The 115034-nt window shown below is 71.8% G+C and carries 104 protein-coding genes and 1 riboswitch (2 of these 105 cut by a window edge); of the genes, 66 read left to right on the plus strand and 38 right to left on the minus strand.

What is annotated here, in order from left to right; all coding sequences use genetic code 11:
* Together ACZ9QC_RS31095 and ACZ9QC_RS31100 are read left to right on the plus strand one after the other, a co-directional pair.
* Positions 1–422, plus strand: the 3' end of a protein-coding gene (locus ACZ9QC_RS31095) for an ROK family glucokinase (protein ID WP_184895128.1). Its footprint begins 532 nt before the window's first position; the window shows 422 of its 954 coding nt (coding positions 533–954); its start codon lies beyond the left edge, outside the window; it ends in the stop codon at positions 420–422.
* Between the two features lie 143 nt (positions 423–565).
* Positions 566–1321 (plus strand): endonuclease/exonuclease/phosphatase family protein, encoded by a 756-nt coding sequence (locus tag ACZ9QC_RS31100; RefSeq protein ID WP_472916141.1) that lies wholly within the window; start codon positions 566–568, stop codon positions 1319–1321.
* Here ACZ9QC_RS31100 and ACZ9QC_RS31105 read toward each other — a convergent pair.
* The 4 genes from ACZ9QC_RS31105 to ACZ9QC_RS31120 form a co-directional block, all read right to left on the minus strand.
* The gene (locus tag ACZ9QC_RS31105; protein ID WP_472916142.1) at positions 1299–2414 is read right to left on the minus strand and encodes a CU044_5270 family protein; all 1116 of its coding nucleotides are present in this window, start codon (positions 2412–2414) and stop codon (positions 1299–1301) included. The genes ACZ9QC_RS31100 and ACZ9QC_RS31105 overlap by 23 nt on opposite strands.
* A complete protein-coding gene (locus ACZ9QC_RS31110) occupies positions 2407–3030 on the minus strand; it encodes an RNA polymerase sigma factor (RefSeq protein ID WP_472916143.1) in 624 nt (207 codons plus the stop codon). The genes ACZ9QC_RS31105 and ACZ9QC_RS31110 overlap by 8 nt, the downstream gene beginning before the upstream one ends.
* 196 nt (positions 3031–3226) lie before the next feature.
* A complete protein-coding gene (locus ACZ9QC_RS31115; protein ID WP_472916144.1) occupies positions 3227–3943 on the minus strand; it encodes a hypothetical protein in 717 nt (238 codons plus the stop codon).
* On the minus strand, positions 3936–4829 hold the full coding sequence (locus tag ACZ9QC_RS31120) for an alpha/beta hydrolase (RefSeq protein WP_472916145.1): 894 nt from the start codon (positions 4827–4829) through the stop codon (positions 3936–3938). Before ACZ9QC_RS31120 ends, ACZ9QC_RS31115 begins: the two co-directional genes overlap by 8 nt.
* Before the next feature lie 184 nt (positions 4830–5013).
* Here ACZ9QC_RS31120 and ACZ9QC_RS31125 point away from each other — a divergent pair, with 184 nt between their 5' ends.
* From ACZ9QC_RS31125 to ACZ9QC_RS31140, 4 genes are all read left to right on the plus strand, one after another.
* The gene (locus ACZ9QC_RS31125) at positions 5014–5859 is read left to right on the plus strand and encodes a lysophospholipid acyltransferase family protein (protein WP_472916146.1); all 846 of its coding nucleotides are present in this window, start codon (positions 5014–5016) and stop codon (positions 5857–5859) included.
* A 101-nt stretch (positions 5860–5960) separates the two neighbouring features.
* Positions 5961–7184 carry a MacS family sensor histidine kinase gene (gene macS / locus ACZ9QC_RS31130; protein ID WP_472921862.1) on the plus strand — a complete coding sequence of 408 codons (1224 nt, stop codon included), beginning with the start codon at positions 5961–5963 and terminating at the stop codon, positions 7182–7184.
* A 158-nt stretch (positions 7185–7342) separates the two neighbouring features.
* The gene (locus ACZ9QC_RS31135) at positions 7343–7990 is read left to right on the plus strand and encodes a response regulator (RefSeq protein WP_184898620.1); all 648 of its coding nucleotides are present in this window, start codon (positions 7343–7345) and stop codon (positions 7988–7990) included.
* Positions 7991–8154: 164 nt separating this feature from the next.
* Positions 8155–9183, plus strand: coding sequence for a 6-phosphofructokinase (locus tag ACZ9QC_RS31140; RefSeq protein ID WP_184895143.1), 1029 nt, complete (start codon positions 8155–8157; stop codon positions 9181–9183).
* A 236-nt stretch (positions 9184–9419) separates the two neighbouring features.
* On the opposite strand, the gene ACZ9QC_RS31145 is transcribed toward ACZ9QC_RS31140, so the two are convergent.
* Positions 9420–11297 carry an anthranilate synthase family protein gene (locus tag ACZ9QC_RS31145; protein WP_472921863.1) on the minus strand — a complete coding sequence of 626 codons (1878 nt, stop codon included), beginning with the start codon at positions 11295–11297 and terminating at the stop codon, positions 9420–9422.
* Positions 11298–11426: 129 nt separating this feature from the next.
* Entirely contained in the window at positions 11427–11564 is a 138-nt protein-coding gene (locus tag ACZ9QC_RS31150; RefSeq protein ID WP_215454699.1) for a trp operon leader peptide, read from the minus strand.
* On the opposite strand from ACZ9QC_RS31150, the gene ACZ9QC_RS31155 reads away from it, so the two are divergent.
* The 3 genes from ACZ9QC_RS31155 to ACZ9QC_RS31165 all read left to right on the plus strand — a co-directional run bounded on the left by ACZ9QC_RS31155 (position 11554) and on the right by ACZ9QC_RS31165 (position 14946).
* Positions 11554–13095 (plus strand): hypothetical protein, encoded by a 1542-nt coding sequence (locus ACZ9QC_RS31155; RefSeq protein ID WP_472916147.1) that lies wholly within the window; start codon positions 11554–11556, stop codon positions 13093–13095. The genes ACZ9QC_RS31150 and ACZ9QC_RS31155 overlap by 11 nt on opposite strands.
* A gap of 94 nt (positions 13096–13189) precedes the next feature.
* Positions 13190–14539 (plus strand): class II 3-deoxy-7-phosphoheptulonate synthase, encoded by a 1350-nt coding sequence (locus tag ACZ9QC_RS31160; RefSeq protein WP_184895149.1) that lies wholly within the window; start codon positions 13190–13192, stop codon positions 14537–14539.
* Positions 14540–14712: 173 nt separating this feature from the next.
* Entirely contained in the window at positions 14713–14946 is a 234-nt protein-coding gene (locus ACZ9QC_RS31165) for a (2Fe-2S)-binding protein (RefSeq protein WP_045555342.1), read from the plus strand.
* Between the two features lie 25 nt (positions 14947–14971).
* On the opposite strand, the gene bfr is transcribed toward ACZ9QC_RS31165, so the two are convergent.
* A complete protein-coding gene (gene bfr, locus ACZ9QC_RS31170; protein WP_469073048.1) occupies positions 14972–15451 on the minus strand; it encodes a bacterioferritin in 480 nt (159 codons plus the stop codon).
* Positions 15452–15625: 174 nt separating this feature from the next.
* On the opposite strand from bfr, the gene ACZ9QC_RS31175 reads away from it, so the two are divergent.
* Positions 15626–16273: a sulfite oxidase-like oxidoreductase gene (locus ACZ9QC_RS31175; RefSeq protein ID WP_184895153.1), complete on the plus strand. Its 648-nt coding sequence runs from the start codon at positions 15626–15628 to the stop codon at positions 16271–16273.
* A gap of 66 nt (positions 16274–16339) precedes the next feature.
* Here ACZ9QC_RS31175 and ACZ9QC_RS31180 read toward each other — a convergent pair whose 3' ends face one another.
* The 5 genes from ACZ9QC_RS31180 to thiO form a co-directional block, all read right to left on the minus strand.
* Entirely contained in the window at positions 16340–17293 is a 954-nt protein-coding gene (locus tag ACZ9QC_RS31180) for a deoxyribonuclease IV (RefSeq protein ID WP_472916148.1), read from the minus strand.
* A 67-nt stretch (positions 17294–17360) separates the two neighbouring features.
* On the minus strand, positions 17361–19280 hold the full coding sequence (pknB, locus tag ACZ9QC_RS31185; RefSeq protein WP_472916149.1) for a Stk1 family PASTA domain-containing Ser/Thr kinase: 1920 nt from the start codon (positions 19278–19280) through the stop codon (positions 17361–17363).
* 163 nt (positions 19281–19443) lie between these two features.
* A complete protein-coding gene (locus ACZ9QC_RS31190; RefSeq protein WP_472916150.1) occupies positions 19444–20238 on the minus strand; it encodes a thiazole synthase in 795 nt (264 codons plus the stop codon).
* Positions 20239–20242: 4 nt separating this feature from the next.
* Complete coding sequence (gene thiS / locus ACZ9QC_RS31195) at positions 20243–20443, minus strand: sulfur carrier protein ThiS (RefSeq protein WP_184898624.1); 201 nt, start codon at positions 20441–20443, stop codon at positions 20243–20245.
* 14 nt (positions 20444–20457) lie between these two features.
* Positions 20458–21633, minus strand: a complete 1176-nt coding sequence (gene thiO, locus ACZ9QC_RS31200; RefSeq protein WP_472916151.1) for a glycine oxidase ThiO — start codon at positions 21631–21633, stop codon at positions 20458–20460.
* A riboswitch (TPP riboswitch) is annotated at positions 21631–21742 on the minus strand. (Overlaps the previous gene by 3 nt.)
* A 52-nt stretch (positions 21743–21794) precedes the next feature.
* Between thiO and ACZ9QC_RS31205 the strand changes: the two genes are divergently transcribed.
* From ACZ9QC_RS31205 to ACZ9QC_RS31230, 6 genes are all read left to right on the plus strand, one after another.
* Positions 21795–22151 (plus strand): avidin-fold protein, encoded by a 357-nt coding sequence (locus ACZ9QC_RS31205; RefSeq protein WP_472916152.1) that lies wholly within the window; start codon positions 21795–21797, stop codon positions 22149–22151.
* Between the two features lie 32 nt (positions 22152–22183).
* Positions 22184–23413, plus strand: a complete 1230-nt coding sequence (locus ACZ9QC_RS31210) for an NAD(P)/FAD-dependent oxidoreductase (RefSeq protein ID WP_472916153.1) — start codon at positions 22184–22186, stop codon at positions 23411–23413.
* A 53-nt stretch (positions 23414–23466) separates the two neighbouring features.
* Positions 23467–23832: an Rv2175c family DNA-binding protein gene (locus ACZ9QC_RS31215; protein ID WP_190208348.1), complete on the plus strand. Its 366-nt coding sequence runs from the start codon at positions 23467–23469 to the stop codon at positions 23830–23832.
* A 165-nt stretch (positions 23833–23997) separates the two neighbouring features.
* On the plus strand, positions 23998–24642 hold the full coding sequence (thiE, locus tag ACZ9QC_RS31220) for a thiamine phosphate synthase (protein WP_472916154.1): 645 nt from the start codon (positions 23998–24000) through the stop codon (positions 24640–24642).
* Between the two features lie 124 nt (positions 24643–24766).
* On the plus strand, positions 24767–25690 hold the full coding sequence (gene metF / locus ACZ9QC_RS31225) for a methylenetetrahydrofolate reductase [NAD(P)H] (RefSeq protein WP_472916155.1): 924 nt from the start codon (positions 24767–24769) through the stop codon (positions 25688–25690).
* 56 nt (positions 25691–25746) lie between these two features.
* Positions 25747–26691, plus strand: coding sequence for an SCO2102 family sporulation regulator (locus tag ACZ9QC_RS31230; RefSeq protein ID WP_472916156.1), 945 nt, complete (start codon positions 25747–25749; stop codon positions 26689–26691).
* A gap of 40 nt (positions 26692–26731) precedes the next feature.
* Here ACZ9QC_RS31230 and ACZ9QC_RS31235 read toward each other — a convergent pair whose 3' ends face one another.
* The 4 genes from ACZ9QC_RS31235 to ACZ9QC_RS31250 all read right to left on the minus strand — a co-directional run bounded on the left by ACZ9QC_RS31235 (position 26732) and on the right by ACZ9QC_RS31250 (position 32328).
* The gene (locus tag ACZ9QC_RS31235; RefSeq protein ID WP_472916157.1) at positions 26732–28246 is read right to left on the minus strand and encodes a phytoene desaturase family protein; all 1515 of its coding nucleotides are present in this window, start codon (positions 28244–28246) and stop codon (positions 26732–26734) included.
* Between the two features lie 392 nt (positions 28247–28638).
* Complete coding sequence (locus ACZ9QC_RS31240; protein ID WP_184895177.1) at positions 28639–29271, minus strand: TetR/AcrR family transcriptional regulator; 633 nt, start codon at positions 29269–29271, stop codon at positions 28639–28641.
* A gap of 53 nt (positions 29272–29324) precedes the next feature.
* Positions 29325–31409 (minus strand): YhgE/Pip family protein, encoded by a 2085-nt coding sequence (locus tag ACZ9QC_RS31245; RefSeq protein ID WP_472916158.1) that lies wholly within the window; start codon positions 31407–31409, stop codon positions 29325–29327.
* Positions 31381–32328 (minus strand): ATP-binding cassette domain-containing protein, encoded by a 948-nt coding sequence (locus tag ACZ9QC_RS31250; protein WP_472916159.1) that lies wholly within the window; start codon positions 32326–32328, stop codon positions 31381–31383. Before ACZ9QC_RS31250 ends, ACZ9QC_RS31245 begins: the two co-directional genes overlap by 29 nt.
* A gap of 176 nt (positions 32329–32504) precedes the next feature.
* On the opposite strand from ACZ9QC_RS31250, the gene ACZ9QC_RS31255 reads away from it, so the two are divergent.
* The 3 genes from ACZ9QC_RS31255 to ACZ9QC_RS31265 all read left to right on the plus strand — a co-directional run bounded on the left by ACZ9QC_RS31255 (position 32505) and on the right by ACZ9QC_RS31265 (position 34636).
* Entirely contained in the window at positions 32505–33044 is a 540-nt protein-coding gene (locus tag ACZ9QC_RS31255) for an SAV_6107 family HEPN domain-containing protein (RefSeq protein ID WP_472916160.1), read from the plus strand.
* 131 nt (positions 33045–33175) lie between these two features.
* Positions 33176–33946: a methyltransferase gene (locus ACZ9QC_RS31260; protein ID WP_472916161.1), complete on the plus strand. Its 771-nt coding sequence runs from the start codon at positions 33176–33178 to the stop codon at positions 33944–33946.
* A 288-nt stretch (positions 33947–34234) separates the two neighbouring features.
* Positions 34235–34636, plus strand: a complete 402-nt coding sequence (locus tag ACZ9QC_RS31265) for a DUF3040 domain-containing protein (protein ID WP_472916162.1) — start codon at positions 34235–34237, stop codon at positions 34634–34636.
* A 310-nt stretch (positions 34637–34946) separates the two neighbouring features.
* Here the strand turns inward: ACZ9QC_RS31265 and ACZ9QC_RS31270 are convergent, their stop codons facing one another.
* From ACZ9QC_RS31270 to ACZ9QC_RS31285, 4 genes are all read right to left on the minus strand, one after another.
* On the minus strand, positions 34947–37481 hold the full coding sequence (locus ACZ9QC_RS31270; protein ID WP_472916163.1) for a transglutaminase TgpA family protein: 2535 nt from the start codon (positions 37479–37481) through the stop codon (positions 34947–34949).
* Positions 37478–38836: a DUF58 domain-containing protein gene (locus tag ACZ9QC_RS31275; protein WP_472916164.1), complete on the minus strand. Its 1359-nt coding sequence runs from the start codon at positions 38834–38836 to the stop codon at positions 37478–37480. The genes ACZ9QC_RS31270 and ACZ9QC_RS31275 overlap by 4 nt, the downstream gene beginning before the upstream one ends.
* On the minus strand, positions 38833–39873 hold the full coding sequence (locus tag ACZ9QC_RS31280; RefSeq protein WP_472916165.1) for an AAA family ATPase: 1041 nt from the start codon (positions 39871–39873) through the stop codon (positions 38833–38835). Before ACZ9QC_RS31280 ends, ACZ9QC_RS31275 begins: the two co-directional genes overlap by 4 nt.
* A gap of 285 nt (positions 39874–40158) precedes the next feature.
* A complete protein-coding gene (locus tag ACZ9QC_RS31285) occupies positions 40159–40704 on the minus strand; it encodes a beta-class carbonic anhydrase (protein WP_230212246.1) in 546 nt (181 codons plus the stop codon).
* A 355-nt stretch (positions 40705–41059) separates the two neighbouring features.
* On the opposite strand from ACZ9QC_RS31285, the gene rsmH reads away from it, so the two are divergent.
* From rsmH to ACZ9QC_RS31365, 16 genes are all read left to right on the plus strand, one after another.
* Positions 41060–42016 carry a 16S rRNA (cytosine(1402)-N(4))-methyltransferase RsmH gene (rsmH, locus tag ACZ9QC_RS31290; protein ID WP_472916166.1) on the plus strand — a complete coding sequence of 319 codons (957 nt, stop codon included), beginning with the start codon at positions 41060–41062 and terminating at the stop codon, positions 42014–42016.
* A gap of 154 nt (positions 42017–42170) precedes the next feature.
* Positions 42171–42797 carry a cell division protein FtsL gene (gene ftsL, locus ACZ9QC_RS31295; protein WP_472916167.1) on the plus strand — a complete coding sequence of 209 codons (627 nt, stop codon included), beginning with the start codon at positions 42171–42173 and terminating at the stop codon, positions 42795–42797.
* Positions 42798–42802: 5 nt separating this feature from the next.
* The gene (locus ACZ9QC_RS31300; RefSeq protein WP_472916168.1) at positions 42803–44770 is read left to right on the plus strand and encodes a peptidoglycan D,D-transpeptidase FtsI family protein; all 1968 of its coding nucleotides are present in this window, start codon (positions 42803–42805) and stop codon (positions 44768–44770) included.
* A 60-nt stretch (positions 44771–44830) separates the two neighbouring features.
* Positions 44831–46504, plus strand: a complete 1674-nt coding sequence (locus tag ACZ9QC_RS31305) for a UDP-N-acetylmuramoyl-L-alanyl-D-glutamate--2,6-diaminopimelate ligase (protein ID WP_472916169.1) — start codon at positions 44831–44833, stop codon at positions 46502–46504.
* Positions 46505–46508: 4 nt separating this feature from the next.
* The gene (locus tag ACZ9QC_RS31310) at positions 46509–47924 is read left to right on the plus strand and encodes a UDP-N-acetylmuramoyl-tripeptide--D-alanyl-D-alanine ligase (RefSeq protein ID WP_472916170.1); all 1416 of its coding nucleotides are present in this window, start codon (positions 46509–46511) and stop codon (positions 47922–47924) included.
* On the plus strand, positions 47921–48994 hold the full coding sequence (mraY, locus tag ACZ9QC_RS31315) for a phospho-N-acetylmuramoyl-pentapeptide-transferase (protein ID WP_230212254.1): 1074 nt from the start codon (positions 47921–47923) through the stop codon (positions 48992–48994). The genes ACZ9QC_RS31310 and mraY overlap by 4 nt, the downstream gene beginning before the upstream one ends.
* A complete protein-coding gene (murD, locus tag ACZ9QC_RS31320) occupies positions 48976–50403 on the plus strand; it encodes a UDP-N-acetylmuramoyl-L-alanine--D-glutamate ligase (protein ID WP_472916171.1) in 1428 nt (475 codons plus the stop codon). Before mraY ends, murD begins: the two co-directional genes overlap by 19 nt.
* Positions 50404–50491: 88 nt before the next feature.
* Positions 50492–51841, plus strand: a complete 1350-nt coding sequence (gene ftsW, locus ACZ9QC_RS31325; RefSeq protein WP_472916172.1) for a putative lipid II flippase FtsW — start codon at positions 50492–50494, stop codon at positions 51839–51841.
* A 6-nt stretch (positions 51842–51847) separates the two neighbouring features.
* Positions 51848–52945 carry an undecaprenyldiphospho-muramoylpentapeptide beta-N-acetylglucosaminyltransferase gene (gene murG, locus ACZ9QC_RS31330; protein ID WP_467293395.1) on the plus strand — a complete coding sequence of 366 codons (1098 nt, stop codon included), beginning with the start codon at positions 51848–51850 and terminating at the stop codon, positions 52943–52945.
* A gap of 143 nt (positions 52946–53088) precedes the next feature.
* Positions 53089–53889: a cell division protein FtsQ/DivIB gene (locus ACZ9QC_RS31335; protein ID WP_472916173.1), complete on the plus strand. Its 801-nt coding sequence runs from the start codon at positions 53089–53091 to the stop codon at positions 53887–53889.
* Between the two features lie 279 nt (positions 53890–54168).
* Positions 54169–55362: a cell division protein FtsZ gene (ftsZ, locus tag ACZ9QC_RS31340; protein ID WP_184895212.1), complete on the plus strand. Its 1194-nt coding sequence runs from the start codon at positions 54169–54171 to the stop codon at positions 55360–55362.
* Positions 55359–56129, plus strand: coding sequence for a peptidoglycan editing factor PgeF (gene pgeF / locus ACZ9QC_RS31345; protein ID WP_472916174.1), 771 nt, complete (start codon positions 55359–55361; stop codon positions 56127–56129). The genes ftsZ and pgeF overlap by 4 nt, the downstream gene beginning before the upstream one ends.
* 5 nt (positions 56130–56134) lie before the next feature.
* A complete protein-coding gene (locus tag ACZ9QC_RS31350) occupies positions 56135–56854 on the plus strand; it encodes a YggS family pyridoxal phosphate-dependent enzyme (RefSeq protein ID WP_472916175.1) in 720 nt (239 codons plus the stop codon).
* Positions 56855–56983: 129 nt separating this feature from the next.
* The gene (locus tag ACZ9QC_RS31355; protein WP_086757875.1) at positions 56984–57625 is read left to right on the plus strand and encodes a cell division protein SepF; all 642 of its coding nucleotides are present in this window, start codon (positions 56984–56986) and stop codon (positions 57623–57625) included.
* Positions 57626–57685: 60 nt separating this feature from the next.
* Entirely contained in the window at positions 57686–57982 is a 297-nt protein-coding gene (locus ACZ9QC_RS31360) for a YggT family protein (RefSeq protein WP_033528111.1), read from the plus strand.
* Positions 57983–58028: 46 nt separating this feature from the next.
* A complete protein-coding gene (locus tag ACZ9QC_RS31365) occupies positions 58029–59279 on the plus strand; it encodes a DivIVA domain-containing protein (protein WP_472916176.1) in 1251 nt (416 codons plus the stop codon).
* A 608-nt stretch (positions 59280–59887) separates the two neighbouring features.
* On the opposite strand, the gene ileS is transcribed toward ACZ9QC_RS31365, so the two are convergent.
* Entirely contained in the window at positions 59888–63031 is a 3144-nt protein-coding gene (gene ileS / locus ACZ9QC_RS31370; protein WP_472916177.1) for an isoleucine--tRNA ligase, read from the minus strand.
* A gap of 649 nt (positions 63032–63680) precedes the next feature.
* Here ileS and ACZ9QC_RS31375 point away from each other — a divergent pair.
* From ACZ9QC_RS31375 to ACZ9QC_RS31395, 5 genes are all read left to right on the plus strand, one after another.
* Positions 63681–64625 (plus strand): TraR/DksA family transcriptional regulator, encoded by a 945-nt coding sequence (locus tag ACZ9QC_RS31375; RefSeq protein ID WP_472916178.1) that lies wholly within the window; start codon positions 63681–63683, stop codon positions 64623–64625.
* An 81-nt stretch (positions 64626–64706) separates the two neighbouring features.
* Complete coding sequence (gene lspA, locus ACZ9QC_RS31380; RefSeq protein WP_472916179.1) at positions 64707–65315, plus strand: signal peptidase II; 609 nt, start codon at positions 64707–64709, stop codon at positions 65313–65315.
* A gap of 112 nt (positions 65316–65427) precedes the next feature.
* Positions 65428–66372 (plus strand): RluA family pseudouridine synthase, encoded by a 945-nt coding sequence (locus ACZ9QC_RS31385; protein WP_472916180.1) that lies wholly within the window; start codon positions 65428–65430, stop codon positions 66370–66372.
* Positions 66369–66845, plus strand: coding sequence for a GNAT family N-acetyltransferase (locus ACZ9QC_RS31390; protein WP_472916181.1), 477 nt, complete (start codon positions 66369–66371; stop codon positions 66843–66845). The genes ACZ9QC_RS31385 and ACZ9QC_RS31390 overlap by 4 nt, the downstream gene beginning before the upstream one ends.
* A 106-nt stretch (positions 66846–66951) precedes the next feature.
* Positions 66952–68538, plus strand: coding sequence for a Na+/H+ antiporter (locus ACZ9QC_RS31395; RefSeq protein WP_472916182.1), 1587 nt, complete (start codon positions 66952–66954; stop codon positions 68536–68538).
* A 173-nt stretch (positions 68539–68711) separates the two neighbouring features.
* Here the strand turns inward: ACZ9QC_RS31395 and ACZ9QC_RS31400 are convergent, their stop codons facing one another.
* Entirely contained in the window at positions 68712–69839 is a 1128-nt protein-coding gene (locus tag ACZ9QC_RS31400) for a mechanosensitive ion channel family protein (protein ID WP_472916183.1), read from the minus strand.
* A gap of 119 nt (positions 69840–69958) precedes the next feature.
* Here ACZ9QC_RS31400 and ACZ9QC_RS31405 point away from each other — a divergent pair, with 119 nt between their 5' ends.
* Complete coding sequence (locus tag ACZ9QC_RS31405; RefSeq protein WP_472916184.1) at positions 69959–70528, plus strand: dienelactone hydrolase family protein; 570 nt, start codon at positions 69959–69961, stop codon at positions 70526–70528.
* A 13-nt stretch (positions 70529–70541) separates the two neighbouring features.
* On the opposite strand, the gene ACZ9QC_RS31410 is transcribed toward ACZ9QC_RS31405, so the two are convergent.
* Positions 70542–72218: an alkaline phosphatase D family protein gene (locus ACZ9QC_RS31410; protein WP_472916185.1), complete on the minus strand. Its 1677-nt coding sequence runs from the start codon at positions 72216–72218 to the stop codon at positions 70542–70544.
* 181 nt (positions 72219–72399) lie between these two features.
* Positions 72400–75627: a helix-turn-helix transcriptional regulator gene (locus ACZ9QC_RS31415; protein WP_472916186.1), complete on the minus strand. Its 3228-nt coding sequence runs from the start codon at positions 75625–75627 to the stop codon at positions 72400–72402.
* A gap of 322 nt (positions 75628–75949) precedes the next feature.
* On the opposite strand from ACZ9QC_RS31415, the gene ACZ9QC_RS31420 reads away from it, so the two are divergent.
* A complete protein-coding gene (locus ACZ9QC_RS31420) occupies positions 75950–76600 on the plus strand; it encodes a hypothetical protein (RefSeq protein WP_472916187.1) in 651 nt (216 codons plus the stop codon).
* A gap of 97 nt (positions 76601–76697) precedes the next feature.
* Here ACZ9QC_RS31420 and ACZ9QC_RS31425 read toward each other — a convergent pair whose 3' ends face one another.
* The 3 genes from ACZ9QC_RS31425 to ACZ9QC_RS31435 all read right to left on the minus strand — a co-directional run bounded on the left by ACZ9QC_RS31425 (position 76698) and on the right by ACZ9QC_RS31435 (position 79689).
* The gene (locus tag ACZ9QC_RS31425; RefSeq protein ID WP_472916188.1) at positions 76698–77498 is read right to left on the minus strand and encodes a DsbA family protein; all 801 of its coding nucleotides are present in this window, start codon (positions 77496–77498) and stop codon (positions 76698–76700) included.
* A gap of 78 nt (positions 77499–77576) precedes the next feature.
* Positions 77577–78260, minus strand: coding sequence for a hypothetical protein (locus ACZ9QC_RS31430; RefSeq protein ID WP_472916189.1), 684 nt, complete (start codon positions 78258–78260; stop codon positions 77577–77579).
* Between the two features lie 79 nt (positions 78261–78339).
* Entirely contained in the window at positions 78340–79689 is a 1350-nt protein-coding gene (locus ACZ9QC_RS31435; protein ID WP_472916190.1) for a DUF2252 domain-containing protein, read from the minus strand.
* 214 nt (positions 79690–79903) lie between these two features.
* Between ACZ9QC_RS31435 and dnaE the strand changes: the two genes are divergently transcribed.
* Positions 79904–83443, plus strand: a complete 3540-nt coding sequence (gene dnaE, locus ACZ9QC_RS31440) for a DNA polymerase III subunit alpha (protein WP_472916191.1) — start codon at positions 79904–79906, stop codon at positions 83441–83443.
* A gap of 110 nt (positions 83444–83553) precedes the next feature.
* Here the strand turns inward: dnaE and ACZ9QC_RS31445 are convergent, their stop codons facing one another.
* The gene (locus ACZ9QC_RS31445; protein ID WP_215454635.1) at positions 83554–83718 is read right to left on the minus strand and encodes a hypothetical protein; all 165 of its coding nucleotides are present in this window, start codon (positions 83716–83718) and stop codon (positions 83554–83556) included.
* 243 nt (positions 83719–83961) lie between these two features.
* On the opposite strand from ACZ9QC_RS31445, the gene ACZ9QC_RS31450 reads away from it, so the two are divergent.
* The 4 genes from ACZ9QC_RS31450 to ACZ9QC_RS31465 all read left to right on the plus strand — a co-directional run bounded on the left by ACZ9QC_RS31450 (position 83962) and on the right by ACZ9QC_RS31465 (position 88019).
* Positions 83962–85185 carry an NYN domain-containing protein gene (locus tag ACZ9QC_RS31450; RefSeq protein WP_472916192.1) on the plus strand — a complete coding sequence of 408 codons (1224 nt, stop codon included), beginning with the start codon at positions 83962–83964 and terminating at the stop codon, positions 85183–85185.
* A gap of 168 nt (positions 85186–85353) precedes the next feature.
* Positions 85354–86379 (plus strand): ABC transporter ATP-binding protein, encoded by a 1026-nt coding sequence (locus ACZ9QC_RS31455; protein ID WP_472916193.1) that lies wholly within the window; start codon positions 85354–85356, stop codon positions 86377–86379.
* Between the two features lie 70 nt (positions 86380–86449).
* Entirely contained in the window at positions 86450–87310 is an 861-nt protein-coding gene (locus ACZ9QC_RS31460; RefSeq protein ID WP_472916194.1) for an ABC transporter permease, read from the plus strand.
* A gap of 34 nt (positions 87311–87344) precedes the next feature.
* Entirely contained in the window at positions 87345–88019 is a 675-nt protein-coding gene (locus ACZ9QC_RS31465) for a DUF2567 domain-containing protein (RefSeq protein WP_472916195.1), read from the plus strand.
* A 293-nt stretch (positions 88020–88312) separates the two neighbouring features.
* On the opposite strand, the gene ybaK is transcribed toward ACZ9QC_RS31465, so the two are convergent.
* From ybaK to ACZ9QC_RS31485, 4 genes are all read right to left on the minus strand, one after another.
* Positions 88313–88813 (minus strand): Cys-tRNA(Pro) deacylase, encoded by a 501-nt coding sequence (ybaK, locus tag ACZ9QC_RS31470; RefSeq protein ID WP_472916196.1) that lies wholly within the window; start codon positions 88811–88813, stop codon positions 88313–88315.
* 17 nt (positions 88814–88830) lie between these two features.
* A complete protein-coding gene (locus ACZ9QC_RS31475; protein WP_472916197.1) occupies positions 88831–89571 on the minus strand; it encodes an LON peptidase substrate-binding domain-containing protein in 741 nt (246 codons plus the stop codon).
* A 70-nt stretch (positions 89572–89641) separates the two neighbouring features.
* Positions 89642–90652: a hypothetical protein gene (locus ACZ9QC_RS31480; RefSeq protein ID WP_472916198.1), complete on the minus strand. Its 1011-nt coding sequence runs from the start codon at positions 90650–90652 to the stop codon at positions 89642–89644.
* A 170-nt stretch (positions 90653–90822) separates the two neighbouring features.
* On the minus strand, positions 90823–92406 hold the full coding sequence (locus ACZ9QC_RS31485) for an oxidoreductase (protein ID WP_472916199.1): 1584 nt from the start codon (positions 92404–92406) through the stop codon (positions 90823–90825).
* Positions 92407–92588: 182 nt separating this feature from the next.
* On the opposite strand from ACZ9QC_RS31485, the gene hisD reads away from it, so the two are divergent.
* The 8 genes from hisD to hisF all read left to right on the plus strand — a co-directional run bounded on the left by hisD (position 92589) and on the right by hisF (position 98361).
* On the plus strand, positions 92589–93911 hold the full coding sequence (gene hisD / locus ACZ9QC_RS31490) for a histidinol dehydrogenase (protein WP_472916200.1): 1323 nt from the start codon (positions 92589–92591) through the stop codon (positions 93909–93911).
* The gene (locus ACZ9QC_RS31495) at positions 93908–95017 is read left to right on the plus strand and encodes a histidinol-phosphate transaminase (RefSeq protein WP_472916201.1); all 1110 of its coding nucleotides are present in this window, start codon (positions 93908–93910) and stop codon (positions 95015–95017) included. The genes hisD and ACZ9QC_RS31495 overlap by 4 nt, the downstream gene beginning before the upstream one ends.
* Positions 95014–95607, plus strand: coding sequence for an imidazoleglycerol-phosphate dehydratase HisB (gene hisB, locus ACZ9QC_RS31500; protein WP_257546446.1), 594 nt, complete (start codon positions 95014–95016; stop codon positions 95605–95607). Before ACZ9QC_RS31495 ends, hisB begins: the two co-directional genes overlap by 4 nt.
* Positions 95604–95768, plus strand: coding sequence for a hypothetical protein (locus tag ACZ9QC_RS31505; protein ID WP_033528086.1), 165 nt, complete (start codon positions 95604–95606; stop codon positions 95766–95768). Before hisB ends, ACZ9QC_RS31505 begins: the two co-directional genes overlap by 4 nt.
* Positions 95759–96409, plus strand: coding sequence for an imidazole glycerol phosphate synthase subunit HisH (hisH, locus tag ACZ9QC_RS31510; protein WP_215454624.1), 651 nt, complete (start codon positions 95759–95761; stop codon positions 96407–96409). Before ACZ9QC_RS31505 ends, hisH begins: the two co-directional genes overlap by 10 nt.
* Before the next feature lie 2 nt (positions 96410–96411).
* Positions 96412–97137 (plus strand): bifunctional 1-(5-phosphoribosyl)-5-((5-phosphoribosylamino)methylideneamino)imidazole-4-carboxamide isomerase/phosphoribosylanthranilate isomerase PriA, encoded by a 726-nt coding sequence (priA, locus tag ACZ9QC_RS31515; RefSeq protein WP_467332240.1) that lies wholly within the window; start codon positions 96412–96414, stop codon positions 97135–97137.
* Entirely contained in the window at positions 97134–97526 is a 393-nt protein-coding gene (locus ACZ9QC_RS31520) for a RidA family protein (RefSeq protein ID WP_472916202.1), read from the plus strand. Before priA ends, ACZ9QC_RS31520 begins: the two co-directional genes overlap by 4 nt.
* Before the next feature lie 64 nt (positions 97527–97590).
* Positions 97591–98361, plus strand: a complete 771-nt coding sequence (gene hisF, locus ACZ9QC_RS31525; RefSeq protein ID WP_230214806.1) for an imidazole glycerol phosphate synthase subunit HisF — start codon at positions 97591–97593, stop codon at positions 98359–98361.
* Positions 98362–98421: 60 nt separating this feature from the next.
* Here the strand turns inward: hisF and ACZ9QC_RS31530 are convergent, their stop codons facing one another.
* Entirely contained in the window at positions 98422–99057 is a 636-nt protein-coding gene (locus ACZ9QC_RS31530) for a TIGR03085 family metal-binding protein (RefSeq protein ID WP_472916203.1), read from the minus strand.
* Positions 99058–99226: 169 nt separating this feature from the next.
* Here ACZ9QC_RS31530 and hisI point away from each other — a divergent pair, with 169 nt between their 5' ends.
* The 11 genes from hisI (at position 99227) to lgt (ending at position 108632) form a co-directional block, all read left to right on the plus strand.
* Positions 99227–99682: a phosphoribosyl-AMP cyclohydrolase gene (gene hisI / locus ACZ9QC_RS31535; RefSeq protein ID WP_472916204.1), complete on the plus strand. Its 456-nt coding sequence runs from the start codon at positions 99227–99229 to the stop codon at positions 99680–99682.
* A gap of 11 nt (positions 99683–99693) precedes the next feature.
* Complete coding sequence (locus ACZ9QC_RS31540) at positions 99694–101181, plus strand: anthranilate synthase component I (RefSeq protein WP_472916205.1); 1488 nt, start codon at positions 99694–99696, stop codon at positions 101179–101181.
* 52 nt (positions 101182–101233) lie between these two features.
* Positions 101234–101878, plus strand: coding sequence for a TIGR02234 family membrane protein (locus ACZ9QC_RS31545; protein ID WP_472916206.1), 645 nt, complete (start codon positions 101234–101236; stop codon positions 101876–101878).
* A 164-nt stretch (positions 101879–102042) separates the two neighbouring features.
* The gene (locus tag ACZ9QC_RS31550) at positions 102043–102315 is read left to right on the plus strand and encodes an HGxxPAAW family protein (RefSeq protein ID WP_472916207.1); all 273 of its coding nucleotides are present in this window, start codon (positions 102043–102045) and stop codon (positions 102313–102315) included.
* Between the two features lie 76 nt (positions 102316–102391).
* The gene (locus ACZ9QC_RS31555; protein WP_472916208.1) at positions 102392–102835 is read left to right on the plus strand and encodes a DUF2752 domain-containing protein; all 444 of its coding nucleotides are present in this window, start codon (positions 102392–102394) and stop codon (positions 102833–102835) included.
* A gap of 189 nt (positions 102836–103024) precedes the next feature.
* On the plus strand, positions 103025–103834 hold the full coding sequence (gene trpC / locus ACZ9QC_RS31560; RefSeq protein ID WP_184895289.1) for an indole-3-glycerol phosphate synthase TrpC: 810 nt from the start codon (positions 103025–103027) through the stop codon (positions 103832–103834).
* A 151-nt stretch (positions 103835–103985) separates the two neighbouring features.
* Entirely contained in the window at positions 103986–104162 is a 177-nt protein-coding gene (gene trpM, locus ACZ9QC_RS31565; RefSeq protein WP_399103326.1) for a tryptophan biosynthesis modulator TrpM, read from the plus strand.
* Between the two features lie 286 nt (positions 104163–104448).
* Positions 104449–105738: a tryptophan synthase subunit beta gene (trpB, locus tag ACZ9QC_RS31570; RefSeq protein ID WP_472916209.1), complete on the plus strand. Its 1290-nt coding sequence runs from the start codon at positions 104449–104451 to the stop codon at positions 105736–105738.
* Entirely contained in the window at positions 105735–106553 is an 819-nt protein-coding gene (trpA, locus tag ACZ9QC_RS31575) for a tryptophan synthase subunit alpha (protein WP_184895291.1), read from the plus strand. The genes trpB and trpA overlap by 4 nt, the downstream gene beginning before the upstream one ends.
* Before the next feature lie 163 nt (positions 106554–106716).
* Positions 106717–107493 carry a thioredoxin domain-containing protein gene (locus tag ACZ9QC_RS31580; protein WP_472916210.1) on the plus strand — a complete coding sequence of 259 codons (777 nt, stop codon included), beginning with the start codon at positions 106717–106719 and terminating at the stop codon, positions 107491–107493.
* 137 nt (positions 107494–107630) lie between these two features.
* Positions 107631–108632 (plus strand): prolipoprotein diacylglyceryl transferase, encoded by a 1002-nt coding sequence (lgt, locus tag ACZ9QC_RS31585; protein ID WP_472916211.1) that lies wholly within the window; start codon positions 107631–107633, stop codon positions 108630–108632.
* 291 nt (positions 108633–108923) lie between these two features.
* Here lgt and ACZ9QC_RS31590 read toward each other — a convergent pair whose 3' ends face one another.
* The 5 genes in view from ACZ9QC_RS31590 to ACZ9QC_RS31610 are tightly spaced (each overlapping or abutting the next) and all read right to left on the minus strand, a layout consistent with a single transcriptional unit that may run on beyond the window.
* Positions 108924–109778 (minus strand): HpcH/HpaI aldolase/citrate lyase family protein, encoded by an 855-nt coding sequence (locus ACZ9QC_RS31590; RefSeq protein WP_472916212.1) that lies wholly within the window; start codon positions 109776–109778, stop codon positions 108924–108926.
* Positions 109775–110992, minus strand: coding sequence for a CaiB/BaiF CoA transferase family protein (locus ACZ9QC_RS31595; protein ID WP_472916213.1), 1218 nt, complete (start codon positions 110990–110992; stop codon positions 109775–109777). The genes ACZ9QC_RS31590 and ACZ9QC_RS31595 overlap by 4 nt, the downstream gene beginning before the upstream one ends.
* Complete coding sequence (locus tag ACZ9QC_RS31600; RefSeq protein ID WP_472916214.1) at positions 110989–112491, minus strand: ADP-ribosylglycohydrolase family protein; 1503 nt, start codon at positions 112489–112491, stop codon at positions 110989–110991. Before ACZ9QC_RS31600 ends, ACZ9QC_RS31595 begins: the two co-directional genes overlap by 4 nt.
* Complete coding sequence (locus ACZ9QC_RS31605; RefSeq protein ID WP_472916215.1) at positions 112488–113684, minus strand: ADP-ribosylglycohydrolase family protein; 1197 nt, start codon at positions 113682–113684, stop codon at positions 112488–112490. The genes ACZ9QC_RS31600 and ACZ9QC_RS31605 overlap by 4 nt, the downstream gene beginning before the upstream one ends.
* Positions 113681–115034, minus strand: the 3' portion of a protein-coding gene (locus tag ACZ9QC_RS31610) for an ADP-ribosylglycohydrolase family protein (protein WP_472916216.1). Its footprint extends 194 nt past the window's final position; the window shows 1354 of its 1548 coding nt (coding positions 195–1548); its start codon lies beyond the right edge, outside the window — the gene reads right to left on this strand; it ends in the stop codon at positions 113681–113683. The genes ACZ9QC_RS31605 and ACZ9QC_RS31610 overlap by 4 nt, the downstream gene beginning before the upstream one ends.

Raw genomic sequence — 115034 nt, forward strand, 5'->3', positions numbered from 1 at the left:
ACGCCTCCGGCCGCGCCCTCGTCCGGTACGCCAAGCAGCGCGCCAACGCCACCCCGGAGAACGCGGAACTCCTCCTCGGCCTCGGCGACGGCACCCCCGACGGCATCGAGGGCAAGCACATCTCCATGGCCGCCCGCCAGGGCGACCCCGTCGCGGTCGACTCCTACCGCGAGCTCGCCCGCTGGGCCGGCGCCGGCCTCGCCGACCTCGCCTCCCTCTTCGACCCCTCCGCCTTCATCGTCGGCGGCGGCCTGTCGGACGAGGGCGAACTGGTCCTCGACCCCATCCGCAAGTCCTACAAGCGCTGGCTCGTGGGCGGCAACTGGCGCCCGGTCGCCGACGTCATCGCCGCCCAACTGGGCAACGAGGCGGGCCTGGTGGGCGCGGCGGACCTGGCGAGAGAACCCGACCCGATCATGTAGACAGCGGTCAGCGGACCCCGCGCCCTTCAGGGGCGCGGGGCTGTGTCGATATGCGGCTCCGCCGCGTGGGCGCGAGAAACCACGACGCACCTGTAGTCGCAAACGGACAAATGCCCCGGTCTCCTAGGCGTATCTTGATCCATATGGCGACCACCCCGCTCCCCAACTCCCGCACGGACCCCGACGGTTCGGCACTCATCCGTGTCCTCAGCTACAACATCCGCTCCATGCGTGACGACACGGACGCCCTCGCCCGAGTGATCACCGCCTGCGCCCCCGACCTGGTCCTGATCCAGGAAGCCCCCCGTTTCTTCCGCTGGCGCAAGAAGCTCGCCAGGCTCGCCGCCGCCTCCGGCCTGGTCACCCTCTCCGGCGGGGCCACCGCCTCCGGCCCCGCGCTGCTGTGCGGCCTGCGCGCCACGGTCGAACACACCGAGGACGTCCTTCTGCCCCTCACCCCCGGCCTGCACCGGCGCGGCTTCGCCACGGCGGTGGTCCGCTTCGGCCGCGCCCGCCTCGGCGTCCTGTCCTGCCACCTCTCCCTGCACAAGGACGAGCGGTACGAGCAGGGCGGCATGCTTCTGGACCGGCTGGCCGGTCTGGGCGCGACCCACGCGGTCGCCGGCGGCGACCTCAACGAGCGCCCGGACGGCCGCACCTTCCGCCGCCTCGCCGGCGAACTCCAGGACTGCTGGACCACCACTCCGTGGGGCGGCGAGTACACCTCCACCCCCACCGACCCCCACCAGCGCATCGACGCGATCCTGGCCACGTCCGGCATCGAGGTCCTCGGCTGCGGCGTCCCCCTCGACCTCCCCGGCGTCACCGACGGCGACCTGAGGGCGGCCACGGACCATCTGCCGGTCCTGGCCGCCCTCAGAGTCCCCGCCGAAGGGTAGGAGCGCCGTACCCCGCCTGGCCCGCTGCCGACGGGTACTCCTTGGCCCTGTCGACGATCGCCCAGCTGTCCAGGTAGGAGAGCTGGGTGTACACCTTCATGTTCTTGCCGGCGCCCGAGGAACGCTCGTCCCGGAAGCCGAGGAAGGCGTACGTCGCCGGGTCGAAGATGAAGAAACCGCCGTAGCCGATGGGCACCCCGGGCAGGTCCGGGGCCTTGTAGGAGATGGCCACGCCGACCCGTCCCTTGGCGTCCTTCTGGTTCGGCACCACCTTGACACCCGGCACCATCCCGAGCGCCTCGTACGCCGCCGGTCGCAGTCCTTCGGGCATCACCGGGACCAGCTTGAGCAGTCCGGCGAGCCTGAAGTAGATGGGCATCCACTCCTCGTCGGTGATGTCGTCCAGGGAGGCGTTCATGCCCTGGCGTCCGAAGGACTTCTCCTGGATCGTCAGGATCAGCTGCTCCGGATCGGTCGGCAGCTGCCGTAGTTCGCTCCAGTCCTGCGGGGGCCACACGCTCTCGTCCTCCTTCAGCGGAGGCGCCCACCACCCCTTGCCGATCTCCATGACCCACGAGCGCTGTGAGCCGTCCACCGAGCGCCAGTTCTCGGAGACATGGGTCTGCGTCGTCCCGGTCTTCTGGTCCGTCTCCTTGATGATCTCCTTGGAGTAGACGAACTGGTCGTCCCGAGGGCTGACCGGCTTCTCGTGCTGTCGCGCGTACGCGGCCGCCCCGTTGAGGACCGTCCGCGCGCTCACGTTCCGCATCGGCGGGAGGTCGGTCACCGGCGGCTGCGCGGTCCGGCCCCGGCCGTCGTCGCGGTCCTGCTGCACGGCGACCAGGACGCCTGCCGCGACTGCGGCGGCGACCGCGCCGCTCAGCGCGATCCGCAGGACCGGGCGGCGGCGTACCGGCGAGGCGTGCCCGAGGATCGGCTTCCGTGCCCGGTCACCGTCCGGCGCGGTGATCGTGGCGAGCAGTCGGGCCCGCCCGCGCCGCCGGGTCTCCTCGTCCAGCGGGGGCGCCCCGGCGTCGTAGTCGGCGAGGTCCCGCAGGTCCCACAGGGCCCTCGGGTCGTGGATGTCACGCATGGGCGTCTGCCTCTCGGAAAGCGGTCGGATCGGATCCGCCCAGTGCTTCGCGCAGTCTGCCGCGAGCCCGGTTCAGCCGGGACCTGATCGTGCCGACGGGCACGCCGAGGGCCTGGGCCGCCTCCTCGTAGTCGAGGCCGGCCCAGGCCACCAGCAGCACCACGTCGCGGTGCCGGGCGGACAGCCCGGCCAACGCCGCCGCCAGCTCCCGGCGCACCCCCGTGGCACCGGCCCTGGCGACCGCCCGGTCCGCGACCGGCTCCTCGTCTTCCACCGGCTCCGGCAGCCGGGCCAGTGCCCTGAACCGGCGTGCCTCCGCCCGCCGATGCCGGCCGAGGACGTTGGTGGCGACACCGAACAGCCAGGGGCGGGCGTCGAGCCGCTCCAGGTCGTACGTGTGCCGCCGCTGGAACGCGATGGCGAAGGTCTCCGCCATCAGGTCCTCCGCCGCCTCGGGACCCAGCCGCCGCGCCGCGTAACGGTGCACGGCGTCGGCATGGCGGTCGTAGAGGACGGCGAACAGCTCGGGCTCCTCCCGGGACCGCTCGATCACGCGGGCGTCGCTCTCCTCGCGATCCCCGGCGCGGGGGCCGAGTCCCGGTGGTCCGACGGGCATCGGGGCTCCTCTCGTTCGTCCGAACGCCCTCCGAGGGCTGGGCCCGTTCGGGGCGTGCACCCGTACTTCGCCGTTCACCGGAATCGAGTTCCATTCCGCCGCCGGGCGTCCGCGTCGTGGGGCCCGGCGACGGCGAGGGCCCGCCCGGAACGTTCCCGGGCGGGCCCTCGTGCGCGACGTGACGTCGGCGGTGGGGTCAGACGACCGCGCCCCGGCCCGGATCGTCGTCGTCCTCGTCGTCGCTCCTCATCCGCATCACCAGCGTGGCGAAGCCGCCGAGGAAGCCGCCGATGCCCAGGGTGGTGAGCCACCAGGTCATGTCCCAGCCGAGCAGCACGGCGAGCAGCAGCAGGACCGGTCCGCCGATCACGCCCAGCCAGGCGAACTTGGCGGTCGCGTCGGCCTCCGGCAGCGGGGGCGGCTCGGGCGGCACGAAGTGCCCCTCGCCGTCCTCGTCGTCCTCGGAGTCCTCCTCGCCCGTGTCCTCGCCGACCGGGTCGGGCACGCTGTAGTCGCGCGGGCCCGCCCCGACACCGGGGGCGAACGCGACCGAGCTGCCGAGCGGCCTGGGCGCCGAGGGGCCCGCGGCGCCGTCGGGAGCCTTGTCCGCGGTGTCCTCCGGCTCGGCCTCCAGCAGGGCCAGGTCCTCCACGGACCTGAACGGCTTGGCACCCGGCGGGTCCGGCGGCTCCTCGCCGAACCCGGCGACGATGGCCCGCCAGGCGGCGTCCTCGTCGAACGGCACGTGCTGCTCCTCGCCGGCGTGCTGCTCCTCGCTCGGCGCATCGCCGGACGGGGCGCCCCCGGCGCCTCCGGCCGTGCCGCCCGAGGAGTCCCCCCGTGAGTCACCGGGGGATGCGCCCAGGGGTGCTCCCTGCTCCTCCGGCTCACGCTCGGAGTCGTGCTCAGCCACCAGTGGCCGTCCCTTCCCTCTGCTCCAAGGATCCCGGACCGATCTGCTCCACGGACCCCGAATCAGACTGCTGTACGGATTCCGCGTCGGACTTCTTCACATCCGCCGCCGCGGACTCCGTCGTGCCCGGTCCGTCGGGGTCCTTCACCAGCCGGGTGACGAACGCGTGGCTCTCCTCGAAGATCCGGTCCGCGTCGTGGTCCAACGTCGCGACGTGGTGGCTCTGTTCCAGCAGGATCTCCGTGACGTCCGTCGACGACACCCGGCCGAGGACGCGCTCGGAGTCGACGGGCGGCACCACATGGTCCCGTGGGCTGTGCATCAGCAGCAACGGCTGGGTGACCTGGGGCAGTTCCCCGTCGACGAGGCGCAGGAAATTGTGCAGGGAGTGGGCCGCGTGCAGCGGTACATGGCTGTACCCCAGCTCCTCGACGCCCTCCTTGGCGATGTCGCTGGTGATCCCCTTCGTGGTGGGGACGAAGTGCCGGAGCAGGGGGAGGGCGTGCGCGGCCGGGCCGTGCACCTTGTTCGCCGGGTTGACGACCATCACGCCGGCGACCGCGTCCCCGTGCTTCGCGGCCAGCCGCAGCGCCAGGGCGCCGCCCATGGACAGCCCCGCGACGAAGACCCGCGTACAGCGCTCCCGCAGGGTCCGCAGCTCACGGTCCACCTCCGCGTACCAGTCCTGCCAGCCCGTCGGGCGCAGGTCCTCCCAGCGGGTGCCGTGACCCGGCAGCAGGGGCAGCGCGACGGTCAGCCCCCGCTCGGCGAGATACTCCGCCCAGGGACGCATGGACTGCGGTGACCCGGTGAATCCGTGGCAGAGGAGGACTCCGACCTCTCCGCCCTCGTGGTGGTACGGCTCGGCTCCAGGAAGGACCGGCACGGTTCGGTCTCCTGTTCATGAGAAGGGTGTGAAAGTCCGGATGTGGTTCACCGTACGCGACCGCACTGACACCGACCAGGGGCTTCGACCCACACCGGCAGGACCTGTCGGACTCTTGCCCGGCCGTCCGGGTTAAGGTCTCATCCACGGATCACAGAGAGGCACTCGGTTGTTGTACGGCGCGATGAAGGTCGCTATCGGGGGACCGCTCAAGGTCACCTTCAGGCCCTGGGTGGAGGGCCTGGAGAACATTCCGGCCGAGGGCGCCGCGATCCTCGCGAGCAACCACCTCTCCTTCTCGGACTCGTTCTTCCTCCCCGCTGTCCTGGACCGCAAGGTCACGTTCATCGCGAAGGCCGAGTACTTCACCACCCCCGGCGTCAAGGGCAAGCTGACGGCCGCCTTCTTCAAGGGCGTCGGCCAGCTCCCGGTGGACCGCTCGGGCGCGCGCGGCGCGGGTGAGGCCGCGATCAGGAGCGGCATACAGGTCATCGAGAGCGGCGAACTGTTCGGCATCTACCCCGAGGGCACCCGCTCGCCCGACGGCCGGCTCTACCGGGGCAAGCCCGGCGGCCTGGCCCGCGTGGCCCTCGCCACCGGCGCGCCGGTCATCCCCGTCGCCATGATCGACACGGAGAAGATCCAGCCCCCGGGCAAGGTCCTGCCCAAGGTCATGCGCCCCGGCATCCGCATCGGCAAGCCCCTCGACTTCAGCCGCTACCAGGGCATGGAGCACGACCGCTTCGTCCTGCGGGCGCTGACGGACGAGGTCATGTACGAGATCATGAAGCTCTCCGGCCAGGAGTACGTCGACATGTACGCGACCGCCGCCAAACGGCAGATCGCGGACGCGGCCAAGGCCGAGAAGGAGGCCGACAAGGCCGCCCGGGCCGCCCTCGCCAAGGCGGAGAAGGAACAGGCCGCCAAGGAGCTGCGGGAACAGGCCGAGAAGGCCCGCGCGGCCAGGACCGGCGCGGACGAGGACGGCGCGGACAGGGACGGCGCGGGAGAGGACCGCCCGGCTACGTGACCGACGGGTTCCCGGGTACGGTCGCGTTCCGGACGCGTGGGCCGGGGCGCCCGGTGGCGAGTCAGCAGGGGGTGGGGGACGTGGCGAAGCTCGAGCGGGTCATGGCGATGTCGGTGGAGCAGCCGCTGTGGCGTGCCCTGACCGGCTACCGGGTCCTGACGATGATCTACGCCGTCGGGCTGTTCATCAGCGCGTACGACAGGTTCCAGCGCCCCTGGCTGGCGATCGCCTACTTCGTGGTGCTGGCCGGCTGGACGCTGGTGACCCTGCCCAAGGTCGCGGGCGCCGCCAGCTGCACCAAGCGGTTCCTCGCGGCCGACCTCACCATCGCGATCGTCGGCATCCTGCTCACCCGGCTCGCCGACTCCACCGCGCGGATCGAGGCCGGCGGCCCCACGCTGCCGTCGATATGGACCGCCGGCGCCGTACTGGCCTTCGCCATCAAGGGCGGCTGGCGCTGGGCCGCCTTCGCCTCCACGCTCGTCGCCGTCGCCAACCTGATCCACCGGGGCGCCCCCACCCGGGACACCATCCACAACGTCCTGCTGGTCTGGGTCGCCTCCATCGCCATCGGCTACGTCGTCGAGGTCGCCCGCGCCTCCGAGCGCACCCTCGCCCGCGCCCTGGAGATCGAGGCCGCCACCCGCGAACGGGAGCGCCTGGCCCGGGACATCCACGACAGCGTGCTCCAGGTGCTCGCCATGGTTCAGCGGCGCGGCACCGCCCTCGGCGGCGAGGCGGCCGAACTGGGCCGGATGGCGGGCGAGCAGGAGGTAGCGCTGCGCACTCTCGTCTCCGGCGGTCTGGTCCCCGTCTCCCGGGTCTCGGAGGACGCGGCCCAGGGAGCCCTCGTACGAGCGGTGGACGAACCGGAACCGTCCGACGGCGCCGGGGGTCCCGTGGACCTGCGGGCGCTGCTCGCCCCGTACGCCGGCGCGAAGGTCACCTTCTCCGAGCCCGGCGGCCCGGTGCCGCTCGCCCCGGCGGCGGCGCGGGAGCTGGCGGCGGCGGTCGGCGCGGCCCTGGACAATGTGCGCGCGCACGCGGGCGACGAGGCCCGGGCGTGGATCCTGGTCGAGGACTGGCCGGACGAGATCATCGTGACGGTACGGGACGACGGCCCCGGCATCCCCGAGGGGCGGCTCGCCCAGGCCGAGGGCGAGGGGCGGCTCGGGGTGGCCCTCTCCATCCGCGGGCGGCTGCGCGACATCGGCGGCACGGCCGAGCTGATCTCGGTGCCGGGCCAGGGCACGGAAGTGGAACTGAAGGTACCCAAGGCCGCAGAGGGGCCGAAGGGCGTGCGGGGGAAGGCGGAGAAGCGGTGACGGAAAACCCTGAAAGCGCGGCGAGCGGGGTCGGCGCAGTGAGCGCGGCGGGCGCGGAAAGCGCGGCGAGCCCGGGCGGCGGCGGTTCGGCGGACGGAACGGCGCGGCCCGGCGGAGGCGATGGCGGCGGTGGCGGAGGCGGTGGCCCGATCAGGGTCATGGTGGTCGACGACCACCCCATGTGGCGCGACGCCGTCGCCCGCGACCTGTCCGAGTCGGGCTTCGACGTGGTGGCGACGGCGGGTGACGGCGAGCAGGCGGTCCGGCGCGCGCACGCCGCCGCACCGGACGTCCTCGTCCTGGACCTCAACCTCCCCGCGAAGCCGGGCGTGCAGGTCTGCAAGGAACTCGTGGGGGCCAACCCCGCTCTGCGTGTCCTCGTGCTGTCCGCGAGCGGGGAGCACGCGGACGTCCTGGAGGCGGTGAAGTCCGGCGCGACCGGCTATCTGCTGAAGTCGGCGTCCACGGAGGAGCTGATCGACGCCGTACGCCGCACCGCCGCCGGCGACCCGGTCTTCACCCCCGGTCTCGCGGGTCTGGTGCTCGGCGAGTACCGCCGCCTCGCCTCCGAACCCGCCCCCGCGCCGGGCGCCGACGAGCCGAAGGCCCCGCAACTCACCGACCGTGAGACGGAGGTGCTGCGGCTCGTCGCCAAGGGGCTGAGCTACAAGCAGATCGCCGAGCGCCTCGTCATCTCGCACCGCACGGTCCAGAACCACGTCCAGAACACCCTCGGCAAGCTCCAGCTCCACAACCGGGTGGAGCTGGTCCGCTATGCCATAGAGCGTGGTCTCGACGACGAGTAAACGCCTCGAATCACCCCATAGAGTGATAGCGATTTGATCAATCGCGATCAACTCCCCCTCAATCGGCCGTAATTCGCCGGAATTGACTTCCCGTACATGCCGAAGTGACCTGGATCACTATTAGCGTGACCCTCACCAGGCAACCGCGGCGAAGGGACATTTCCATGCGCGTCGGAGTACTGACCGGAGGCGGCGACTGCCCCGGGCTCAACGCCGTCATCCGGGGCGTCGTCCGCAAGGGCGTACAGGAGTACGGCTACGACTTCGTCGGCTTCCGGGACGGCTGGCGGGGGCCACTGGAGAACGACACCGTCCGCCTCGACATCCCTGCCGTGCGCGGCATCCTGCCCCGCGGCGGCACGATCCTCGGCTCCTCGCGCACCAACCCGCTCAAGGAGGAGAACGGCATCCGCCGGATCAAGGAGAACCTCGTCAAGCAGGAGGTCGAGGCGCTCATCGCGATCGGCGGCGAGGACACGCTCGGGGTGGCCGCGCGGCTGTCGGACGAGTACGGCGTGCCGTGCGTGGGCGTCCCCAAGACGATCGACAACGACCTCTCCGCCACGGACTACACCTTCGGCTTCGACACGGCGGTCGGTATCGCCACGGAGGCGATCGACCGCCTTCACACCACCGCCGAGTCGCACATGCGCGTCCTGGTCGTGGAGGTGATGGGCCGTCACGCCGGCTGGATCGCCATCCACTCCGGTCTCGCCGGCGGCGCCAACGTCATCCTCATCCCCGAACAGCGCTTCGACGTCGACAAGGTGTGCGCCTGGGTGACGTCCCGCTTCAAGGCCTCGTACGCGCCCATCGTGGTCGTCGCGGAGGGGGCCATGCCGAAGGACGGCGAGATGGTCCTCAAGGACGGCTCGCTCGACTCCTTCGGCCACGTCCGCCTCTCCGGTGTCGGCGAGTGGCTGGCCAAGGAGATCGAGAGGCGGACGGGCAAGGAGGCCCGCACGACCGTCCTCGGCCACGTCCAGCGCGGTGGGACGCCCTCGGCGTTCGACCGCTGGCTCGCCACGCGCTTCGGCCTCCACGCGATCGACGCCGTGCGCGACCGTGACTTCGGCAAGATGGTCGCCCTCCGTGGCACCGACATCGTCCGCGTCCCGATCGCCGATGCGACGGCCCGCCTGAAGACGGTCGACCCGAAGCTGTACGAGGAGGTCGGCGTCTTCTTCGGCTGAGGGCGTCGGAGGGCGTCGGAGGGCGCCCAATGGGTCGGGGGTGCGTGTGTCGTCGGCGGGTGCGGGTGGGTGGGGCTTCTCGCGCAGTTCCCCGCGCCCCTAAGGGCCTACGGCCCTTCAGGCCGAAAAGCACGGGGCGGCAGCCCCTGCTTTTCAGGGGCGCGGGGAACTGCGCGACCAGCCCCCACCCGCCCGCGCCCGACAACGCACCCCCAGACCCACCCACCCCCCGACCCTTAAACCGCCCGCAGCGACTGAACCCCCGCCACCAACTCCCGCACCACACTCACCCCGTCCAGCGTCAGCACCGACTCCGGATGGAACTGCACCCCCGCGAACCCGGCCCCCCGCAGCGCGTGCACCTCCCCGCCCCCACCCCGGCTGACCTCGACCCCCCGCGCCGCCAGCTCCCCGGCCATCTCGTCGTCGCACCGCGCCACGAAGCTGTTGTAGAACCCCACGGTCTCGGTCCGCCCGAACAGATCGATCTCCGTCTGCGCCCCCTGGTACGGCACCTCCTTCCGTACGATCCCCAGGCCCAGCTCCGCCGCGATCAGCTCGTGCCCGAGGCACACCCCGAGCACCCCGTACCGGTGCCCCCGCAGCACCTCGGCGGTCAGCGACCGCAGGAACCGCATCTTGGGGTCGTCCCCGTCCGACGGGTCCCCGGGGCCGGGCCCCAGCACCACCACGCCCTCGTGCGCGAGAACACTCTCCCGCAGCCCCGGCTCGTCGTACCGCCGTACCGTCACCTCCAGCCCCGACGACCGCAGCAGATGCGCGAGCATCGCCGTGAAGGTGTCCTCGGCGTCGACGACGAGAGCGTGCCCGGTCAGCTCACCCGTCCGCTCCCGCATCCGCAGCCAGAACGGCGCCAGCGAGGCACGCCGCCCGTCCAGCGCGGCCCGCACCCGGGGGTCCTCGGCCAGTCCCGGCAGCACCCGCTCCCGCTCCGGCCGCCCGGGCCGCACCCCCAGCGCCGCCAGCACCCCCGCCGCCTTCGCATGGGTCTCGGCGACCTCGCCCGCGGGGTCCGACCCCCGGACGAGCGTGGCCCCGACCGGCACCTTCAGCCGCCCGTCCGCCGCGATGTCGGCCGTACGGATCAGGATCGGCGAGTCCAGGGTCTGCGCACCGCCCGCGTCACGCCCCAGCAGCGCCAGAGCCCCGGCGTAGTACCCGCGCCCGACACCGTCCCGCCCGAGGGGCTCGTACCGCTCGATCACCCGGCAGGCGTTCTGCACCGGCGAGCCGGTGACCGTCGCGGCGAACATCGTCTCCCGCAGCACCTCCCGCACGTCCAGCGAGGACCGCCCGCGCAGCTCGTACTCGGTGTGCGCCAGGTGCGCCATCTCCTTCAGCCGGGGTCCGACCACGACCCCGCCCATGTCGCCGACCGTGCACATCATCTTGAGCTCCTCGTCGACGACCATCGACAACTCCTCGATCTCCTTGCCGTTGCCGAGGAAGGCCAGCAGATCCTCCGGGGTGGGGCCCCCGGCCGGATAGCGGTACGTCCCGCTGATCGGGTTCATCACCACCGTCCCGCCGGACATCCGCACATGCACCTCGGGGCTGGCACCCACGAGCGTGCGCTCCCCGGTGTGCACCACGAACGTCCAGTACGCCCCCCGCTCACCCTCCAGCAGCCGCCGGAACAGCGCGAGCGCGTCGGCGCGGCCGAAGCCGGGGACCGTGCCCTCGTAGGTCCGCCGGATCACGAAGTTGGCGCCCTCGCCCCGCCCGATCTCCTCGCGCAGCACCCGGCCGACGATCTCCGCGTACTCCTCGTCGCCCACGTCGAAGCCCCCGCCCTCGACCCGGACGTCATGCGCGGGCAGCTCCGCGAGCGCCCGCTCCAGCGGCAGTTCGTACGACTCCTGCGGCACCAGCACCGACAGCGGCGTCCCGTCGTCGCGGACGTCGAAGCCGCGCTCCCGGATCTGCCGGAAGGGGACGAGCGCCAGCCCCTCGTCGGGGAGGTCGGCGAGACGCTCGTACGTCGTCACCGGGCCGATCAGCAGCTCCACCGTGTCCTGGTCGTGCAGGCCGGGGGTACGGCGTCGCAGCAGGGCGAACGGGCGGTCGTCGGACAGGAGCCGGGTCAGGTCCATGGGTTCCTCTTCCCTGAGGATCACCGTCGTCGCGGTGATCGTGATCGTGATCAGGGAGGAGCGGCCGGGCCCGGGAAACACCGAAGGCCGCCCCTCGGGCGGCCTTCGCGAAGTCTTGCGTACGCGCAGTCAGTGGGCCGCCGGATGAGCGGTCCACCACCAGTTCTGGGTCGAGTGCGCGAACATGCGCCGCACCCTACCGGAGAAACCCGGAAACTCACATGATCGACACCTGGTGGTCGGCTTAGGATCACGCGTGCCCCACATACCGAGAACGCGACTCCTGGCCCTCGTGACGGCGACGGCCGCCTTGCTCGCCGGGCTGACCGGACACCCCGCGACGGCCGCGGACGCGCCGACCACGACCCGACTGACGCTCACCGGCGACCTGTTCAGGATGACCGACACGAGCACCGCGGCGGCCGCCACCACCCTCGCCGACCGGCTGGCCGACGCAGACCTCGGCGACGTCGTCACCACCGAGTACACGACGGATTCCGCGGGGGCGCCCGACCCCGGCATGAACCTGGGCTCGATGCGCGCCTGCGCCGGCGACGAGACCAAGGCGCTGCCGCCGGTGGACCGCAAGGTCGCCTGGTGCTGGTCCGCCGCGCTCGGCGACGACACCACGCCCCGCTGGTGGCCCCAGGGCATGAGCACGACCGGCACCGCCGACGGGGCCGACGGCGCGATCCAGGGCAGGAGCGTCACGGCGGTCGCCTGGCACTACAAGACCTTCAGGACCGACCTCGCGGGCACGGTCGAGGCGGCCGACAAGTGCCGCACCAACAACCTGCTCAGGCTCTCCCTCATCGACCGCGACACGCTCAAGTACCGCCACGTCCTGCTCGTCGAGCCGACCTCGGGCGGCCAGAACTTCAAGTTCGTCACCGGCCACGGCGGCGGCATCGTCTGGTACGCCAACCACCTCTACGTCACCGACACCACCGGCGGCATCCGCGTCTTCGACGTCAACAAGCTGAGCAAGGTCGACACCTACGGTTCCGGGCTCAACACGTACGGCATCGACGGCGTCTCCGGCCGGTCGAGCGCCTGCGGCCATCCGTACGTCCTGCCGCAGACCCACTACTACCGGCAGGCCTCCCCGCCGCCCTCCGGCGGCTGCGACAACGACGCCGTCGACGGCGCCCCCGACCCCGACTCGCTCTGCTACTCCTGGCTCTCCCTCGACAAGACCGGCGGCGGCCCGTACAAGCTGGTCGCCGGCGAGTGGTACGGCGGTGTCGCGGGCGCCCGGATCGTGCGCTACCAGCTCAATCCGACCAGCGCCTCCACCTATCCGGGGCTGCTGAACATGTCCGGCGGCAGAACGGTGATCCACGACGCGTACGCCGCGACCCGCTACACCGGCCTGCAGGGCGGCATGACCTGGACCGACGACACCGGGCTGCTGAACTTCGCCTTCCACAAGGGCTGCGCCCTCCAGCCCGCCGTGTTCTCCCGCACCTGGACCGGCGACACCCGCGCCCCGACGGCCTGCAACGTCACGGTCGGCGGACGGCCCCACGCGAGCGGCAACTGGGCGGTCGGCACGCCGCAGGCGCTGAGCCACTGGCCGAGGCTCGGCTCGGCACGCGTGGACGAGCTGTGGGGACTCACCGAACACATCTGCGCCGGCACCGCCCTGCGGGCGAGCTTCCCGCACGAGTTCGAGGCCGTCGAGGAGGCCGACGAGCGGCGCAACGCCTGCGACGGCTACCAGGGCGTGGCCAACCTCTCCCTGCGCACGGTCTTCGCCGTCGGCTTCGACGACCCCGCGGTCATGGACCTCCACTGAGGCGCCCCGCGGACCCCGCTCAGATCGAGCGGGGTCCGTCTCACTTGATGAGCAAGGGGATGGACGCCCGACATGACCCCGTAATGTGGACGTCGTGACCGTGAACGCTAAGTCCAGCGCGAGCGCTGGCAACACCTGGCGAGACCTGCCCGCGGCGCAGCAGCCCGAGTACCCCGACACCGAGGCTCTGCGCGCAGTCGTTGCGGAGCTCGAGTCGTATCCGCCGCTCGTCTTCGCGGGCGAGTGCGACCAGCTGCGCGCCCGGATGGCGTCCGTCGCCAAGGGAGAGGCGTTCCTCCTCCAGGGCGGCGACTGCGCCGAGGCCTTCGACGCCGTGTCGGCCGACCACATCCGCAACAAGCTGAAGACACTGCTCCAGATGGGTGCCGTCCTCACGTACGCGGCCTCCGTGCCGGTCGTGAAAGTCGGGCGCATCGCCGGGCAGTACTCCAAGCCCCGCTCGAAGGGCACCGAGACCCGCGACGGCGTGACCCTGCCGACCTACCGCGGTGACTCCGTCAACGGCTTCGACTTCAACGAGGCCGCCCGCGTCCCGGACCCCGAGCGCCTGAAGCGGATGTACAACGCCTCCGCCTCCACGCTCAACCTGGTGCGCGCCTTCACCACCGGCGGTTACGCCGACCTGCGGCAGGTGCACGCCTGGAACCAGGACTTCGTGAAGTCGTCCCCGTCCGGCCAGCGCTACGAGCAGCTCGCCCGCGAGATCGACAACGCGCTGAACTTCATGCACGCCTGCGGGGCCGACCCGGAGGAGTTCCGCACCGTCGAGTTCTTCTCCTCGCACGAGGCGCTGCTGCTCGACTACGAGTCGGCGCTGACCCGCGTGGACTCGCGCACCGGCCGGCTCTACGACGTCTCGGCGCACATGGTGTGGATCGGTGAGCGCACCCGGCAGCTGGACCACGCGCACATCGAGTTCGCCTCGAAGATCCGCAACCCGATCGGGATCAAGCTCGGCCCGACGACCACGGCCGAGGAGGCGCTGCAGTACATCGAGCGCCTCGACCCGGACCGCGAGCCCGGCCGTCTCACCTTCATCGTGCGCATGGGCGCGGACAAGGTCCGCGACAAGCTGCCCGAGCTGGTCGAGAAGGTCACCGCGTCCGGCGCCACCGTGGCCTGGGTGACCGACCCGATGCACGGCAACACCTTCGAGGCCGCCTCCGGCCACAAGACCCGCCGCTTCGACGACGTGCTCGACGAGGTCAAGGGCTTCTTCGAGGTCCACAAGGGTCTGGGCACCCACCCGGGCGGCATCCACGTGGAGCTCACCGGCGACGACGTCACCGAGTGCGTGGGCGGCGGCGACGAGATCTTCGTCGACGACCTGCACCAGCGCTACGAGACCGCGTGCGACCCCCGGCTCAACCGCAGCCAGTCGCTTGACCTGGCGTTCCTGGTCGCGGAGCTGTACCGGGACTAGTAGGAGATCAACAGCGGGTGCGCCTGTTACGGGTGCGTGACAGGGCATGACGTGGGGCGCGGATCACATACGATCCGCGCCCCACTCCACTTTTGCGTCATCGGCCCGCCGGGTAAGGTTAGGTTAGCCTCACCGATCATCGGGATGGCGTCACCAATCGATCCCGGCGGGAGGTGAACCGCGTGTTCGTCTGCAGTTGCTTCGGCGTCACCGAGCAGCAGGTCAAGAAGCATGCGGCGGACGGCGCCTGCACCCCTCGCCAGATCGCGTCCGCGTGCAAGGCGGGCACGGACTGCGGCTCCTGCGTCCGGCGGATCCAGGCGATCCTCGGCCGGGGCGCGTGCCCGCGCCGTGAGTCGGCCGACCAGGGCGAGTCGGTCTTCACCGAACTCGAGGAAGCGGCCTGACCCGGTTCCCGGGCTGCCGCCCGGCTCAGCTCTCGGGCTGTTCGATCAGCTGCGCGATGTAGAGCGCCTCACCGAGCTTCTCCAGCAGTTCCAGCTGGGTGTCCAGGTAGTCGATGTGGTGCTCCTCGTCCTCGAGGATCGACTCGAAGATGTTCGCCGAGGTGATGTCGCCCTTGTTGCGCATCACCTCGATACCGCGCTTGAGGCGATCGATCGCCTCGACCTCGATCATCCGGTCGGCCTCGAACATCTCCTTGACCGTCTGGCCCACCCGGACGTGGAACAGCCTCTGGTAGTTCGGCAGCCCGTCCAGGAACAGGATCCGGTCGGTGAGCACCTCCGCGTGCTTCATCTCGTCGAACGACTCGTGCCGCGTGTACTTCGCGAGCTTCGTCCAGCCGAAGTTCTCCTGCATCTTCGCGTGCAGGAAGTACTGGTTGATCGCGGTGAGCTCCGCGGTCAGCTGCTCGTTGAGGAATTCGATGACCTCGGGGTCGCCCTGCATCGCAGAGGCTCCTTCCAAGCGGGGAACTGGGAGGTTGCGCCGCGATGATTGCACCGCTGTCGAAGATCGTCCAGTAAGTGCAAGCTTAGTAAGTAAGTGCAGCCTTAGTTCTAAATGTCCGGCTCGGGTGGGCCCTGGTCATGTGCACCACTCGGGGTCTGTCAGGATGGAGTCATGGGTCAGCCGGTGGAACGCGAATCAGGAGATCGCGCATCTGAGAACGCCGCGTCGTCGCAGCTTCCGCCGGGACAGCGGCTCCAGCGCGGCTGGCCGGTCACCCACTACGGGCCCGTCCCCAAGTTCCGTCCCGAGCGCTGGGACTTCCGGGTCTTCGGTGCCACCGCCGACGGCGAGAAGCACTCCTGGACCCACGACGAGTTCACCGCCCTGCCGTACGCCTCGGTCGTGGCCGATCTGCACTGCGTGACGAAGTTCAGCATGGTCGGCGCCGAATGGGGCGGCATCCCGGCCCGTACGATCCTGGACACCGCGCCGCCCGCCGCCGAGGTCACCCATGTGATGGTGTGGGCGGAGTACGGCTTCAGCTCCAACCTCCGCCTCGCCGACTTCGCCGACGACCGCACGATCTTCGCCACCCACAAGGACGGCGAACTCCTCACCGCCGAGCACGGCTTCCCCCTCCGCCTCGTCGTCCCCCACCTGTACGCCTGGAAGGGCCCCAAGTGGGTCCGCGGCATCGAGTACATGACCGCCGACCGCCGCGGCTTCTGGGAGGAACGCGGCTACCACAACATCGGCGACCCCTGGCAGGAACAGCGCTACTCCTACCAGGAGGAACCGGGCGACGGCCCCGAGCTCTGACGGCCGGCGCGGCGGCCGTCGGCGGAGCGGACCTGATCCGGCGTCGGTGATCAGGTGTCGGTGGCGTCAGCCGTCCCTGAGCCTCTTCAGGCGCTCCACGTCCGCCGCGTGGCCCTCCTTGCCGCCGGGGGTCTCGATGATCAGCGGGACGCCTCGCGTGGCGGGGTGGGTCATCAGGGCGCGGAACGGGTCCTCGCCGATGTGCCCGGAGCCGATGTTCTCGTGCCGGTCCTTGTGGGCGCCGACCACGTCCTTGGAGTCGTTGGCGTGGATCAGCTTCAGCCGTCCCTCGCCCACGGTGTCCACCAGCAGGTCCAGCGTCCGGTGCATGCCGTCGGGCCCGGTCAGGTCGTGGCCCGCGGCGAAGATGTGGCAGGTGTCCAGACAGACCCCCAGCTTCGGGTGGGCGTCCAGGGCCTCGAAGTACGGCCCGAAGTCCCAGGTGCGGGAACACAGCGAGGCGCCCTGGCCGGCCGTCGACTCCAGCAGCAGGTACGGGTCGTCGTCGTGGGTCAGCTCGTCCAGCAGCGGCAGCAGATACTCCCGTACCTGCTTGAGTGCCACGGACCGGTCCCGCCCGCCGGTCGCGCTGCCCGTGTGCACGACCACCCCGAGCGCGCCGATCTCCCGGCCCCGGCGCAGCGAGTGCCGCATCGACTCCACGGACTTCTCCGCCGTCGCCTCGGTGTGCGAACCGAAGTTGATCAGGTACGGCGCGTGGACGTAGGCGGGGATCGACTCCTCGGCGCAGGCCGCGCGGAACTCCTCGTCCTGCCGGGGGTTGCCGGCCGGGGTCGCCCAGCCGCGCGGGTTGGCGACGAAGACCTGGACGGTCTCGGCCTTCAGATCACGGGCGTAGGTCAGCCCGACGGAGTTCAGACCCCCGGCGACGGGCACATGGCCGCCGACGGGGTTGCGGGAAGGGCCGACGGGACCGGGGGTGGTTCCGGACGGCCCGGGGGCGGTGCCGGGGAGACCGGGGGTGGGGGCCGGGAGGCCGGGGGACAGCTGAGTGCTCACCGCACCAGGGTGTCATGCGGTCCGAGGTGCCCGGCCGCCGGTTCGAGGCGACGGCCGGGCCGGTCCGTCAGCGGATCTCGATGGTGATGGTCGAGCCCTTGGGCGCCGTGTCCCCGCCGTCCACGGACTGGCTCCTGACCTCGTCGCCGAAGAGCCCGAGGAGCCCCCGGTCCTCCTCGACCTCGAAACCGGCGTCCTTGAGCCGCTGGGTCGCCTCGTCGACGCTGTCGCCCACGACGTCGGGGACCTCGACCATCACGGGCCCCTTGGAGAGCGTCAGCGTGACGGTGTCGCCCTGGCCGACCTGCTTGCCCGCCCCGGGGGCCTGCTCGGCCACGAGCCCCTTGTCGAACTCGGAGTTGACCCGCCCGGAGGCGAACTTCACCTTCAGGCCCGCCTGCTCCAGCTCGGCGGTGGCGTCCGCGACCGACGAGCCCGACACGTCGGGCACCTCCACCGGGGCGCCCCGGCTGACTACGATCCTGACCGCCGCGCCGGACGAGATCTCGGTGCCCGCCCCCGGCTGGGTGCTGATCACCTGCCCCCTGATGACCTCGTCGCTGAACTCCCGCGTCACCACGCCGGGTTCGAGCCCGGCGTCCTTCAGTTTGGTCTTCGCGACATCCAGCCGGTAACCCTGCAGATCCGGCACCTTCACGGTCTGCGGGCCCTTGGAGATCGTCACCGTCACGGTGTCGTTGTCCCGGATGCGCTCGCCGGGCGCCGGGTCGGTGCCGATCACCCTGCCGCGCTTGACGGTGTCACTGAACGCCCGCTCGACGTCGACGTCCAGCCCGGCGCTCTCCAGCCGCTTCGTGGCGTCCGCCTCGCTCTGCTGCAACACGGCTGGGACCTGCGTGAACTGACCCGAGTTGATGTACCAGACGCCGCCGCCCACGCCCAGGACGAGCACCACGGCGACGACGACCGCCCACAGCCCGCGCCGGGGCGCGGCGGAGGCGCGGGTGCGCCGGGGCGGCGGCACAGGCGCGTCGAACCGGCTGGTGCGGTGCAACCGCTCGTCGGGATCGAGTCCCACCGACCGCGACACGGCCAGCGAACGCGGGATCACGCTCGTCCGGTCCTCGGCGGTGTCGTGGCCGCCGGCTATCGCCTGCGGCGGCACCGCGTCCAGCTGCTCGGCGCTCAGCGCCGCCCGCGCCTCCAGCGTCTGCGCGAGCAGTGCCACGGCGTCGTACGGCCGCAGCTCCGGATTGCGGGCGGTCGCCGAGGCGACCAGCGCGTCCAGGTCGTAGGGCAGCCCCGGCACCGCCGCCGACGGGGGCGGCACGTCGTCGTGGAGCGCGTGGTAGAGCACCTGCGCGGGGGAGTCGCCGGCGTGCGGCTTGCCGCCGGTGAGCATCTCGTAGAGCATCACGCCGCACGCGTACACGTCCACACGGGTGTCGGTCGTGCCGTGCTCCAGCTGCTCGGGGGCGAGGTAGGAGACGGTGCCGAGGACGGCGCCGGTCGTGCTGGTGACGGTGTCCACGGCCCGGACGAGCCCGAAGTCGGCGACCTTGACCCGGCCGTCGTCCCCTATCAGCACGTTCTCCGGCTTCATGTCCCGGTGCACGAACCCGGCGCGGTGCGCGGCGCCCAGCGCGGCGAGCACCGGCTCCAGGATGTCCAGTGCGGCGCGGGGCTGCAGCGCCCCCCGCTCGCGCAGCACGTCACGCAGGGTGCAGCCGGCGACGTACTCCATCGCGAGGTAGACGTACGAGCCGTCGGTGCCCTGGTCGTAGACCCCCACCACGTTCGGGTGGGAGAGCCGGGCCACCGACTTCGCCTCCCGGATGAACCGCTCGACGAACGTCCGGTCCGCGGCCAGCGTCGGATGCATCACCTTGAGCGCGAGCACGCGGTCGAGGCGGGTGTCCACGGTCCGGTAGACCGTGGCCATCCCGCCGACCGCGATCCGCGCCTCGACTCGATACCGGCCGTCGAGCACCTGGCCGACAAGCGGGTCCTGAAGGGTCGTGTCCACGCAGGTGAGTGTACGAGCCGTCGCCGACAGGCCCATGGGTCCCGTGACCCGAGAGACACACTGCAGCAGAGCTGTGACCGAGCCCGGAGGGCTGTGACGAGCGGGTCTCCGACGGAACTCGTTCGACCGTTCGAGTGAGGGCCGGAGCGGCGTGATCTACGCCTCAGAACGCCGGGCGCTCCGGATCCAGCCGCGCCAGTCCCTCGCCGGGGGACGAGGCCTCCGCGAAGTGACGGCGGGGGATACGGCCCGCCCGGTACGCCAGCCGTCCGGCCTCCACCGCGTGCCGCATGCCCTCGGCCATCAGGACCGGCTCCTGCGCCCGGGTCACGGCGGAGGCCAGCATGACGCCCGCGCACCCCAGCTCCATCGCGAGCGCGACATCCGACGCGGTGCCCGCGCCGGCGTCCAGGATCACCGGCACGCGCGCGTGCTCGACGATCAGCTGGAAGTTGTGCGGGTTGCGGATGCCGAGCCCGGAGCCGATGGGCGACCCGAGCGGCATGATCGCGGCACAGCCCACGTCCTGCAGCCTGCGCGCGAGCACGGGGTCGTCGTTCGTGTACGGCAGCACCGTGAAACCGTCGTCGACGAGCGTCTCGGCGGCGTCGAGCAGTTCGATCGGGTCCGGCAGCAGAGTGCGCTCGTCGGCGATGACCTCCAGCTTGACCAGGGACGTACCGAGCGCCTCACGCGCGAGGCGGGCCGTCAGCACGGCCTCGCCCGCCGTGAAGCAGCCGGCCGTGTTGGGCAGCACCTGGATGCCGAGCCGGTCGAGCACCGACAGGACCGAGCCGTGCACGTCGGCGTTGACCCGGCGCATCGCGACCGTGGTCAGCTCCGTGCCGGAGGCCACCAGCGCGCGCTCCAGGACGTCCAGGCCGCTCGCGCCGCCGGTGCCCATGATCAGGCGGGACGCGTAGGTCGTACCGCCGAGGACGAAGGGGTCGTCTGCCATGGGATCAGCCTCCTTGGACGGCGGTGAGGACCTCGACACGGTCCCCCTCGGCGAGGGCGGTGGTCGTCCACCGCGCGCGCGGGACGACGGTTTCGTTGAGGGCGGCGGCGACACCGGAGACGGACGGCGTGAGCGTCCGCACGATCGCGTCGAGGGCCGTGCCGGGGGCGATCTGCCGCCGCTCCCCGTTGACGGACACGGTCACGGTCCCGGTGGTGCTCATACGGGCTGCTCCAGGAGTTCGCGGGCCGCGCCGGCGCGGAACCGCAGGGGGGTGAAGTCGCGTGCCTCCGCCGGCAGTTCACCGGTGGTCAGCACCTCGGCCAGGACGTCCCCGGTGACCGGCGTGAGAAGCACCCCGTTGCGGTAGTGGCCCGTCGCGAGGAGCAGGCCCTCCAGCCCGCTCGGGCCGAGGAGCGGGGCGTTGTCGGGGGAGGCGGGGCGCAGTCCCGCGCGGGTCTCGGTGAGCGGCAGTTCGGTGATCCCGGGGACGAGTTCGTGGGCGTCCCGCAGCAGTTCGTACACCCCGCCCGCGGTGACCGTCGTGTCCCAGCCCTGTTCCTCGCTGGTCGCGCCGACGACGAGTTCGCCGTTCTCGCGCGGCACCAGATAGACCTGGCTGCCGCGCACCACGGCCCGCACGGTACGGCTCAGGAAGGGCGCGTACGGCTTCGGCACGGTCAGCCGCAGCACCTGTCCCTTCACCGGCCGCACCGGTGGCCGCACTTCGGCCGGGACGCCGGCGAGCCGCCCGCTGAGGCTGCCCGCGGCGAGGACGGTGTGCCCGGCGTCCAGCCGGTCGCCCGCGCCGGTGCGGACGCCCGTGGCCCGCTCCCGGGCCACCGACAGCTCCTCGGCCCAAGCCCGGTGGAACATCACCCCGGCGCGTTCGCAGGCCGCCACCAGGGCCGCGGAGAGCCGCCTCGGGTCGACCTGGTGGTCCCCGTCGACCCGCAGTCCGCCGCGCACGCCCGGCGCGAGCATCGGTTCCAGGCGACGGCACTCCCGTCCGCTCAGCCACTCCGAGTCGAGGCCCGAGCGGCGTTGCAGGGCGTGCAGTTCGCGCAGATGGGCGCGGTCGTCGGCGTCGAGCGCGACGGCGAGGGTGCCCGAGCGGCGGTAGCCGAGGTCGAGGCCGGTGACCTCGGTCAGCTCGGCGGCGAAGTCCGGATAGCGGCGCGCGGACTCCAGGTTGAGCCCCAGCAGCGTCTGCTCGCCGTAGTGCAGTTCGGTCACGGCGGCGAGCATCCCGGCCGCCACCCGCGCGGCCCCGCCGCCGGGCTCGGGATCGACCACGGCCGTGGCGCACCCGCGCTGCGCGGACCGCCACGCCGTGACGAGACCGATGATGCCGCCCCCCACGACGAGGACGTCTGACGTGTGCGTACGCGACATGGGCGTCCAGCCCCTCCCTTCGCCGGCATGACCCGGATCAGGTTCGTACGGTCGGAGGCCGCCAGCCTCCCTCTCAGCCCGGTGCGTCCGGGCTCCCGCGAGTGCTCTACGGTGGCCCACCCTAGCCCCCGCCGTTCGTCCCAGTAAGGGAGCCCATGCCCATGGCCCGCTCGCTCGACGGTCTCGTCCTCGCCCCCGTCGCCGACCAAGCCCCAGGTCAGGTGGGCACCCGCACCCGGTTCACGTACCACGAGAAGGACGGCGAGATCTGGGCCGACTACGCGGGCGGCGACGTCGTGCGCGGCCGGCTCGTGGGCACGCGCGCGGGGGACCGGCTGGACTTCCGTTACGTGCAGTTGAAGACCGACGGGACCACTGCCTCCGGGCACTGCGTGTCCCTCGTCGTCGAACTGCCCGACGGGCGGGTCCGGCTGGAGGAGACCTGGGAGTGGGAGTCACGGCCCGGCAGCGGGACGAGCGTGGTGGAGCAGGTCGAGTCGGCGGATCCCACCCCCTGACTGACCGAATATCAGTTGTCTATGGTGATCGGGTGAGCGAGCAGACGCAGCTGAGGGGCGGATCACCGGCGCGGCGCGTCGTCGTGGTGGGCGCGGGCATGGCGGGCGTGCAGACGTCGGTCGCCCTGCGGGAACAGGGTTTCACCGGCGACGTGACCCTCCTGGGCGCCGAGCCGCACCAGCCGTACGACCGGCCGCCGCTCTCCAAGGCCGTCCTGCTCGGCAACGCCGAGGGCTCCGCTTTCGACGTCGACTTCGAGGCGCTCGGCATCGACCTCCGGCTGGGCCGCGAGGTCACCGGCCTGCGCCCCGCCGACCACGAACTCGACACGGCCGCCGGGCCCGTCCCGTACGACGTCCTCGTCGTCGCGACCGGCGCCGAACCGGTCCGGCTGCCGGGCGTCGAGGGGGTGCCCGGGGTGCATCTGCTGCGCACCCTGGACGACGCCGAGCGGCTGCGGCCGGTGCTGGCACGGCAGCACGACATCGTGGTCGTGGGCGCGGGCTGGATCGGCGCGGAGTTCGCCACGGCCGCGCGCGAGGCGGGCTGCGCGGTGACGGTCGTCGAGGCGGCGGACCGCCCGCTCGCGGGCGCGCTCCCGGCGGAGGTGGCCGCCCCGATGACCGCCTGGTACGCCGACAGCGGCGCCACCCTGCGCACCCACGCGCGCGTGGCGCGCGTCGAGCCCGGGACGGTGGTACTGGACGACGGCACCCGGGTCCCGGCGGGCGCGGTCGTCGTCGGCATCGGCGCGCGCCCCGCCACGGCCTGGCTGAAGGACTCCGGCATCGAGCTCGGCGCCCACGGCGAGGTGGTCGCCGACGACCATCTGCGCACCTCCGCACCGGACGTCTACGCCGTCGGCGACTGCGCCTCCTTCCCCTCGGGCAGGTACGGCCGGCGTCTGCTCGTCCACCACTGGGACAACGCCCTCCAGGGCCCCCGCACGGTCGCGGCGAACATCGTCGGCGAGACCCCCGAGCCCTACGACCCCGTCCCGTACTTCTGGTCCGAGCAGTTCGGGCGGTTCGTCCAGTACGCCGGGGACCACGCCCGCGCCGACACCATGGTCCGGCGCGGCGACCCGACCGGAGCCGCCTGGTCGGTGTGCTGGCTCCGGGAGACCCGGCTGGTCGCCCTGCTGGCCGTGGGCCGCCCCCGAGACCTGGCCCAGGGCCGCCGCCTGATCGAGGCGGGCACCCCGATGGACCCGCTGCTGCTGGAGGACCCGGCGAGGCCCCTGAAGGCGGCGACGGCGTAGGCCGGAGGCGGCTCGGCTACCCACTGTCAGTCCCAGATGGCAGTCTTGGAGACGTGACCGAGATTGACGCAAAGATCGATGCTCTCGTCCCCGCGTGGCTGACCCTCCCCGACATCGCAGAGATGCTGGACGTCGAGGTGACCCGCGTGCGGCAGCTGGTGAAGGAAGGCCAGCTCATCGCCGTACGCCGTGGTGAGAACCGCGCACTGCACGTCCCCGCCGCCTTCATCGACGGAGACAAGGTGGTCAAGGGCCTGACCGGCACCCTGACCCTGCTGAGGGACGACGGCTTCACCGACGAAGAGATGCTGGAGTGGCTCTTCACTCCGGACCCCAGCCTGCCCGGCACCCCGGCCCAGGCCCTGAGCGAGAATCGCGGCACGGAGGTGAAGCGCCGCGCCCAGGCGCTCGCCGTCTGACCGGAAACACCTGAGGCACCAGACACACAGACTGACCGGAGACTCCGGGGGACACCTCCCGGAAGTTCGCAGCAGAGCCGCTTGTACGGCGTACGGGAGCCGGGGCCCGCGAGGGTCGCGTCCCGTACGCCGCACCGATCACGCACGCCAACGGGGGACGCACCCATGCCCGACGCCGCCGCACAGCTCGCCGACGCCCGGCTCTACCTCTGCACGGACGCCCGCAAGCTCCAGGGCGACCTCCCGCGGTTCCTGGACGCGGTCCTCGCGGGCGGCGTGGACATCGTGCAGCTCCGCGACAAGGGCATGGAGGCCGCCGAGGAGCTGGAGCACCTCCAGGTCTTCGCGGACGCCTGCCGCCGGCACGGCAAGCTGCTCGCCGTCAACGACCGCGCGGACGTCGCCCACGCCATCGGCGCGGACGTGCTGCACCTCGGCCAGGGCGACCTCCCGGTCCCCGCCGCCCGCGCCGTCCTCGGCACCGACGTGCTCATCGGCCGTTCCACCCACGCCGAGGAGGAGGCCGCCGCCGCGGCCGTCCAGGAGGGCGTGGACTACTTCTGCACGGGCCCCTGCTGGCCCACCCCCACCAAGCCCGGCCGTCACGCCCCCGGCCTGGACCTCGTCCGGTACACCGCCGCCCTCGCCACCGACCGGCCCTGGTTCGCCATCGGCGGCATCGACCTCGGCAATCTCGACGAGGTGGTCGAGGCGGGTGCCCGGCGGGTGGTGGTCGTCCGGGCGATCACCGAGGCCGACGACCCGGGAGCCGCCGCGGCGGAGTTCACCAAGCGGCTGCGCGCGCTCTAGCCGGCCGGCCGGCAGGGCCGCGCCCGCGTCCACGGCTGTCCAAGGCGTGGACAACAGGTCGACAAAAAGGACAAAAGATACCGGTTTGGTTGGGGGACCGCTCCGACCTGACTAACCTGCCCGTATGGCCCTAGGAACCGCTTCGACCCGGACGGACCGCGCACGGACCGTGCGTGACATGCTCGCCACGGGCAAAACCACCTTCTCCTTCGAGTTCTGGGCACCCAAGACGGAGAAGGGCGAGCGGAACCTCTGGAACGCCCTCCGCAGGATCGAGGCGGTCGCGCCCAGCTTCGTCTCCGTGACGTACGGCGCGGGCGGCTCCACCCGGGCCGGCACGGTGAAGGCGACCGAGCAGATCGCCTCCGACACCACCCTCACGCCGGTGGCCCACCTCACCGCGGTCAGCCACTCCGTCGCCGAACTGCGGAACATCATCGGCCAGTACGCGGACGCCGGCATCCGCAACATCCTGGCCGTCCGGGGCGACCCGCCCGGCGACCCGATGGCCGAGTGGGTCGCGCACCCGCAGGGCCTGACCTACGCCGCCGAACTCGTCCACCTCATCAAGGAGTCGGGCGACTTCTGCGTGGGCGTGGCGGCCTTCCCGGAGATGCACCCGCGCTCCCCGGACTGGGACAGTGACGTGGCGCGCTTCGTCGACAAGTGCCGGGCGGGCGCCGACTACGCGATCACCCAGATGTTCTTCCACCCCGACTCGTACCTGCGTCTGAGGGACGCGGTCGCGAGGGCCGGTTGCGAAACCCCCGTGATTCCCGAGGTCATGCCCGTCACCAGCGTGAAGATGCTGGAACGGTTGCCGAAACTCAGCAACGCCGCCATCCCGAACGCCCTGAAAGAGCGGATCGTCACAGCCAAAGACGATCCGGCCGCTGTACGCTCCATTGGCATCGAGTTCGCCACGGAGTTCTGCGCGAGGCTGCTGGACGAGGGAGTCCCCGGACTTCACTTCATCACCCTGAACAACTCCACCGCGACTCTGGAAATCTACGAGAACCTGGGCCTGCACCATCCACCACGGGCCTAGACCGGTCGCACTCGCGTACGACACACTGCGTAGCGGCTACAGGGAGAGGGGCGTACATGGGCTGGGCGGTCCTCTACATCGCGTTCGGCGTCGTCGCGTTGTGGCTGCTGGGCGAGGTGCTGCTGCAGTACAAGGCGCGGCTGCGCTGGCGTCTGCTCGCCTTCGCCGGCTTCCTGGGTGTCGTCCTCGGTGTCCTCATCCCCAGCGTGATCGTCATCGGGCTGGGTGCGATCGCCTTCGCGGTCGGGCAGACGTACGTGACGCTGTCGTTCCGGCGCGGCTTCGAGGCCGGCTGGGCCGTCCGCCCGCGCTCCGGCGAGGGCGACGGTGAGGACGGCGGCCGGCTGCCCAAGGCGGCCAAGAAGAAGCGCCGACGCGGCGAACCGGACCGCCAGGACCCGACCCTGGAGGTCACGGACCTGGAGACCACCGCCGCCGGAACCTACGCCCAGAGCGACGACCTACTCGACGACCGCGACGACGACGTGTTCGTCCGCCCGCAGTCCACGCCCTCCGCGGCCGGGCCGGCCCCCGTCTACTCCCCGGAACCCATGCCGGACGACACCAACACCTACGGCATCTACGGCGACGACAACGCCTACGCGGGCGCCACCGGCCAGCGGCAGGCGACCGCCGACCAGGCCGCGCAGGACGAGGCCTTCGCCTACTACGGCTACGACCAGCAGCAGTACGGTTACGACCCGTCGCAGCAGCAGTACGCCGCCTACTCCGACCCGTACATCGGCACCCAGACGTACGACGCCACGGCCTCCTACGACCAGTCCTACGGGCAGCAGGCGTACGAGCAACAGGGCTACGGCCAGGACCAGTACGGCAACGGCGGCTACGGCGGCGAGACCCCGCCCGGCGGCGTCTGGGTCCCGCAGCAGCGCACCACCGACGACCCGTTCGGCTCGGACCTCCCGTCGGACCAGCAGTACCCGTACCAGGGCAACGGCAACGGCCAGAACGGCTACGACGAGCAGCAGTACCGTTTCTGAAGGATCCGCCCGGCACCTGCTCCGGTCCCGCTGAGCCTCATCACTGGGAGCCGCGGAAGTCCGGTCCCTCGACGATCAGTCCCGCCACCAGCGCGCCCGACATCCCGGCGTGCGGAAGACCGCCGCCGGGGTGGGACCAGCCGCCCACGGTGAACAGGCCCGGCAGCGCGGTGGTGTTGGACGGGTGCAGCCATCGCCCGTCCGCCGCGGCGAGCGCCGGCGCCGGGACCGCGCCCCCCTCCGCACCGGTCGCCCGCGCGATGTCGGCCGGGGTGCGCACCTCGCTCCACAGCAGACGCTTGCGCAGGTCGGGGACGGCACGCTCGGCGGCGGCGACGAGCCGCTCGGCCGACACGTCGAAGTCCTCCGACTCCGCGTCGCCGCTCTCGGGTCCGGCGGGGACCGCGCACGTGACCGTGACCGCCTCGTGGTCGGCGTCCGGGACCAGTGCCGGATCGTCGGGGCGCAGCACCGTCACCGTGGGCCGGGCGACCGTCCCGCGTGACGGGCCGAAGAGCAGGTCCAGCTCGGCGTCACGATCCTCCGCATGCACCACCGTCCGGTGCGCCGCGCCCTCGGGACGGCCCCCGCGCAGCGCCAGCAGCACGGTCAGCCGGCTCGTCGCCCCGCGCTGGGCCTGCACCTCGCCGGCACCCCGTACGACCGACCGCCGCGCCAGGCGGCCCAGCACCTCGGGCGCGACCCCCGCGACCACGACGTCGGCCTCGGCCACCGCGCCGTCCGCCAGCTCCACCCCGGCCGCCCGGCCGTCCTTCTCGACGATCCCGGTGACCTCGATGCCGAAGACGAACTCGACCCGGCGGGCCAGGCACCGCTCGTACAGCGCCCGCGCCAACTCCCGCAGACCGCCCCGGACGTACCAGGTCCCGAAGGCGTGCTCCAGATAGGGCAGGACCGCCGCGCTCGCCGGGACGCTCCTCGGGTCAAGGCCGTACGCGAGGGCGTGGCTCTCCAGCAGCGCCGTGAGCCGGGGGTCGCGCAGCTCCCACGCGCCGACCTCGGCGAGGGTTGCGGCGCGGCGGGTGCGCAGCAGCCGCCGGTGGGGGACGGAGGGGTACGGTTCGCGCTCGGCCAGGACCTTCCAGTCGGACCACAGCGGCTCCTCCAGAAGGGGCCGCCGGGTGCGGTCCCAGGCCTCGCGGGCCCGCACCAGGAAGTCGCCCCAGCGGTCACCGGCGCCCGGGCCGAGCGCGGAGTTCAGGGTGGCGACCACGCCCGCGCGGGAGGCGCCCGGCAGCAGGAGGTCGGTGCCGTCCGCGAAGACGTGCCGGGCCGCGGGGTCGACCTGGACCAGGTCGACGTACTTCTCCAGCGGCTCCTTGCCGGTCTTGAGGAACAGATCGCGGTGCACGGCGGGGAGCGGCAGCAGACCCGGTCCCGTGTCGAACGCGAAGCCGTCGCGTTCGAAGCGGCCCAGGGCGCCGCCGTAGGTCGTCGTGCTCTCGTGCACCACCACGCGGTGGCCCGCGACGGCCAGCCGGGCAGCGGCTGCCATCGCGCCGAGACCGGCGCCGATCACCGCGATTCTTGCCATGTGAGCGACCTTATCGGCCGCCCTTTGGAGGCGGCTGCGCCGCCCTGTGGGAGTACCTGCGCGGGCGCGATCGTCACCAGTCGGCAACGGCGTGGGGTGGGGGTGAGTGCGCAGGGCTGAGTACGCGTACCCATGCGGTGAGATGAGTACCCGTACGGATGGGCTCCCACCTGCGAGAACGAGAGAGTGGAGGCACGGGAAGGGGCGCGGCTCCGGTACCGCCGACACGGGGCGGCGGAACGGCTCTCGCGCTCTTACCGCTCCTTCCGTCGACGCGAGTCGGCGGGAGCGAGGCACGGGGGAGTACGGGGGAACGGGGAAGCGCCGGTTCGAGGTGGCCCGCGGGGGACGCGGCCAGTCCGGACCGGCGCTCTCGTTTCCGCCCGGCCCGGTCAGCCGTTCCCGCTCACGCGGCCCTGCAGCAGTCGGGACAGCGCCGCGTGGACGTCGTCCAGGGAGCGCTCCGGCTGGAAGGCCTTCCAGTCCAGCGCGGCGACCAGGACCATGCCGACCAGGGCCGACGCCGTCAGGCCGACGTCGATCTCGTCGCTCAGCTCGCCGCCCTCGACGCCGTCGCGGAGCACCCCCTCGACGACGGCGACCGCCTCCCGCCGGACGACCATCAGCGTGGACTGCCAGGCCCGGTTGGTGCGCCACAGCTCGGCCACGTACAGCTGGGTGAAGGACGGGTAGCGGTCGATGAAGACGAGCCCGGCCCGGATCATCGCGTCCAGCGAGTCGACTCTGCTGCCGCCCTCCTTCGCGGTCCGCTCGGCCGCCTCGCGGAGGGAGGCGGTGAGCAGTTCCACGCCGTGCCGCAGCAGCTCCTCGAAGAGGACCGACTTGCTCGCGAAGTTGTAGTAGACCGTGCCCTTGGCGACTCCGGCGCGCTCGGCGATCTCGTCCACCGTGGTGGCGGAGAACCCCTGCTCCGCGATGAGGGTGACGGCCGCTTCGTAGAGTTTCTGCCGGGTCGCCTCGCGGCGGCCCCCGCCTGCGCCGCCGGGGGCGTTGCTGCTTTCCATGGCCCTGATTGTCACAGGAACCGTGCTGTGCGCGGGAACAATGCGGTGCGGGGTCACAGACTCAACTCCGGGTGCAGCCGGTCCAGGGTCCACACCTGCTTGCGGCGGGCCGACAGCGCGGTCAGCGCGAGGGCGCCGACGGTGAAGGCCACCAGCACCGCGCACGCCTGCCACACCGGGCCCAGACCGCCGCCCGTGATCAACCGCCTGAGGGCGTCGACGACATGGCTCATCGGCAGGAAGGGGTGGACCGCGTTGAAGAAGTCGGGGCTGGTCTGCACGGGGTAGGTGCCGCCCGCGGACGTCAACTGGAGCATCAGGAAGGCGAGGACGAGGATCCGGCCCGCCGCCCCGAAGCGCGCGTTGAGCCACTGCACGATCGCCGCGAAGCACGCCGTCACCAGGAACAGGAAGCCCACCGTCCCGGCCGCCCGTGCCATCTGCAGGCCGACCGCCCAGTGCAGCACCGCCATCAGCGCGACCGTCTGCAGCACGCCCAGCGCCGCCACCGGCAGCCAGCCCGCCAGCGCGATCCGCCACGCCGAGGCACCCGCCGCGAGGGCCCGCCGGTTGAGCGGCTGGATCAGCATGTACGCCACCATCGCGCCCACCCACAGGGAGAGCGGGATGAAGTACGGGGCGAAGCCGGTGCCGTAGTTGGGCGCCTTGTGCAGGTCCCTGGTGGCCAACTGCACGGGATCGGCCATCACTTCGGTGCGCTGGTCGCGGTCCCGCTCGTCGTAGTCGGGGATCCGCTCGGCTCCCTCGTGCAGACCGCCCGCGAGCTTGCCGGAGCCGTCGGCCAGCTTGTACATGCCGCCCTTGAGGTCGACCGCGCCCGTCTTCAGGTCGCCGACGCCGGTGTCGAGGTGCTCCGCGCCGGTCCTGGCGGTGCCGAGGCCGGTGTGCAGCGTCTTCGCCCCCTTGGCGACCTTCGTGGCGCCCTTGTCGAGCGCGTCGATCTTGGCGACGGCGTTGTCCAGGTCGGTGGAGAGGGTGGGCGCCGCCTTCGCGAGGGCGCGGGCCTGCTTCTCCAGGTTCCGCAGGTCCTTGTCGAAGGCCTTCATGTCACCGTCGTAGTTCTTCACCACGGTGTTGACGTCCTCGGCGAGCGTGGCAGCCTCCGCCGCCGCGTCCTTCGCCTTCTCCAGGTCCGCGCAGGCCGTGTCGGGCAGGGCGGCCTTCTCGCAGCGGCGCTCGTGGACGTCGTCCAGGGTGTCGGCGGCGGTACGGGTGCCGGTGGCGGCGGCCGGCGCCGTCTTCACGAACGCGTCGAGGCGGCCCCGGATCGTGGCCGCCGAGTCGGCGACCAGGGTGGCGGTGTCGGCGATCGTGTCGCCGTTCTCCTTCAGGAAGGGCCGCACCTGGTCGGCCGCGGCGCCCACCTTGTCGGCGAGCTTCCCGGTGCCGTCCGCGACCTGCTGGGCACCGTCCTCCAGATCACCCGCGCCCTCGTCCAGGTCCTTCAGCCCGCCGGACAGCTTGCCGCTGCCCTCCTTGGCCGTCCGCAGCCCGTCCGCGAGGTCCTTGGAGCCCTGCTCCGCCTTGTCGATACCGCCCTTGAGGTCGTCGGCGCCGTCCGCCGCCTCCTCGGTCTTGCCGTGGATGTCCGAGAACGAGATGAAGATCCGGTCCAGGAACGACCGCGAGGCCTTCGTCGACGCCGCCGTCCGCACCTCCGAGAACACCGTCCGGGAGATCTGGCCGACGATGTAGTTGTTCGCGTCGTTCGTCCGCACCTGGAGGGCGCCCGTCTCCGGCACGTCCCCCGAACTGGACGCGATCCGCTCGCTGAAGTCCTTCGGCATCGTCAGCGACAGGTAGTACGTGCCGTCCTCGACGCCCGCGCGGGCCTCGGCGGCGCTCACCCGGTGCCACTCGAAGGTGTCGCTCTCCCGCAGCCCCTTGGCGATGTCCTCGCCCGCGGTCAGCCGCTGCTTGCCGACCGACGCGCCCCGGTCGTCGTTGACCAGCGCCACGGGGATGCGGTCCAGGCGGCCGTAGGGGTCCCAGAAGGACCACAGGTACAGGGCGCCGTACAGCAGCGGCAGCAGCAGGAGCGAGACCAGCGCGGCGCGCGGCAGTTTCCCCCGGCCGAACCGCCTGAGCTCAAGCGCGGCCAGTTTCGGCGAGCGCATCGGCCGTCTCCTCGTCGTCGGATGTGTCGTCGGATGTCTTGTCGTCGGTGGTCTTGCGACCGCTGTTCTGGTGGTCGCCCGTCCGACTGTCGCTGGTCCGGCTGTCGGATCGCTCGACCTGCTCGTCCTGCTCGACCTCGGAGCCTTCGTCGCCGGTGCGCTCTTCTCCGGGACCCTTGTCGCTCCCCGGTTCCCCGGGCGTCGTCGAGACCACGACGGCGCCCTCCGGGGCCTCGCTGCACACCGCCACGACCGTGAGCCCGGACTCGGTGAGGGACGTCAACAGGGCCCACATCTCCGTCCGTTCGGCGTCGGAGAGCTTCAGGTCGGTGTCGTCGACGCCGAGCAGCCGGGGCCGGCCGACGAGGGCGAGGGCGACCGACAACCGCAGGGCCTCCATCCGGTCGAGGTCGCGCACGGCCGTCCGGGAGGCCTTGGGGAGCGCCTCGCGGTCGAGCCCGGCGGCGGTCGCGGCGGCCTCGATCCGGTCCTTCAGTTCGGCGTCGCGATCGGCCCGGGAGCGCAGCAGCCCGCGCACGGTGCCGTCGAACCGCCGCTGCATCAGCGCCCGTTCACGCAGGTGCTCCTCGACGGTCAGGGCCGGGTCGAGGTCCGTCACCCCGGGGACGTGGGCGAGGGCGCTGACGCGGCGTACGGCCGCCATGCGCTTCGGCAGGTGCAGGGAGCCGACCGTGGCCCGGCCCTCGCTCGGCTTCATCCGGCCGGTGAGCGCGAGCAGCAGACACGTCCGCCCCGACCCGGACGGCCCCGCGATCGCGACCAGCGAGCCGGCCTCCGCGTCGAACCCGACGCCCCGGAAGGCCCAGCCGCGCGGCCCCTTGAGCCCGAACCCCTCCGCGCCGAGGGCAACCGCGCGAGCCGCCCCCCGCCCGGGGTCCGCTTCCCCTGCCTCTGCCATGCCCCGAAACCCCTCTGCCCCGCCTTTGAACTGACTGGTCAGTGCAAAAACTACTCCGAACCTTTGAACGAAGCAAAAGCGCAGGTCAGAACGGATTGTCAGTGGCATACCTCACGATGGGCACATACGGCACCTCGCGACAGAGCGTGCCGTCCGCAGACGACAGGAGGTTCGTCATGGCCAGCTACCACGCAGCAGCCGCCAACCGGCGCCGCGCCACCGGCCCTGCCCCCTCACTGACCGGCCCGGCGAGCGACGTGCACCCCGTGCTGCGCCGGGCGACGGCCCCGCCCGCCGCCCTCGACCTGCTCGCCCAGGCCCGCTCCGGACTCGAAGAGGCGTCCGGACTCCGCACGCCCAACGAGCGGTACGCCACCGCCCACCTCGCGGCCCTGCGCACCGCCGCCGCGGTGCTCGCCGCCAGGGGCCGCCCCGAACCGACCCCGAAGCGCCGGGCCAGGATCCGGAGCGCCTGGGAAGTGCTCCCCGAGATAGCGCCCGAACTCGCCGAGTGGAGCGCGCTGTTCGCCTCCGGCGCAGCCCGCCGGGCCCGCGCGGAGGCCGGCATCCAGGGCGCGGCCAGCGCCCGCGACGCCGACGACCTCATACGCGACGTGGCGATGTTCCTGCGCCTGGTCGAACGGATGCTGGTGCTCCAGCCGGTGCTGCCCCAACCCCGCCAGGACAGCGGCCCGGAGGTCCCGGACGCGGGCTGAGCGACCGTCGCGGCGCCGCCCATTAGGGTTGGGGGCACCAGCACCCTCCGTCACGGCCACCGGTCCGACGGAGACGCAAGCCCATCGCTCCGCCGCACACCAGGCGGTGCCGCGCCGAGGAGTCAACTGCCGTGTCGGACCCGATGCGCCCCCGCGCCTCTCTCCGTACCGCCGTGGTCTGGGAGGTCCTCCAGGACGCCCTCGACCGCCGGGTGAAGGCGACCGGGCGTGAGTCGCTCGACGTACTGGACACCGGGGGCGGCAGCGGCAGGTTCGCGGTGCCCGCCGCCCGCCTGGGCCACCGGGTCACCGTCGTCGACCCCAGCCCGAACGCGCTGTTCGCGCTGGAGCGGAGGGCCGCCGAGGCCGGCGTCGCCGACCGCGTCCGGGGCGTCCAGGGCGACGCCCACGGCCTCTTCGACGTCGTCGAGCGCGGCGGGTACGACGCCGTGCTCTGCCACGGCGTCCTGGAGTACGTGGACGACCCCGCCGAGGGCATCGGCAACGCGGTGGCCGCGCTGCGCCCCGAGGGCGTCCTGAGCCTGCTCGCCGCTGGTCTCGGCGGCGCCGTGCTCGCCCGCGCCCTCGCCGGGCACTTCAAGGAGGCGCGGCAGGCGCTCGCCGACCCGAACGGACGCTGGGGCGAGGGTGATCCGGTTCCCCACCGCTTCACCGCCGAACAGCTCACCGCCCTGGTCGAGGGCGCGGGCCTCCAGGTCGCCGCCGTGCACGGCGTCCGGGTCTTCGCCGACCTCGTCCCCGGGGTGCTCGTCGACACCGAGCCCGGCGCCCTGGACGCCCTGCTCCAGCTGGAGGCGGCGGCCGCCGAGCTGCCCGCCTTCCACTCCGTGGCCACCCAACTTCATGTGCTCGGGGAGACGCGAGGGGCCGCCGAGTCCTGAGCCGTCTCCCGCGGCGGACGAGCCCGCCCCGCTGATCAGGGGCTCGGCGGCGGATGGAGTACGCCACAGGCCCCCCGATCGGGCGCTCGGAGCCGTATGATCGAGGGAGACCGTTCCGGCATGACGGGCCGTTCGCTGGGGAATTCACACTTCAGCGAGTCGGGGTGCCATGGCGGGTTCCGGTTGGCGAATTGGCGTAGAGGGGCGGGTTTCAAGGGGGCGATTCCCTGCCTATCCTGAAGAGGACCCCCCGGGTCGCCCCGGCGACCGCACGATGAGGAGGACTCCGTGCCGCTCTCAGAGCACGAGCAGCGCATGCTCGAGCAGATGGAGCGAGCGCTGTACGCCGAAGATCCCAAGTTCGCGTCAGCGCTTGAGGGAAGCGGGCTGCGTACGTACACCCGGCGGCGGGTCTACCAGGCGGTCGCGGGCTTTCTGGTGGGTATCGCGCTCCTCATGGCCGGAATGGTCGCACAGCAGATCTGGGTCAGCGTGGTGGGATTCCTCGTCATGCTGGGCTGCGCCGTGCTCGCCGTCACCGGTTGGCGCAAGGCCCCCAAGCCGGGTGAGCAGCCCGCCGGTGCCGCAGGTTCCGCCGGTGCGGGTCGGCAGCCGCGACAGCGCCGCTCCATGATGGACCGAATCGAACAGCGCTGGCAGCGCCGTCGTGACGAGCAGGGCGGCCACTGAGCCGGCCGATACGCCGACCCGACAGCCACAGCTGAATACGGACGAAGGGTGACCACCCCGGCGGCGGTCACCCTTCGAGCATGCCCGCACGCGAACGCCCGCCCATCAGTGCGCGTCCCTCAGAGGCTGCATGTGCGGGGCAGACCGGCGACCGACCGCCGACCGCCGACCACCGGCCATCGGCCGCCGGCCATCGACCAGCGGCTGCCGACCACCGGCCGTCGCCCTTGCTGTCGCGACCCCCGGACGGACGAACGGTCCTGCCCCCGCCTGGCGAACCCGGCGGGGGCAGGACCGTGACGCGTCGGCGCTAGCCGTTCCGGCTCGGTGTGGGGCGTCGCCACGGCAGGCGTGGCGCGGGGAGCCGGGACAGCAGCTCGTCCCTGGTGTCCGCCCAGCGGGCCGCGAGGGCCCACACCACCCGGACGGTCGAACGCGGCAGCAGCAGTGCCCGCAATCTGGTGCGGCGGCCCGCGTTGGCCCGGAGACCGACCCCGACCTGGTGCGCGTCCCGGGCGAGACCCGCCGGGACCTGCGGACGCGGAGCGAAGAGGACCTGCTCCACCGCCGCCGCCACCCGGTGCACCGCTTCGGCGGCCGCCGGTTCCAGCTCCCCGAGCCGCACGATCCGCGCGGCGGCCTTACGGGGCGTCTGCGACTCGTCCGGCGCGATCCCGTAGTCCCACGCCGTGTCGGCCACCTCCTGCCAGGCAGCCAGCGCATGAGCCGCCGCGGCCTCCGTACGGCCGTACGCGGTGGCCCTGCCCGACGGTGCCGGGGAGCCCGGCGCCTCGCTGCCCTCGTGGGTCACCTCCCGCGCGACGGCGGGCTCCTGGACCCCCTTCGGCACCGCGCCCTGGTGCGCGCCCAGCCGCACGGACCGGACCCGCAGCCGCCACAGCATCGGCAGCAGCGGGATCGCCAGCACCAGAAGCGCTCCCGGGATGATCAGCAGCGTCCAGGGCGAGAAGAACACCAGCCCCCAGAACGAGCGCTCCTCGTCGTCCGAACCCGGCACGGCCGCCGCCGACTCGGTCCCGCAGGCCCCCAGCTTCGCCTCCTGCGGCGTGCAGCTCTCGCTCGCCGACGGCTCGGCCGACGGCGCCGTGGACGCCGACGACGAGGGACGGGGCACCTCGGGCAGACCACCGGTGCCGGTGTCCTCGGGCACCGTGTACTCGGGCGTCGAACCCCGGTTGGGAGTGGGCTCGAAACGGGTCCAGCCCACGCCCTCGAAGTACAGCTCGGGCCAGGCGTGCGCGTCGCGCAGACCCACCGACATCGTGCCGTTCGTCTGCGGGGTGCCGGGGGTGAAGCCCACCGCCACCCGGGCCGGTATGCCCAGCGTGCGGGCCATGGACGCCATCGCGAAGGAGAAGTGGACGCAGAAGCCCTCCTTGTCCTCCAGGAACCGGGCTATCGCCCGAGCGCCCGTGCCCGACCGCACCTCCGTGTCGTACGTGAACTCGCCGCTGAAGGCGAACCAGTCCTGGAGCTTGACCGCGCGCTCGTAGTCGTTCTTCGCGCCCTCGGTGACCTCCAGCGCCGTCCGCGCCACCACCGGCGGCAGCGAGGCCGGCACCTTGGTGTACTCCCGCCGCAGCGACGGCGGCGGCTCCGGCGACGAGGCCAGCTGCTCCGCCGTGGGCTCCACGATCAGGCTCTCGACCTTGTACTGGGCGCCCTTGGTGTCCTGGCCGTGGTCACCGACGAGGGTGCGGCCCACGGGCTCGTACCGCCAGTCGCCGTCGATGTCCACGCTGGTCACCGGGTACGGCATCGGCAGCCAGTTCTGCTCGTAGTCCTCCGACGCGACGATCCGGGTCTCGATCGACGTCCGCTTGACGTCGGAGGCGAGACCGATCGGGGTGCCGAAGTCGTCCGGGACCCCCGTGATGGAGCGCTCGGTCGGGGTCCACGAGGTGCCGTTGAAGTTGTCCAGGGAGACGATCCGCAGATACATCTCCTGCACGTTGTCGGTGTTCGTGCGGTACGACAGGACCTGGCGGTCCTCGTCCACGTTCAGGCTGCCGCGCAGCTGCACCACCGGGTTCACCGCGGCGATCGTGCCGCCGCCACCGGAGCCCCCGCCGAGACCGGCGCCCGTGCCGTCCAGGAGTCCCCCGTCGAGGGAGGGCAGCCCGAGCGGCACCACCAGGGCGATGCCCAGCGCGACCGCGCCGATGCGCCGCCCGGTGCGCACGGGTGCCACGGGGCCGCTCGCGGACTCCGGGCGCTGGGGACCCTGGGGCGCGCCGCCGAAGACCCTGCCCCACTGCGACAGCCGGTCGCGGCTCTCGGTCAGGAGCAGCAGCAGATAACCGGCCGAGGCCAGCACGAACCACAGCCACGCTGCGCCGTCGGAGAGTCCAGCCGCGACCGAGTACAGCGCGAGCAGGGGGAGGCCGGCGGGGGCGGCGCTGCGGAACGTCACCGCGAGGGCGTCCACCAGCAGGCCTATCACCAGCACACCGCCGATGATCATCAGCCGGATGCCGTCGGTCAGCGGCGCCGGGATGGCGTACCGCCCGACGTCCTCGGCGCCGCTCTGCAGCAGCGTCGCGAAGTACTGGAAGGCCTCGGGGCCGGGGACGATCCCGGCCACCGCCCGCTCCCGGGCGAAGACCAGCGTCAGCATCATCAGGGTGACCAGGGCCTGGGCGGCCACGGTCAGCGGGCGGGCCAGCGGGACGCGCCGGGTGAGCGCTCCCACACCGGTCTGCACGCCCAGCATGAGCGCCGCCTGGATGATCCACGTCGCCGGGTCCACCAGCGGCAGCAGTGCGCACGCCGCCATGATCGTGGCGGCCCAGGCGCACAGCGCCAGTCTCGCCCGCCCGCTCATGACCGTCCCTCCGTACCGCTCCCGGACATCACTCCGGTGCGCTGTCTGTCCGCCTGTCGCCACAGGTCCGTCAGCGAGGCGCCGCGCGGCACGGTCAGCGCCGTCCAGCCCGTCTCGTGCAGCAGCCGCAGCGACTCCTCGCTCGCGCTCCCGGCACCGGGCACCTCCCCCGGCTCGGTCGTCCACACCTCGCTGTCCAGCAGGAAGGCGACCGCCCCACCGCCGCGCTGGCGCATCTTGCCGATCACCGTCGCCTGCTCCTCGTCGAGGTCGCCGAGGAAGGCGACCAGCAGCCCCTCGTTGCCGCCGCGCAGCACGTCGTACGCGGGCGACAGGCTGGTGCCGGCGGAGTGGTCGATCACCGCGAGGGTGTCCATCATCAGTCCGGCCGCGTCGGCCGACTCCTGGCTGGCGCCCGCGAACCCGTCGGCGCCCTCGCCGGGCACCGAGCTGCCGGTGTCCGTCAACAGCCTGACGGAGAAGCCCCGTTCAAGCATGTGGACCAGCATGGAGGCGGCACCGGAGACGGCCCACTCGAAGGCGGAGTCGGGGCCCGCGCCGAGGAAGGCCTCGGCCCGGGTGTCCAGCAGCACCGTGCAGCGGGCGCGCTGCGGCTGTTCCTCGCGGCGCACCATCAGCTCGCCGTAGCGCGCGGTCGAACGCCAGTGCACCCGGCGCAGGTCGTCGCCGTGGCGATAGCCGCGCGGGATCACGTCGTCCTCGCCGGCCAGCGCCAGCGAGCGCTGCCGCCCGTCGCCGTACCCCTTGGCCTCGCCGCTCAGCCGCACCGGCGGCAGGGCCTCCACGCGCGGGACGACGGTCAGCGTGTCGTACGTCGAGAACGACCGGGTCAGCTCGCACATGCCGAACGGGTCGGTCAGGCGCAGCTGGAGCGGGCCCAGCGGATAGCGGCCGCGCAGATCGGAGCGGACCCGGTACGACACCTCGCGGCGACCGCCCGCCTCCACCCGGTCCAGCACGAACCGGGGGCGCGGACCGAGCACGTAAGGCACCCGGTCCTGGAGCATCAGCAGCCCGGTGGGCAGCCGCGAGACGTTGTCCATCCGCAGATGGACACGCGCCTCGCTGCCGGCGGGCACGCGCGCGGGGGAGAGGCGGCGGCTGCCCGCGACCCGGTACCGGGTGCGGTACAGCACGGTCACGCAGACCAGCGGCAGCACGGCGAGCAGCAGGCCGACCCGGAGCAGATCGCTCTGCCCGAGGACGTACGCGCAGACCGCGGCCGCCACGCCGGCCGCCAGGAAGGAGCGTCCGCGCGTGGTGAGGCCGGCGAGGGCCGTGCGCAGCCCGCCCTTGTCCTGTTCCGGGGCGGGCGCCGGCCCCGCGGTGGTCATCCAAGCCTCCGCGGCGGCTGCTGCGGATACGCGGGCGTGGCGCGGACCGAGCCGTACCCGCTCTGCGCCTGGGGGGCCTGCGGCACGGGGGTGTGCTGCAGGATCTCCTGGACCACCTGCTCCGGCGTACGCCGGTTGAGCTGCGCCTGGGCGGTGGGCAGCAGCCGGTGGGCGAGGATGGACACGGCCAGCGACTGGATGTCGTCCGGCAGGGCGTAGTCCCGGCCGCTGAGGGCGGCGGTCGCCCTCGCCGCACGCAGCAGATGCAGCGTGGCGCGCGGCGAGGCGCCGAGTCTGAGGTCCGGATGGGTGCGGGTGGCCCCGACCAGGTCCACCGCGTATCGCCGGACCGTTTCCGCGACGTGCACGCCCCGGACCGCCTCGATCAGCTTCACGATCTCGTGCGCGTGCGCCACCGGCTGCATGTCCTCCAACGGCGAGACCCCGCCGTGGACGTCGAGCATCTGCAGCTCGGCCTCCGGGCTCGGGTAACCGACGGAGACGCGGGCCATGAAGCGGTCGCGCTGGGCCTCCGGCAGCGGGTAGGTGCCCTCCATCTCCACCGGGTTCTGCGTGGCCACCACCATGAAGGGGCTCGGCAGCTCGTACGTGGTGCCGTCGATCGTGACCTGGCGCTCCTCCAGGGACTCCAGGAGCGCGGACTGCGTCTTCGGCGAGGCGCGGTTGATCTCGTCGCCGATCACGATCTGCGAGAAGATCGCGCCCGGCTTGAACTCGAACTCCTTGCGCTGCTGGTCCCAGATGGACACACCTGTGATGTCCGACGGCAGCAGGTCCGGCGTGAACTGGATACGCCGCACCGAGCAGTCGATGGACCGCGCCAGTGCCTTGGCCAGCATGGTCTTGCCGACGCCGGGTACGTCTTCGATCAGAAGATGTCCCTCGGCGAGCAGCACTGTCAGCGAAAGCCGTACGACCTCAGGCTTGCCCTCGATCACTTGTTCGACAGAACTGCGGACTCGCTCCACAGTGCTGGTCAGATCAGTGAGGCTCGCTCGATCGTCATAGGTCGTCACCCGGCCCTCCTCGGCCCGTTCTTTCTCCGGGCCGTCGCTCTGCGATGCGGACCGGCCCACCCCGAAACACGGACACCACGCGTGAACTGCTCAGCGTGACGCCACACCCGCATTCTTGCTGCCGTTACCAATCCGTGTCACTCGCCTGTGGATAACCGTCCGTGATATGTCAGGTTTGCAGCGTTCTGCCGGGCAAGATGCCAGCAGATTGACAGCAAAGCGGGGCTGCGCGGAACCGCCCTCGGGCGGTAGGAGAACGGTTCCGACCGTACGGTTCGACAGGGCTCAGGCCGCGTCGATCTCCCGGAGCAGGCCGGTCTTCACGTCGAAGACGAAGCCGCGCACGTCGTCGGAGTGCAGCAGGAACGGGTTGGTGCGGATCCGCTGCATGGACTGCCGTACGTCCTGGTCGACGTCCCGGAAGGACTCCACCGCCCACGCCGGACGCTGGCCGACCTCGGCCTCCAGCTCGGTGCGGAAGTCCTCGGTGAGGGCCTCCAGACCGCAGCCGGTGTGGTGGATGAGGACGATGCTGCGGGTGCCGAGCTTGCGCTGACTGATGGTGAGGGAGCGGATCACGTCGTCGGTGACCACGCCGCCCGCGTTGCGGATGGTGTGACAGTCGCCCAGCTCCAGGCCGAGCGCGTCGTGCAGGTCGAGGCGGGCGTCCATGCACGCCACGACCGCGACACGCAGGACGGGGCGGGCGTCCATCCCGGGGTCGGTGAACGCGGCGGCATAGCGCTGGTTCGCCTCGACGAGGCGATCGGTGACGGTGCCGTCGGATATGGCGCCTTCGGGGCCGGTGGGAACTGCTGCGGAGGTCGTCATAGCCAAGACGGTACTGGTCACCGCCGCCGAGGGCGCTCTGTGAGAGAGGACAAAGAACGTCATTGAGCCTTGTTGTGAGGTAACCCACAGGAGTGGCGGGATCACGGCCGTACGGGTGATTTCGCCGGAATCACGGCTTCGTCCGGACCGGCGCCGCGACGCGCAGGCCGGTTGATTGACCGTGCGGGGCCGTGGACTAAAGTGACGCCGAGCGGGAGGCGGGGCCGGACGGCAAGGTGACGACGGGCCCCACGTCCCCCGCTGGACCGAAACCCAAGGAGAACCGGCGACAGCCCGGCGTCTCCCCGCGTGCGCGGCGCGTACGTGCGGCTCGCGCCGGACCTGAGAGGGCCCCTTGAGCAACAGCCGCCACGTCCCCGTCATGCTCCAGCGTTGTCTGGACATGCTGGCCCCGGCCCTCACGGCGCCCGGCGCGGTGGTGGTCGACTGCACGCTCGGCCTCGGCGGCCACAGCGAAGCGCTCCTCACCCGGTTCCCCGAGGCACGCCTCGTCGCCCTCGACCGGGACAAGGAGGCCCTGCGCCTCTCCGGTGAACGCCTCGCCCCCTTCGGCGACCGCGCCACCCTCGTGCACGCCGTCTACGACGAACTCCCCGAGGTGCTCGACCGCCTGGGCCTCCCGCGCGTCCAGGGCGTCCTGTTCGACCTGGGCGTCTCCTCCATGCAACTGGACGAGGCGGACCGGGGCTTCGCGTACGCCCAGGACGCGCCCCTCGACATGCGCATGGACCAGACGACGGGCATCAGCGCCGCCGAGGTCCTCAACACCTACCCGGCGGGCGAACTCGTCCGGATCCTCCGGGCGTACGGCGAGGAGAAGCAGGCCAAGCGGATCGTCTCCGCGATCGTGCGCGAGCGTGACAAGGAGCCGTTCGCCAACAGCGCCCGACTCGTCGAACTGATCCGCGACTCCCTGCCGCAGGCCGCCAAGCGCACCGGCGGCAACCCCGCCAAGCGCACTTTCCAGGCCCTGCGCATCGAGGTCAACGGCGAACTCGCCGTCCTGGAACGGGCGATCCCTGCCGCGGTGAAGGCCCTCGCGGTCGGCGGCCGGATCGCCGTGCTGTCGTACCACTCGCTGGAGGACCGGCTGGTGAAGCAGGTCCTCGCGGCCGGAGCCGCCACCACCGCCCCGCCCGGACTGCCCGTCGTCCCCGAGCGCTATCAGCCGAGGCTCAAGCTCCTCACCCGCGGTGCCGAACTTCCCACCGAGGAAGAGGTCGCCGAGAACCGGCGCGCCGCCCCCGCGCGTCTGCGCGGGGCGGAACGCGTACGGGAGGACGTCGCATGAGACGCGTGACGCGCATCGGCCACGTGCAACGCACGAGGCGTACGAGGCGGACGAGGCGACCGCACACGGTGTGAAGGGGACGGTGAGTGAGTCCGACAAGCGAACTCGCGGGGACGCCGGGCGAGTCCGGCACCCGACCCCACAGGGAGGGCGCGTGAGCAGGAAACCCGAACTGAGGGGCCGGGCGGCCCGACTCGCGCGGCTCCTGCCCACGCGGCCCAAGGGCGCCGCCCGCACCCCCTTCGTCCTCCTGGTCGTCCTCCTCCTGGGCGGCGGCCTCATCGGCCTCCTCGTGCTGAACTCCGCGCTCAGCGAAGGGTCGTTCAAGCTCGACGACCTCCAGGACGACGTGAAGAGCTACACCGACGAGGAACAGGCGCTCCAACGGGACGTGGACGCCTATTCCGCGCCCGACGCCCTCCAGCGCCGCGCCCGCGAGCTGGGCATGGTCCCCGGCGGCGACCCCGCCTTCCTCGACCCCGACGGCACCGTCAAGGGCGTCCCGAGCGCCGCCCAGCAGACCGCGGCCCGGATGCCGCTCGTCCTCGCACCCGAGATCCTCGACCCCGGCCCGCCCGCGAGCCCGACGCCCTCCGGGAGCCCGACACCACCCGCGAGCCCGGCGGCCTCCGGCTCCCCGACACCGCCCCCCACGCCGACGCCGACCGGACCCGAGCCGCAGTCGCACGCGCGGACGCCGCAGCCCCCGGCCGCCCCCGTCGCGACCCCCACCACCCCGCCCGCACAGCCCACCCAGCTCCCGACGACCCCCGGCAGGTGACGGAAGTGGCCGACTCAGGCAGGCAGCCCCCCCGCCGCCGCGTACCCGGACCAGCCCGGCCCGTACGACCGGGCGGCCAGCAGCGCCGACCGGGACCCGGTGCCCGCCCCGCCGCACAGCGTCGTCCGGCCACGCCCCGGCAGCCGCCCGCGCGCACCATCCGGCTGGGCAGCCCCCGCCCCCGGCTGCGCATGGTGAGCCTCGCGCTGACCCTGGTGATGATCGCCTTCGTCGTACGGCTGCTCCAGGTGCAGGCCGTCGACGCGAGCGAGTACGCCGCCAAGGCCGACCAGAACCGTTACGTCGGCCGGGTGCTGGCGGCCGAGCGCGGCGGCATCACCGACCGCAACGGCGTCGTCCTGGCGATGAGCACCGACGCCAACGACATCACGGCCGACCCGACGATGTTCACGCGCGAAGAGCTGAGGATCGACGACGGGCCCGAGCAGGCGGCCGCCCTCCTCGCGCCGATCCTCGGCGCGGACCAGGAGACGCTCACCGAGAGGCTCCGCACCAAGAACACGCGCTATGTGCTGCTCGCCCGCCGCCAGACCCCCCAGGTGTGGAACCAGATCAGCGACCTGAAGTCCGCGCTCGTCAAGCGGGCCGCCGACGAGAAGGGCACGGTCAACGTCCTGGCCGGCGTCTTCCAGGAGCCCAGCAGCAAGCGCGTGTACCCCAACGGCGACCTCGCCGCCGGGATACTGGGCTGGGTCAACGCCGAGGGCAGGGGCGCCGGCGGTGTCGAGCAGCAGTGGAACGACCGGCTGGCGGGCAAGGACGGCAAGATCCGCTACGCACAGTCGGGCGGCCGTCTCGTGCCCACCGCGGGCTCCACCGAGACCCCCGCGGTCGCCGGCTCCGACGTCGAGCTGACCATCGACCGCGACATCCAGTGGGCCGCGCAGAACGCCATCACCGAGCAGGTGAAGAAGTCCAAGGCGGACCGCGGTTACGTGATGGTGCAGGACACCCGCACCGGCGAGATCCTCGCCATGGCCAACTCGCCCGGCTTCGACCCCAACGACCTCACCAGAGCGAACCCGGACGCGCTCGGCAACGCGGCCCTCCAGGACGCCTACGAGCCCGGCTCCACCGCCAAGGTCATGTCGATGGCCGCCGTGCTGGAGGAGAACGTCGCCACCCCGGGCACCCATGTCACCGTGCCCAACCGGCTGCACCGGGGCGACCGGCTCTTCAAGGACGACATCGACCACCCGACCTGGTACCTGACGCTCAACGGCGTCCTCGCCAAGTCGAGCAACATCGGCACGATCCTCGCCACCGGCGAACTCGGCCGGAACCAGCAGGAGTCCAACAAGATCCTCTACAACTACCTGCGCAAGTTCGGCCTCGGCGACTACACCGGCCTGGGCTTCCCCGGTGAGACCAAGGGCATCCTCGCCGCGCCCGGCGACTGGTCGACCTCGCAGCAGTACACGATCCCTTTCGGCCAGGGCGTGTCGATGAACGCCATGCAGGCGACCTCGGTCTACTCGACCATCGCCAACGGCGGCGTACGCGTCGAACCGACCCTCGTACGGGGCACCAAGGGGCCCGACGGCCGCTTCACTCCCGCCCCGAAGCCAGGGAAGACCCGGGTCGTGAGCGAGAAGACGGCGAAGACCCTCGCCCGGATGCTGGAGTCCGTCGTGGACGACGAGGAGGGCACGGGCACCAAGGCCCGCATCCCCGGCTACCGGGTCGCGGGCAAGACGGGTACGGCCAACCGTGTGGATCCGGCCACCGGCAGATACCGGGGCTACACCTCGTCGTTCGCCGGGTTCGCGCCCGCCGACAAGCCACGGATCACCGTCTACTGCGCGATCCAGAACGCCACCAAGGGCAACTACTTCGGCGGCCAGATCTGCGGCCCCATCTACAAGGAGGTCATGGAGTTCGCCCTGAAGACCCTCCAGGTGCCGCCCACCGGGGCCAGGCCCGCGAACCTGCCCGTCACGTTCGCCCCCTGACCCGCCTCCCGCCCCACCCCGATCCGCCCGCCGATCAGCGCAACAGCCAGGAACCGACTCGTGACCATGATCACTCCCGACCCCGGGAACCACGCCTCCGAGGCCCCCTCGCACAAACCCTCGCTTCGCTCCCGCGGGGGTGTGCCCGGTACGCTCACCGCCGTGCCACACGCTGATCAGTCCCAAACCACCCAGAAGGACGTTCCCGTGACATATCCGGGACCGCCCAGGCCGGCCCACGTCTCCGCCACACCCCTCGCGGAACTCGCCGGTCAGCTGGGTGCCGAGCAGCCGGCGAGCGCGGACACCACCCAGGTCACGGGCATCACCCACGACTCGCGCGCCGTCCGCCCCGGCGACCTGTACGCCGCCCTGCCCGGTGCCCGTCTGCACGGAGCCGACTTCGTGGACCAGGCGGTCGGCCTCGGTGCCGTCGCCGTCCTCACCGACCCCGGCGGCGCCGAGCGCGCCGCCGCGGCCGGGCTGCCCGCCCTCGTCGTCGACAACCCGCGCGCGCGGATGGGCGAGCTGGCGGCCACCATCTACGGCCGGCCGGGCGGCGACCTGCTGCAGATCGGCATCACCGGCACCTCGGGCAAGACCACCACCGCCTACCTCGTGGAGGGCGGCCTGCGGACCGTCCGCTCCACCGGACTCATCGGCACCGTCGAGATGCGCATCGGCGACGAGCGCATCAAGTCCGAGCGGACCACCCCCGAGGCCACCGACCTCCAGGCCCTGTTCGCCGTCATGCGCGAACGCGGTGTGGACTCGGTCGTCATGGAGGTCTCCAGCCACGCCCTGGTCCTCGGCCGGGTCGACGGCTGCGTCTTCGACGTCGCCGTCTTCAACAACCTCAGCCCGGAGCACATGGAGTTCCACTCCGGCATGGAGGACTACTTCCAGGCCAAGGCGCAGCTCTTCACCCCGGAGCGCAGCAGGCTCGGCGTCGTCAACCTCGACGACGAGTACGGCCGCCGGCTCGTCGACGAGGCCACCGTCCCGGTCGTCACCTTCTCCGCCGAGGGACACCCCGACGCCGACTGGCGCGCCGAGGACGTCCGGGTCGGCCCGCTGGACTCGACGTTCACCGCGGTCGGACCCAAGGGCGAGCGGATCGTCGCCAGGTCGCCGCTGCCGGGCGCCTTCAACGTCGCCAACACCCTGGCCGCCGTCGCCGCGCTGGCCGCCGCCGGGATCGACCCGCAGACCGCCGCCGACGGCATCGCGGCCGTACCGGGTGTGCCCGGTCGGCTGGAGCGGGTGGACGCCGGGCAGCCGTACCTCGCGGTCGTCGACTACGCCCACAAGACGGACGCCGTCGAGTCGGTCCTCAAGGCGCTGCGCAAGGTCACCGAGGGCAGGCTGCATGTCGTGCTCGGGTGCGGCGGCGACCGGGACACCACCAAGCGCGGACCGATGGGCGCCGCCATGGCCCGGCTCTCCGACACCGCCGTACTGACCTCCGACAACCCCCGCTCCGAGGACCCCCTCGCGATCCTCGCGACCATGCTCGAAGGCGCGGCGTCCGTGCCGGCCCACGAGCGGGGCGAGGTCCTCCTCTTCGAGGACCGGGCCGCCGCGATCGCCGCGGCCGTGGCCCGCGCGCGGCCGGGCGACACCGTGCTCGTCGCGGGCAAGGGCCATGAGCAGGGCCAGGACATCGCCGGCGTGGTCCGTCCCTTCGACGACCGCCAGGTGCTCCGCGAAGCTATCCAGCAGACCCAGGGATGAACTTGTGATCGCCCTCTCTCTCGCCGAGATCGCAGAAGTCGTCGGCGGGCAGACGCACGACATACCGGATCCGTCGACGCTGGTCACCGGACCGGTCGTCCGGGACTCCCGTGAAGTGGAACCCGGCAGCCTCTTCGTCGCCTTCGCAGGCGAGCGCGTGGACGGACACGACTTCGCGGCCGCGGTCGTCGAGGCGGGCGCGGCAGCGGTGCTGGCGTCCCGCCCCGTCGGCGTGCCCGCGATCGTGGTCCCCGATGTGCAGGCGGCGCTCGGCGCCCTCGCCCGGCACGTCGTGCGCAAGCTCGGCACGACCCTGGTGGCCCTCACCGGCTCCGCCGGCAAGACCAGTACCAAGGACCTGATCGCCCAGGTGCTCCGGCGCAAGGCGCCGACGGTGTTCACGCCCGGCTCCCTCAACAACGAGATCGGGTTGCCCCTCACCGCCCTCAGCACCACGGAGGAGACCCGTTTCCTCGTCCTGGAGATGGGCGCCCGCGGCATCGGCCACATCCGGTACCTCACCGAGCTGACACCGCCGAAGATCGGTCTCGTGCTCAACGTCGGCACCGCCCACATCGGCGAGTTCGGCGGCCGCGAACAGATCGCCCAGGCCAAGGGCGAGCTGGTGGAGGCCCTGCCCTCCGCCGAGGACGGCGGCGCCGCGATCCTCAACGCCGACGACCCCCTCGTGCGTGCCATGGCCTCCCGTACGAAGGCCCGGGTGATCCTCTTCGGAGAGTCCGGCGAAGCGGACGTACGCGCCGAGAACGTGACGCTCACCGAGGCCGGACAGCCTTCGTTCAGGCTTCACACACCCTCCGGTGCAAGCGATGTGACCATGCGCCTGTACGGTGAGCACCACGTGTCGAACGCGCTCGCCGCGGCCGCCGTCGCCCATGAGCTGGGCATGTCCGCAAGTGAGATCGCCACCGCGCTCTCCGAGGCGGGCTCCCTCTCCCGCTGGCGCATGGAGGTCACCGAGCGCCCGGACGGCGTGACGGTCGTCAACGACGCCTACAACGCGAACCCCGAGTCCATGCGGGCCGCTCTGCGCGCGCTCGCAGCCATGGGCAAGGGGCGGCGGACCTGGGCGGTGCTCGGCAAGATGGCCGAGCTCGGGGACGAATCGCTCGCCGAGCACGACGCGGTCGGACGGCTCGCCGTCCGGCTCAATGTCGGCAAGCTCGTCGCGGTCGGGGGCAGGGAAGCGTCCTGGCTGCAACTGGGCGCATACAACGAGGGTTCGTGGGGTGAGGAGTCGGTGCACGTGTCCGACGCACAGGCGGCGATCGACCTGTTGCGCAGTCAGTTGCGCCCGGGGGACGTCGTACTCGTGAAGGCGTCCCGGTCGGTCGGGCTCGAGAGCGTGGCGCAGGCGCTGCTGGACAGCGGCAACGAGGGTGAGGTTGCCGCGCGATGATGAATCAGATCCTGTTCGCAGGAGTCATCGGTCTCTTCCTGACCCTGGTCGGTACCCCGCTGCTGATCAAGCTGCTGGCCCGCAAGGGCTACGGCCAGTACATCCGGGACGACGGCCCGCGCGAGCACGCCAGCAAGCGCGGTACGCCGACCATGGGTGGTATCGCCTTCATCCTGGCGACGATCGTCGCGTACTTCCTGGCCAAGGTGATCTCGGGCCAGCCGCCGACCTTCTCCGGTCTGCTGGTGCTCGGCCTGATGGCGGGCATGGGCCTCGTCGGCTTCCTCGACGACTACATCAAGATCGTCAAGCGCCGTTCGCTCGGTCTGCGGGCCAAGGCGAAGATGGCCGGCCAGCTGATCGTCGGTATCGCCTTCGCGGTCCTCGCGCTGCAGTTCCCGGACGCCCGCGACCAGACGCCGGCCTCCACCAAGCTCTCGTTCGTGCAGGACTTCGGCTGGTCCATCGGCCCGGTGCTGTTCGTGATCTGGGCGCTGTTCATGATCCTCGCCATGTCGAACGGCGTGAACCTCACCGACGGTCTGGACGGCCTCGCCACCGGCGCCTCGGTGCTCGTCTTCGGCGCGTACACGTTCATCGGCGTCTGGCAGTTCCAGGAGTCCTGCGCCAACACGGAGACGCTGACCAACCCGACCGCCTGCTACGAGGTACGGGATCCACTCGACCTGGCGATCGTGGCCTCGGCGCTGATGGGCGCCTGCCTCGGCTTCCTGTGGTGGAACACCTCGCCGGCCAAGATCTTCATGGGCGACACGGGTTCGCTGGCCCTCGGCGGCGCGCTCGCCGGTCTCGCGATCTGCTCCCGCACCGAGCTGCTCCTCGCGCTCCTCGGCGGGCTGTTCGTCCTCATCACCATGTCGGTCGTCATCCAGGTCGGTTCGTTCAAGCTGACCGGCAAGCGGGTCTTCCGGATGGCCCCGCTCCAGCACCACTTCGAGCTCAAGGGCTGGTCCGAGGTCCTGGTCGTGGTCCGCTTCTGGATCATCCAGGGCATCTGTGTGATCGTCGGACTGGGCCTCTTCTACGCGGGATGGGCAGCGGACAAGTGACCGACTGGCAGGGCAAGCACGTCACCGTCGCCGGGCTGGGCGTCTCGGGCATCCCGGCGGCCAAGGTCCTGCACGGCCTCGGCGCGGCGGTCACGGTCGTCAACGACGGCGACGACGAACGTGCCCGCGCGCAGGCCGCCGAACTGGAGGCGCTCGGCATCAGCGTGCGCCTCGGCGACGGCGCGACCCTGCCGGAGGGCACCGAACTCGTCGTCACCGCCCCGGGCTGGAAGCCCGACAAGCCGCTCTTCACGGCCGCCCGCGCGGCCGGCCTGGAGATCTGGGGCGACGTCGAACTCGCCTGGCGGCTGCGGGGCCCCGACGCCGCCCCCTGGCTGGCCGTCACGGGCACCAACGGCAAGACCACGACCGTCCAGATGCTCGCCTCGATCCTGACGGCGGCGGGCCTGCGCACGGCCGCCGTCGGCAACATCGGGGTCTCGCTGCTGGACGCGGTCCTCGGCGACGCGGAGTACGACGTCCTGGCCGTCGAGCTCTCCAGCTACCAGCTGCACTGGGCGCCCTCGCTGCGCGCCCACTCCGCAGCCGTCCTCAACCTCGCCCCCGACCACCTCGACTGGCACGGCTCCATGGAGGCGTACGCCGCGGACAAGGGCCGCGTGTACGAGGGCAATCAGGTCGCCTGCGTCTACAACGCGGCCGACAAAGCCACCGAGGACCTGGTGCGCGAGGCCGACGTCGAGGAGGGCTGCCGGGCCATCGGATTCACGCTCGGCACGCCCGGCCCCTCCCAACTCGGTGTGGTGGACGGCATCCTGGTCGACCGCGCCTTCGTCGAGAACCGGCAGAAGAACGCCCAGGAACTCGCCGAGGTCTCGGACGTGAACCCGCCGGCCCCGCACAACATCGCCAACGCCCTCGCGGCCGCCGCCCTCGCCCGCGCCTACGGGGTGCCCGCCGCCGCCGTACGCGACGGTCTGCGGGCCTTCACCCCGGACGCCCACCGCATCGCGCACGTCGCCGACGTGGACGGCGTGGCCTACATCGACGACTCCAAGGCCACCAACACGCATGCGGCGGGAGCCTCGTTGGCGGCGTACGAGTCGATCGTGTGGATCGCCGGCGGACTCGCCAAGGGAGCCACCTTCGACGAACTCGTCGCCGGTGCCGCCGGGCGGCTGCGGGGCGTCGTGCTGATCGGCGCGGATCGCGCGCTGATCCGGGAAGCGCTCGCGCGACACGCGCCGGAAGTGCCGGTCGTCGACCTCGACCGGACCGACACTGGGGCGATGCTCGCCGCCGTCCGCGAGGCGCGGACGCTGGCACGGACGGGCGACACGGTGCTGCTGGCGCCGGCCTGTGCGTCGATGGACATGTTCGTCAACTACAACAGGCGTGGGGACGCGTTCGCGGAGGCTGTGCGCGAACTGGCCGCCACGGACGGCTGACCCGGCCCGGCTTCGCCTGGCGGCGCCGGGTGCGACTGGGAGGGACGCGTGACACGGAACTGGTCGGTCGGCGGCGAGGGCGCCCCCGATGCCGAGTAGCCGTACGAGCCGTGCGCCCCTCCAGCGCGTCACCCGGCGGCCCCCCGTCCCCCGGCCGCCGCGCGAGAACCCCCTGCGGCGGCTGCACACCCGGGCGCGCAAGGCCTGGGACCGGCCGCTGACCGCGTACTACCTGATCCTCGGCGGCAGTCTGCTGATCACCGTGCTGGGGCTGGTGATGGTCTACTCGGCCTCGCAGATCACCGCCCTGCAGAAGTCGCTGCCCGGGACCTTCTTCTTCCGCAAGCAGTTCCTCGCGGCCTCGATCGGCACCTTGCTGCTGCTCGTGGCCTCGCGGATGCCGGTCAAGCTGCACCGCGCGCTGGCGTATCCGATCCTGGCCGGCTGTGTGTTCCTGATGGCCCTGGTTCAAGTGCCCGGGATAGGGCAGTCGATCAACGGCAACCAGAACTGGATCGCCCTGGGCGGCTCCTTCCAGATCCAGCCCAGCGAGTTCGGCAAGCTGGCGCTCGTGCTGTGGGGCGCCGACCTGCTGGCCCGCAAGGAGGACAAGCGGCTGCTCACCCAGTGGAAGCACATGCTGGTGCCGCTCGTTCCGGTGGCGTTCCTGCTCCTCGGGCTGATCATGCTCGGGGGTGACATGGGCACCGCGATCATTCTCACGGCGATCCTGTTCGGCCTGCTGTGGCTCGCGGGCGCCCCGACACGGCTCTTCGCGGGCGTGCTGTCGGTCGCCGGTCTCCTCGGGTTCGTCCTGATCACCACCAGCGAGAACCGGATGGCCCGCCTGGCCTGCATCGGAGCCACCGAGCCCCGGACGGACGGCGCCGACTGCTGGCAGGCCGTGCACGGCATCTACGCCCTGGCCTCGGGCGGAATCTTCGGCTCCGGGCTCGGTGCCAGTGTGGAAAAATGGGGCCAACTCCCGGAAGCGCACACCGACTTCATCTTCGCCGTCACCGGTGAGGAACTGGGTCTCGCGGGGACGCTGTCGGTGCTCGCCCTCTTCGCGGCTCTAGGCTATGCGGGTATCCGCGTGGCCGGACGCACGGAGGACCCCTTCGTCAGGTATGCCGCGGGAGGCGTGACCACCTGGATCACCGCTCAGGCAGTGATCAACATCGGTGCGGTGCTCGGTCTGCTGCCGATCGCCGGAGTCCCGCTCCCGCTGTTCTCCTACGGGGGATCCGCCCTGCTGCCGACCATGTTCGCCATCGGGTTGCTGATCGCGTTCGCGCGCGACGAACCCGCTGCGCGGGCGGCGCTTGCGATGCGGCAACCTCGCTTTGGTAGAAAACGGGGCGGCGGTCCTTCGGGGCCCGGGAGATGGAACACGATGCGACGGCGTGTCTCGGCACGTTCGTCCGGAGAGCGGTGAATTTCGGTGCATGTCGTACTCGCCGGTGGCGGAACCGCCGGTCACATCGAGCCCGCGCTCGCCCTCGCGGACGCCCTGCGCAGGCAGGACCCGACCGTGGGCATCACGGCCCTGGGCACGGAGCGTGGCCTCGAGACACGCCTCGTCCCCGAGCGCGGCTACGAGCTCGCGCTGATCCCCGCCGTACCCCTGCCGCGCAAGCCCACCCCCGAGCTGATCACGGTGCCCGGCCGGCTGCGCGGCACGATCAAGGCGACCGAGCAGATCCTGGAGCGCACCAAGGCGGACGCGGTCGTCGGCTTCGGCGGCTACGTCGCCCTGCCCGGCTACCTGGCCGCCAAGCGGCTCGGCGTGCCGATCATCGTCCACGAGGCCAACGCCCGTCCCGGCCTCGCCAACAAGATCGGCTCCCGCTACGCCGCCCAGGTAGCCGTCTCCACCCCGGACAGCAAGCTCCGCGACGCCCGCTACATCGGCATCCCGCTGCGCCGCTCCATCGCCACCCTCGACCGGGCCGCAGTGCGCCCCGAGGCCCGCGCGCTGTTCGGCCTCGACCCCAACCTGCCGACCCTGCTGGTCTCCGGCGGCTCCCAGGGCGCGCGCCGGCTCAACGAGGTCGTCCAGCAGGTCGCGCCCTACCTCCAGCAGGCCGGGATCCAGATCCTGCACGCGGTCGGCCCGAAGAACGAACTGCCGCAGGTGCACCAGATGCCGGGTATGCCCCCTTACATCCCGGTACCGTACGTGGATCGGATGGACCTCGCGTACGCCGCGGCCGACATGATGCTCTGCCGCGCGGGCGCGATGACCGTCGCCGAACTCTCCGCCGTCGGGCTCCCGGCCGCCTACGTCCCGCTGCCCATCGGCAACGGCGAACAGCGGCTGAACGCCCAGCCGGTGGTCAAGGCCGGCGGCGGGCTGCTGGTCGACGACGCGGAACTGACGCCCCAGTGGGTGCAGCAGAACGTGCTGCCCGTCCTCGCCGACCCGCACCGGCTGTACGAGATGTCCCGCGCCGCCAGCGAGTTCGGCCGCCGGGACGCCGACGACCTGCTCGTCGGGATGGTGTACGAGGCGATCGCGTCGCGCCGCGGACACCACTAGCGAACGGATCGGCGAGTGAGCCGAAGGGGCGTGTCGGTGTCGAGCGGTCGAGCGCGTGGAGGTCCGAAGGGCTGAGCGCGGTCGGCCGCTCGACACCGACCGAGGCGCCCCGGAGGTGAACCGAGCCAGGAGAGGGAGTGCGCGTGGCCGGACCGACCAGCACCGTCGAGCGCGGCGCGGACGAGGATCTGGACTCCGGCCCGCCGCCCCGGCGGCGACTCCCCGGCCCCCGGGCGCTCATCGCCGCCGCGGTCGCCCTGGTCCTGATCGGAGGTGCCTCCGTCTGGACCCTGTACGGCTCCTCATGGCTGAGGGCAGAGCGGGTCTCCGTGTCGGGCACCCGGGTGCTGACGGAGACCCAGGTGCGCGAGGCGGCCGACGTGCCGCTCGGCGACCCGCTGATCTCCGTCGACCTCGACGCGATCGAGTCGCGACTGCTCGCGAAATTGCCCCGCATCGACTCGGTCGAGGTAACTCGTTCCTGGCCCCATGGAATCGGGCTGAAAGTGAGTGAACGTACTCCGGTTCTGATTGTCGAAGCGGCCGGAAATTCGGGCAACTACGTCGAAGTAGACGCGAAAGGTGTGCGTTTTGCCACGGTTTCACGCGCCCCGGAAGGCGTTCCTCTCCTGGAATTGACCGTCTCCAGGTCCGGTTCGTCCGCCGCCAGTCTGCGGCGGTTCGGCGAGGACCGGCTCGTACGGGAGGCCGTGCGGGTAGCCGACGCGATTCCGGCCGCCATCGCGCACCAGACCCTGGTCGTCAAGGTCCGCTCCTACGATGCCATCTCGCTGGAGCTGAGCGGGGACCGTACGGTCGCCTGGGGGAGTGCCGAGAGGGGGCGCGCGAAGGGCCGCGCGCTCACCGCCCTGATGAAAGCGGCGCCCGATGCGGGGCACTTCGACGTGAGTGTCCCCACCGCCCCCGCGTCATCAGGGAGTTGACGCGCATCCGTGCAGGCCAGCACCCTGGTTGGGCACCGCTACGGCTGATCACATAGGGTGAAAAGAAAAACGGGAGGTTCGGCGTGTTCGTTGAACGCGCGCCACTTGTCGACTTAGTGTCCTGTTCGGAAGAGTCCAAGGAACAGTCACACTGGTAACCCTAAACTTCAGCGTTAGGGTTCGGGTCGGCGTTCGGACCGTCCCACTTCGGCATCAGTCGTCGGCTCGCGGGTACCCCGCGAAGCGGCGACACGTAACTCGAGGCGAGAGGCCTTCGACGTGGCAGCACCGCAGAACTACCTCGCAGTCATCAAAGTCATCGGTGTCGGCGGCGGTGGTGTCAATGCCATCAACCGGATGATCGAGGTCGGTCTCAAGGGCGTCGAGTTCATCGCCATCAACACCGACGCGCAAGCTCTGTTGATGAGCGACGCCGACGTCAAGCTCGACGTCGGCCGGGAACTCACCCGCGGACTCGGCGCCGGCGCCAACCCGGCCGTCGGCCGGAAGGCCGCCGAGGACCACCGCGAGGAGATCGAGGAGGTCCTCAAGGGGGCCGACATGGTCTTCGTGACGGCCGGCGAGGGTGGCGGCACCGGCACCGGCGGCGCGCCCGTCGTGGCCAACATCGCCCGCTCCCTCGGCGCCCTCACCATCGGCGTGGTCACCCGCCCGTTCACCTTCGAGGGCCGCCGCCGCGCCAACCAGGCCGAGGACGGCATCGCCGAGCTGCGCGAAGAGGTCGACACCCTCATCGTCATCCCGAACGACCGGCTGCTGTCCATCTCGGACCGCCAGGTCTCCGTGCTGGACGCGTTCAAGTCGGCCGACCAGGTCCTGCTCTCCGGTGTCCAGGGCATCACCGACCTGATCACGACCCCCGGTCTGATCAACCTCGACTTCGCCGACGTCAAGTCCGTCATGTCCGAGGCCGGTTCGGCCCTCATGGGCATCGGCTCGGCCCGCGGCGACGACCGCGCGGTGGCCGCCGCCGAGATGGCGATCTCCTCGCCGCTGCTGGAGGCCTCCATCGACGGCGCCCGTGGCGTCCTGCTCTCCATCTCCGGCGGCTCGGACCTCGGTCTGTTCGAGATCAACGAGGCCGCCCAGCTGGTCAGCGAGGCCGCGCACCCCGAGGCCAACATCATCTTCGGTGCGGTCATCGACGACGCCCTCGGCGACGAGGTCCGGGTCACGGTCATCGCGGCCGGCTTCGACGGCGGCCAGCCCCCGGCCAAGCGGGACAACATCCTCGGCTCGGCCGCGGCCAAGCGCGAGGAGCCCGCTCCGGCGCGGCCCGCCGAGAACCGCCCGTCCTTCGGCTCCCTCGGCAGCGTCAAGCCGAAGGAGGAGCCGCCGGCGCCCGCCCCGGAACCGGTGAACGAGGTTCCGGTCGCCCCGCCGGTCCCGCCGTCCCGGTCCTACTCGGACAGCGCCGCGGAGGAGCTGGACGTGCCGGACTTCCTCAAGTGATAGGACGGCGCGAGAACGTGAGCGGCGCGCACTTCGCCTTCACCGACAGGTGGGGCGGGGTGAGCGCCGCTCCGTATGAGGAGCTCAATCTCGGGGGGGCGGTCGGGGACGACGCGTCCGCCGTGACGACCAACCGGGAGCTGGCGGCCAAGTCGCTGGGTCTGGAACCCGACCGGGTCGTCTGGATGAACCAGGTGCACGGCGCGGATGTCGCCGTGGTCGACGGACCGTGGGAGTCCGGTTCCGGTACTGCTTCCGGCACTGGTCCCGGCTCCGCCACCGGTGACATTCCGTCCGTCGACGCGATCGTCACCACCCGGCGCGGTCTCGCGCTCGCCGTCCTCACCGCCGACTGTGTGCCCGTACTGCTGGCCGACCCCGTCGCCGGGGTCGTCGCCGCCGCTCACGCGGGCCGGCCCGGCATGATCGCCGGGGTCGTCCCCGCGGCCGTACGGGCCATGACCGAACTCGGCGCCGACCCCGCCCGGATCGTCGCCCGCACCGGACCCGCCGTCTGCGGCCGGTGTTACGAAGTGCCCGAGGCGATGCGCGCCGAGGTGGCCTCCGTCGAGCCGGCGGCGTACGCCGAGACCAGTTGGGGCACGCCCTCCGTGGATGTGTGCGCCGGAGTGCACGCACAACTGGAGCGCCTCGGGGTGCACGACCGGGAGCAGTCGCCCGTGTGCACGCTGGAGTCGCGCGATCACTTCTCGTACCGTCGCGACCGCGCCACAGGGCGACTCGCGGGATATGTCTGGCTGGACTGAGGGGCATGACCGACCGTAAGGCTCAACTCGCCGGAAATCTGGCGAAGGTGGAGGAGCGCATCGCCGCGGCCTGCGTGGCCGCGGGCCGCAAGCGGGACGAGGTGACCCTGATCGTGGTCACCAAGACCTACCCGGCGAGCGATGTGCGGATCCTGTCGGAACTCGGTGTGCGCCACGTCGCCGAGAACAAGGACCAGGACGCGGCGCCCAAAGCGGCCGAATGCTCGGATCTGCCCCTTGTGTGGCACTTCGTGGGCCAGTTGCAGACCAACAAGGTCCGTTCTGTGGTGCGTTACGCGGATCTCGTGCAGTCCGTCGATCGTTCCAGGCTTGTCACGGCTCTGTCGAAAGAAGCCGTTCGGGTCGGACGTGAGGTGGGATGTCTCATCCAGGTCGCGCTCGACGCCGACGAGAGCGGCCGGGGAGAGCGGGGAGGTGTCGGCCCGGGCGGAATCGAAGAGCTGGCCGACCTCCTGGCCCGGTCGCCGGGGGTGCGGGTCGATGGTCTGATGACCGTCGCGCCGCTCACCGGGCAGTACGCCGGACGCCAACGGGCCGCGTTCGAGCGGTTGATGGATTTGTCGACCGACCTGCGCCGAGCCCATCCGGCTGCGAACATGGTCTCCGCAGGGATGAGTGCGGACCTCGAGGATGCCGTGGCGGCCGGAGCGACACATGTACGCGTCGGCACTGCGGTACTCGGAGTCCGTCCCGGGCTCGGGTAACGTCGCCAAGAAGTCGGACCACAGCAGAAAATATGGTCATTCCGTCGAGAGGCGGGCGCAACGACCTCGTGGATCGCGGGCACTTGGGAAGTCGTCAGTCGATCCACCACAGAGCGGAGGACTCAGAGCATGGCCGGCGCGATGCGCAAGATGGCGGTCTACCTCGGCCTCGTGGAGGACGATGGGTACGACGGCAGGGGATTCGACCCCGATGACGACTTCGAGCCCGAGCTCGATCCGGAGCCCGAGCGGGACCACCGCCGGCACGAGCCGGTGCACCAGTCGCACCAGTCACATCAGTCCCAAAGGGATGAATCGGTGCGAGTGGTGCAGCCCCCGGTGCAGCGCGAGCCGGTGTCGCACGCCACTTCGCTCCCCGCGGAATCGGTGCGACCCGCCCGGATCGCACCCGTGGCGTCCATCACACAAGAACGTTCGAGTCTGGAGAAGAACGCACCGGTGATCATGCCCAAGGTCGTGTCCGAACGAGAGCCTTACCGGATCACCACGTTGCACCCGCGGACCTACAACGAGGCCCGTACCATCGGGGAACACTTCCGTGAGGGCACCCCGGTGATCATGAATCTGACTGAGATGGACGACACAGATGCGAAGCGACTTGTCGACTTTGCGGCCGGTTTGGTGTTTGGTCTTCACGGCAGCATCGAGCGGGTGACGCAGAAGGTGTTCCTGTTGTCGCCTGCTAACGTCGATGTCACGGCGGAGGACAAGGCCCGCATCGCAGAGGGCGGGTTCTTCAACCAGAGCTGAGACGTACGACCGAAAACAGCGGTAGAGCAACACGGCATTGGGGAGAGGGAAACACCGGACATGAGCGTGGTCTTGACGATCCTCTACATCGCGCTGACGGTGTTCTTCATCGTGTTGATCTTCCGGTTGGTCATGGACTACGTCTTCCAGTTCGCCCGCTCATGGCAACCCGGCAAGGCGATGGTGGTCGTTCTGGAGGCCACATACACTGTCACCGATCCACCGCTCAAGCTTCTGCGGCGGTTCATTCCGCCGCTGCGTCTCGGGGGCGTGGCGCTCGACCTGTCCTTCTTCGTGCTGATGATCATCGTTTTCATCCTGCGTGCGGTGGTAGCCAGCGGGATGGGAGCGGTGTGAGAGATGCGGTCTTGCCGAATGCCGACGACTACGTTGAGGTGAAGAGATGCCGTTGACCCCCGAGGACGTGCGGAACAAGCAGTTCACGACCGTCCGCCTCCGAGAAGGCTATGACGAGGACGAGGTCGATGCCTTCCTCGATGAGGTCGAAGCCGAACTGACGCGCCTGCTCCGCGAGAACGAGGACCTGCGCGCCAAACTGGCCGCGGCCACGCGCGCCGCTGCCCAGAACCAGCAGAACATGCGCAAGCCGCCGGAGCCGCAGGACCAGCAGGGCGGCATGCAGCAGGGCGGTATGCAGCAACAGGGCGGTATGCAGCAACAGGGCGGTATGCAGCAACAGGGCGGTATGCAGCAGCAGGGTATGCGAGGTCCCGGTGGACCCGTACCCGCCGGCATATCGGGCCCGCCGCAGCAGATGGGGGGCCCCATGGGTGGCCCGCCCCAGCTGCCGAGCGGTGCTCCGCAGCTGCCCGCCGGCCCCGGTGGGCAGCAGGGTCCCGGCCCGATGGGTCAGGGGCCGATGGGCCAGGGCCCGATGGGTCAGGGCCAGATGCAGCCGCAGATGGGCCAGGGCCAGATGGGCCAGGGTCCCATGGGCGGCCAGCCTCCCATGCAGCAGATGGGTGGCCCGATGGGCGGGCCCATGGGTGGTCCGATGGGCGGCCCCGGGCAGGGCCCCGGCGGCGACAGTGCCGCCCGCGTGCTCTCGCTGGCCCAGCAGACCGCCGACCAGGCGATCGCCGAGGCCCGTTCCGAGGCCAACAAGATCGTCGGTGAGGCCCGTAGCCGCGCCGAGGGTCTGGAGCGGGACGCCCGCGCCAAGGCTGACGCGCTGGAGCGGGACGCGCAGGAGAAGCACCGTGTCGCGATGGGCTCCCTGGAGTCCGCCCGCGCCACGCTGGAGCGCAAGGTCGAGGATCTGCGTGGCTTCGAGCGCGAGTACCGTACGCGTCTGAAGTCCTACCTGGAGTCGCAGCTGCGTCAGCTGGAGACCCAGGCGGACGACTCGCTGGCCCCGCCGCGCACCCCGGCGACCGCGTCGCTGCCGCCGTCCCCGGCGCCCTCCATGGCTCCGGCCGGCGCGAGCGCCCCGTCGTACGGTGGCAACCCGGGCGGCATGGGTGGAGGCATGGGCGGTGCCCCGGCTCCGGCTGCGCCCTCCTACGGCAGTCAGCAGCAGATGTCTCCGGCCATGACCCAGCCGATGGCTCCGGTCCGGCCGCAGGGCCCCTCCCCGATGGGGCAGGCTCCCTCGCCGATGCGTGGGTTCCTCATCGACGAGGACGACAACTGACGATTACTGGTACGCCGTAGGCGTCGGCAGCGTTCAGGGCGGGGCCCCGGATTTTGATCCGGGGCCCCGCCCTTTTGCTGTGCGCGGCTGCCGTGTGCGGCCGGGGTGTGGTGGGTGTTTGTTCGGGGGGCGAGGGCGAGGGCGGGGGCGGGGCGTGGAGGGGGCAGATGTTCTGCGTACGCAACGCCGAAGGCCTGGGGCGCCGAGATTCTCGGGCTCCAGGCCTTCGGGGTGCCCGGTGGTTGGTGCTGGGCGGGTTGGGGTGCTTACCGGCGCTGACAGGGTGCCGCTGCGCCCACCCTCCCCCACTCTCGACTTCGCTCGAGCGGGAGGTACCCCCATCGCCCCAGCGGCACGACTGCCCGCAGCTGCCACAGCCACCCCAGCTGGGGCAGCTGCGGTGGCTGAGGCGGTTAGGGCGGCTGCGGCACGACTGCCCGCACCTAAGGGCGGCTGGGGCGGCGGCTGGGACGGCTCCTGCGGCACGGCTGCCCGCAGCTAGTGCAGCTAGTGCAGCTGGGGCGGCTGCGGTGGCTCAGTTGGGGTGGCTGCTGCGGGCGTGCGCCGGCCGGAAGGTTCGGGCGGCGCACGTCGGCAGGTGTCGGCGGTCAGACCTTGCGCAGGCTGAAGGTCAGCGTCAGTGCCTCGTCCGTGAAGGGCTTGCCGAACGTGTCGTCGGCCTCGCCGGAGGCGAAGTCCGTCGCGAGGACCTCGTCCGCGATCAGACCCGAGTGCTCGGTCAGCGCCGCGGACACCGCCGGGTCCGTCGCCGTCCAGCGGAGCGCGATCCGGTCGGCCACGTCGAGGCCGCTGTTCTTGCGGGCCTCCTGGATGAGCCGGATGGCGTCCCGGGCGAGGCCGGCCCGGCGGAGTTCCTCCGTGATCTCCAGGTCGAGGGCGACCGTCGCACCGGAGTCGGAGGCCACCGACCAGCCCTCGCGGGGGGTCTCCGTGATGATGACCTCGTCGGGGGCGAGGGTGACGGTCTCACCGTCGACCTCGACCGTCGCCGTGCCCTCGCGCAGGGCCAGGGACAGGGCGGCCGCGTCGGCGTTCGCCACGGCCTTGGCCACGTCCTGGACGCGCTTGCCGAAGCGCTTGCCCAGCGCGCGGAAGTTGGCCTTGGCGGTGGTGTCCACCAGCGAGCCGCCGACCTCGGAGAGGGAGGCCAGCGAGCTGACGTTCAGCTCTTCCGTGATCTGCGCGTGCAGCTCGGGGTCGAGCGCGTCGAAGCCCGTCGCGGCCACCAGGGCGCGGGACAGGGGCTGACGGGTCTTGACACCGGACTCCGCGCGCGTGGCCCGGCCCAGCTCCACCAGGCGGCGGACCAGGACCATCTGCTTCGACAACTCGGGGTCGATCGCGGAGAGGTCCGCCTCGGGCCAGGAGGCCAGGTGCACGGACTCGGGGGCGCCCGGGGAGACCGGGACGACCAGGTCCTGCCAGACCCGCTCGGTGATGAACGGGGTCAGCGGGGCCATCAGCTTGGTGACCGTCTCGACGACCTCGTGCAGGGTGCGCAGCGCGGCCTTGTCGCCCTGCCAGAAGCGGCGGCGCGACCGGCGCACGTACCAGTTGGACAGGTCGTCGACGAACGCCGAGAGGAGCTTTCCGGCGCGCTGGGTGTCGTACGCCTCCAGGGCCCCGGTCACCTGGTCGGTGAGGGCGTGGAGCTCCGAGAGCAGCCAGCGGTCCAGGACCGGGCGGTCGGCGGGGGCCGGGTCCGCCGCGCTGGGCGCCCAGTTCGACGTGCGGGCGTACAGGGCCTGGAAGGCGACCGTGTTCCAGTACGTGAGGAGCGTCTTGCGGACGACCTCCTGGATGGTGCCGTGGCCGACCCGGCGGGCCGCCCAGGGGGAGCCGCCGGCGGCCATGAACCAGCGGACGGCGTCGGCGCCGTGCTGGTCCATGAGCGGGATCGGCTGCAGGATGTTGCCCAGGTGCTTGGACATCTTGCGGCCGTCCTCGGCGAGGATGTGGCCGAGGCAGACGACGTTCTCGTAGGAGGACTTGTCGAAGACCAGGGTGCCGACGGCCATCAGCGTGTAGAACCAGCCGCGGGTCTGGTCGATGGCCTCGCTGATGAACTGGGCCGGGTAGCGGGACTCGAAGAGTTCCTTGTTCTTGTACGGGTAGCCCCACTGCGCGAACGGCATCGAGCCCGAGTCGTACCAGGCGTCGATGACCTCCGGGACGCGCGTGGCCGTGCCGCCGCAGCCGTCCTGGGGGCAGGGGAAGGTGACCGCGTCGATGAACGGGCGGTGCGGGTCCAGCTCCGACTGGTCGGTGCCGGAGAGCCGGCTCAGCTCCTCACGGGAGCCGACGCAGGTCAGGTGGTTCTCCTCGCAGCGCCAGATCGGCAGCGGGGTGCCCCAGTAGCGGCTGCGGGAGAGCGCCCAGTCGATGTTGTTGTTCAGCCAGTCGCCGAAGCGGCCGTGCTTGACCGAGTCCGGGAACCAGTTGGTCTTCTCGTTCTCCTGGAGGAGGCGGTCCTTGACGGCGGTGGTGCGGATGTACCAGGACGGCTGCGCGTAGTAGAGGAGCGCGGTGTGGCAGCGCCAGCAGTGCGGGTAGCTGTGCTCGTACGGGATGTGCCTGAAGAGCAGGCCACGCTGCTGGAGGTCCTCGGTGAGCTTTTCGTCCGCCTTCTTGAAGAAGACGCCGCCGACGAGGGGGACGTCCTCCTCGAAGGTGCCGTCGGGGCGGACCGGGTTCACCACGGGCAGGCCGTACGAGCGGCAGACCTTGAGGTCGTCCTCACCGAAGGCGGGGGACTGGTGGACCAGACCCGTACCGTCCTCGGTCGTCACGTACTCGGCGTTGACGACGTAGTGCGCCTCGGCCGGGAACTCCACGAGCTCGAACGGACGTTGATAGGTCCAGCGCTCCATCTCGGCGCCGGTGAAGGTCTGGCCGGTGGTCTCCCAGCCCTCGCCGAGCGCCTTGGCGACGAGCGGCTCGGCGACGACGAGCTTCTCGCTGCCGTCCGTGGCGACCACGTAGGTGACCTCGGGGTGGGCGGCGACCGCGGTGTTGGACACCAGCGTCCACGGCGTGGTCGTCCACACCAGGAGCGCTGCCTCACCGGCGAGCGGACCGGAGGTGAGCGGGAAACGGACGTACACCGAGGGGTCGACGACCGTCTCGTAGCCCTGCGCCAGCTCATGGTCCGACAGGCCGGTGCCGCAGCGGGGGCACCAGGGGGCGACGCGGTGGTCCTGGACCAGCAGGCCCTTGTTGAAGATCTCCTTGAGCGACCACCAGACGGACTCGACGTACTCGGGGTCCATGGTCCGGTAGGCGTCGTCGAGGTCGACCCAGTAGCCCATGCGGGTCGTGAGCTCGGTGAAGGCGTCGGTGTGCCGGGTCACCGAGTCACGGCACTTGGCGTTGAACTCGGCGATGCCGTACGCCTCGATGTCCTTCTTGCCGTTGAAGCCGAGTTCCTTCTCGACCGCCAGCTCCACGGGGAGGCCGTGGCAGTCCCAGCCGGCCTTGCGGGCCACGTGGTAGCCGCGCATCGTGCGGAAGCGGGGGAAGACGTCCTTGAAAACGCGCGCCTCGATGTGGTGGGCGCCCGGCATGCCGTTGGCGGTGGGCGGACCCTCGTAGAACACCCACTCGGGGCGGCCCTCGGACTGCTCCAGGCTCTTGGCGAAGATCTTCTGCTCGCGCCAGAAGTCGAGCACAGCGTGCTCGAGCGCGGGCAGATCGACCTGGGCGGGCACCTGGCGGTACGTCGGCTCTGTCATGAGCGGGCTTCCTCCAACGGACTTGCTGCCTTCCGTCGGAGGGACGAGAGCTTCGATCCTTTGTACGCCGTGTGCGGCGCGCTCCCGCGGTACCACCCTCCTTGGCCCGCCTGTGCGCCGTGTGCGCCGGTGAGCCCCCTCATTGAGGTCGCGATGCCGGGTCTACTCGCCACGTCCCACGGACTGCGCCATGCGGTGCGGCTTTCTTCCGGCGGCTCCGGGGTGATCTTCACATCGCGCTCGCCCCCGGGCTTCCACCGTCCCCGGGTCGCTCTGGGCTGCGTACGACGCTACTCGTCCCCATCCACGCTTCTCGCTCCGCCCAGTGTACGGCGCCGTACGGACAGCGGCCGACCGGATTTCCGGCGGCGGTGGGAGGGGCTCGGCGGAACCTCGGCCGGGGTTGTCGGGCGGGAGCGGGGTGACCTGCGCGATGACCCGAATGGAGCGGGTGGGGCGTCCGGATCCTGGGACGTGCGGCGCGGCGGAATACCCGGCGGGGAGCTGGGCACAACGCTTGCAGGCTCGTCGCGCGACGGTGGTGGGGCGGGCGGAATGGGTGGTCTGCCCCGTTGCCGCGGGACTCGGGTCGATTTATCGTCCCAGCACGATACGCGTGCAAGATCACAATATGTGAAGGGGCGCGGCCATGGTGGCGAAGAAGACCGCCGTACAGCAGTCGGCGTCCGGCAGATCCACGGTGGCCTCCGGCGGCGGGGACGAGGGGCAGAAGGCCGCGGCGGTGAAGGCGGCCGGCAAGAAGAGGGTGGCGAAGAAGGCGGTGGCCACGAAGGCGGTGGCGAAGAAGGCGGGGGCGAAGAGCGCGGTGAGCAGGAAGACCGCCGTGACCAGGAAGACCGCGGCCGAGAAGTCGGGCGCGAGCGAAGCGGCCGCCGAGAAATCGGCCGCCGGTAAATCGGTAGCCGAGAAGTCGGGCGTCGGGAAGTCGGGCGTCGGCAAGTCGGCGGGCAGGAAGTCGGTCGGTGGTGAGTCGGCCGTCGGGAAGACCGCGGCCAAGAAGACGACGGCCAAGAAGAGCACCTCTGCGACGAAGAGCACGGTCAAGAAGGCGGGCGCGGCCGAGGCCGCCGAGACGACGGGAGCCACGACGGTGGTTGCGAAGAACACTCCTGGTACGGCTACGGCGGCGAAGAAGAAGCCCACCGCCGTCCCCAAGGCACGGCCCGCCGCGGTGGAGCCCGGCGAGCTCGCGGTACGCCCCGGCGAGGACCCCTGGAGCCCCGACGAGGTGGCCGAGGCCAGGACGGAGCTGCAGTCCGAGGCGATGCGGCTGAGGACCGAGCTGGAGGCCTCCGAGCGGGCTCTGACGGGCCTGATGCGGGACTCCGGGGACGGTGCGGGCGACGACCAGGCCGACACCGGGGCGAAGAACATCACGCGCGAGCACGAGCTGTCCCTCGCCCACAACGCGCGCGAGATGCTCGACCAGACCGAGCGTGCCCTCGACCGGCTCGCCTCGGGCACCTACGGGCTCTGCGAGAACTGCGGCAATCCGATCGGAAAGGCGCGAATGCAGGCGTTCCCCCGGGCCACACTGTGCGTCGAGTGCAAGCAGAAGCAGGAACGCCGCTAGTGATCGCCGACTGAGCCGCTGGTCCGCGGCGGGCGTGTCGTACCTTTGTCCTCAGTCAGGAACCTAGGTTGAGGGACTCACGTGGCAGAGGCGGAGCGCATCATCGGTACGCCGGACATTCCAGACGCGGCGGGGGCCGACCCGGAGCAGTCCGACGGCGGCGACGCCGCGGCGCAGCGGACCGAGACGGTGGCCGAGCCGCGCGGGCGGCGCCGGATCGCCGTGCTGTTCGGGGTCGCCGCGCTGGCGTACGCGCTCGACCTGGTCAGCAAGATGATCGTGGTCGCGAAGCTGGAGCACCACGAGCCGATCGAGATCATCGGTGACTGGCTGAAGTTCGAGGCGATCCGCAACGCGGGCGCGGCCTTCGGCTTCGGCGAGGCCTTCACGATCATCTTCACGGTGATCGCGGCGATCGTGATCGTGGTGATCGCCCGGCTCGCCCGCAAGCTCTACAGCCTGCCCTGGGCGATCGCGCTCGGTCTGCTGCTCGGCGGCGCGCTGGGCAACCTCACCGACCGGATCTTCCGGTCGCCGGGCGTCTTCGAGGGCGCGGTCGTCGACTTCATCGCGCCGAAGGGCTTCGCGGTCTTCAACCTCGCGGATTCGGCCATCGTGTGCGGCGGCATCCTGATCGTGCTGCTGTCGTTCCGGGGGCTCGACCCGGACGGGACCGTCCACAAGGACTGACCCCACCGGGGACGAGGGGCCCAGGCGGGACGGAAGCGGGACCAGGCGGGGGCCGACCGGGTTTTCCACAGGCGCGGTCGGGCGTGTCGTGACGGTCCGGCATACTCGTCGGGTGAGCACGATTCCCGAGATCCGTACCCTGCCCGTGCCCGACGGCCTGGAGGGCGAGCGTGTCGACGCCGCCATCTCCCGCATGTTCGGCTTCTCCCGTACCAAGGCGGCCGAGCTCGCCGCCGCGGGGAAGGTCACGGTCGACGGGTCGGTGGTCGGCAAGTCGGAGCGGGTGCACGGCGGGGCCTGGCTGGAGGTCGAGATGCCGCAGGCGCCCGCGCCGGTGCAGGTCGTCGCCGAGCCGGTCGAGGGCATGGAGATCGTGCACGACGACGACGACGTGGTCGTGATCGTCAAGCCGGTCGGTGTGGCCGCGCACCCCAGCCCGGGCTGGTCCGGGCCCACCGTGATCGGCGGTCTCGCCGCCGCCGGGTACCGGATCTCGACGTCCGGGGCCGCCGAGCGCCAGGGCATCGTGCACCGGCTCGACGTGGGCACCTCGGGCCTCATGGTGGTCGCCAAGTCGGAGTACGCGTACACCTCCCTGAAGCGCCAGTTCAAGGAGCGTACGGTCGACAAGCGGTACCACGCGCTGGTCCAGGGCCACCCCGATCCCACGAGCGGCACCATCGACGCGCCCATCGGACGGCACCCCAACCACGACTACAAGTGGGCTGTCATCGCCGAGGGCAAGCCGTCGGTCACGCACTACGACATGGTCGAGGCGTTCCGGGCCGCGTCCCTGCTCGACATCAAGCTGGAGACCGGGCGCACCCACCAGATCCGCGTCCACATGTCCGCCCACCGGCACCCCTGCGTCGGCGACCTCACGTACGGTGCCGACCCGACGCTCGCCAAGCGGCTCGGCATCACCCGGCAGTGGCTGCACGCCGTGCGGCTCGGCTTCGAGCACCCCGGGGACGGGAGCTGGGTCGAGTTCGAGTGCGACTACCCGGCGGATCTGCAGAAGGCCCTGGACAAGGTGCGCGAGGAGACGTACGCGTGAGTCCGCTCCCGGTGTCCTATGCGGTGCGCGTCGCCGACGATCCCGGCGACCGCGAGGCGTGCTTCGCGGTGCGCAAGGAGGTCTTCGTCGTCGAGCAGGGGGTGCCGGAGGACCTGGAGTACGACGCGTACGACGCCGGGGCCGTGCACGTCCTCGCCGTACGGGACGACGGGGTGCCCCTCGGGGCGGGGCGGCTGCTGTACGGGGAGGCCGCCGCCGGTAAGACCGGTGGGGCGCCCGGGGTCGGGTCCCTGGGGCGGCTCGCGGTCGTGGCGGGGGCCCGGGGGCTGGGCGTCGGGGTCGCGCTGGTGCGGGCCGTCGAGGAGGCGGCCCGGGAGCGCGGGCTGACCGCGGTGGACCTGGGGGCGCAGACACACGCGCTGGGTTTCTACGAGCGGCTGGGGTATGCGGCGTACGGGCCGGAGTTCCTGGACGCGGGCATACCTCATCGTGCGATGCGGCGCAGTCTTTGATGTGGCGCAGGCTTTGACGAGGCGCCGGCTTTAGCGTTCCGCGGTGCGGGTGGGGCACCCTGGGCATCCGGCCGGTCGTGATCGTCCAGCACCATCGGAGCGCCCCATGGATCAGTTGGCCCTGTTCTTCGTCCTGCTGGTGGGGGCCGTGGTCAGTGTGCCGGTGGGGGAGCGGCTGAAGCTGCCGGCGCCGGTGCTGATGACCTTGCTCGGTATCGCGCTGGCCATCCCCGGGTTCGTGCCCAACGTGGAGATCCCGCCGGACCTCATCCTGCCGCTGCTGTTGCCGCCGCTGCTGTACGCGGCGGTCCGGCGGACCTCCTGGCGGCAGTTCACGGCGAACCTGCGGCCGATCCTCCTGCTGGCCGTGGCGCTGGTGTTCGTGACCACCGCAGCGGTGGCCGCCATGGCGCACGCGATCGTGCCCGGACTGCCCATCGCGGCGGCCGTGGCGCTCGGCGCCCTCGTCGCGCCGCCCGACCCGGTGGCGGCGACCGCCGTGGCCGGGCAACTCGGGCTGCCGCGCCGCCTGGTGTCGATACTGGAGGGCGAGGGCCTCTTCAACGACGTCACGGCCATCGTGCTCTACCACGTGGCCATCGCCGCCGTCGTCAGCGGATCGTTCTCCTGGCCCAGCGCCGCGCTCCAGCTCGTGCTGTCCGCCGTCGTCGCCCTCGCCGTGGGCATCGGGCTCGGCTGGGCGGCCAACAAGCTGATGGACTTCCTGGAGGACGCGACGCTGCAGATCGGGCTGACCCTGCTCGTGCCGTACGCGTCGTACGTGATGGCCGAGGAGCTCCACGGGTCCGGGGTGCTCGCGGTGCTCACGACCGCGCTGTTCCTCGCGGAGTACGCGCTCGGCGCGGACGACGTCCTGACGCGGCTCGCTGGGCACACGGTCTGGGACGTCGTGGACACGCTGGTCACCGGTGTCGCCTTCGGGCTGATCGGGCTGGAGCTGCACAACGCGATCCGTACGGCGTCGGGGCGGTGGGGCGAGATGCTCGGCTGGGCGGCGGCCGTCGTGGCCGTCGTCGTGCTCGTACGGCTGCTGTGGTTGCTGCCGGCGACGTGGCTGGCGCGGCGGTTGCACGCGAAGCGGGACTACGACGAGGAGATCCCGATGTCGTGGCGCGAGACCGTGGTGATGTGGTGGTCGGGGATGCGGGGGGTGGCGTCCGTGGCGCTGGCGCTGGCCATTCCGTTGGAGACGGACAGTGGGGCGCCGTTCCCGGACCGGGACGAGATCGTGTTCATCGCGTTCGGGGTGATCATGGCGACGCTGGTGCTGCAGGGGCTGACTCTGCCGTGGCTGGTGCGGCGGTTGGGGGTGCGGGCGGACGAAGGGGCCGGGAAGGAGTTCGAGAAGGCGTTGGCCGTGCGGGCGGCGAAGGCGGCGAAGCGGCGGCTGAAGGAGATCGAGGAGACGGAGGAGCTGCCGGAGGAGATGTCCGAGCGGCTGCTGCGGCGGGCCTTCGAGATCGGGGTGCGGATCAGTCCGGAGGTGGGGGAGGAGGAGCGCCGCGAGGGGCACGAGCAGCGGGTGCGGCGGCTTCGCCGGATGCGGCGGATCCAGGGGGAGATGCTGAGCGCGGCTCGGCATGAGGTGCTGGCCGCGCGGAGTGAGGTGGGGGCGGATCCTGAGGTGGTGGACCGGGTGTTGCGGCACTTGGATGTACGGAGCCTGCGGTGAGCTGGGCGGCCCCCTCTGCCCACCCGCGCCCGCCTGTGGCTCCGTGGTGGTGAGGTGCGGGCTCTTTGGGCGGGCGGGTCACCGTCGGCGGCTGTGGGTTCGTTGTGGGGACGTGGGTGTGGGGCGGCTCCGGGGTCGGGGCCGCCCCACTGGTGGGTCGGTGTGAGGAGTGTTCAGCCTCGGCCGGGGGCCCGCGGGGGCTCGTGGACGCGGGCTCGGTTGGGGCGGGGGACCGTGCCGTCGCCGTTGTGGGAGTGGGGGTGGGTCGGGGGGAGGACCGCGTCGGCGGTGTTGACGCGGGGGAGGGCGTAGGGGTGGGTCTCGGTGAGCCAGTGGATGAGCTGCTCGCGGACGGAGACGCGGACGGTCCACAGGTCGTCCGGGTCCTTGGCGGTGACGAGGGCGCGGACCTCCATGGTGGAGGGGGTCGAATCGGTGACCGTCAGGTCGTAGTGGCGGCCGTCCCAGGCGGGGCAGGAACGCAGGATGTCGCGCAGCCGCTCGCGCATCGCGGCCAGCGGCGCGGCGTGGTCGACGTGCAGGAAGACCGTGCCGGTCATCTGCGCGCCGCCCCGGGACCAGTTCTCGAACGGCTTCGAGGTGAAGTACGACACCGGCATCGTGATCCGGCGCTCGTCCCAGGTGCGGACCGTCAGGAACGTGAGGGTGATCTCGTCGACCGTGCCCCACTCGCCCTCCACCACGACCACGTCACCGAGGCGGACCATGTCGCCGAAGGCGATCTGCAGCCCGGCGAAGAGGTTGCTCAGCGTGGACTGCGCGGCGATACCGGCGACGATGCCCAGGAGTCCGGCCGAGGCCAGCAGTGAGGCGCCGGCCGCGCGCATCGCCGGGAACGTCAGCAGCATCGCGGCCACGGCCACCACACCGACGATCGCCGAGACGACCCGCATGATGAGCGTCACCTGGGTCCGCACCCGGCGCACCCGGGCCGGATCGCGGTGGGCGCGTGCGTAACGGCTGTACGTCGTCTCCACTATCGCGGCCGCGATGCGGATCACCAGCCAGGCCGTGGCGCCGATCAGCACCAGCGTCAGGGTGCGCCCGATGGCGGTGCGGTGCTGCTCCAGCAGTTGCGCCTCGTCGTACGACGCTCTGAGGAAGGCCGCGCACAGGACCAGCTGGTAGGGGATGCGACCGCGGCGCAGCAGGCCCCACAAGGGAGTTTCGTGGTGCCGCTGGTCCGCCTTGCGCAGCAGCAGGTCGGTCGTCCAGCCGATGAGCAGCGTGAGGACGACCGAGCCACCGATGACGATCAATGGGCGGAGTAGGTTCTCCATGCCTTCGAACGTAACCGGCCGCGCGGGGTCATGAACATGTGACTTCGGCCGCGCTTTGGGTACGGGCGCCGGGGCCGGGCGGCGGACCCGTTGTCGGACCCGGCTGGCACCATGGCCCCATGAACATCATGCTCTTCCACTCGACCTACGGTCTGCGTGACGCCGTACGGCGGGCCGCAGACCGGCTGCGTGACGCCGGTCACGAGGTGTGGACCCCCGACCTCTTCGACGGCCGGACGTTCGACACGGTCGAGGAGGGCAGGGCCCTCAACCAGGAGCTGGGCCGGGAAGAACTCCTCAAGCGGGCGGTCCTGGCCGCCGCGCCCTACTCGGAGCGAGGGCTTGTCTACGCCGGCTTCTCGCTCGGTGCCGCCGTCGCGCAGACCCTCGCCCTGGGCGACAAGAACGCGCGCGGACTGCTGCTCCTGCACGGCACGTCGGACATCGCCGCCAACGCGTCCGTGGACGAGCTGCCCGTTCAACTGCACGTCGCCGAGCCCGACCCCTTCGAGCCCGACGACTGGCTGAGCGCCTGGTACCTGCAGATGCGCAAGGCCGGTGCCGACGTCGAGGTCTACCGCTACGCCGGCGCGGGCCACCTCTACACCGACCCCGACCTCCCCGACTACGACGAGGAGGCCGCCGAGGCCACCTGGCACGTGGCTCTCGGCTTCCTCGAAACCCTCTGAGGCCCGGGCGGGATCACACGGGGTCGTACGTCCGCTCCACTTTCTGCGTCCCGCTCCGCGTCCGGTACGACCGCGCCCAGGACGAGGTCGCGCCGGCCTTGGTGCGGTCGGACAGGACGTAGAAGTCCATCTGCGCCCGCGCGGCGGTGATGTCCAGGACGCCGTAGCCGTGCCGGTCGGTGTCGACCCAGTGGACATGCCGGTTGGCGGCGCGGATCAGCGGCGAGGCCACGGCGGAGACGGTGCCCTCGGGGACCTTGACGAGGTCGTCGAGGTTGTCGGAGGTGACCGACGTGACGACGAACTCGGTGGCGGCGGAGGCCGACAGCGGGTACGTACCGGCGTTGACCGGCACGTCGTTGGCCCAGGCCATGTGGATGTCGCCGGTGAGGAAGACGGTGTTGCGGATGGCGTTCTGCCGCAGATGGGCGAGGAGTTCGCGGCGGTCGTCGGTGTAGCCGTCCCACTGGTCCGGGTTGAGGGCGAGCCCCTCCTTCGGCAGACCGAGCAGCTCGGCGAGGGGTTCGAAGAGGTCGGCGGTGAGGTTGCCGAGGGCGAACGGGGCGATCATCACCGAGTTGCCGACCAGGCGCCAGGTCGTGTCGGAGGACTTGAGCCCGGCCTTCAGCCAGTCGAGCTGGGCCCGGCCCGTCAGCGTACGGTCCGGGTCGTCGACCTCGCCGTCGCCTATGCCCACCTGCTGCGACCGGAAGGAACGCAGGTCGAGCAGGGAGAGGTCGACGAGCTTGCCGAAGCGCAGCCGTCGGTAGGTGGTGCCCGCGACCGCCGGGCGCACCGGCATCCACTCGAAGTAGGCCTGCTTGGCCACCGACGAACGGGCCGCCCAGGCACCCTCCGTGCCCTCGGTGTGGTTCTCGGCGCCGCCCGACCAGGCGTCGTTGGCGATCTCGTGGTCGTCCCAGATGGCGACGACCGGTGCGGCCGCGTGCAGGGCCTGGAGGTCCGGGTCGGTCTTGTAACGGGCGTGCCGGACGCGGTAGTCGGCGAGGGAGAGGATCTCGTGGGCGGGCGCGTGGGGTCGTACGACCTTGTCGCGGGTGCCGTATTCGCCGGTGCCGTACTCGTAGATGTAGTCGCCGAGGTGGAGCCACGCGTCCAGGTCGCCGCGTGCGGCGAGATGACGGTAGGCCGCGAAGTAGCCGCCCTCCCAGTTGGCGCAGGACACCACGCCGAAGCGCAGGCCGGTGACGGCGGCGTCGGCGGCCGGGGCGGTGCGGGTGCGGGCGGCCGGGGAGTCGGTGCCGCCGGCCGAGAAACGGAACCAGTAGTCCGTGGCGGGCGCGAGGCCGCGTACGTCCGCCTTGACGGTGTGGTCGGAGGAGGCGCTCGCGGTCGTCGAACCCCTGGCGACGATCCGGGTGAACGCCTTGTCCAGGGCCACGGTCCAGCCGACCTCGACGTCCGGGCCGACACCGGAGCCGGGCAGCGCGGCGGCGGTGGGCGTCACCCGGGTCCACAGCAGGACACCGTCGGGCAGCGGATCACCGGAGGCGACCCCGTGCAGGAAGGCGGGGGACTCTGCCGCGCGCGCCGGCATCGCGGCCGCCAGCGGTGCCGCGAGGACGGCTCCGGCCGTGGCCGCCTTGACCACCGTACGGCGGCTCGGGGCGGACGAACTCGTGGGCTGAGTGGGGGAGTCGGGTCTGGAGTGAGATCTGCGACTGGTCACGGCCGATGAGATTACTGATGGGTAGGGCCGGATGTAAGGCAGAAGTCCTAAATCCGCTCAATGTTCAGACGGTCGTGCGTTGTTCGTCGGATCGCGCGCGGAGGGAGCGGACGAACAACACCCAAGTGGGCGGTCGTCGTGAGGGGTTGTCAGGGCTCCGGTGAGCCCGTGCCCGCGTCGGTCACCGGTCCTCGGCGTAGCGTCTGGCCAGGGCGATCAGGGCCGCGCGGTCGGCGCTGTCGGTGCGGTGGCGGAGGCTGGCGAGGTGCTTCTCGACCGTGCGGGGGGACAGGAAGAGGTGCTCGGCGATCTCCTGGTTGCCGAGCCGGGCGGCGAGCAGACGCAGCACCTCGTACTCCCGGGCGGTCACCCCCACGCGACGCAGTTCTCCCGGGATCGTGTCGTGGCCCTGGCGGCGGCGGGGCACGGGAGAGCCGGCGTCGCGCAGCAGGGCCCGGCACGCGGCGGACACACGGGTGGTGCCCCGCTCGTGGAAGTACTGCTCGGCGGCGCGCAGCCATTCGACGGGCCGGCCCCAGCCGTCGACGAGCGCGGCCTGGGCGCCCAGCCGCATGCAGAGGTGAGCCGCCAGGGGGATCGAGGCGGTGCCGGTCAGGGCCTCCTCCGCGGTCTTGGCGGCCTCGGCCGTCCGCCCTTCGCGGCCCAGCAGGACGGCCCGGGACCAGCCGGCGAAGGGACGGTCCCAGTGGACCTGGGCGAGCCGTTCGGCGGCGGGACCGTCGAGTTCGCCCCAGTCGGCCGTGCCGTGCAGGGTGCGCAGCAGGAGGTACGGGCCGAGGAAGCCGGTGACGCCACGGGTGCTGGGCAGGGCCCGCATGACGGCGTCAGCCTCGGTGAACTCGGCCAGCGCGCGGTCGGGTTCCTCCCGCAGCAGGGAGCAGATGCCCTGGGCCCAGCCCCACACGGAGGTGTCGGCGTACCCCCAGAGCGCCCCGGCGCTGCGCCCGGCGAGCGCGCGCTCCAGCGTGCGCAGGGTCGCGTCGAGCTTCTCGCGCTCCCCGAGTGAGGCCGCGATGATGCCGTCCACCCCGGCGCCGATCAACTCCACCTCGCGCAACCGCAGTCGGCCTGCCGTCTCCCGGAGGCGACGCGCGGACTCCGTGGCCCGGTCCTGTTCGTCGCGCAGAATGTGGGCGAGGGTCAGATGCATGTCGGCCCAGGCGGTCATGAGCACCGCGCCGGTGTCCTCGGCTGCCCCGCGCGCGGCGAGCAGCCGGTCCGTGCCGGTGAACCGGACGCGGTCGAGCACGCCCAGTTCCAGCAGACCGCGGATCCGCCACACCGGCAGCGCGTGTGCCTCGGCGGTGGCGACCAGCCGGGCGAACGCGTCCTCCGCCTCGCCCAGGTCCCGGGGGCGCAGGCAGTACCCGAGCATGTTGAGCGCCTTGCACGCCACCTCCGGCAGGCCCACCTCCTCGGCGGTCGCGACGGCACCCTCGGCGAGCGCGCGGGCGCTCTCCAGTCGGTCCGGGCGCTGCGAGTTGAGCACGAGGTGGGCGGCGACCGCGTCCAGGGCGGCGCGGGACGCCGGGTCGGGCGTGTCGCCGAGCAGGTCCCTCGCCCGCTGCACGGCGGTCAGGCCCTCCTCCCACTGCTGGGCGGTCGCCGCGGCCCGGGCCCGGGTCAGGAAGCCCGCCGCCCGACGGCCGGCCGGCGCGCCGGACACCGTCAGGACACGGTCCAGCCGGTCACCGAGTTCGGGTACGCGCCGTACGTCGCCGGTGAGGACGAGCGTGCCGAGCAGTTCCTCCAGCAGCCGGGCCACGGCCTCGGGAGGTGCGTCCGGCGTGTCGGCGATCAGTTCCAGGCCCCGGTCGAGGAGTTCGACGGCGGTCAGCAGCGCGCCTCGCGCGACGGCCTGCCGACCGGCCCGGGCGAGCATCACGGCCGCCCGCGCGGGCCGTCCCCCGGCGACACACAACTCCGCGGCGAGCCGGTACAGATCGTCGCCGGCGTCACCCGCGTCACCGGCGTCCTCACCGAGGGAGCGGTGGGGGGCGCGTGTCGGTGTGTCGGGGAGGTCGGCCGGCTCGGGCACGGGGTGCCGTTGGCCGGGTATGCCGGGTGACCTCGTGGCGGGGGCGTTGCCCGGGCCCGGCGTGTCGGGGGCCGGTGGGCTCGGGTCGTGTGGGCGTGTCGGGGTGCCCGGGGCGGCGTGCGTCCCGTCGGGGCCCGGTTCCCCGTCGCCCACCCTCCGCGCCCCCTCGATCGCGTCCGCCGCCGCCAGACACAGGGCCGCCCGTTCGGCGGGGAGCAGGCGGTGGGTGATGGCGTCGGCCGTCAGGGCGTGGCGGAAGGTGTGCCAGCCGGGGTCGGCGGGTGTGGTGGCGCCGGAGACGAGGTGGGCGCGGGAGGCGTGACGGAGTTGGGTGAGGGCGGTCGCGCGGTCCAGGCCGGCGGCGCGGGCGGCGATGTCGACGGGGAAGCGCCGGCCGAGGACCGCGGCCGCCTCCAGGAGGGCGACACCGGCGGGCGGCAGCTGGTCCACGCGTTGCAGGACGGCGGCGGCGACGGTGGCGGGGACCCCGGCGTCGAGGGAGCCGGTCACCGTCCAGCGGGAGTCCGTGCCCCGGACGAGACCGCCGCCGTCGACCATGGCGCGCAGCAGTTCCTCCACGACGAAGGGGACGCCCTCGGACACGGTGTGCAGCCGGTTCAGTACCGCGGTCGGGACGTCCTCGGCGGAGTCGTGGCCCAGGCAGCGGGCCGCCAGCTCGGCGGTGCCGGCCGGCCCGAGGCGGGCGAGGCGGACGGTCCGGGCCGTACGACGGGACGTGGCGGCCCCGGCGAGGTCGAGCGCCGGGCCGGACTCGCCGCGCAGGGTCGCCAGCAGGACCGTCCGCTGCCCGGCGAGGTTGTCCGTCAGGTAGTCGACGATGGCGAGCGTGTCGGCGTCCGCGTCGTGCAGGTCCTCCAGCACCAGGACGCAGCCGCCCTCCCGGCCGAGGACGTGCAGGAGTCGCAGCACCGCCTCGGCGTATCCGACGAGGGGCGCGCCGTCCTGCGGTGCCAGCCCGCACAGCCGGGTCAACAGCGGTTCATAGAGGCCCAGTTCACCGTCCGAGGGCGCCCCGTCGTCCCGTAACCCGGAGAACACCGCCTCCGCCAGGGGCCGCAGCGGCACCGCGCGCCCGGCGGACGCGGCTCGTCCGCGCAGGACACGTGCCCCGGCGTGCGCGGCGGCGGACGCGGCTTCCTCGACGAGCCGGGACTTGCCGATGCCGGGCTCGCCCAGCACGAAGACCGACGAACCCCGCCCCTCCCGGGCCGCCCGGACGACGGCCGCCAGGAGCTCGCGCTCCGCCTCCCGGCCGATCAGGGCGGGCGAGGACAGCGACGAGAACGACGGCTCCGCGGAGAACGGCGGCTCCAAAGAGAAAGACGACAACTCCAGGCCCCCTGCGCCCTGTTGGGATGGTCGTGGCAAAACCCCGCACGCCCCCGTACGCCTCGCGTACGTCCCCCGGCGTACGCCGGAGGCGCCGCCCCCGCACGCCAGTCCGTCGGCTATTCCTCGCACGCGTCATCGAGGCGCGTACAGAGTAGCCCCCAGTTTCACAGGGGCCGCACAACTACATGGGGGTTCTTCCCCGATACCCGGCGCCCCCGGGTCCGGCACGCTTCTGTCTCGGCAGGGCAGGGGGGACAGGGCATGACCCGGGGGGACATGCCCTGCCTGCTTCTTTTTCTTTGCGGCAGGGAGGTCGTCGATGCAGCGTGCCCGGGTGTGGGTCGCCGCCGGAGTGCTGGGCGTGGTCCTGTGCGGGTGCTCGTCATCCACCGGGAGCACCGGGAGCACCGGAAGCAGCGGGGGAGGCAGTGGCGGCGGGTCGTCCGCCGGTGCCGCCGCCGACGAACCGGAGGTGCCGCTGACCACCCAGGACCTGGAGCGGGTCTGCACGGACGGACTCGGCTTCGCGGGACTGCCGGCCTACGACCGTACGAAGAAGACCGTGCACCCGGCGCAGCTCATGAACAGCACCGGTGACGGCTGGAACAGCAGCGTGCCCGTCGACGGCGACTTCCCGAAGGGCTGGTTCCTCGGCTACGAGGACAAGCCGGCCCAGACGGAGCTGGTCGTCTGCCTCGAGCGCACCAAGGCCACCGCGACCGGCAAGGTCTGCGACATGGAGGCCGACGGCAAGCCGCTGAAGATCAAGACGTACAACACCTCGTACCGGCTGCGGGTCGTCGAGGCGCGCACCGGCAAGGAGCAGTACGCGTACAACGGCAAGGCCGAGTCCGACGAGTGCCCGGCCTACATCTTCACGTCCTCGGACGACGAGGACGCCGACAAGTACTACAACGAGGTCCGGTCCGAGGACTACCGGAAACGGATCAAGCCGTACATCGCGCCGTAGCCGTAGCCGTAGCCGTAGCCGTAGCGCGAGGCGGACGGGTGGGTGCCCGGGGGACGCGTCCCCCGGGCACCCACCCGTCTTGTGCTCGGCGCGGCACCTACTTGGTGACGCCCGCGTCCTTGAGCGCCTTCTCCCAGTCCGCGACCGAGGAGGGGTTGCTGATCGTCTTGTCGTTGATCTTGATGGTCGGGGTCGACTCGACCCCCTCGGCGTCGTCGAAGGACTTGCTCATCCGCATCGCCCAGGCGTCGTAGGTGCCCTTCTCGACCGCGTCCTGGAACTTCTTGTTGTTCTTCAGCGCGTCGACGGTGTTCGCGACCTTGATCAGATAGCTGTCCTTGGCGAACTCGTCGGTCGACTCCGACGGGTGGTACTTCGCGGAGTACAGCGCGGCCTTGTAGTCGAGGAAGGCCTCCGGGCTGACGTCCAGGGCGGCGCCGAGCGCGCTCAGCGCGTTCTTCGAGCCCTCGCCGGTGAGGTTGCCGTCCAGGAAGGTGCCGAGGGTGAAGGAGAGCTTGTAGTCGCCGTCCTCCATGCCCTTGTCGACGGTCTCGCCGACGGTCTGCTCGAAACTGGCGCAGGCCGGGCAGCGCGGGTCCTCGTACAGGTGGACCACGTTGTCGGACGTGGAGTCGCCGATCAGCACGGTGGTGCCGTTCTTGCCCGAGGTGTTGGCGGGGGCGACCACCGTGGCGTCGGCCGCCGCCTCCCACTTGGTGGGCTTGTTGTTCTGGACGACGGCGTAACCGATGCCGCCCGCTATCGCGAGAACCGCGACGATCGACGACGCCACGATCGCCTGGCGCCTGACCTTCGCGCGCTTGGCCTGACGCTCGCGCTCCAGACGCAGCCGCTCACGGGCCGCCGACTTCGCCGCGCTGCTGTTCCGCTTGCTCATAAGGGTGACTCCCTGGGAAACGCGCACCCGGGGTGCGCGGATGGGTAGGACGGGGATGTGCTCGTGCTCGGAAGGCGGTCACGCGAAGGTGACCGAGCACGGCGGTCCACGCCGTCCCAGGGAATGGGCGAAGAGAAGGGTGCGGGCGGTGGCCGTACGGTCCGCCACGCGCCGCGGCCGGTGCTCCGCCGGGGCGGGCCGCACCAGGACGGCGGCGACCGCGAGCAGCAGCGGCCGGAAACCGGCGGCGACCGCGGCGTCCAGCAGCTGGGCCAGCGCCCGCTCGCCCCGCCGCAGCCAGGCGGCGGCCAGCAGCCCCACGCCGACGTGCGCGGCGAGCAGCAGCCAGGCGGCGGTCGGACCGGCATCGGCCAGCAACGCGGCCGCCCGCTCGGAGTCGCCGGTGACCCGCGCCAGCGGCGCGCCGACACTGCCGCCGCACAGCACATCGAGCCCCAGCTGCCGCAGCGGACCGGTGACCGGACCGCCCGCTTCGCCGTAGCAGGCGTGCTGGCCCGCGGTGAACACCGTGTCGGCGGCCAGCTCCAGCGGGATCAGTACGGAGGCGATCCGCCCGAAGCCGCGCTCACGGCCGGCCAGCGCGTACGAGACGGCGAAGACGGCGGCGGTGATCGCGGCGACGGCGGTCAGCGGGAGCGGGACCCCGGACAGCAGCACGTGCGACGCGGTGCCGAGCGTCACGACGACAGCCGTGAACAGCGCCGCGCGTACGGCTCTGAAATGGGTCCCGGATATGTCCATGGCGTTGGAGAGTCTCCCACGGACACCCGTAAGGGACCGCTAAAAGGCCCCTGTGAGTGCCCGACGGGGATGGGGGCGGCTACAGACCGGGGATCCGGCCGTTGCGGAAGAGGTCGACGAAGATCTGGTGGTCCGCACGCGCCCGGGCCCCGTACGCGTGGGCGAAGTCCACCAGGAGCGGGGCGAAGCCCTCCTCGTCGGCCGCGATCGCCGCGTCGATGGCCCGCTCCGTGGAGAACGGCACCAGGGACTGCCCGGTCAGGTCGTCCGCCGCCGCGTGCATCGTGGCCGTGGCCCGGCCGAGGTCGGCGACGACCGCCGCGATCTCCTCCGGGTCGTCGATGTCGCTCCAGTCCAGGTCGACCGCGTACGGCGACACCTCGGCGACCAGCTGTCCGGCGCCGTCCAGCTCGGTCCAGCCGAGCCACGGGTCCGCGTGCGCCTGCAGCGCCCGCTGGGAGATCACGGTGCGGTGGCCCTCGTGCTCGAAGTAGTCACGGATGCGCTGGTCGGTGATGTGCCGGGAGACGGCCGGGGTCTGGGCCTGCTTGATGTAGATCACGACGTCGTTCTCCAGGGCGTCGCTCTGCCCCTCCAGCAGGATGTTGTACGACGGCAGGCCCGCCGAGCCGATGCCGATGCCCCGGCGGCCGACGACGTCCTTCACCCGGTAGGAGTCCGGGCGGGTCAGGGACGACTCGGGGAGCGTCTCCAGATAGCCGTCGAAGGCGGCCAGCACCTTGTAGCGCGTGGCCGCGTCCAGCTCGATGGAGCCGCCGCCCGGCGCGAAGCGGCGTTCGAAGTCGCGGATCTCCGTCATCGAGTCCAGCAGGCCGAAGCGGGTCAGCGAGCGGGCGTCGCGCAGCGCGTCCAGCAGCGGGCCCTGGGCGGTGTCCAGCGTGAACGGGGGCACCTCGTCCCGCTTGGCGCCGGTCGCTATGGCGTGGATCCGCTCGCGGTAGGCGGCCGCGTAGGTCTCCACCAGCTCGGTGATCTGCTCGTCGCCGAGCGCCTTCGCGTACCCGATGAGCGCCACGGAGGCGGCGAAGCGCTTCAGGTCCCAGGTGAAGGGGGCGACGTAGGCCTCGTCGAAGTCGTTCACGTTGAAGATCAGGCGGCCCGTGGAGTCCATGTACGTGCCGAAGTTCTCCGCGTGCAGGTCGCCGTGGATCCACACCCGCGAGGTGCGCTCGTCCAGATACGGGCCGGCACCTTCGCTCCCGCCACCCCGCCCGGCGTTCTCCTCCTCCAGGTCGTTGTAGAACAGGCACGCCGTGCCCCGGTAGAACGCGAAGGCCGAGGCCGCCATCTTCCGGAACTTCACGCGGAACGCGGCCGGGTCGGCGGCCAGGAGCTGGCCGAAGGCGGTGTCGAAGACGGCGAGGATCTCCTCACCGCGTCGCTCGTCGTCGAGCTGCGGAACCGACATCGCTGGGTGCCTCCTGGTGGATCACGGGTGGGTCGACCTCTCAACGTGCGGGCGCGCACGGGAGTGCCCACGACTCCTCCCCGAAAGGTACGGGGGAGAGCCCTCGCCGTGTCACTCCCGAGGCATAGACTTCGACGCTGTCCCCCAGACTGTCCGCAGCCCGTGGGGAAGTCGTTCACGCCTGTTTTCCCTGTGTCCCCTGGAGGCCCAAGCCGTGTCAAAGCCGCCGTTCACGCACCTGCACGTCCACACCCAGTACTCGCTGCTGGACGGTGCCGCGCGGCTCAAGGACATGTTCGACGCGTGCAACGAGATGGGCATGACCCACATCGCCATGTCCGACCACGGCAACCTGCACGGGGCGTACGACTTCTTCCACTCCGCGAAGAAGGCCGGCGTCACCCCGATCATCGGCATCGAGGCGTACGTCGCCCCCGAGTCCCGCCGCAACAAGCGCAAGATCCAGTGGGGCCAGCCGCACCAGAAGCGGGACGACGTGTCCGGTTCGGGTGGTTACACGCACAAGACGATCTGGGCGGCGAACAAGACCGGTCTGCACAACCTCTTCAAGCTCTCCTCCGACGCGTACGCCGAGGGCTGGCTGCAGAAGTGGCCCCGGATGGACAAGGAGACCATCTCCCAGTGGTCCGAGGGGCTCATCGCCTCCACCGGCTGCCCCTCCGGAGAGCTGCAGACGCGGCTGCGCCTCGGCCAGTTCGACGAGGCCCTGAAGTCCGCCGCCGAGTACCAGGACATCTTCGGCAAGGACCGGTACTTCCTGGAGCTGATGGACCACGGCATCGAGATCGAGCACCGGGTCCGCGACGGTCTGCTGGAGATCGGCAAGAAGCTCGGCATCCCCCCGCTGGTCACCAACGACTCGCACTACACCTACGCGCACGAGGCGACCGCCCACGACGCGCTGCTGTGCATCCAGACCGGCAAGAACCTCTCCGACCCGGACCGCTTCAAGTTCGACGGCACCGGCTACTACCTGAAGTCCACGGAGGAGATGTACGCCATCGACTCCTCGGACGCCTGGCAGGAGGGCTGCGCGAACACCCTGCTGGTCGCCGAGCAGATCGACACCACGGGCATGTTCGAGGCCCGGAACCTGATGCCGAAGTTCGACATCCCCGAGGGGTACACGGAGGTCAGCTGGTTCCGCGAGGAGACCATGCGCGGCATGCACCGCCGCTTCCCGGACGGCATCCCGGACGACCGCATGAAGCAGGTCGAGTACGAGATGGACACCATCATCTCGATGGGCTTCCCCGGGTACTTCCTCGTGGTCGCCGACTTCATCATGTGGGCCAAGAAGCAGGGCATCGCGGTCGGCCCCGGCCGAGGCTCCGCGGCCGGCTCGATCGTCGCGTACGCCATGGGCATCACCGACCTCGACCCGATCCCGCACGGCCTGATCTTCGAGCGGTTCCTCAACCCCGAGCGCATCTCCATGCCCGATGTCGACATCGACTTCGACGAGCGCAGGCGCGTCGAGGTGATCCGGTACGTGACGGAGAAGTACGGCGCCGACAAGGTCGCCATGATCGGCACCTACGGCAAGATCAAGGCGAAGAACGCCATCAAGGACTCCGCGCGCGTGCTGGGCTACCCGTACGCGATGGGCGACCGGCTCACCAAGGCTATGCCCGCCGACGTCCTCGGCAAGGGCATCGACCTCAACGGCATCACCGACCCCTCCCACCCGCGCTACAGCGAGGCGGGCGAGATCCGGGCGATGTACGAGAACGAACCGGACGTGAAGAAGGTCATCGACACCGCCAAGGGCGTCGAGGGCCTGGTCCGGCAGATGGGTGTGCACGCGGCCGGCGTGATCATGTCCAGCGAGCCGATCGTCGACCACGCCCCGATCTGGGTGCGGCACACCGACGGCGTGACCATCACCCAGTGGGACTACCCGCAGTGCGAGTCGCTCGGCCTGCTGAAGATGGACTTCCTCGGCCTGCGCAACCTCACGATCATGGACGACGCCATCAAGATGGTGAAGGCCAACAAGGGCATCGACCTGGAGATGCTCGCGCTCCCGCTGGACGACCCGAAGACCTTCGAACTGCTCTGCCGCGGTGACACGCTCGGCGTCTTCCAGTTCGACGGCGGTCCGATGCGCTCCCTGCTCCGCCAGATGCAGCCCGACAACTTCGAGGACATCTCCGCCGTCTCGGCCCTCTACCGGCCCGGCCCGATGGGCATGAACTCGCACATCAACTACGCCGAGCGCAAGAACGGCCGCCAGGAGATCACCCCGATCCACAAGGAGCTGGAGGAGCCGCTCGAAGAGGTCCTCGCGGTCACCTACGGCCTGATCGTCTACCAGGAGCAGGTGCAGAAGGCGGCCCAGATCATCGCCGGGTACTCGCTCGGCGAGGCCGACATCCTCCGCCGCGTGATGGGCAAGAAGAAGCCCGAGGAACTGGCGAAGAACTTCACCATCTTCCAGGCCGGCGCCCAGAAGAACGGCTACAGCGACGAGGCCATCCAGGCCCTGTGGGACGTGCTGGTCCCCTTCGCCGGCTACGCCTTCAACAAGGCCCACTCCGCCGCGTACGGCCTGGTCTCCTACTGGACGGCCTACCTCAAGGCGAACTACCCGGCCGAGTACATGGCCGCGCTGCTCACCTCCGTCAAGGACGACAAGGACAAGTCGGCGGTCTACCTCAACGAGTGCCGGCGCATGAAGATCAAGGTGCTCCCGCCGAACGTCAACGAGTCCGAGCAGAACTTCGCCGCCCAGGGCGACGACGTGATCCTCTTCGGCCTCTCCGCCGTCCGCAACGTCGGTACGAACGTCGTGGAGTCGATCATCCGCAGCCGCAAGGCCAAGGGGAAGTACGCCTCTTTCCCGGACTACCTCGACAAGGTCGAGGCGGTCGCCTGCAACAAGCGGACCACGGAGTCGCTGATCAAGGCGGGCGCCTTCGACTCCATGGGGCACACCCGCAAGGGCCTCACCGCGCACTTCGACCCGATGATCGACAACGTGGTCGCCGTCAAGCGCAAGGAGGCCGAGGGCCAGTTCGACCTCTTCGGCGGCATGGGCGAGGACGACAGCAGCGAGCCGGGCTTCGGGCTCGACGTGGAGTTCACCACGGAGGAGTGGGACAAGACCTATCTCCTCGCCCAGGAGCGGGAGATGCTCGGTCTCTACGTCTCCGACCACCCCCTCTTCGGCCTGGAGCACGTGCTCTCCGACAAGGCCGACGCGGGCATCGCCCAGCTCACCGGCGGTGAGCACGCGGACGGCGCGGTCGTCACCATCGGCGGCATCATCTCGGGCCTGCAGCGCAAGATGACCAAGCAGGGCAACGCCTGGGCCATCGCCACCGTCGAGGACCTCGCCGGCTCCATCGAGTGCATGTTCTTCCCGGCGACCTACCAGCTCGTCTCCACGCAACTCGTCGAGGACGCGGTCGTGTTCGTCAAGGGCCGCCTCGACAAGCGCGAGGAGGTGCCGCGGCTGGTCGCCATGGAGATGCAGGTCCCCGACCTGTCGAACGCGGGCACCAACGCGCCGGTGATCCTCACCATCCCCGCCACCCGGGTCACCCCGCCCATGGTCAGCCGGCTCGGCGAGATCCTCACCCACCACAAGGGCGACAGCGAGGTCCGGATCAGGCTCCAGGGGCCGACCAGGACGACCGTGCTCCGCCTCGACCGGCACCGGGTCAAGCCCGACCCGGCCCTCTTCGGTGACCTGAAGGTACTGCTCGGACCGTCCTGCCTGGCCGGCTGAGCGGACCCGGGCGGACCAGGGGTCCGACGGGCGTGAACGCGCGAGGGGCGCATCCGGAGTCCGGATGCGCCCCTCGGTGTATCTGGGCTGCAACAGCCTTTACGCAGATGTCAGTTGTGACCGAAGCGCTTCTGCCGGCCCTTGCGGGCCATGTCGCCGGGCGTCACCTGGGTCGCGCGCTGCTCGGCCTGCGACTCCAGCGAGGACTGCTGGGCGTGCTGCTGACCACGCTCGGACTGCGGCTGCTTACGGTCCTGCTTCTTGTTCTTGGCCATGGTGATCTGCCTCCTGTGGGGGATCTAGGGGCCAGGGCCGCGACCAGATTCACATAGCATGACAAGGCGCGCATTTCGGAAAATCACCGTCCGTGACGAGAGTTGTCGGACCGTGGGCCGCTGCCACGGGGCGCGCGCCCGGATACGCCACGCCGAAGATCGAGTTCCGGCCGTTAAGCTCCGCGCGGTCGGGCAGACTCGAAGGAAGCCCGAAGCAAACCTCCCGGAAAGAGGGTGGATCGCGTGGACCGCTGCATCGTCCTGGTGGACGCCGGGTATCTGCTCGGCGCGGCCGCCAGCCTCCTCGCCGGGGAACCCTCCCGCTCCCGCATCACCGTCGATCACGCCGCCCTCATCCAGGGGCTCCGCGAGCGCGCCGAGGCCGACACCGAACGGCCGTTGCTGCGCATCTACTGGTTCGACGGCGCCCCCGACCGCGTCCCGCAGCCCGAGCACCGCAGGCTGCGCGTGATGCCCCGGGTGACCGTCCGGCTGGGCGCGCTGACCCGCAGCGACGGGCGCTGGGCGCAGAAGGGCGTGGACGCCGCCATGCACGCCGAACTGACCGAACTGGCCCGCAACCGCGCCTGCTCCGACGTGGTCCTCGTGACCGGCGACGGAGATCTGCTGCCGGGCATGATGGCCGCCAAGGAGCACGGCGTCGCCGTCCACCTCTGGGCCGTGCAGGCCGCCGACGGCGACTACAACCAGTCCGAGGACCTGGTGGCCGAGGCCGACGAGCGGCGGGTGCTCGACCGGATGTGGATCACCAAGGCCGTACGCGCCAAGGACCTCGGCGGGGTCTGCGCGCCCCAGTCGGTGCCGCGGCCGGAGATCGCCGCGATCCTGTCGGCGCCGCTGCCCGAGTCGGCGCTCGCGGCGGCAGCCGAGCGGGCCCCCGGAGAACCCGAACACGCGTCGGCCGCCGGCGCCGCGCGCAACGGCGCCGAGGAACGGACGGCCGCGCCGAAGGGCGTACCGACACCGAAGGACCTGGCGGCGATGCGCGGACCGGGGGCCCACGCCGTGCAGCATCCGGCCACCGCCACGCTCAGGTGGTCCTCCGACAAGGGCTGGGTGGACCGGCCCGGGGGCGCGGCGGAGCCGCCCGAGGCCGCGGCCATGCCGACGCTGGCGCAGCTGACCACGGCGGAGCAGCGGTGGGCCGACCGGGAGGAGGACATCACGACCGTCGGGGGCGACCCGTTCGAGGTCGGGCAGGTGTTCGCCCGGCGGTGGATGGCCCGGCTGACCGACCCGTCGCATCTGCAGAAGTTGTCCGGCATGTATCCCCGGGTGCCGCACCGGGTGGACGGGGAGTTGTTGCGCTACGCCGCCCGGTTCGGGCTGCTGGCGCACAAGGACGACCAGATCGACGAGCACGACCGGTACGCGATCCGGGCCGGGTTCTGGCGGGAGATCGATGTGCGTACGGGGGTCGAGCACGCGCCGGCGGGGGAGCGTTAGGGCCCCCAGGAGCTCGGGAGTGCCTGTTCGTGGGCGACCGCGGACGGACAGTGGCTGGTCGCGCCCACGCGGCGGAGCCGCATGTGTGACAGCCCCGCGCCCCTGGAGGGGCGCGCTGCACTGCCCCGGAGACAGGACGGCGCCCCGGACCCCGTAGGCTCGTCCCTCGTGAGTACGCGTACGGCACAGGCGGTCCTGCATGGCGGGGATGTCGTGTGCGCTGTGCGGGGGCTCACCAAGACCTATCCGGCGACCCGGGGACGGCGCGGGACGCCGGGGACCCCCGAGGTGCGGGCCAACGACGCGGTGGCCCTGGAGGTCGGGCGCGGGGAGATCTTCGGACTGCTCGGACCCAACGGGGCCGGCAAGACCACGCTCGTCCGGCAGCTGACCGGGCTGATGCGACCCGACGACGGCACCGTCGAGATCCTGGGCCACGACATCGTGCGGCACCCGGAGCGGGCCGCGCGGATCCTCGCCTATCTGGGGCAGGAGTCGACCGCCCTGGACGAGCTGACCGTCGCGCTCGCCGTGGAGACCACCGGACGGCTGCGCGGGCTGGACGTACGGCGGGCGCGGGCCGAGCGGGACGCCGTGCTGGAGGAACTGGGGCTGACCGGGCTCGCCGCGCGGCCGCTGAAGAAGCTGTCCGGCGGGCAGCGGCGACTCGCCTGCTTCGCCACCGCGCTGGTCGGGGAGCGTCCGCTGCTCGTGCTCGACGAGCCGACCAGCGGCATGGACCCGGTGGCCCGGCGCGCCGTGTGGGCCGCCGTCGACCGGCGGCGCGCCGAGTCCGGCACCACCGTCCTGCTGGTCACCCACAACGTCATCGAGGCCGAGACCGTGCTCGACCGGGTCGCCGTCCTCGACCAGGGCCGGGTCATCGCCTGCGACACACCGACCGGACTGAAGGAGCGGGTCGCGGGCGAGGTGCGGGTCGAACTGGTGTGGCGGGAGAAGGCACCGCTGGACGTGCCCGAGGTCGCGGCCCTGCGCCCGCGCGCCGTGGAGTCCGGGCGCCGCTGGACGCTCCGGCTCGCGCCCGAGGAGGCGCGTGCCGTGGTGGCCACCGTGACCGGGGGCGCCGCCTTCGTGGCACTCGACGACTTCACCCTCGCCACGCCGAGCCTGGAGGACGTCTACCTGGCGCTCGGCGGCAGCGCGGGCAGTGCGCAGGGGCTGGTCAAGGGGTGAGGGACGCGGGCGTGAGCAGGAGAACGGTCGGTGCGTGGGTGAACGCCGGGGCTGCCGCAGCCGTACGAAAATGGGCGACAGCCGAAGCGAAGAGGAGCAACTCGACGTGAGTGTCGTACCCGCCGAGATCCTGCCGGGCAAGGCCCTGGCCGTCGAGGAGCCCGTGGAGCGCCAAGCCGCCGAGCTCGGGCCCCGCGCGCGCCTGTGGCCCTCGCTCTGCGCGGTCTACCGGGCGCAGCTGTCCCGGGCGCGGGTCGCGCGGATCCCGCTGCTGTTCGTCGCCACCTTCCAGTCCGTCGGGATCATGATCCTGATGCGCGGAGTGGTGGACGGCGGGGCCGAGGCGCACGCCGTGGTCGCCGGTTCGGCCGTGCTCGTCGTCGCCTTCGTCGCGCTGAACCTGCTGGCCCAGTACTTCGGACAGCTGCGCTCCAGCGGCGGGCTCGACCACTACGCGACCCTGCCGGTGCCGCCGGCGGCCGTGGTGCTGGGCGCGGCGGGGGCCTACGCCTCCTTCACCGTGCCGGGGACCGTCGTGACCGCCGTCTTCGGCTGTGTGCTCTTCGGGCTGCCGCTGACCCACCTCTGGGTGCTCGCCGCCGTGATCCCGCTCGCCGGGGCCGCGCTCGCCGGACTGGGCGCCGCGCTCGGGCTCCTCGCCCCGCGCCCGGAACTCGCCACCGTGCTCGGCCAGCTCGGCATGTCGGCGGCGCTGCTGCTGGGCGTGCTGCCGGCCGACCGGCTGCCGACGTTCGTCCAGTTCGCCCGGGACCTGCTGCCGTCGACCTACGGCGTGGAGGCCCTCGCGCGGACCTTCGGGCCGCACCCCGACTGGGCGTTCGTGCTCGGGGACCTCGCCGTGTGCGCGGGGGTCGGGGTCGTCTCGCTCGCCGTCGCCACCTGGGCGTACCGGCGGGCCGCCGTCCGGTGACGCGGCGCACGGCCGGGCCTGGCACGATGGCAGGGTGACCGCACCGTTGACTCCTCCACCGCCGCCGCACAACCAGCCCCCGGACGACCCCTGGGCTCCGCCGCCCGTCGGCGGTGGGGGCGGTGCGGAATCCTGGTACGGGCCGGAGGAACCGCCGGCCGGCCCCGGGCTCAGGACCGAGTTGGTCGAGGCCGCCGTCGTCACGGTGGTCATGGCGCTGCTCGGCGGCGCACTGCTGGGCATCCTGTGGTGGTGGCTCGCGCCGCACGTGCCGCTCGTCTCCGACGGGTCGGCGGTCTACTTCAAGGAGACCGAGGGCGAGCAGGCCGTGGGGGTCGACGGCACGTTCACGCTGCTGGCCCTGGGCGCGGGTGCGCTCAGCGCGCTCGTCGTCTTCCTGCTGCGCCGGCGCGGCGGGGTGCCGCTCGTCGTGGCGCTCCTGGTCGGCGGGCTGCTCGGGGCCGTGCTGGCGTGGCGGCTCGGGGTGTGGCTCGGGCCCGGGACCGATGTCGCCGCGCGGGCGAAGGAGGTCGGGCAGGGGGTGACGTTCTCGGCGCCGCTGAAGCTCGGGGCGAAGGGCGCGCTGCTGGTGTGGCCGTTCGCGGGGTTGCTGGTGCACCTCGGGTTGACGGCGATGTTCGGGCCGCGTGATCCCGAGCCGGGGCCTTCCGGGGTGGACAAGGACGGGTACGGCGCGTCGGTCGTGTGACGGCGGGGGCCGGGGGCCGGGCGCCGGGCGCCTATGGGGGCGGGGGTTCGGGTGCGTCGGCGAGTGCGGGTGAGTGGGGGCTGGTCGCGCAGTTCCCCGCGCCCCTGAAAGGCCAGGCCCTGCGGGCCTGCAAGACAACGGCCCTGCGGGCCTGAAGGGCGACGGGGCCGCGGGATGAAAAGCACGGGGCGCAGCCCCTGCTTTTCAGGGGCGCGGGGAACTGCGCGAGAAGCCCCACCCACCCGCACCCGGAATACACACGGCGGCGCCCCCCGGCGGAGCCCCCGGTGGTGTCACGCGCGAGCGACCGCCGCCAGCACCGCCTCCGTGAGCTTCGCGAGGTCACCCGGCGCGAGCTCCACCTCCAGACCGCGGCGGCCGGCGGACACGCAGATCGTGTCGTGTGCGTCCGCCGACGCGTCCAGCACCGTGCGGAGCCTCTTGCGCTGGCCGAGGGGGGAGATACCGCCACGGACATAGCCGGTCGTGCGCTCCGCGAGCGTGGGATCGGCCATCGTCGACCGCTTGCCGCCGACCGCCGTCGCCAGCGCCTTCAGGTCCAGCGAGCCCGACACCGGCACGACGGCCACCACGAGGGCGCCGTCGACGTCGGCCACCAGGGTCTTGAAGACCCGCTCGGGCGACACGCCCATCGCCTCGGCCGCCTCCTCGCCGTAGGAGGGATGCGCCGGATCGTGCTCGTAGGCGTGCACCGTGAACTCCACGCCCGCCGCCGTCAGGGCCACCGTCGCCGGCGTGCCACCCGCCTGCTGCTTCTTCGACTTCTTCGCCATCGGCCTTCTCGTCTGCGTCAGTTGAGGCTCGTCGGACCCCGCGTCAGCTCCGACGCGGGCAACGACGGCAGACTACGGATGATCGCGGACTCGGCGCGCAGGAGTTTCAGCTCGTCCCGCAGCCGGGACGCCGTGTCGGGGGCCTGGAGGAGTCGCTGCTTGGCCGGCGTGTCGAGCATCATCGCCGCCGCGACCAGGTACGAGACGACGGCCGGCTCGTCGGGCAGGTCCGCACCCGTCGACAGCGAGCGCTCCCGGGCGCCCGCGAGCCGCTTCTGGTACTGGCGGAACGCCCGCAGCACACCCTCGGCGAGCGCGCCCGCCTCGTCGCCCGCGTCCTCCGGCAGTTCCTCCAGGTCCGCCACGAGGAACGGCCCCGTGGTGTCCACCGAGAGCAGGCGCACCCGGGTGGTACCGGTCGCGAGGACCTCGAAGGTGCCGTTGTCGCGCTCCCGGATGGTGGCCGCGTCCGCGATACAGCCCACGGAGTGGAACGCCTTCGTCGGTTCCTCGCCGAAACCCGCCGTGGGGCCCCGCTCGGGCAGCGCGGTCGGATCCGGCATGCCCGGGGCGCTCGGCGCGACCTCGTGGCCGTCGCGGATGGCGACCACGGCGAAGCGGCGGGGTTGGTCCTCGGGGGTCTTCAGCAACTCGCGCATCATGGCGCGATAGCGCTCCTCGAAGATGTTCAGAGGAAGCACGAGCCCCGGGTACAACACCGAGTTCAGGGGGAAGAGCGGCAGCCGGACGGTGGTCACGAGGCCAGAGCCTAATGGTCGTCGGGGCGCGCGCGTTCGTCCGTACTCGTTTGGTGACCTCCCGGGAGAGCTACCCTTCGGCCCGCGCCGCCCTCTCCCGCCGCTCCCACAGCGGGATCGAGCACGCCACCTCCAGCCGTACGCCGTCCCGCAGCTGGAGGAACTGGCCCAGCGGATCGTCCGACACCCGGTCCCAGGGGAACGACGTGGCGTACGGGCCGATCATGCGTAACTGGGCCAGGGCGTCGGACCAGCGCTCCAGCCTGACGAGGACGTAGGTCAGCAGGTTGCGGACCTCGGCCGGCCAGGGGTCGCCGGGCCCGTACTCGGCGGAGAGCGCGATCGCGCCGTCCGCCGCCCGGTCCAGACGCGCGCGCGGGACCTCGGCCCCGCCGCCGTCGACCAGGTACGCGAAGGCCGCCCGGACCGGCAGGGCCCGGACGAGGGACTCGGGCAGCGCGTCCTCGGCGGCCCGCTCGGCGAAGTCGAAGCACTCGCGGTGCGAGCCGTACCACGCGGCGGACAGGTACTTCAGGGCCGAGACATGACAGCCGTAGTGGTGCGGTGAGCGGCGGACCGCCTCCGTCCACAACCGCTCGAAGCCGGTGTGGCCCAGGCCCGTGCCCCGGGCGTGGTCGAGCGCGATCCGCCAGGGCACCGGATCACGCGGTTCGCCCTCGGCCGCCGCCGTGATCAACGGGCCGACCTCGCGCAGCAGTTCCGCCCGGGCGGGGGAGCGCCAGCCGCGGGCCACCGCGAGCTCCGTCCTGATCAGCAGGACGTCCGGGTCGTGCGGTGCGGCCCGGTGCCAGCTCCGCAGCCACGCGTCGCGCGCGTGGGCGAAGGCCGCGAGCCGCAGCGCGTACCGGTCGCGGTTCTCCCACTCGGCGGCCTCCCGGGTGGTCGACAGGAGCTTCGCCGCGGGTGTGTGGTCGCCGCGGCCGGCCGCCACCAGTGCGGGCCCGAGCCGGTCGTCGGGGGCGTCGAGCAGCACCTCGTCGTCGGCGGGCAGGCCCACGGCGAGGCGTGAGGTGTGGCGTGCCATCCGGGCGGTGCGGACGAGCGCGCGCAGCGGATCCATGGCGCCTTGCCCCCTTCGCGCCTCGCCCGGGGCCGCTCTCGCGGACCGGGTGCTCACCGTCGTGGTGTTGCGAACTGATGGTTTCGGTACGAAGACGGAGGGCGGACGAGTCAGGTTGTCTGCTTCGGAGATTAGGTCAGAAACGCCGGTCAACTCCTGAACGGATCCGGTCAGTTCCTGCTCAGGAGGCGGGTGGCGCCCGCCGCCACCGTCGTCGCCAGGATCCAGCCCAGGATGATGACCACCGCCGCCAGCCACTGCCAGCCGCCCCGCAGCTGCCAGTAGCCGACCTGGCCGAGATCGATGACCGGCAGCAGCAGGTCCAGGGCGAACAGGGACGGGTTCCAGTGCGGGTGCTCGCCGCTCTTCATCGGCGGATGGTCGGCGTGCGAGAAGGCGTACGAGGTCAGCGCCCACAGCACCGCCATCCACACCGCGGCCCGGCCCGGCCGGTACCCGTACGCGACCGTCCAGTCCTGCGCGTACCCCCAGAGCTTGGCCGCCAGCGGCAGGTTCTCCCGCCGGTGGCGCTGCTTGGCGAGGAGCACCTCGCGGGCGCCCTCGTCGTCCCCGCCGGCCCGCAGCACGGTCGCCAGCCGCTCGTACGGCTCCGGGCTGTACTCGGCGGTCGCCGCCGCCACCCAGTCCAGCCGCCTGGTCAGCGGGAACTTGTCGCGCGGTACGAGGGTCTCGTACTGGAAGCCACCCATGTGGAGGTTGCCCGGACCCGGCCAGCTGTCCGCACGGTCGATCAGGACGCCGACCCGGGCCCCCGACAGCACGACCTTGCCGCGTTCGGGTCGCTCGCCGAGGAACCGCAGCTCGGGCACCTGGACGCGGCGCAGCGACAGCTCCTGTTCGTCCGTGAAGGTGAACCGGGCCCGTTCCAGGTCGACGGAGTCCCCGAACCGCCCGTCGTCCAGCCTGATCCCGCCCTGGCACTCGAACCGCTGCACCCGGGTGCCGCGCGCGGGTGTGCTGCCGCTGGTGTGCAGCGGATTGCCGAGGCCGGCCGGGGTCAGATACAGGGTGCGCTCCACGGTCAGCTGCGGCGCGTTCAGGGCGAGGCGGCCGTAGGGGTTGGCGAGCCGGCTGCCGCGCAGACTGAGCGAGGCGCCGACCGTCGCGCCGCGCAGACTCAGCTCGCCGTGCGACTCCAGCATCTCGGCCTGCACGTCCTGCGCGACGGTCAGCCCGTCGGCGGAGAGCGAGCGGCCGTGCCGGTCGCGGTAGACGACCGCCTGGTTGAGCAGCAGATCGGTGCCGATATGGGCGTCCGCCAGCCGCACCCCGTTGTGGAACCGGCAGCGCGGCAGATGCAGATCGCCCTCCGTCTGCAGCCGGGCGGCCTCCAGCCGGGGCACCGAGCAGTCCACCAGCCGAATCGTCGTGAATCGCGCCTCCGGCAGCAGGATCTCCTTCTCGAACCGGCAGCCCTTCATCTCCACGTACGGCTCCACCTGGCCGCCCGCGAGCTCCAGCACGCCCTTGATCTGGACACCGACCAGCTTCAGCGCGGACACCCGGCCGGCCAGTGCGGGCGGCCCGTCCAGCAGCAGCCAGGCCACGATCCGGGCCCGCACCGTCCGCTCGGGACCCCAGGGGTGGCCGCCGTGCGGATCGTCCACGGCGACGTCCCCGTCCCGCAGGTCGTACACGCTGCCGTTGCGGAAGGCCTGCCACATCCCCGCTTCGGCGGCCGTCAGGTCGTCCGGCAGATCCCCGTCGTCCCGGATGCCGGGCCCCTCACTCACGACTCTTCCTTCCCCCGTCCTCGGCATTCGCGTGTATCAAGCAACTGTTTACGCTGGTGATGCCCGCTGAGTGACAGCCTGAACGCTAGACGTGAAGAGGATCTTCCGGGTTCCGCGCGTGCGCGTATCAGCCATTGGAACGCGCGGACGGCCGCCTGCGCGGGTCTGAGAGAATTGGGCCTGTGATCTCCCGAATCGATCTGCGCGGCGACGCCCTCCCCGAGGGACCCGCCCTGCGCGACCTGCTGCCCCGAGCCGACTTCGACGTCTCGGCCGCCCTGGAGAAGGTGCGTCCGATCTGTGAGGCCGTGCATCATCGGGGCGACGCGGCGCTGATCGACTTCGCGGAGAAGTTCGACGGGGTACGCCTGACCTCCGTGCGGGTCCCGGCCGAGGCCCTCACGAATGCGCTGGACCAGCTCGACCCGGCCGTCCGCGCGGCCCTGGAGGAGTCGATCCGCCGCGCCCGCACCGTCCACCGCGCGCAGCGCCGCACCACCCACACCACCCAGGTCGTCCCCGGCGGCACCGTCACCGAGAAGTGGGTGCCGGTCGAGCGCGTCGGCCTCTACGCCCCCGGCGGCCGCTCCGTCTACCCCTCGTCCGTGATCATGAACGTGGTCCCGGCGCAGGAGGCGGGCGTCCCCTCCATCGCGCTCGCCTCGCCGGCACAGGCCGAGTTCGACGGGCTTCCGCACCCCACGATCCTGGCCGCCTGTGCCCTGCTCGGCGTCGACGAGGTCTACGCGGCCGGTGGCGCCACCGCCGTGGCGATGTTCGCGTACGGCACCGAGTCCTGCCCGCCCGCCCCCATGGTCACCGGGCCGGGCAACATCTGGGTGGCCGCCGCCAAGCGGTACTTCACCGGCGTCATCGGCATCGACTCCGAGGCGGGCCCGACCGAGATCACGGTCCTCGCCGACGACACCGCCGACCCGGTGCACGTCGCCGCCGACCTGATCAGCCAGGCCGAGCACGACCCGCTCGCCGCCGCCGTGCTCGTCACCGACTCCGTCGCGCTCGCCGACGCCGTCGAGAAGGAGCTCCAGCCGCAGGTCGAGGCCACCAAGCACATCGAGGACCGCATCCGGCCCGCGCTGGCCGGGCGGCAGTCCGCGATCGTCCTGGTCGACGGCGTCGACGAGGGCCTGCGCGTCGTCAACGCCTACGGCGCCGAGCACCTGGAGATCCAGACGGCCGACGCCGCCGCCGTCGCCGAGCGTGTCGTCAACGCGGGTGCGATCTTCATCGGCCCCTGGGCACCGGTCTCGCTGGGCGACTACGCGGCCGGCTCCAACCACGTCCTGCCGACCGGCGGCTGCGCCTGCCACTCCTCCGGTCTGTCCGTCCAGTCCTTCCTGCGCGGCATCCACATCGTCGACTACACCGAGGACGCGCTGGCCGAGGTCGCGCACCACGTGGTGACGCTGGCGGAGGCGGAGGACCTCCCCGCGCACGGCGCGGCGATCAAGGCAAGGTTCGGCTGGAAGGTACCTGGCAAGTGAGCTTCGGAATCGACGATCTCCCCGTGCGGGACGAACTGCGCGGCAAGAGCCCCTACGGCGCGCCCCAGCTCGACGTCCCCGTACGCCTGAACACCAACGAGAACCCGTACCCCCTGCCCGAGCCGCTGGTCGAGCGGATCACCGAGCGGGTGCGCGAGGCCGCCCGGCACCTCAACCGCTACCCGGACCGGGACGCGGTCGAGCTGCGGACCCGGCTCGCCGAGTACCTGTCGAAGTCCTCCGGGTACGAGGTCGGCGTGGCGAACGTGTGGGCGGCCAACGGCTCCAACGAGGTCATCCAGCAGCTGCTGCAGACCTTCGGCGGGCCCGGCCGCACGGCCATCGGCTTCGAGCCCTCGTACTCCATGCACGGGCTGATCTCGCGCGGCACCGGCACCGGCTGGATCTCCGGCCCGCGCCACGACGACTTCACGATCGACCTCGCCGCCGCAGAGAAGGCCGTCGCCGAGCACCGGCCCGACGTCGTCTTCATCACCACCCCCAACAACCCCACGGGCAACGCGGTCCCACGGGACACCGTCCTCGCGCTGTACGAGGCCGCGCAGGCCGCGCGGCCCTCGATGGTCGTCGTCGACGAGGCGTACATCGAGTTCAGCCACGGCGACTCGCTGCTGCCGCTGCTCGACGGACGCCCGAACCTCGTCGTCTCCCGCACGATGTCCAAGGCCTTCGGCGCGGCCGGTCTGCGCCTCGGCTACCTCGCCGCGCACCCGGCGGTCGTCGACGCCGTCCAGCTCGTGCGGCTGCCGTACCACCTCTCCGCCGTCACCCAGGCGACCGCGCTGGCCGCCCTGGAGCACACCGACACCCTCCTCGGCTACGTCGAACAGCTGAAGACGGAGCGGGACCGGCTCGTCGCGGAGCTGCGCGCCATCGGCTACGAGGTGACCGAGTCCGACGCGAACTTCGTGCAGTTCGGCCGCTTCGCCGACGCCCACGAGGTCTGGAGCAGGATCCTCGACCGAGGCGTCCTGGTCCGGGACAACGGTGTGCCGGGATGGCTGCGGGTCACCGCCGGAACCCCCGCCGAGAACGACGCGTTCCTCGACGCGGTACGTGAAATGAAGAAGGAGCAGAGCGCATGAGCCGCGTAGGACGTGTTGAGCGGACCACGAAGGAGACCTCGGTCCTCGTCGAGATCAACCTCGACGGCACCGGCAGGACGGAGATCTCCACCGGGGTCGGCTTCTACGACCACATGCTCGACCAGCTCGGCCGCCACGGTCTGTTCGACCTGACCGTGAAGACCGACGGCGACCTGCACATCGACTCCCACCACACCATCGAGGACACCGCCCTCGCGCTGGGCGCCGCCTTCAAGCAGGCCCTCGGCGACAAGGTGGGCATCTACCGCTTCGGCAACTGCACGGTCCCGCTGGACGAGTCCCTCGCCCAGGTCACCGTCGACCTCTCCGGCCGCCCCTACCTCGTGCACACCGAGCCCGAGAAGATGGCGCCGATGATCGGCGAGTACGACACCACGATGACCCGGCACATCCTGGAGTCCTTCGTCGCCCAGGCCCAGATCGCGCTGCACGTGCACGTGCCGTACGGGCGCAACGCCCACCACATCGTCGAATGCCAGTTCAAGGCGCTGGCCCGGGCGCTGCGCTACGCCTCCGAGCGCGACCCGCGCGCAGTCGGCATCCTGCCCTCCACGAAGGGCGCGCTGTGAACGGTCTGTCCACCGTCCTGATCGTCGTCGGCCTCTTCCTGGTCGGCGGGATCATCTCGTTCGCCAAGCAGCAGATGCCCAAGAGCCTCATCACGCTGCTCTCGATCGGCGCCGCGATGTGCCTCGTCGCGGGCATCCTGCGGCTGGAGGTGTGGAATTGAGCACCGCGTCCAAGAAGGTCGTCGTCTTCGACTACGGCTTCGGCAACGTGAGGTCCGCCGAGCGCGCCCTCGCACGCACCGGCGCCGAGGTCGAGATAACGCGTGACTTCGACAGGGCCATGAACGCCGACGGGCTCCTGGTCCCCGGCGTCGGCGCCTTCGCCGCCTGCATGAAGGGCCTCAAGGAGGCGCGCGGCGACTGGATCATCGACCGGCGCCTGTCCGGCGGCCGCCCGGTGATGGGCATCTGCGTCGGCATGCAGATCCTCTTCGCACGCGGTATCGAACACGGCGTGGAGACCGAGGGCCTCGACGAGTGGCCCGGCGCGGTCGAACCGCTCCAGGCCGAGATCGTGCCCCACATGGGCTGGAACACCGTCGACGCCCCGGCCGGCACCGAGCTGTTCGCCGGCCTCGACGCCGACGCCCGCTTCTACTTCGTGCACTCCTACGCCGTCCACGACTGGACCCTGGAGACCCACAACCCGACCCTGACCACCCCCAAGGTCACCTGGTCCACGCACGGCAAGCCGTTCGTGGCGGCCGTGGAGAACGGCGCCCTGTGGGCCACGCAGTTCCACCCCGAGAAGTCCGGCGACGCCGGAGCGCAGCTGCTGAACAACTGGATCGGAACCCTGTAGCCATGGCAAAGCTCGAACTCCTCCCCGCCGTCGACGTCCGTGACGGCCAGGCGGTCCGGCTCGTCCACGGCGAGTCCGGCACCGAGACCTCCTACGGCTCCCCGCTCCAGGCCGCGCTCGCCTGGCAGGGCGCCGGCGCCGAGTGGCTGCACCTGGTCGACCTCGACGCGGCGTTCGGCACCGGCGACAACAGGGACCTGGTCGCCGAGGTCACCCGGGCGATGGACATCAAGGTCGAGCTGTCCGGCGGCATCCGGGACGACGCCTCCCTGGCGAAGGCCCTGGCCACCGGCTGCACCCGGGTCAACCTCGGCACCGCCGCCCTGGAGAGCCCCGAGTGGGTCGCCAAGGTCATCGCCGAGCACGGCGACAGGATCGCCGTGGGCCTCGACGTACGCGGTACGACGCTCAAGGGCCGCGGCTGGACCCGCGACGGCGGCGACCTCTACGAGACGCTGGAGCGCCTCGACAAGGAGGGCTGCGCGCGGTACGTGGTCACGGACATCGCCAAGGACGGCACCCTCCAGGGCCCGAACCTGGAGCTGCTGAGGAACGTCTGCGCAGCCACCGACCGCCCGGTCGTCGCCTCCGGCGGGGTCTCCTCCCTCGACGACCTGCGGGCCATCGCCGAGCTGGTGCCTCTCGGTGTCGAGGGGGCCATCGTCGGGAAGGCCCTCTACGCGAAGGCGTTCACCCTGGAAGAGGCCCTGGAGGCTGTGTCGTCATGACGTCCGATGCCGTACGGCGTGTGCAGAGCGGGAGTCCCTGGGAGGAGTCCTTCGGTTTCGCGCGCGCCGTCGCGGCGGGCGACCGCGTCCTGGTGGCGGGCACGACCGCCTTCAAGGGTGAGGTGCTCCATGGGGAGGGCGACCCCTACGAGCAGGCCAAGGTGGCCTTCACCAGCGCGATCGAGGCGCTCGGTGAGTTCGGACTCGGTGCCGGGGCCGTGATCCGCACACGGATGTACCTGACGCACATGCGGGACGTGGAAGCCGTGGGGCGGGCCCACAAGGAGATCTTCGACCCGGTGCGTCCGGCCTCGACCCTGCTGGTCGTGGAGGGTTTCGTCGACCCGCGCATCCTGGTCGAAGTAGAGATCGAAGCATTCCGGGGCTAGGCCGCTGTCGGGCCTGCCCGAGCATTTCTGGGTTTTTCTGGTGTTTCTAAGGAGCCGTGGATTCATGACCCTGGCGGTCCGAGTCATCCCCTGCCTGGACGTGGACAACGGCCGGGTCGTCAAGGGTGTCAACTTCCAGAACCTGCGCGACGCGGGCGACCCCGTCGAGATGGCGAAGGTGTACGACGCCGAGGGAGCCGACGAGCTGACGTTCCTCGACATCACGGCCTCGTCGGGCAACCGCGAGACCACGTACGACGTGGTGCGCCGCACCGCCGAGCAGGTCTTCATCCCGCTGACCGTCGGCGGTGGCGTCCGCACCGCCGAGGACGTCGACAAGCTGCTGCGGGCCGGCGCGGACAAGGTCGGCGTCAACACGGCGGCGATCGCCCGCCCCGACCTGATCCGTGAGATCGCCGAGCGGTTCGGCCGCCAGGTGCTGGTGCTCTCGGTCGACGCGCGCCGCACCCCTTCCCGCAGTGGCTCCGAAGGCTCCTTCGAGGTCACCACCCACGGCGGCCGCAAGGGCACCGGCATCGACGCCGTCGAGTGGGCCCACCGGGCCGCCGAGCTGGGCGCGGGCGAGATCCTGCTCAACTCGATGGACGCGGACGGCACCAAGGACGGCTACGACCTGGAGATGATCACCGCCGTCCGTAAGCACGTCACCGTACCGGTCATCGCCTCCGGCGGCGCCGGCAAGCTCGCCGACTTCTCCCCGGCCATCGAGGCGGGCGCCGACGCCGTCCTCGCCGCCTCCGTCTTCCACTTCGGCGACCTGCGCATCGGCGAGGTCAAGAACGCGCTGCGAGGGGCCGGACACCCCGTACGGTGACGCCGTTCCACCTCGATGTGAGCCCCGGCCACCAGGCGACCGGGGCTCACGCCACTCCGCTCAGATCCCCAGCTGCTTCGACTCGTGCAGCTTGGTGATCGCCTCCTTGTCGCCCTCCAGCTCCACGTCGGCGACCTGCTGGCGGCCGTACAGGAACAGCAGCAGCTCGGACGGCTCACCGGTGACGGTGACCACGGGGGTGCCGCGACGGGCCACCGCCGTCCGGCCGTCGGGGCGGCGCAGGACCAGCCCGGTGGGGGAGCCCCGGCCCATGAGCCGGGCGGTGCGCTCCAGACGGGACCACAGGGCGTCCTGGAAGACCTGGTCGAGCTCCCGCGGCGACCACTCGGGCCGGGCCCGGCGGATGTCCTCGGTGTGCACGTAGAACTCGATCGTGTTCGAGGCCTCGTCGATCTGCTTCAGGGAGAAGGGCGAGAAACGCGGCGGACCGGTCCGCACGAGCTGGATCAGCTCCTCGTAGGGCTTCGCGGCGAACTCCTCCATCACCCGGTCCAGGCGCGACGCGAGCTGCTTGATGAGGATGCCCCCGGCGGCGTCGGGGCGGCGCTCGCGCACCACCACGTGCGCGGCCAGATCACGGGTCGTCCAGCCCTCGCACAGGGTAGGGGCCTCGGGGCCCGCGGTCTCCAACAGGTCGGCGAAGAGAAGCCGTTCACGCTTGGCATGGGTCGACATGCCAGCCAGCCTACGACCGTGCCTCCGCTCCGCCCAGCGTAGGTCCGGCCGATCCATGGCCATGGATACCCGGACGGTCGCCCTACGGTCCGGTCATTCGTACGACAAGAGGGTCCGGCCTGTGGACAACCGGCGAGGCCGGTCTGCGCGGCGCGGCACAATGGCACGCATGACCAGCACGCCGTCCTCCAGCAGCCCTCTCCCTCCCGGAGCCCCCGCCGGCCCGGGCACCCCCAGCGCGCTGGATCCCGAGATCGCCGCTCGCCTCAAGCGCGGCGCCGACGGGCTCCTGCCCGCCATCGCCCAGCAGTACGACACCGGCGAGGTGCTCATGCTCGGCTGGATGGACGACGAGGCCCTGCACCGAACCCTCACCACCGGGCGCTGCACCTACTGGTCGCGCAGCCGTCGCGAGTACTGGGTCAAGGGCGACACCTCCGGCCACTTCCAGTGGGTGAAGTCCGTCGCCCTGGACTGCGACGCCGACACCCTCCTCGTCAAGGTCGACCAGATCGGCGCCGCCTGCCACACCGGCGACCGCACCTGCTTCGACGAAGCAGTCCTCAAGGCTGTGGAGGGCGCCCCGGGCGCCACCGATTCCGACGTACCGTCACTGGATCAGTAAGGTCAGCCGCCATGGACCTCGAGACGTTCCGCAAGCTGGCCACCGACCGGCGTGTCATCCCCGTCAGCCGCAAGCTCCTCGCCGACGGCGACACCCCCGTCGGGCTCTACCGCAAGCTCGCCGCCGAGCGCCCCGGCACCTTCCTGCTGGAGTCCGCGGAGAACGGCCGCACGGCGTTCAAATGGTCTCGCTACTCCTTCGTGGGCGTCCGCAGCCACGCCACCCTCACCGCCCGCGACGGCGAGGCCCACTGGCTCGGCACCCCGCCCGTCGGCGTCCCCGTCGACGGCGACCCCCTCGCCGCGCTGCGCGCCACCGTCGAGGCGCTCCACACCCCGCACCAGGAAGGCATGCCGCCCTTCACCGGCGGCATGGTCGGCTACCTCGGCTACGACATCGTCCGCCGCCTGGAGAAGATCGGCCCCGGCGAGCGGGACGACCTGCGGCTCCCCGAGCTGACCATGCTGCTGACCAGCGACCTGGCGGTCATGGACCACTGGGAGGGCTCGGTCCTGCTGATCGCCAACGCCATCAACCACAACGACCTGGACACCGGCGTCGACGAGGCGCACGCCGACGCGATCGCCCGCCTCGACGCCATGGAGGCCGACCTCGCCAAGCCCGTCGCCCAGCCCCCGGCGGCCCTCCCGCCCTCCGAGCTGCCCGAGTACACCGCGTTGTGGGGCGGCCCCGACTTCCAGGAGGCCGTCGAGGACATCAAGGAGCGCATCCGGGCCGGCGAGGCCTTCCAGGTCGTCCCCTCCCAGCGCTTCGAGACCCCGTGCACGGCGAGCGCGCTGGACGTCTACCGGGTCCTGAGGGCCACCAACCCCTCCCCGTACATGTACCTGTTCCGCTTCGACGGCTTCGACGTCGTCGGCTCCTCCCCCGAGGCCCTGGTCAAGGTCGAGGACGGACGGGCCATGGTCCACCCCATCGCCGGCACCCGGCACCGGGGCGCCACCCCGCAGGAGGACCAGGCCCTCGCCGACGAACTGCTCGCCGACCCCAAGGAGCGCGCCGAGCACCTGATGCTCGTCGACCTGGGACGCAACGACCTGGGCCGGGTCTGCGAACCGGGCTCGGTCGAGGTCGTCGACTTCATGTCCGTCGAGCGGTACTCGCACGTGATGCACATCGTGTCCACCGTCACCGGCCGGGTCGCAGCGGGCCGCACGGCCTTCGACGTCCTCACCGCCTGCTTCCCCGCCGGCACCCTCTCCGGCGCCCCCAAGCCGCGCGCCATGCAGATCATCGACGAACTGGAGCCGTCCCGCCGGGGCCTGTACGGCGGCTGCGTCGGCTACCTCGACTTCGCCGGGGACTCCGACACCGCCATCGCCATCCGCACGGCCCTCCTCAGGGACGGCACGGCCTACGTCCAGGCCGGCGCCGGCATCGTCGCCGACTCCGACCCCGTCGCCGAGGACACCGAATGCCGCAACAAGGCGGCCGCGGTCCTGAGAGCGGTGCACACGGCCAACCGACTCGGACAATAGGGCGCTTCTCACGTGAACCCCGGGTGACAGCCCACCCGGGGCGCAGGCGATAGTGGAGTACGTGACCGCAGCACCGCACCCCCCATCCGAACCCGCCTCCCTCCGCTCCGGTCGGCGCAGTCTCGCCCTGGCACTGCTCAGCGGCGCCCTCGGCGCGGCCGTCGTGCTGCTCGCCACCCGGCAGCGCTGGTCGGAGGGCACCATCACGGTGGCCGGCGGCCCCTTCCCGCTGACCGCCAGGGGCAGCGACGTCACCGGCGTCCCGGCGTCCCTCGCCGTCGTGGGCCTCGCAGCGCTCGTCGCCGTCTTCGCCGTACGCCGGTCCGGGCGCGTCCTGGTCGCGGTCCTGCTCGCCCTCTCCGGCGCGGGCACCATCGCCGCCGCGCTGCTCGGCGCGTACGACAGCTCGGCACTCGACGACAAGGCGGCCGAGGCCTCCGGCGACACCGCCGCGACCGTCGACGCGCTCAGCCACACCGGCTGGCCGTACGTCGCGGCCGCCGGCGGCGCGCTCATCCTGCTCGCCGGGCTGCTCGCCCTGCGCTACGGACGGCTGTGGCCCACGATGTCCGGCCGCTACGAGCGCGACGGCACCCCCCGCCCCCGCAGAACCCGGCCGGTCGACCCCGACCGCCCCGAGGACATGTGGAAGGCCCTGGACCGGGGCGAGGACCCGACGGGACCCGACCCGGTGTAGGCCGACACGGACCACGCACCGGACGAGGTCGGGAACGTGAGAGTGGACACCCCCGCTCCTGGGACCCGTACTCGTACGGAACAATGGACGGCGAGCGTCCGACTCAGCACAGGCATCGAGCGTCACGCATCGAGCACGACGCAATGAACAACGAGGAGCAAGTCATGGCGGGCAGCAGCCACGGTCACACCCCGGCCGCCTGGACCGGCGTCACCATCGCCTTCATCGGTTTCTGCGTCTCGGGCGCCTACATGGTGATGGCCCAGCCGCTGGGATTCTGGGCCGGCATGGTCATCGTCGTCCTCGGCGGCGTCGTCGGCATGGTCATGCGCGCCATGGGCATGGGCCAGCCGAAGGACGCGCACGCCGCGTACGAGACGGCGGCGGTACGCGCCAACACCACGGCCACCCCCGAGCCGGCCGCGGCCAAGAGCTGACGTCCCACGAGGGGCGGCCCGGCGGCACGACCGCCGGGCCGCCCCTCGTGCGCGTGTACGGCCCGCGCGGGGCAGAATGCGGTGTGTGAACGCCGAGACCGCACCGACCACCCCGCAGCGGGGCCGCGCGCTGCGTGGACTCTGGGTGCCCGCCGCAGCGCTCACGGCCGTCGGCAGCGCCTTCGCGTACGTCGCGGCTGTGGACCCCAACGAACCCGGCCACTACCCGGTCTGCCCGCTGTGGCGCTTCACCGGCCTGTACTGCCCCGGCTGCGGCGGCCTGCGCAGCGCCCACGCCTTCGCGCACGGCGACCTGGCGACCGCGCTCACCGACAACGCGCTGGCCGTCGCGGGCTTTTTCGGGTTCGCGGTGCTGTGGGCCGTCTGGGTGGTCCAGGTGGCGCGCGGACGACCGCTGCGCCTGCGGTTCGGGACCGTTCAGGCGTGGTCGCTCGGCGCGTTGGCGCTGGTCTTCACGGTTGTCCGGAACCTGCCGTTCGGTGGCTGGCTCCACCCTTGATCGACCCGCGAACGTCCAGGTAGTGGGACCGGCGTCAACCGGATGCGAGGCCTGCGCCCTCCTCCCGATACCATCGCAGTGAACTGCCTGAACACTGAGAACCGCTCGACTGTCAATACATGACCGTCAAACGTTGTCACTGATTTTTGCCGTTTCCATCGTTTCACCGTCTGAAAGGGGGCCGCTCGCGTGAGTGTGCTCGACGAGATCATCGACGGAGTCCGTGCCGACCTCGCGGAGCGGCAGGCGCGCGTCAGCCTCGACGAGCTCAAGGAGCGCGCGGCGAAGGCTCCGGCGGCCAAGGACGGCGTGGCCGCGCTGCGCGGCGACGGCGTCAAGGTGATCTGCGAGGTCAAGCGCTCCAGCCCTTCCAAGGGCGCGCTCGCCGCGATCGCCGACCCGGCCGGTCTGGCCGCCGACTACGAGGCGGGCGGCGCGGCCGTCATCTCCGTCCTCACGGAGCAGCGCCGCTTCGGCGGTTCGCTGGCCGACCTGGAGGCCGTCCGCGCCCGCGTGGACATCCCCGTCCTGCGCAAGGACTTCATCGTCACCTCCTACCAGCTGTGGGAGGCCCGGGCGTACGGCGCCGACGTGGCCCTGCTGATCGTCGCGGCCCTCGACCAGCCGGCGCTGGAGTCGCTGATCGAGCGCGCCGAGTCCATCGGGCTCACCCCGCTCGTCGAGGTCCACGACGAGGACGAGGTGGAGCGCGCGGTCGACGCCGGCGCCCGGGTGATCGGCGTCAACGCCCGCAACCTCAAGACCCTCGAGGTCGACCGCACCACCTTCGAGCGGGTCGCCCCCGAGATCCCCGACTCCATCGTCAAGATCGCCGAGTCCGGCGTCCGGGGTCCGCACGACCTCATCGCCTACGCCAACGCCGGCGCCGACGCGGTCCTCGTGGGCGAGTCCCTCGTCACCGGCAAGGACCCCAAGACCGCCGTCGCCGACCTCGTGGCCGCGGGCGAGCACCCGGCGCTGCGGCACGGCCGGAGCTGACCCGGCCATGACCGCCCGCGCCTTCGCCGCCGACCGGCCGGGATTCGTCCCGGCCGGGGCGCCGGGGCGCGGCGGAGTCGCCGTACCGGTCGTGGTCACCCACACGGGTGAGCCGGGGCCGGTAGGCTGTGCCCCGATGTTCTCGATCACCATGACTCCCAGGGACCCCTACGCCCGCCTCGCGCGCGGGTGCCGTCCCCGTGGCTGCCGGGCACCCGCCCGTCGCGTCCACGGGCGCCGGGTCCGCTACGTCATCGGTGACGAGCCGGGTCAGGTGAACGGCATGCGATGGCCCAGGACACGTACGCGGTGCCCTGCGGGCAGCTGAGCCGCGTCTCCCTTCGCTGAACGCCGGGTGTCGCGTCCTCGGCGGCAGGTGGGAGCGGAGACGGTCGGTTCGGCACCGCCGATCAACGCCGTCGTGGTCGCTCGCCGTCTCGGCGGGTGCATCGGAGCGGTGGCGGGCGAGTACCGGATCCCGGCCGAGCGCGGGGACCCTGGTGCCGCGGGGCAGTTCGACAGCCGGGGCCCGCCCCGGTGCGCGGCGCGCGTACGTGATCGCTGTCAGCCGGAGTCCGACCAACGACGGGGCCACGCCCCTGCGAGGTATGCGCATGTCCAGTGAGTTCTTCATTCCCGACCCCGAGGGTCAGGTCCCCAGCGCCGAGGGGTATTTCGGCGCGTTCGGCGGCAAGTTCATCCCGGAGGCGCTGGTCGCCGCCGTGGACGAGGTCGCCGTGGAGTACGACAAGGCCAAGCACGACCCCGAGTTCGCGCGCGAGCTCGACGACCTGCTCGTGCACTACACCGGGCGGCCCAGCTCGCTCACCGAGGTGCCCCGGTTCGCCGAGCACGCCGGCGGCGCGCGGGTCTTCCTCAAGCGCGAGGACCTGAACCACACCGGGTCCCACAAGATCAACAACGTGCTCGGGCAGGCCCTGCTCACCAAGCGCATGGGCAAGACCCGGGTCATCGCCGAGACGGGAGCGGGCCAGCACGGCGTCGCCACCGCCACGGCCTGCGCGCTCTTCGGCCTCGACTGCACCATCTACATGGGTGAGATCGACACCCGGCGCCAAGCCCTGAACGTCGCCCGGATGCGGATGCTCGGCGCCGAGGTCGTCGCCGTGAAGTCCGGCTCCCGGACCCTCAAGGACGCCATCAACGAGGCGTTCCGGGACTGGGTCGCCAACGTCGACCGCACCCACTACCTGTTCGGCACCGTGGCCGGCCCCCACCCCTTCCCCGCCATGGTCCGCGACTTCCACCGGGTCATCGGCGTCGAGGCCAGGCGGCAGATCCTCGAACGCGCGGGACGGCTGCCCGACGCCGCCGTCGCCTGCGTGGGCGGCGGCTCCAACGCCATCGGCCTCTTCCACGCCTTCATCCCGGACGCCGGCGTCCGCCTCATCGGCTGTGAGCCGGCCGGGCACGGCGTGGAGACCGGCGAGCACGCGGCCACGCTGACCGCGGGTGAGCCTGGCATCCTGCACGGCTCGCGCTCGTACGTCCTCCAGGACGAGGAGGGCCAGATCACCGAGCCGTACTCGATCTCGGCCGGCCTCGACTACCCGGGCATCGGCCCCGAGCACGCCTACCTCAAGGACAGCGGCCGCGGCGAGTACCGCGCCGTCACGGACGACGCCGCCATGCAGGCGCTGCGTCTGCTGTCGCGCACCGAGGGCATCATCCCGGCGATCGAGAGCGCCCACGCGCTCGCCGGGGCCCTGGAGGTCGGCAGGGAGCTGGGCACGGACGGGCTGATCGTCGTGAACCTGTCCGGGCGCGGCGACAAGGACATGGACACGGCCGCGCGTTACTTCGGCCTGTACGACAGCGGTGCCGACGCCGAGGTCGCCGCCGACGCGGCCGATCTCGCCGAGATCGAGGGGGACGCCAAGTGAGCGGGAACATCCAGCTGTTGAGTGACACCCTCGCCGCAGCCAAGGCGGAGGGGCGCTCGGCGCTCATCGCCTATCTGCCGGCCGGGTTCCCGACCGTCGACGGCGGTATCGCCGCGATCAAGGCCGTCTTCGAGGGCGGCGCCGACGTCGTCGAGGTCGGGCTGCCGCACAGCGACCCGGTCCTCGACGGCCCCGTCATCCAGACCGCCGACGACATCGCCCTGCGGGGCGGCGTCAAGATCGCCGACGTGATGCGCACGGTGCGGGAGGCGCACGAGGCCACCGGGAAGCCGGTGCTGGTCATGACGTACTGGAACCCCATCGACCGCTACGGCGTCGAGCGCTTCACGGCCGAGCTCGCGGAGGCGGGCGGCGCGGGCTGCATCCTGCCCGACCTGCCCGTCCAGGAGTCGGCGCTGTGGAGGGAGCACGCGGAGAAGCACGGGCTCGGCACGGTCTTCGTGGTCGCGCCCAGCAGCAAGGACGCCCGGCTCGCCGAGATCACCGCGGCGGGCAGCGGCTTCGTCTACGCGGCCTCGCTGATGGGCGTCACGGGCACCCGCGAGTCGGTGGGCGCGCAGGCCCAGGACCTCGTGGAACGCACCCGGGCCACGGGCTCCGGCCTGCCGGTCTGCGTCGGTCTCGGCGTCTCCAACGCCGAACAGGCCGCCGAGGTCGCCGGGTTCGCCGACGGGGTGATCGTCGGCTCCGCGTTCGTGAAGCGGATGCTGGACGCGCCCGACGAGGCGGCCGGCCTGGACGCCGTCCGGGAACTGGCGGGCGACCTCGCGAAGGGCGTACGTCGGGGCGCGTGAGCGGCCGGACTGCCGGGCGTGTGATCCGGCGCGGGAGGCGCTCGTGACGTTCACCCGTTTGTCGTACGGGGATCGCTGGACGTAACGGGCAATCCGCTCACTCGAACGGGTGGAAGTGGGACCGGGGAGGCGCTGAGCGCCTCCCCGGTTCGTTCTGCGGGTTGTGAGCGAGAAGAACCGTGAGGGAAAGCGCACCGCCCGTGAACGGCTGGCGGAGGAGCGCGAGAAGCAGAAGGCCGCCGAGAAGCGCCGTCGGGTGCTGATCGTGGGTGCCTCCGTGGTGTGCGTGCTGGGGCTGGCCGCCGGGATCGGCGTCGTGGCGGCGAACGCGGGCCAGGACGACGAGGCCGGCGCCTCGGGCCCGGTCGTCGCACCCTCGGGGGCGAACGGCGAGGACAGCCTCGCGATCCCCGTCGGGGACGCGGGTGCCGCGTCGACCCTCTCCGTGTGGGAGGACTTCCGCTGCCCGGCCTGCAAATCCTTCGAGGACGCCTATCGCTCGACGATCCACGAGCTGACCGAGGCCGGGAAGCTGAAGGTCGAGTACCACCTCGCCACCCTGATCGACGGCAACATGGGCGGCAGCGGCTCCCGCACGGCCGCCAACGCCGCGGCGTGCGCGCAGAACGAAAGCAAGTTCCCCGCGTACCACGACGTGCTCTTCGAGAACCAGCCGCCCGAGACGGACGACGCCTTCGCGAGCGAGACCAGGCTCCTCGATCTGGCGAAGAAGGTGGACGGCCTGGACACCGCCGCCTTCCGCACCTGCGTCGAGGACGGCAAGCACAACAGCTGGGTCGCGAAGTCGAACGAGGCCTTCCAGAAGGGCGGCTTCTCCGGCACACCGAGCGTCTTCCTCAACGGCACCAACATCTACGCGGACCAGTCCATGACCCCCGCCAAGCTGAAGCAGATGGTGGAGGCGAAGGCCGCGGGGTGAGTCAGGGGTGACTCGGGAGTGAGCCGAGGGCCCGCTGGGGGCCGTGGGGCGTCAAGGAGCCAGGGGTGCAGCGTTATGGACCCGTTGCCGGGGCGCCCGACGTCGGCCGGGCCCGGCAGGGTAGCGTCGACCCTGCCATGGAACTTGCCTACATTCCCAGCCCGTCGCGCGGGGTCCTGTACCTCGGTCCCGTCCCGCTGCGCGGCTACGCCTTCTGCATCATCATCGGTGTCTTCGTAGCCGTCTGGCTCGGCAACAAACGCTGGGTCGCGCGGGGCGGACGGGCCGGAACGGTCGCCGACATCGCCGTCTGGGCCGTGCCCTTCGGCCTGATCGGCGGACGGCTCTACCACGTGATCACGGACTACGAGCTGTACTTCAGCGAGGGCCGTGACTGGGTGGACGCCTTCAAGGTCTGGGAGGGCGGCCTCGGCATCTGGGGCGCGATCGCCCTCGGCGCGGTGGGCGCGTGGATCGGCTGCCGGCGGCGGGGCATCCCGCTGCCCGCGTACGCCGACGCCGTCGCGCCCGGTATCGCCCTCGCCCAGGCGATCGGACGTTGGGGCAACTGGTTCAACCAGGAGTTGTACGGCAAGTCGACGGATCTGCCGTGGGCCGTGGAGATCACGTCCTCCACGGACGGTCGGCTGCCGGGTACGTACCACCCGACCTTCCTCTACGAGTCGCTGTGGTGCATCGGTGTCGCGCTGCTCGTCATCTGGGCGGACCGCCGGTTCAAGCTCGGGCACGGGCGGGCGTTCGCGCTGTACGTCGCCGCGTACTGCGCGGGGCGGTTCTGGATCGAGTACATGCGGGTCGACGAGGCCCACCACATCCTCGGACTGCGCCTCAACAACTGGACCGCGCTGTTCGTCTTCGTCCTCGCCGTGATCTACATCGTCCTGTCGGCCCGGAAGCGGCCGGGGCGTGAGGAGATCGTCGAGCCGGGTGTCTCCGACGGTGACGGGGACGAGGGCGCTGCCGCGTCGGCCGAGGACTCGGAGTCGGACTCGAAGCCGGAGTCGGAGTCGGACTCGAAGTCGAAGCCGGGGGAGCCTGAGGCCAAGGCCGAGGGTGATGCGGAGGCCTCCGGCGGTGGGGGCGGGAAGAAGGAGCCCGAGTCGGTGAAGAAGGGCTGACGCGACGGTCGGTTCGGATGATGTGGTGCCTACCCACCTGTCCCTTCGGGGGCGGGTGGGTTCTTGGTTCGGGGGACTGGGGTCCGTTGTCGGGTGCGGGTGTGTGGGGCCGGTCGCGCAGTTCCCCGCGCCCCTGAAGGATTCAGGCCCTGCGGGCCTGAAAAAGGCCGGGGCGCAGCCCCGTCTCAGGGGCGCGGGGAACTACGCGACCAGCCCCCACCGGGCGGACGTCCGGGGGGCGAAGGGGCGCAGCCCCTGGGGATGGGAACGAGTAGGGGCGGCGGGGGCGGATCAAAGCTGGGTGGGGCGGTCGGCCAGGGTCAGGGTTCGCCGGGCCGCGGCGACCACGGCCGGATCGATGAAGTGGCCGTCGGGGAGGGCCTGCGCCCCGGCCATGGTGGTCGCCGCCCTCAAGGTCCGCTCGGCCGACTCCACCTCCTGGGCCGTCGGGGTGTAGGCCCGTTCGATCACCTGGAGCTGACGGGGATGGATGGCGGCGCGGCCCAGGAAACCGAGCGCGCGGCCATGGGCGGAGGTGGCCGCCAGGCCCTCCAGGTCTTTCGTGTCCGGATAGATCGACTGGGCCGGCGACGGAAGGCCGGCGGCCCGGGCGGCGAGGATCACCCGGGAGCGCGGCCAGTCGAGGGCCCGGTCGTCGCTGACGGCGAGGTCCGCGCGGAGATCGGCCTCGCCGAGGGCGATGCCCCGGAGGGCGGGGTGGGCGGTGGCGATGTCGTACGCCCGCTCCACCCCCAGCGCCGATTCGAGGAGGGCGTACACGGGGATCGCTCCTCCTTCCGCCGGCGCGATCCGCTCCGCGACGCTCGCCACCTCGTCGGGGGACGTGATCTTCGGGAGGCGGAGGGCTGTCAGGCCGGGGAGCGGGGCGAGGGCTTCGAGATCCTTTCCGGCGTCCGAGGTGGCCAGTGCGTTGACGCGGACGTGGACCGGTACGGGCGGCGGCGCGGAGAGGAGTTCGGCGGTGGCCGCGCGGGCGTAGGCCTTGCGGTCGGGGGCCACCGCGTCCTCCAGGTCCACGATGACCACGTCCGCGCCGGAGGCCAGTGCCTTGGTGACCACCTCCGGGCGGTCGCCGGGGACGTACAGCCAGGTCAGGGGGAAGTGCGTCGGCGACGGCGGGGTCACAGGGCGCCCTCCTGGCGCAGGGCCGCGATCTCCGGTGCGGACAGGCCCAGTTCGGTCAGGATCGAGTCCGTGTCGGCGCCGTGCGCGCGGCCCGCCCAGCGGATCGCGCCGGGGGTGGTGGAGAGGCGGAAGAGGACGTTCTGCATGCGCAGGGGCCCGAGGTCGGGGTCGTCGACGGTGGTGATCGTGTCCAGGGCGCGGTACTGGGGGTCGGTCATCACCTCCCGTACGTCCTGGATGGGGGCCACCGCGGCCTCCGCCTTCTCGAACGCCTCGATGACCTCCTCCCGGGTGTGACGGGCGATCCACGCGCCGACCGCCTCGTCCAGGACGTCCGCGTGCCGGGCCCGCTCCGCGCCTGAACCGAACCAGGGCTCGTCGATCAGCTCGGGCCGTCCGACCAGACGCATCACGCGTTCCGCGATCGACTGGGCCGAGGTGGACACGGCCACCCAGGAACCGTCCGCCGTGCGGTAGGTGTTGCGGGGCGCGTTGTTCGCGGAGCGGTTGCCCGTACGGGGCTGGACGTGGCCCAGCTGGTCGTACCAGAGGGGCTGGGGCCCGAGAACGGTGAGGATCGGCTCGATGATCGCCATGTCGACCGTCTGCCCTTGTCCGGTGCGGTCACGCGCGGCGAGCGCGGTCATCACCGCGTACGCCGTCGCGAGGCCCGCGATGGAGTCGGCGAGACCGAAGGGCGGCAGGACCGGCGGGGCGTCGGGTTCGCCGGTGATCGCGGCGAATCCGCTCATCGCCTCGGCGAGCGTGCCGAAGCCGGGGCGGTGCGCGTACGGGCCGAACTGGCCGAAGCCGGTGACCCGGGCGAGGACCAGACCGGGGTTCGCCGCCGACAGCTCTTCCCAGCCCAGACCCCATTTCTCCAGGGTGCCGGGGCGGAAGTTCTCGATGATCACGTCGGCGGTGGCGGCGAGCCGCAGGAGGGTGTCCCGGCCGCCGGGGGTGGAGAGGTTCAGCGTCAGGGTGCGCTTGTTGCGGCCCAGCAGTTTCCACCACAGGCCCACGCCGTCCTTGGACGGGCCGTGGCCCCGGGACGGGTCCGGTTTCGTGGGGTGCTCGACCTTGATGACCTCCGCGCCGAAGTCACCGAGCATCGTGGCGGCGAGAGGGCCGGCGAAGAGCGTGGCGAGGTCGAGGACGCGGAGGTGGCTGAGCGGAGGGGCGTCCGCCTGCGGTGGGGGTGGCGCCTGGGTCATGGGTGGGGGGTCTCCCGGAGGGTGAGGTGGGCCAGGGTGTCGAAGCCGATGCCGTTGAAGTCGGCGATCGAGGTGGCCAGGCGGTTCTTGAGGGGGGCCGTCCAGCGGTCGGGGAGCGCGTCCGGGGAGCCGGTCAGGAGCCCCGCGATGCTGCCCGCCGTGGCCCCGTTGGAGTCGGTGTCCCAACCACCGGACACGGCGCGGCAGATGGAGGCCGTGTAGTCACCGTCCGCGTGGGTGAGGGCGGCGGTGAGCAGGGCGGTGTTGGGGACGGCGTGGACCCAGTGGTGGTCGGCGTAGGTGGCGTGGAGTTCGTCCACGATCCTGTCGAAGTCCCGGAATTCCGTGGTCAGCCGGAGAGCGTGGTCGATCGCCTTCGCGAGGCGGGAATGCGGGGGGACGACCGTCAGGCCGGTGCGCAGGCACTGGTGGACGTCATGGGTGCCGGTGGCCGCATCGGCGATGGTGGCCGCGACGAACATGGCCGCGTAGACGCCGTTGGCGGTGTGGGTGAGGGTGGCGTCCCGGTGGGCCTGTTCGGCCGCGGCGGCAGGGTCGCCGGGGTTGGTCCAGCCGTGGACGTCGGCGCGGATCAGGGCGCCGATCCACTCGCGGAACGGGTTGCGGTGGCGGGCGGTGCGGGGTGGGTCGATGCCGCAGAGGAGGTTGCGGTAGGCGACGCGTTCGGCGGTGAAGGTGCGGCCCGCGGGGAGTTCGTCCAGCCAGAGGGTGGCCACGTCGGCGGTGGTGAAGTCCCGGCCGTGGCGGGCCAGGAGGAGGAGGTTGAGGAGGGGGTAGTTGAGGTCGTCGTCCTCGGGCATGCCGTCGATGTTCTCGGCGAGGGAGGTGGGGGCCGAGCGGCGGTTCCAGGGGTGGGCGGCCAGGAGTTCCGGGGGGACGCCTCGGGCGGTGAACCAGGTGGTGAGGGGCCAGTTGCCGGTGGCGGTGGCGAGTTGACGGATGGCTGTGAGGGGGAGCTTCTCGACGGGTTTGCCCAGGAGGCAGCCTGCTGCTCGGCCCAGCCAGGCCGCTTCGACCCGTCGTGCGTACGTGGCGGGGGTGGGGAGGGTGCCGCTGCTCGGCGGTGGCGAGGTGCCGCCTGCGCCCACCCTCCCCCACTCTCGGCTTCGCTCGACCGGGGGGATCTCCATCGCCCCAGCGGCACGGTTGCCCGCAGGCGGGGCGGGCGGGGCAGACTGAGCAGGCGGGGCGGGCCAGTTGGGGCACAGGGCCTTGATCCTGTCCAGGTCCGTCGGCTCGTGTTCCGCCAACCCGCTGGGCAGGTCCGCCAGTTCGTCCAGCAGGTCCTCGGCGAGCTGGCGGAGGTAGCGGGAGGCCGGGTCGGGGGAGGCGCCGGCACGCAGCGGGGCCGGGGGGCCGCCCGCCGCCCGCCAGCGCGCGGCGACGGCCGAGGGCTCGCGGCCGTCCTGGCGGGCCTGGTGGAGTTCGTGGCCGAGGAGGTCCTCGGGCTGGACCCAGGTGAGACGCAGGGGGGTCACCGGACGGGGGCCAGCGCGGTGAAGGCCGACTCGTGGGCGCGGCGGCGGCGGACGTCCTGGCCGTGGATCTGGAGTGCGACGTCCGTCAACGTCCGGGCGGGGGCGTGCAGGTCGAGCCGGCTGGCCTCCGCCACCGTCTTGGCCCAGTCGGGCGGGACGTCCGAACCCAGCGCGCCGGCGAGGGCGCCGGACATCGTCGCGATGGAGTCGCAGTCGCGGCCGTAGTTCACCGAACCCAGCACCGCGTGCCGGTAGTCGCCGCGGGCCACGAGCAACATGCCGAGCGCGATGGGGAGCTCCTCGATCGCGTGGAGCCGGGACGGGCGGCGGGCGCCGAGGGAGGGGGCGCGGTAGTCGGGGCCTACCGTGTCGAACGGGGCGACCGCCTCGCGGAGCGGCCGTAGCGCCGACTCGAAGTCCGTGTGTCGGCGGGCCACTTCGCACACCGACTCGATCGCCGCGCGGGTGCCGTCCTTCGCCAGGGCGAGGCAGGCCTCGACCACCGACTCCGCTGTCGCGCCCGGCGTGCACGCCGCGGCGACGGCCGCCGCGAACACGCCCGCGGCCTCCCTGCCGTACGACGACTGGTGGGCGCCCGCGACGTCGAGTGCCTCGGCGTACGCGCCGGGCGGATCGGCCGCATTGACCAGGCCGACGGGGGCCATGTACATCGCGGCGCCGCAGTTGACGATGTTGCCGGCGCCGGCCTCGCGGGGGTCGATGTGGCCGTAGTGGATCCGGGCCACGAGCCACTTCTCGGCGAGGAAGACCCGCTGGAGGGGGAGGGCCTCGGCCTCCAGCTCGGGGATCCAGCGCGGGGTCGTCATCATGTCCGGCACCAGGTGCTCGGCGACGGCGTACGCGTCGAGGTGGTCGCGTACGCGGTCGTACACCCGGACGAGCGCGTGCGTCATCAAGGTGTCGTCGGTGACGTGGCCGTCGCCCTTGTGGTACGGGGCGATGGGGCGGGCGGTGCGCCAGTCGTCGCCGTTCCAGGGGCCGACGACGCCGTGCACGCGGCCGCCGTGGCGTTCGAGGATCTGCTCCGGGGTGTAGCCCTCCACCGGGCCGCCGAGGGCGTCGCCCACGGCGGCGCCGACCAGGGCGCCGGTGATGCGTTCGTCGAGGGTGGCGTCCGGGACGGCTGCCGGGGCGGGGGCCGGGACGGGTGCGGGTCGCGATGCGGGCGTCATGACCGGCTAACGCCGGGGGTGGTGGGGAGTTCCGCTGTGTCGAGAAGTTCGGCGAGGTGGACGAGGTCGGTGCCGGTGAGGCGGGGGAGGGCGCAGCCGGAGAGGGTGCGGCAGGCGTCCCGCCAGGTGTCGGGGACGGCGCTGCCACCGCCGAGCGCGCCGGTCAGGGCGCCGGCCAGGGCCGGGGCGGAGTCGGCGACACGGGAGAGGCAGGCGGCGGCGGGGACGGCCTCGGCGATCCGGCCGCGCGCGGCGGTGGCCAGGGCGAGGGCCACGGGGACGGTCTCGGCGGCGGCGATGCCGTAGCTGTACACGTGGTCGACGATCTGGTGCTCCAGGAGGGGGATCAAAGCGAATGTTCCTTCTTTTCTGTGGCGGTGGGCGAGGTTGAGGGCGTGGCGTGCGTTGCGGCCGATCTCCGTCCCGGCGGGGAGTTCGGCCAGGGCCGCGGCCGCGCAGTCGTCGACGTCCGCGCCGGTGAGCGCCAGCGCGAGCGCGGCGGCCATCGCTCGTGCGCCGTGCACGCCGTCGCCGTCCTGGGTGTAGCGGGCGTCGAACTCGGCCAGGTCGGCTGCGCGTCGCGGGTCGCCCGGGTGGGCCACCGCCAGGACGCAGGCGCGGACACAGGCCGCGTCGTCGAAGTAGTGGGGGTTGTCGTGACCGGTGGCGGGTGGGCGCAGGCCGGTGGCGAGGTTGCCGAGGCCGGCGCGTACGGAGATACGGGCGCGCAGGGGGAGTACGGCGGACTCGACCTCGGGGGCGCGTTCGGCGGCGGCGGCGATCTCGCTGGCCACGGCGTTCCAGGAGAGGTCGATGGAGGCGCGGGTGCGGCGTTCCAGGCTGAGGTCGCCGAGTGCGGCGGCGTCGCCGGCGCGGAGGAGGGCCTCGGCGGCGAAGGCCGCCCACTCCGCGTCGTCGGAGGGGCCGAGGCGGAGGGGCTCGGGGGGCTGGTTGAGGGCGATGGGGACGGGGAGGGTGGTGGTGGCGTTCTGCTCGGCGAAGGTGTCCAGTTCGCGGGTGAGGCGGCGGGTCCATTCCGGCATGCGGGCGGCGCGGTGGCGGGCGGCGGGCCAGCCGGCGGCGTCGCCCGCCGCGAGGCCGAGGAGGAGGCCCTCGATGCGGGTGCCCTTCGGGGGGCGGGGCCTGCCGGCCTCGGCTTCGCCTTCGGCCGCTTCGTTCTTCCCAGCCGCACCGCCCGTGCGGGTTTCGTCGTCGAGCGCGGGTGGCCCCAGGGGGGCGCCCCCACCGTCGGCGGCCGCGGCTCCGTGCGCGGTCGGCTTCGCCGGGGCCGGGTGTGCGGGTTCGAACAACTCGGGGGCGAGAGGTTCGGTCGCCGTTGCGGTCGGCTTC

The sequence above is a fragment of the Streptomyces sp. HUAS MS02 genome, from assembly GCF_055702265.1.

Coding starts and splice junctions, on each gene's coding strand:
- ACZ9QC_RS31100 (WP_472916141.1), top strand. CDS start 566: ATGGCGACCACCCCGCTCCCCAACTCCCGCACGGACCCCGACGGTTCG.
- hisB (WP_257546446.1), top strand. CDS start 95,014: ATGAGCCGCGTAGGACGTGTTGAGCGGACCACGAAGGAGACCTCGGTC.
- ACZ9QC_RS31405 (WP_472916184.1), top strand. CDS start 69,959: ATGAACATCATGCTCTTCCACTCGACCTACGGTCTGCGTGACGCCGTA.
- ACZ9QC_RS31425 (WP_472916188.1), bottom strand. CDS start 77,498: ATGAGCAAGCGGAACAGCAGCGCGGCGAAGTCGGCGGCCCGTGAGCGG.
- ACZ9QC_RS31395 (WP_472916182.1), top strand. CDS start 66,952: ATGGATCAGTTGGCCCTGTTCTTCGTCCTGCTGGTGGGGGCCGTGGTC.
- hisI (WP_472916204.1), top strand. CDS start 99,227: ATGACCAGCACGCCGTCCTCCAGCAGCCCTCTCCCTCCCGGAGCCCCC.
- ACZ9QC_RS31365 (WP_472916176.1), top strand. CDS start 58,029: ATGCCGTTGACCCCCGAGGACGTGCGGAACAAGCAGTTCACGACCGTC.
- ACZ9QC_RS31250 (WP_472916159.1), bottom strand. CDS start 32,328: ATGGCAGAGGCAGGGGAAGCGGACCCCGGGCGGGGGGCGGCTCGCGCG.
- ACZ9QC_RS31135 (WP_184898620.1), top strand. CDS start 7,343: ATGGTGGTCGACGACCACCCCATGTGGCGCGACGCCGTCGCCCGCGAC.
- ACZ9QC_RS31270 (WP_472916163.1), bottom strand. CDS start 37,481: ATGAGCGGGCGGGCGAGACTGGCGCTGTGCGCCTGGGCCGCCACGATC.
- ACZ9QC_RS31145 (WP_472921863.1), bottom strand. CDS start 11,297: ATGGACCTGACCCGGCTCCTGTCCGACGACCGCCCGTTCGCCCTGCTG.
- ACZ9QC_RS31245 (WP_472916158.1), bottom strand. CDS start 31,409: ATGCGCTCGCCGAAACTGGCCGCGCTTGAGCTCAGGCGGTTCGGCCGG.
- ACZ9QC_RS31350 (WP_472916175.1), top strand. CDS start 56,135: ATGACCGACCGTAAGGCTCAACTCGCCGGAAATCTGGCGAAGGTGGAG.
- ACZ9QC_RS31140 (WP_184895143.1), top strand. CDS start 8,155: ATGCGCGTCGGAGTACTGACCGGAGGCGGCGACTGCCCCGGGCTCAAC.
- ACZ9QC_RS31190 (WP_472916150.1), bottom strand. CDS start 20,238: ATGGCAGACGACCCCTTCGTCCTCGGCGGTACGACCTACGCGTCCCGC.
- thiE (WP_472916154.1), top strand. CDS start 23,998: ATGCCCGACGCCGCCGCACAGCTCGCCGACGCCCGGCTCTACCTCTGC.
- ACZ9QC_RS31235 (WP_472916157.1), bottom strand. CDS start 28,246: ATGGCAAGAATCGCGGTGATCGGCGCCGGTCTCGGCGCGATGGCAGCC.
- mraY (WP_230212254.1), top strand. CDS start 47,921: ATGATGAATCAGATCCTGTTCGCAGGAGTCATCGGTCTCTTCCTGACC.
- ACZ9QC_RS31360 (WP_033528111.1), top strand. CDS start 57,686: ATGAGCGTGGTCTTGACGATCCTCTACATCGCGCTGACGGTGTTCTTC.
- ACZ9QC_RS31110 (WP_472916143.1), bottom strand. CDS start 3,030: ATGCCCGTCGGACCACCGGGACTCGGCCCCCGCGCCGGGGATCGCGAG.
- priA (WP_467332240.1), top strand. CDS start 96,412: ATGGCAAAGCTCGAACTCCTCCCCGCCGTCGACGTCCGTGACGGCCAG.
- ACZ9QC_RS31105 (WP_472916142.1), bottom strand. CDS start 2,414: ATGCGTGACATCCACGACCCGAGGGCCCTGTGGGACCTGCGGGACCTC.
- ACZ9QC_RS31555 (WP_472916208.1), top strand. CDS start 102,392: ATGCGGTGTGTGAACGCCGAGACCGCACCGACCACCCCGCAGCGGGGC.
- trpM (WP_399103326.1), top strand. CDS start 103,986: ATGACTCCCAGGGACCCCTACGCCCGCCTCGCGCGCGGGTGCCGTCCC.
- ACZ9QC_RS31375 (WP_472916178.1), top strand. CDS start 63,681: ATGGTGGCGAAGAAGACCGCCGTACAGCAGTCGGCGTCCGGCAGATCC.
- lgt (WP_472916211.1), top strand. CDS start 107,631: ATGGAACTTGCCTACATTCCCAGCCCGTCGCGCGGGGTCCTGTACCTC.
- ACZ9QC_RS31420 (WP_472916187.1), top strand. CDS start 75,950: ATGCAGCGTGCCCGGGTGTGGGTCGCCGCCGGAGTGCTGGGCGTGGTC.
- murD (WP_472916171.1), top strand. CDS start 48,976: ATGGGCAGCGGACAAGTGACCGACTGGCAGGGCAAGCACGTCACCGTC.
- ACZ9QC_RS31150 (WP_215454699.1), bottom strand. CDS start 11,564: ATGTGGGGCACGCGTGATCCTAAGCCGACCACCAGGTGTCGATCATGT.
- ACZ9QC_RS31445 (WP_215454635.1), bottom strand. CDS start 83,718: ATGGCCAAGAACAAGAAGCAGGACCGTAAGCAGCCGCAGTCCGAGCGT.
- macS (WP_472921862.1), top strand. CDS start 5,961: ATGGCGATGTCGGTGGAGCAGCCGCTGTGGCGTGCCCTGACCGGCTAC.
- ACZ9QC_RS31230 (WP_472916156.1), top strand. CDS start 25,747: ATGGGCTGGGCGGTCCTCTACATCGCGTTCGGCGTCGTCGCGTTGTGG.
- ACZ9QC_RS31125 (WP_472916146.1), top strand. CDS start 5,014: ATGAAGGTCGCTATCGGGGGACCGCTCAAGGTCACCTTCAGGCCCTGG.
- ACZ9QC_RS31480 (WP_472916198.1), bottom strand. CDS start 90,652: ATGGATCCGCTGCGCGCGCTCGTCCGCACCGCCCGGATGGCACGCCAC.
- ACZ9QC_RS31550 (WP_472916207.1), top strand. CDS start 102,043: ATGGCGGGCAGCAGCCACGGTCACACCCCGGCCGCCTGGACCGGCGTC.
- ACZ9QC_RS31285 (WP_230212246.1), bottom strand. CDS start 40,704: ATGACGACCTCCGCAGCAGTTCCCACCGGCCCCGAAGGCGCCATATCC.
- ACZ9QC_RS31520 (WP_472916202.1), top strand. CDS start 97,134: ATGACGTCCGATGCCGTACGGCGTGTGCAGAGCGGGAGTCCCTGGGAG.
- ACZ9QC_RS31400 (WP_472916183.1), bottom strand. CDS start 69,839: ATGGAGAACCTACTCCGCCCATTGATCGTCATCGGTGGCTCGGTCGTC.
- hisF (WP_230214806.1), top strand. CDS start 97,591: ATGACCCTGGCGGTCCGAGTCATCCCCTGCCTGGACGTGGACAACGGC.
- ACZ9QC_RS31255 (WP_472916160.1), top strand. CDS start 32,505: ATGGCCAGCTACCACGCAGCAGCCGCCAACCGGCGCCGCGCCACCGGC.
- ACZ9QC_RS31275 (WP_472916164.1), bottom strand. CDS start 38,836: ATGACCACCGCGGGGCCGGCGCCCGCCCCGGAACAGGACAAGGGCGGG.
- ACZ9QC_RS31240 (WP_184895177.1), bottom strand. CDS start 29,271: ATGGAAAGCAGCAACGCCCCCGGCGGCGCAGGCGGGGGCCGCCGCGAG.
- ACZ9QC_RS31175 (WP_184895153.1), top strand. CDS start 15,626: ATGGGTCAGCCGGTGGAACGCGAATCAGGAGATCGCGCATCTGAGAAC.
- ybaK (WP_472916196.1), bottom strand. CDS start 88,813: ATGGCGAAGAAGTCGAAGAAGCAGCAGGCGGGTGGCACGCCGGCGACG.
- ACZ9QC_RS31430 (WP_472916189.1), bottom strand. CDS start 78,260: ATGGACATATCCGGGACCCATTTCAGAGCCGTACGCGCGGCGCTGTTC.
- ACZ9QC_RS31595 (WP_472916213.1), bottom strand. CDS start 110,992: ATGACCCAGGCGCCACCCCCACCGCAGGCGGACGCCCCTCCGCTCAGC.
- thiO (WP_472916151.1), bottom strand. CDS start 21,633: ATGTCGCGTACGCACACGTCAGACGTCCTCGTCGTGGGGGGCGGCATC.
- bfr (WP_469073048.1), bottom strand. CDS start 15,451: ATGCAGGGCGACCCCGAGGTCATCGAATTCCTCAACGAGCAGCTGACC.
- ACZ9QC_RS31355 (WP_086757875.1), top strand. CDS start 56,984: ATGGCCGGCGCGATGCGCAAGATGGCGGTCTACCTCGGCCTCGTGGAG.
- ACZ9QC_RS31460 (WP_472916194.1), top strand. CDS start 86,450: ATGGGCGACAGCCGAAGCGAAGAGGAGCAACTCGACGTGAGTGTCGTA.
- ACZ9QC_RS31530 (WP_472916203.1), bottom strand. CDS start 99,057: ATGTCGACCCATGCCAAGCGTGAACGGCTTCTCTTCGCCGACCTGTTG.
- ACZ9QC_RS31605 (WP_472916215.1), bottom strand. CDS start 113,684: ATGACGCCCGCATCGCGACCCGCACCCGTCCCGGCCCCCGCCCCGGCA.
- ACZ9QC_RS31205 (WP_472916152.1), top strand. CDS start 21,795: ATGGCCCGCTCGCTCGACGGTCTCGTCCTCGCCCCCGTCGCCGACCAA.
- ftsW (WP_472916172.1), top strand. CDS start 50,492: ATGCCGAGTAGCCGTACGAGCCGTGCGCCCCTCCAGCGCGTCACCCGG.
- ACZ9QC_RS31435 (WP_472916190.1), bottom strand. CDS start 79,689: ATGTCGGTTCCGCAGCTCGACGACGAGCGACGCGGTGAGGAGATCCTC.
- metF (WP_472916155.1), top strand. CDS start 24,767: ATGGCCCTAGGAACCGCTTCGACCCGGACGGACCGCGCACGGACCGTG.
- ileS (WP_472916177.1), bottom strand. CDS start 63,031: ATGACAGAGCCGACGTACCGCCAGGTGCCCGCCCAGGTCGATCTGCCC.
- trpB (WP_472916209.1), top strand. CDS start 104,449: ATGTCCAGTGAGTTCTTCATTCCCGACCCCGAGGGTCAGGTCCCCAGC.
- ACZ9QC_RS31540 (WP_472916205.1), top strand. CDS start 99,694: ATGGACCTCGAGACGTTCCGCAAGCTGGCCACCGACCGGCGTGTCATC.